At 43.8% G+C, this 115,343-nt stretch carries 111 protein-coding genes (1 of these 111 running past the window's edge); 57 read left to right on the top strand and 54 right to left on the bottom strand.

Translation table 11 applies throughout. The annotated features are described in order from the left end of the window. Together LKO26_RS03130 and hisS are read left to right on the top strand one after the other, a co-directional pair. Positions 1-347 carry the 3' end of a LytR/AlgR family response regulator transcription factor gene (locus LKO26_RS03130; protein ID WP_227586381.1) on the top strand. Its footprint begins 385 nt before the window's first position, so only the last 347 of its 732 coding nucleotides appear in the window; the start codon falls outside the window, past its left edge; its stop codon occupies positions 345-347. A gap of 89 nt (positions 348-436) precedes the next feature. Next, positions 437-1,795, top strand: coding sequence for a histidine--tRNA ligase (gene hisS, locus LKO26_RS03125; protein ID WP_227586380.1), 1,359 nt, complete (start codon positions 437-439; stop codon positions 1,793-1,795). Between the two features lie 164 nt (positions 1,796-1,959). Here the strand turns inward: hisS and LKO26_RS03120 are convergent, their stop codons facing one another. From LKO26_RS03120 to LKO26_RS03110, 3 genes are all read right to left on the bottom strand, one after another. Further along, positions 1,960-2,214 carry a YtxH domain-containing protein gene (locus LKO26_RS03120; protein WP_227586379.1) on the bottom strand — a complete coding sequence of 85 codons (255 nt, stop codon included), beginning with the start codon at positions 2,212-2,214 and terminating at the stop codon, positions 1,960-1,962. A 125-nt stretch (positions 2,215-2,339) separates the two neighbouring features. After that, the gene (locus LKO26_RS03115) at positions 2,340-3,182 is read right to left on the bottom strand and encodes an isoaspartyl peptidase/L-asparaginase (RefSeq protein ID WP_227586378.1); all 843 of its coding nucleotides are present in this window, start codon (positions 3,180-3,182) and stop codon (positions 2,340-2,342) included. Positions 3,183-3,210: 28 nt separating this feature from the next. Beyond that, positions 3,211-4,110, bottom strand: coding sequence for a cyanophycinase (locus LKO26_RS03110; RefSeq protein WP_227586377.1), 900 nt, complete (start codon positions 4,108-4,110; stop codon positions 3,211-3,213). 237 nt (positions 4,111-4,347) lie between these two features. Here LKO26_RS03110 and cphA point away from each other — a divergent pair, with 237 nt between their 5' ends. The 6 genes from cphA to LKO26_RS03080 all read left to right on the top strand — a co-directional run bounded on the left by cphA (position 4,348) and on the right by LKO26_RS03080 (position 11,626). Next, positions 4,348-6,978: a cyanophycin synthetase gene (cphA, locus tag LKO26_RS03105; protein WP_227586376.1), complete on the top strand. Its 2,631-nt coding sequence runs from the start codon at positions 4,348-4,350 to the stop codon at positions 6,976-6,978. A 217-nt stretch (positions 6,979-7,195) separates the two neighbouring features. After that, the gene (locus LKO26_RS03100) at positions 7,196-8,140 is read left to right on the top strand and encodes an ABC transporter permease (RefSeq protein WP_227586375.1); all 945 of its coding nucleotides are present in this window, start codon (positions 7,196-7,198) and stop codon (positions 8,138-8,140) included. Beyond that, the gene (locus LKO26_RS03095) at positions 8,137-9,096 is read left to right on the top strand and encodes an iron chelate uptake ABC transporter family permease subunit (RefSeq protein WP_227586374.1); all 960 of its coding nucleotides are present in this window, start codon (positions 8,137-8,139) and stop codon (positions 9,094-9,096) included. Before LKO26_RS03100 ends, LKO26_RS03095 begins: the two co-directional genes overlap by 4 nt. Then, a complete protein-coding gene (locus LKO26_RS03090; RefSeq protein WP_227586373.1) occupies positions 9,093-9,854 on the top strand; it encodes an ABC transporter ATP-binding protein in 762 nt (253 codons plus the stop codon). The genes LKO26_RS03095 and LKO26_RS03090 overlap by 4 nt, the downstream gene beginning before the upstream one ends. A gap of 10 nt (positions 9,855-9,864) precedes the next feature. Then, a complete protein-coding gene (locus tag LKO26_RS03085; protein ID WP_227586372.1) occupies positions 9,865-10,800 on the top strand; it encodes a siderophore ABC transporter substrate-binding protein in 936 nt (311 codons plus the stop codon). Positions 10,801-10,804: 4 nt separating this feature from the next. After that, a complete protein-coding gene (locus LKO26_RS03080; RefSeq protein WP_227586371.1) occupies positions 10,805-11,626 on the top strand; it encodes a siderophore-interacting protein in 822 nt (273 codons plus the stop codon). Positions 11,627-11,663: 37 nt separating this feature from the next. Here the strand turns inward: LKO26_RS03080 and LKO26_RS03075 are convergent, their stop codons facing one another. Both LKO26_RS03075 and LKO26_RS03070 read right to left on the bottom strand, forming a co-directional pair. Then, positions 11,664-11,978 (bottom strand): Mpo1-like protein, encoded by a 315-nt coding sequence (locus LKO26_RS03075; RefSeq protein ID WP_227586370.1) that lies wholly within the window; start codon positions 11,976-11,978, stop codon positions 11,664-11,666. A 3-nt stretch (positions 11,979-11,981) separates the two neighbouring features. After that, a complete protein-coding gene (locus LKO26_RS03070; protein WP_227586369.1) occupies positions 11,982-13,667 on the bottom strand; it encodes an APC family permease in 1,686 nt (561 codons plus the stop codon). Positions 13,668-13,858: 191 nt separating this feature from the next. Between LKO26_RS03070 and LKO26_RS03065 the strand changes: the two genes are divergently transcribed. The 7 genes from LKO26_RS03065 (at position 13,859) to LKO26_RS03035 (ending at position 20,981) form a co-directional block, all read left to right on the top strand. Beyond that, on the top strand, positions 13,859-14,287 hold the full coding sequence (locus LKO26_RS03065; RefSeq protein ID WP_227586368.1) for an SRPBCC family protein: 429 nt from the start codon (positions 13,859-13,861) through the stop codon (positions 14,285-14,287). 217 nt (positions 14,288-14,504) lie between these two features. Next, on the top strand, positions 14,505-17,471 hold the full coding sequence (locus LKO26_RS03060) for a tetratricopeptide repeat protein (protein ID WP_227586367.1): 2,967 nt from the start codon (positions 14,505-14,507) through the stop codon (positions 17,469-17,471). A gap of 59 nt (positions 17,472-17,530) precedes the next feature. After that, on the top strand, positions 17,531-19,300 hold the full coding sequence (locus LKO26_RS03055; protein ID WP_227586366.1) for a TonB-dependent receptor: 1,770 nt from the start codon (positions 17,531-17,533) through the stop codon (positions 19,298-19,300). Between the two features lie 123 nt (positions 19,301-19,423). Then, entirely contained in the window at positions 19,424-19,879 is a 456-nt protein-coding gene (locus tag LKO26_RS03050) for a DUF1569 domain-containing protein (protein WP_227586365.1), read from the top strand. Positions 19,880-19,921: 42 nt separating this feature from the next. Continuing rightward, complete coding sequence (locus LKO26_RS03045) at positions 19,922-20,392, top strand: hypothetical protein (RefSeq protein WP_227586364.1); 471 nt, start codon at positions 19,922-19,924, stop codon at positions 20,390-20,392. A 10-nt stretch (positions 20,393-20,402) separates the two neighbouring features. Further along, positions 20,403-20,774, top strand: a complete 372-nt coding sequence (locus tag LKO26_RS03040) for a VOC family protein (protein ID WP_227586363.1) — start codon at positions 20,403-20,405, stop codon at positions 20,772-20,774. A gap of 33 nt (positions 20,775-20,807) precedes the next feature. Beyond that, a complete protein-coding gene (locus LKO26_RS03035; RefSeq protein WP_227586362.1) occupies positions 20,808-20,981 on the top strand; it encodes a hypothetical protein in 174 nt (57 codons plus the stop codon). On the opposite strand, the gene LKO26_RS03030 is transcribed toward LKO26_RS03035, so the two are convergent. The 4 genes from LKO26_RS03030 to LKO26_RS03015 all read right to left on the bottom strand — a co-directional run bounded on the left by LKO26_RS03030 (position 20,982) and on the right by LKO26_RS03015 (position 23,890). Next, positions 20,982-21,491: a GNAT family N-acetyltransferase gene (locus tag LKO26_RS03030; protein WP_227586361.1), complete on the bottom strand. Its 510-nt coding sequence runs from the start codon at positions 21,489-21,491 to the stop codon at positions 20,982-20,984. 69 nt (positions 21,492-21,560) lie between these two features. Further along, the gene (locus LKO26_RS03025) at positions 21,561-21,794 is read right to left on the bottom strand and encodes a hypothetical protein (RefSeq protein WP_227586360.1); all 234 of its coding nucleotides are present in this window, start codon (positions 21,792-21,794) and stop codon (positions 21,561-21,563) included. Between the two features lie 242 nt (positions 21,795-22,036). Continuing rightward, positions 22,037-23,008, bottom strand: a complete 972-nt coding sequence (locus tag LKO26_RS03020; RefSeq protein ID WP_227586359.1) for a glycosyltransferase family 2 protein — start codon at positions 23,006-23,008, stop codon at positions 22,037-22,039. Positions 23,009-23,017: 9 nt separating this feature from the next. Beyond that, on the bottom strand, positions 23,018-23,890 hold the full coding sequence (locus LKO26_RS03015; protein ID WP_227586358.1) for a lysophospholipid acyltransferase family protein: 873 nt from the start codon (positions 23,888-23,890) through the stop codon (positions 23,018-23,020). A 97-nt stretch (positions 23,891-23,987) separates the two neighbouring features. Here LKO26_RS03015 and LKO26_RS03010 point away from each other — a divergent pair, with 97 nt between their 5' ends. Continuing rightward, complete coding sequence (locus tag LKO26_RS03010) at positions 23,988-24,569, top strand: thioredoxin family protein (protein WP_227586463.1); 582 nt, start codon at positions 23,988-23,990, stop codon at positions 24,567-24,569. Between the two features lie 34 nt (positions 24,570-24,603). Here LKO26_RS03010 and LKO26_RS03005 read toward each other — a convergent pair whose 3' ends face one another. The 5 genes from LKO26_RS03005 to porQ form a co-directional block, all read right to left on the bottom strand. Continuing rightward, positions 24,604-25,095: a phosphoribosyl-ATP pyrophosphatase gene (locus LKO26_RS03005; RefSeq protein ID WP_227586357.1), complete on the bottom strand. Its 492-nt coding sequence runs from the start codon at positions 25,093-25,095 to the stop codon at positions 24,604-24,606. A gap of 17 nt (positions 25,096-25,112) precedes the next feature. Further along, positions 25,113-25,427: a phage holin family protein gene (locus LKO26_RS03000; protein WP_227586356.1), complete on the bottom strand. Its 315-nt coding sequence runs from the start codon at positions 25,425-25,427 to the stop codon at positions 25,113-25,115. Positions 25,428-25,494: 67 nt separating this feature from the next. Continuing rightward, positions 25,495-25,875, bottom strand: coding sequence for a YtxH domain-containing protein (locus LKO26_RS02995; RefSeq protein ID WP_227586355.1), 381 nt, complete (start codon positions 25,873-25,875; stop codon positions 25,495-25,497). Between the two features lie 89 nt (positions 25,876-25,964). Next, positions 25,965-26,636 (bottom strand): (d)CMP kinase, encoded by a 672-nt coding sequence (cmk, locus tag LKO26_RS02990; protein WP_227586354.1) that lies wholly within the window; start codon positions 26,634-26,636, stop codon positions 25,965-25,967. Between the two features lie 71 nt (positions 26,637-26,707). Further along, positions 26,708-27,700: a type IX secretion system protein PorQ gene (gene porQ / locus LKO26_RS02985; protein WP_227586353.1), complete on the bottom strand. Its 993-nt coding sequence runs from the start codon at positions 27,698-27,700 to the stop codon at positions 26,708-26,710. 159 nt (positions 27,701-27,859) lie between these two features. Here porQ and pyrH point away from each other — a divergent pair, with 159 nt between their 5' ends. Further along, entirely contained in the window at positions 27,860-28,567 is a 708-nt protein-coding gene (gene pyrH, locus LKO26_RS02980; protein ID WP_227586352.1) for a UMP kinase, read from the top strand. Between the two features lie 35 nt (positions 28,568-28,602). After that, on the top strand, positions 28,603-29,157 hold the full coding sequence (gene frr / locus LKO26_RS02975; protein ID WP_227586351.1) for a ribosome recycling factor: 555 nt from the start codon (positions 28,603-28,605) through the stop codon (positions 29,155-29,157). 81 nt (positions 29,158-29,238) lie between these two features. On the opposite strand, the gene LKO26_RS02970 is transcribed toward frr, so the two are convergent. The 11 genes from LKO26_RS02970 to ggt form a co-directional block, all read right to left on the bottom strand. Continuing rightward, positions 29,239-30,549, bottom strand: coding sequence for an ABC transporter permease (locus LKO26_RS02970; RefSeq protein ID WP_227586350.1), 1,311 nt, complete (start codon positions 30,547-30,549; stop codon positions 29,239-29,241). 32 nt (positions 30,550-30,581) lie between these two features. After that, positions 30,582-31,526, bottom strand: coding sequence for an ABC transporter ATP-binding protein (locus LKO26_RS02965; protein ID WP_227586349.1), 945 nt, complete (start codon positions 31,524-31,526; stop codon positions 30,582-30,584). A gap of 104 nt (positions 31,527-31,630) precedes the next feature. Further along, on the bottom strand, positions 31,631-32,812 hold the full coding sequence (locus LKO26_RS02960; protein ID WP_227586348.1) for a hypothetical protein: 1,182 nt from the start codon (positions 32,810-32,812) through the stop codon (positions 31,631-31,633). A 98-nt stretch (positions 32,813-32,910) separates the two neighbouring features. Further along, positions 32,911-33,741, bottom strand: a complete 831-nt coding sequence (locus LKO26_RS02955; protein WP_227586347.1) for a type 1 glutamine amidotransferase — start codon at positions 33,739-33,741, stop codon at positions 32,911-32,913. A gap of 29 nt (positions 33,742-33,770) precedes the next feature. Further along, positions 33,771-34,901 (bottom strand): carboxylate-amine ligase, encoded by a 1,131-nt coding sequence (locus LKO26_RS02950; protein ID WP_227586346.1) that lies wholly within the window; start codon positions 34,899-34,901, stop codon positions 33,771-33,773. Between the two features lie 58 nt (positions 34,902-34,959). Further along, positions 34,960-35,916 (bottom strand): RimK family alpha-L-glutamate ligase, encoded by a 957-nt coding sequence (locus LKO26_RS02945; RefSeq protein ID WP_227586345.1) that lies wholly within the window; start codon positions 35,914-35,916, stop codon positions 34,960-34,962. A 36-nt stretch (positions 35,917-35,952) separates the two neighbouring features. Further along, positions 35,953-36,666, bottom strand: coding sequence for an alpha/beta hydrolase-fold protein (locus LKO26_RS02940; RefSeq protein ID WP_227586344.1), 714 nt, complete (start codon positions 36,664-36,666; stop codon positions 35,953-35,955). An 81-nt stretch (positions 36,667-36,747) separates the two neighbouring features. Next, complete coding sequence (locus tag LKO26_RS02935) at positions 36,748-37,959, bottom strand: acetyl-CoA carboxylase biotin carboxylase subunit family protein (RefSeq protein WP_227586343.1); 1,212 nt, start codon at positions 37,957-37,959, stop codon at positions 36,748-36,750. Between the two features lie 142 nt (positions 37,960-38,101). Next, positions 38,102-39,511 (bottom strand): leucyl aminopeptidase family protein, encoded by a 1,410-nt coding sequence (locus LKO26_RS02930; protein WP_227586342.1) that lies wholly within the window; start codon positions 39,509-39,511, stop codon positions 38,102-38,104. Between the two features lie 35 nt (positions 39,512-39,546). Further along, entirely contained in the window at positions 39,547-40,677 is a 1,131-nt protein-coding gene (locus LKO26_RS02925; RefSeq protein ID WP_227586341.1) for an alpha/beta hydrolase-fold protein, read from the bottom strand. Between the two features lie 89 nt (positions 40,678-40,766). Beyond that, the gene (ggt, locus tag LKO26_RS02920) at positions 40,767-42,452 is read right to left on the bottom strand and encodes a gamma-glutamyltransferase (RefSeq protein ID WP_227586340.1); all 1,686 of its coding nucleotides are present in this window, start codon (positions 42,450-42,452) and stop codon (positions 40,767-40,769) included. Positions 42,453-42,617: 165 nt separating this feature from the next. Here ggt and LKO26_RS02915 point away from each other — a divergent pair, with 165 nt between their 5' ends. Next, entirely contained in the window at positions 42,618-43,583 is a 966-nt protein-coding gene (locus tag LKO26_RS02915; RefSeq protein ID WP_227586339.1) for an NAD-dependent epimerase/dehydratase family protein, read from the top strand. 106 nt (positions 43,584-43,689) lie between these two features. Here LKO26_RS02915 and LKO26_RS02910 read toward each other — a convergent pair whose 3' ends face one another. Together LKO26_RS02910 and LKO26_RS02905 are read right to left on the bottom strand one after the other, a co-directional pair. Beyond that, entirely contained in the window at positions 43,690-44,898 is a 1,209-nt protein-coding gene (locus LKO26_RS02910; protein ID WP_227586338.1) for a metallophosphoesterase, read from the bottom strand. A gap of 72 nt (positions 44,899-44,970) precedes the next feature. Further along, a complete protein-coding gene (locus tag LKO26_RS02905; protein ID WP_227586337.1) occupies positions 44,971-46,038 on the bottom strand; it encodes a 3-oxoacyl-ACP synthase III family protein in 1,068 nt (355 codons plus the stop codon). 96 nt (positions 46,039-46,134) lie between these two features. On the opposite strand from LKO26_RS02905, the gene LKO26_RS02900 reads away from it, so the two are divergent. The 6 genes from LKO26_RS02900 (at position 46,135) to rny (ending at position 50,817) form a co-directional block, all read left to right on the top strand. Beyond that, the gene (locus LKO26_RS02900) at positions 46,135-46,704 is read left to right on the top strand and encodes a hypothetical protein (protein ID WP_227586336.1); all 570 of its coding nucleotides are present in this window, start codon (positions 46,135-46,137) and stop codon (positions 46,702-46,704) included. Positions 46,705-46,713: 9 nt separating this feature from the next. Beyond that, on the top strand, positions 46,714-47,433 hold the full coding sequence (gene ubiE / locus LKO26_RS02895; protein ID WP_227586335.1) for a bifunctional demethylmenaquinone methyltransferase/2-methoxy-6-polyprenyl-1,4-benzoquinol methylase UbiE: 720 nt from the start codon (positions 46,714-46,716) through the stop codon (positions 47,431-47,433). Positions 47,434-47,479: 46 nt separating this feature from the next. Beyond that, complete coding sequence (locus LKO26_RS02890; protein ID WP_227586334.1) at positions 47,480-48,262, top strand: porin family protein; 783 nt, start codon at positions 47,480-47,482, stop codon at positions 48,260-48,262. A 150-nt stretch (positions 48,263-48,412) separates the two neighbouring features. Next, a complete protein-coding gene (locus LKO26_RS02885; protein WP_227586333.1) occupies positions 48,413-48,715 on the top strand; it encodes a hypothetical protein in 303 nt (100 codons plus the stop codon). After that, positions 48,715-49,002 carry a cell division protein ZapA gene (locus LKO26_RS02880; RefSeq protein ID WP_227586332.1) on the top strand — a complete coding sequence of 96 codons (288 nt, stop codon included), beginning with the start codon at positions 48,715-48,717 and terminating at the stop codon, positions 49,000-49,002. The genes LKO26_RS02885 and LKO26_RS02880 overlap by 1 nt, the downstream gene beginning before the upstream one ends. Before the next feature lie 246 nt (positions 49,003-49,248). Next, positions 49,249-50,817, top strand: a complete 1,569-nt coding sequence (gene rny / locus LKO26_RS02875; protein ID WP_227586331.1) for a ribonuclease Y — start codon at positions 49,249-49,251, stop codon at positions 50,815-50,817. Positions 50,818-50,888: 71 nt separating this feature from the next. Here the strand turns inward: rny and LKO26_RS02870 are convergent, their stop codons facing one another. Next, on the bottom strand, positions 50,889-51,398 hold the full coding sequence (locus tag LKO26_RS02870; RefSeq protein WP_227586330.1) for a PepSY-like domain-containing protein: 510 nt from the start codon (positions 51,396-51,398) through the stop codon (positions 50,889-50,891). Between the two features lie 79 nt (positions 51,399-51,477). Between LKO26_RS02870 and LKO26_RS02865 the strand changes: the two genes are divergently transcribed. Then, the gene (locus tag LKO26_RS02865; RefSeq protein WP_227586329.1) at positions 51,478-51,837 is read left to right on the top strand and encodes an arsenate reductase family protein; all 360 of its coding nucleotides are present in this window, start codon (positions 51,478-51,480) and stop codon (positions 51,835-51,837) included. A gap of 94 nt (positions 51,838-51,931) precedes the next feature. Here the strand turns inward: LKO26_RS02865 and gcvT are convergent, their stop codons facing one another. Together gcvT and idi are read right to left on the bottom strand one after the other, a co-directional pair. Then, positions 51,932-53,011: a glycine cleavage system aminomethyltransferase GcvT gene (gcvT, locus tag LKO26_RS02860; protein WP_227586328.1), complete on the bottom strand. Its 1,080-nt coding sequence runs from the start codon at positions 53,009-53,011 to the stop codon at positions 51,932-51,934. 35 nt (positions 53,012-53,046) lie between these two features. After that, complete coding sequence (idi, locus tag LKO26_RS02855; protein ID WP_227586327.1) at positions 53,047-53,556, bottom strand: isopentenyl-diphosphate Delta-isomerase; 510 nt, start codon at positions 53,554-53,556, stop codon at positions 53,047-53,049. Between the two features lie 150 nt (positions 53,557-53,706). Between idi and LKO26_RS02850 the strand changes: the two genes are divergently transcribed. Both LKO26_RS02850 and LKO26_RS02845 read left to right on the top strand, forming a co-directional pair. Further along, positions 53,707-54,108 (top strand): phosphoheptose isomerase, encoded by a 402-nt coding sequence (locus LKO26_RS02850; RefSeq protein WP_227586326.1) that lies wholly within the window; start codon positions 53,707-53,709, stop codon positions 54,106-54,108. A gap of 5 nt (positions 54,109-54,113) precedes the next feature. Further along, complete coding sequence (locus tag LKO26_RS02845; RefSeq protein ID WP_227586325.1) at positions 54,114-55,073, top strand: D-2-hydroxyacid dehydrogenase; 960 nt, start codon at positions 54,114-54,116, stop codon at positions 55,071-55,073. 73 nt (positions 55,074-55,146) lie between these two features. Here LKO26_RS02845 and mscL read toward each other — a convergent pair whose 3' ends face one another. Continuing rightward, on the bottom strand, positions 55,147-55,530 hold the full coding sequence (mscL, locus tag LKO26_RS02840) for a large conductance mechanosensitive channel protein MscL (protein ID WP_227586324.1): 384 nt from the start codon (positions 55,528-55,530) through the stop codon (positions 55,147-55,149). Positions 55,531-55,650: 120 nt separating this feature from the next. Between mscL and LKO26_RS02835 the strand changes: the two genes are divergently transcribed. Further along, positions 55,651-57,138, top strand: coding sequence for an NAD(P)H-hydrate dehydratase (locus LKO26_RS02835; RefSeq protein ID WP_227586462.1), 1,488 nt, complete (start codon positions 55,651-55,653; stop codon positions 57,136-57,138). Between the two features lie 141 nt (positions 57,139-57,279). Next, on the top strand, positions 57,280-57,630 hold the full coding sequence (locus LKO26_RS02830; RefSeq protein WP_227586323.1) for a hypothetical protein: 351 nt from the start codon (positions 57,280-57,282) through the stop codon (positions 57,628-57,630). 54 nt (positions 57,631-57,684) lie between these two features. Here the strand turns inward: LKO26_RS02830 and lgt are convergent, their stop codons facing one another. Next, a complete protein-coding gene (lgt, locus tag LKO26_RS02825; RefSeq protein WP_227586322.1) occupies positions 57,685-58,554 on the bottom strand; it encodes a prolipoprotein diacylglyceryl transferase in 870 nt (289 codons plus the stop codon). Positions 58,555-58,597: 43 nt separating this feature from the next. Continuing rightward, a complete protein-coding gene (gene yidD / locus LKO26_RS02820; RefSeq protein WP_227586321.1) occupies positions 58,598-58,840 on the bottom strand; it encodes a membrane protein insertion efficiency factor YidD in 243 nt (80 codons plus the stop codon). Between the two features lie 145 nt (positions 58,841-58,985). On the opposite strand from yidD, the gene LKO26_RS02815 reads away from it, so the two are divergent. Then, positions 58,986-60,266, top strand: a complete 1,281-nt coding sequence (locus LKO26_RS02815) for a replication-associated recombination protein A (RefSeq protein WP_227586320.1) — start codon at positions 58,986-58,988, stop codon at positions 60,264-60,266. A 72-nt stretch (positions 60,267-60,338) separates the two neighbouring features. On the opposite strand, the gene LKO26_RS02810 is transcribed toward LKO26_RS02815, so the two are convergent. Next, positions 60,339-60,794 carry a hypothetical protein gene (locus LKO26_RS02810; RefSeq protein WP_227586319.1) on the bottom strand — a complete coding sequence of 152 codons (456 nt, stop codon included), beginning with the start codon at positions 60,792-60,794 and terminating at the stop codon, positions 60,339-60,341. Between the two features lie 137 nt (positions 60,795-60,931). After that, positions 60,932-61,345, bottom strand: a complete 414-nt coding sequence (locus tag LKO26_RS02805) for an acyl-CoA thioesterase (RefSeq protein ID WP_227586318.1) — start codon at positions 61,343-61,345, stop codon at positions 60,932-60,934. Positions 61,346-61,482: 137 nt separating this feature from the next. Between LKO26_RS02805 and dnaA the strand changes: the two genes are divergently transcribed. From dnaA to LKO26_RS02790, 3 genes are all read left to right on the top strand, one after another. Further along, positions 61,483-62,940: a chromosomal replication initiator protein DnaA gene (dnaA, locus tag LKO26_RS02800; RefSeq protein ID WP_227586317.1), complete on the top strand. Its 1,458-nt coding sequence runs from the start codon at positions 61,483-61,485 to the stop codon at positions 62,938-62,940. 111 nt (positions 62,941-63,051) lie between these two features. Continuing rightward, complete coding sequence (locus LKO26_RS02795) at positions 63,052-63,519, top strand: low molecular weight protein-tyrosine-phosphatase (RefSeq protein ID WP_262907397.1); 468 nt, start codon at positions 63,052-63,054, stop codon at positions 63,517-63,519. A gap of 5 nt (positions 63,520-63,524) precedes the next feature. Next, on the top strand, positions 63,525-64,223 hold the full coding sequence (locus tag LKO26_RS02790; RefSeq protein ID WP_227586316.1) for an SAM-dependent methyltransferase: 699 nt from the start codon (positions 63,525-63,527) through the stop codon (positions 64,221-64,223). 5 nt (positions 64,224-64,228) lie between these two features. Here the strand turns inward: LKO26_RS02790 and LKO26_RS02785 are convergent, their stop codons facing one another. Both LKO26_RS02785 and metG read right to left on the bottom strand, forming a co-directional pair. After that, positions 64,229-64,621, bottom strand: a complete 393-nt coding sequence (locus LKO26_RS02785; protein WP_227586315.1) for a hypothetical protein — start codon at positions 64,619-64,621, stop codon at positions 64,229-64,231. Between the two features lie 165 nt (positions 64,622-64,786). Continuing rightward, positions 64,787-66,820 carry a methionine--tRNA ligase gene (gene metG, locus LKO26_RS02780; protein ID WP_227586314.1) on the bottom strand — a complete coding sequence of 678 codons (2,034 nt, stop codon included), beginning with the start codon at positions 66,818-66,820 and terminating at the stop codon, positions 64,787-64,789. A gap of 370 nt (positions 66,821-67,190) precedes the next feature. On the opposite strand from metG, the gene LKO26_RS02775 reads away from it, so the two are divergent. From LKO26_RS02775 to LKO26_RS02745, 7 genes are all read left to right on the top strand, one after another. Continuing rightward, positions 67,191-69,929, top strand: a complete 2,739-nt coding sequence (locus LKO26_RS02775) for a SusC/RagA family TonB-linked outer membrane protein (RefSeq protein WP_227586313.1) — start codon at positions 67,191-67,193, stop codon at positions 69,927-69,929. A 12-nt stretch (positions 69,930-69,941) separates the two neighbouring features. Beyond that, on the top strand, positions 69,942-71,516 hold the full coding sequence (locus tag LKO26_RS02770) for a RagB/SusD family nutrient uptake outer membrane protein (protein WP_227586312.1): 1,575 nt from the start codon (positions 69,942-69,944) through the stop codon (positions 71,514-71,516). Positions 71,517-71,533: 17 nt separating this feature from the next. After that, the gene (locus LKO26_RS02765) at positions 71,534-72,649 is read left to right on the top strand and encodes a SusE domain-containing protein (RefSeq protein ID WP_227586311.1); all 1,116 of its coding nucleotides are present in this window, start codon (positions 71,534-71,536) and stop codon (positions 72,647-72,649) included. A gap of 109 nt (positions 72,650-72,758) precedes the next feature. Continuing rightward, positions 72,759-74,918 (top strand): glycoside hydrolase family 97 protein, encoded by a 2,160-nt coding sequence (locus LKO26_RS02760; RefSeq protein ID WP_227586310.1) that lies wholly within the window; start codon positions 72,759-72,761, stop codon positions 74,916-74,918. Positions 74,919-75,114: 196 nt separating this feature from the next. Then, positions 75,115-76,971 (top strand): glycoside hydrolase family 13 protein, encoded by a 1,857-nt coding sequence (locus tag LKO26_RS02755; protein ID WP_227586309.1) that lies wholly within the window; start codon positions 75,115-75,117, stop codon positions 76,969-76,971. Positions 76,972-77,010: 39 nt separating this feature from the next. Continuing rightward, positions 77,011-77,532, top strand: coding sequence for a nuclear transport factor 2 family protein (locus LKO26_RS02750; RefSeq protein ID WP_227586308.1), 522 nt, complete (start codon positions 77,011-77,013; stop codon positions 77,530-77,532). 15 nt (positions 77,533-77,547) lie between these two features. Further along, entirely contained in the window at positions 77,548-78,936 is a 1,389-nt protein-coding gene (locus LKO26_RS02745; protein ID WP_227586307.1) for an MFS transporter, read from the top strand. Positions 78,937-78,983: 47 nt separating this feature from the next. Here the strand turns inward: LKO26_RS02745 and LKO26_RS02740 are convergent, their stop codons facing one another. The 5 genes from LKO26_RS02740 to LKO26_RS02720 form a co-directional block, all read right to left on the bottom strand. Continuing rightward, positions 78,984-79,346 (bottom strand): DUF488 domain-containing protein, encoded by a 363-nt coding sequence (locus LKO26_RS02740; RefSeq protein WP_227586306.1) that lies wholly within the window; start codon positions 79,344-79,346, stop codon positions 78,984-78,986. A gap of 217 nt (positions 79,347-79,563) precedes the next feature. After that, on the bottom strand, positions 79,564-79,863 hold the full coding sequence (locus tag LKO26_RS02735; protein WP_227586305.1) for a type II toxin-antitoxin system RelE/ParE family toxin: 300 nt from the start codon (positions 79,861-79,863) through the stop codon (positions 79,564-79,566). Next, positions 79,856-80,104, bottom strand: a complete 249-nt coding sequence (locus LKO26_RS02730; protein WP_227586304.1) for a type II toxin-antitoxin system ParD family antitoxin — start codon at positions 80,102-80,104, stop codon at positions 79,856-79,858. Before LKO26_RS02730 ends, LKO26_RS02735 begins: the two co-directional genes overlap by 8 nt. Positions 80,105-80,406: 302 nt before the next feature. Then, positions 80,407-80,676 (bottom strand): hypothetical protein, encoded by a 270-nt coding sequence (locus LKO26_RS02725; RefSeq protein ID WP_227586303.1) that lies wholly within the window; start codon positions 80,674-80,676, stop codon positions 80,407-80,409. Beyond that, positions 80,664-80,993 carry a hypothetical protein gene (locus tag LKO26_RS02720; protein WP_227586302.1) on the bottom strand — a complete coding sequence of 110 codons (330 nt, stop codon included), beginning with the start codon at positions 80,991-80,993 and terminating at the stop codon, positions 80,664-80,666. The genes LKO26_RS02725 and LKO26_RS02720 overlap by 13 nt, the downstream gene beginning before the upstream one ends. Before the next feature lie 83 nt (positions 80,994-81,076). Here LKO26_RS02720 and LKO26_RS02715 point away from each other — a divergent pair, with 83 nt between their 5' ends. Beyond that, positions 81,077-81,610 (top strand): NADPH-dependent FMN reductase, encoded by a 534-nt coding sequence (locus LKO26_RS02715; RefSeq protein ID WP_227586301.1) that lies wholly within the window; start codon positions 81,077-81,079, stop codon positions 81,608-81,610. A gap of 59 nt (positions 81,611-81,669) precedes the next feature. Here LKO26_RS02715 and LKO26_RS02710 read toward each other — a convergent pair whose 3' ends face one another. Further along, positions 81,670-82,548, bottom strand: a complete 879-nt coding sequence (locus LKO26_RS02710) for a DUF808 domain-containing protein (RefSeq protein ID WP_227586300.1) — start codon at positions 82,546-82,548, stop codon at positions 81,670-81,672. Between the two features lie 286 nt (positions 82,549-82,834). On the opposite strand from LKO26_RS02710, the gene purM reads away from it, so the two are divergent. From purM to guaA, 5 genes are all read left to right on the top strand, one after another. Then, positions 82,835-83,827: a phosphoribosylformylglycinamidine cyclo-ligase gene (purM, locus tag LKO26_RS02705; protein ID WP_227586299.1), complete on the top strand. Its 993-nt coding sequence runs from the start codon at positions 82,835-82,837 to the stop codon at positions 83,825-83,827. A 23-nt stretch (positions 83,828-83,850) separates the two neighbouring features. Then, positions 83,851-84,420, top strand: coding sequence for a phosphoribosylglycinamide formyltransferase (gene purN, locus LKO26_RS02700; protein WP_227586298.1), 570 nt, complete (start codon positions 83,851-83,853; stop codon positions 84,418-84,420). A gap of 142 nt (positions 84,421-84,562) precedes the next feature. Continuing rightward, complete coding sequence (purH, locus tag LKO26_RS02695) at positions 84,563-86,077, top strand: bifunctional phosphoribosylaminoimidazolecarboxamide formyltransferase/IMP cyclohydrolase (RefSeq protein ID WP_227586297.1); 1,515 nt, start codon at positions 84,563-84,565, stop codon at positions 86,075-86,077. Positions 86,078-86,165: 88 nt separating this feature from the next. Continuing rightward, the gene (gene purD, locus LKO26_RS02690; protein WP_227586296.1) at positions 86,166-87,404 is read left to right on the top strand and encodes a phosphoribosylamine--glycine ligase; all 1,239 of its coding nucleotides are present in this window, start codon (positions 86,166-86,168) and stop codon (positions 87,402-87,404) included. 62 nt (positions 87,405-87,466) lie between these two features. Next, the gene (gene guaA, locus LKO26_RS02685) at positions 87,467-88,996 is read left to right on the top strand and encodes a glutamine-hydrolyzing GMP synthase (protein WP_227586295.1); all 1,530 of its coding nucleotides are present in this window, start codon (positions 87,467-87,469) and stop codon (positions 88,994-88,996) included. Between the two features lie 53 nt (positions 88,997-89,049). Here the strand turns inward: guaA and LKO26_RS02680 are convergent, their stop codons facing one another. Both LKO26_RS02680 and LKO26_RS02675 read right to left on the bottom strand, forming a co-directional pair. Next, positions 89,050-89,688, bottom strand: coding sequence for a hypothetical protein (locus LKO26_RS02680; protein WP_227586294.1), 639 nt, complete (start codon positions 89,686-89,688; stop codon positions 89,050-89,052). Position 89,689: 1 nt separating this feature from the next. Then, a complete protein-coding gene (locus tag LKO26_RS02675; RefSeq protein WP_227586293.1) occupies positions 89,690-90,520 on the bottom strand; it encodes a patatin-like phospholipase family protein in 831 nt (276 codons plus the stop codon). A 154-nt stretch (positions 90,521-90,674) separates the two neighbouring features. On the opposite strand from LKO26_RS02675, the gene LKO26_RS02670 reads away from it, so the two are divergent. The 4 genes from LKO26_RS02670 (at position 90,675) to LKO26_RS02655 (ending at position 96,095) form a co-directional block, all read left to right on the top strand. Beyond that, positions 90,675-92,024 carry a DEAD/DEAH box helicase gene (locus tag LKO26_RS02670; protein WP_227586292.1) on the top strand — a complete coding sequence of 450 codons (1,350 nt, stop codon included), beginning with the start codon at positions 90,675-90,677 and terminating at the stop codon, positions 92,022-92,024. 136 nt (positions 92,025-92,160) lie between these two features. After that, complete coding sequence (uvrA, locus tag LKO26_RS02665; protein ID WP_227586291.1) at positions 92,161-94,995, top strand: excinuclease ABC subunit UvrA; 2,835 nt, start codon at positions 92,161-92,163, stop codon at positions 94,993-94,995. Between the two features lie 58 nt (positions 94,996-95,053). Beyond that, a complete protein-coding gene (locus LKO26_RS02660; protein WP_227586290.1) occupies positions 95,054-95,545 on the top strand; it encodes a GNAT family N-acetyltransferase in 492 nt (163 codons plus the stop codon). Positions 95,546-95,663: 118 nt separating this feature from the next. Further along, complete coding sequence (locus tag LKO26_RS02655) at positions 95,664-96,095, top strand: hypothetical protein (protein ID WP_227586289.1); 432 nt, start codon at positions 95,664-95,666, stop codon at positions 96,093-96,095. Positions 96,096-96,149: 54 nt separating this feature from the next. On the opposite strand, the gene LKO26_RS02650 is transcribed toward LKO26_RS02655, so the two are convergent. Continuing rightward, positions 96,150-96,464 (bottom strand): DUF4286 family protein, encoded by a 315-nt coding sequence (locus LKO26_RS02650; protein WP_227586288.1) that lies wholly within the window; start codon positions 96,462-96,464, stop codon positions 96,150-96,152. A 150-nt stretch (positions 96,465-96,614) separates the two neighbouring features. On the opposite strand from LKO26_RS02650, the gene gyrA reads away from it, so the two are divergent. Then, positions 96,615-99,275: a DNA gyrase subunit A gene (gene gyrA / locus LKO26_RS02645; RefSeq protein WP_227586287.1), complete on the top strand. Its 2,661-nt coding sequence runs from the start codon at positions 96,615-96,617 to the stop codon at positions 99,273-99,275. Positions 99,276-99,306: 31 nt separating this feature from the next. Then, the gene (locus LKO26_RS02640) at positions 99,307-100,683 is read left to right on the top strand and encodes a hypothetical protein (protein ID WP_227586286.1); all 1,377 of its coding nucleotides are present in this window, start codon (positions 99,307-99,309) and stop codon (positions 100,681-100,683) included. Positions 100,684-100,770: 87 nt separating this feature from the next. On the opposite strand, the gene LKO26_RS02635 is transcribed toward LKO26_RS02640, so the two are convergent. Beyond that, entirely contained in the window at positions 100,771-101,421 is a 651-nt protein-coding gene (locus LKO26_RS02635) for a metal-dependent transcriptional regulator (RefSeq protein WP_227586285.1), read from the bottom strand. Positions 101,422-101,509: 88 nt separating this feature from the next. Between LKO26_RS02635 and LKO26_RS02630 the strand changes: the two genes are divergently transcribed. Then, a complete protein-coding gene (locus LKO26_RS02630) occupies positions 101,510-102,538 on the top strand; it encodes a threonine aldolase family protein (protein ID WP_227586284.1) in 1,029 nt (342 codons plus the stop codon). Between the two features lie 19 nt (positions 102,539-102,557). Here LKO26_RS02630 and LKO26_RS02625 read toward each other — a convergent pair whose 3' ends face one another. From LKO26_RS02625 to LKO26_RS02595, 7 genes are all read right to left on the bottom strand, one after another. Then, positions 102,558-103,301: an NUDIX hydrolase gene (locus LKO26_RS02625; RefSeq protein ID WP_227586283.1), complete on the bottom strand. Its 744-nt coding sequence runs from the start codon at positions 103,299-103,301 to the stop codon at positions 102,558-102,560. Positions 103,302-103,365: 64 nt separating this feature from the next. Beyond that, positions 103,366-103,857, bottom strand: a complete 492-nt coding sequence (locus tag LKO26_RS02620) for a hypothetical protein (protein ID WP_227586282.1) — start codon at positions 103,855-103,857, stop codon at positions 103,366-103,368. 253 nt (positions 103,858-104,110) lie between these two features. After that, entirely contained in the window at positions 104,111-106,330 is a 2,220-nt protein-coding gene (locus tag LKO26_RS02615) for a TonB-dependent receptor plug domain-containing protein (RefSeq protein ID WP_227586281.1), read from the bottom strand. A gap of 44 nt (positions 106,331-106,374) precedes the next feature. Further along, positions 106,375-107,184, bottom strand: coding sequence for a 3-deoxy-8-phosphooctulonate synthase (gene kdsA, locus LKO26_RS02610; RefSeq protein WP_227586280.1), 810 nt, complete (start codon positions 107,182-107,184; stop codon positions 106,375-106,377). After that, on the bottom strand, positions 107,181-108,023 hold the full coding sequence (locus LKO26_RS02605) for a hypothetical protein (protein ID WP_227586279.1): 843 nt from the start codon (positions 108,021-108,023) through the stop codon (positions 107,181-107,183). Before LKO26_RS02605 ends, kdsA begins: the two co-directional genes overlap by 4 nt. 25 nt (positions 108,024-108,048) lie before the next feature. Then, positions 108,049-108,576, bottom strand: coding sequence for a DUF1697 domain-containing protein (locus LKO26_RS02600; protein WP_227586278.1), 528 nt, complete (start codon positions 108,574-108,576; stop codon positions 108,049-108,051). Between the two features lie 67 nt (positions 108,577-108,643). Beyond that, positions 108,644-112,129 (bottom strand): DUF2723 domain-containing protein, encoded by a 3,486-nt coding sequence (locus LKO26_RS02595; RefSeq protein WP_227586277.1) that lies wholly within the window; start codon positions 112,127-112,129, stop codon positions 108,644-108,646. Between the two features lie 210 nt (positions 112,130-112,339). Here LKO26_RS02595 and LKO26_RS02590 point away from each other — a divergent pair, with 210 nt between their 5' ends. The 3 genes from LKO26_RS02590 to LKO26_RS02580 all read left to right on the top strand — a co-directional run. Then, positions 112,340-113,377 carry a PLP-dependent cysteine synthase family protein gene (locus LKO26_RS02590; protein WP_227586276.1) on the top strand — a complete coding sequence of 346 codons (1,038 nt, stop codon included), beginning with the start codon at positions 112,340-112,342 and terminating at the stop codon, positions 113,375-113,377. A gap of 109 nt (positions 113,378-113,486) precedes the next feature. Then, positions 113,487-114,761, top strand: a complete 1,275-nt coding sequence (locus LKO26_RS02585; protein WP_227586275.1) for an aminotransferase class I/II-fold pyridoxal phosphate-dependent enzyme — start codon at positions 113,487-113,489, stop codon at positions 114,759-114,761. 220 nt (positions 114,762-114,981) lie between these two features. Continuing rightward, positions 114,982-115,343 (top strand): DUF4280 domain-containing protein (locus LKO26_RS02580; RefSeq protein WP_227586274.1); only part of this gene is annotated, 362 nt, incomplete at its 3' end.

The raw sequence follows: 115,343 nt of genomic DNA, 5'->3' as shown, positions 1-115,343 counted from the left end.
ACCGCATTTTGCTGGACAATCTGAAGCAGAAACCCGAGAAACAACAAATCATTCTGCCTACCGTTCAGGGATTTGACGTGGTAAAGATTGACGATATCATGCGCCTGCAGGCAGATGGAAATTTTACCCACCTTTTTCTTCAGGATGGCTCAAAAAAAATGGTCTGTCGGTTTCTGAAATATTTTGATGAGTTGCTGGATTATCCGCTCATCCGGGTGCACCGCTCGCACATCATCAACAGCCGATTTGTGCAGTCTTATCACAAAAATGGAGAAATCGTACTCACAGACGGTACCGAAATTGAAGTTTCAGCCAGTTATAAGGAAGCTTTTCTGAAGCTGTTTTAAACTTTAAGCATAATTCCCGTCTATTTCCGTATTTTTGCAGGGTCAATACTAATTTCAGAAGCCTTCTATCAGGCCATAAAATAAATACAATGAAGCCAAGCTTAGCAAAAGGTACCCGCGATTTTAGCGCCGGTGAAGTGGTGAACAGAAGATATATTATCAGTATTTTACAGAAAAATTTTGAACTCTTCGGATTTCAACCGCTCGAAACACCGAGTTTTGAAAACCTTTCTACCCTTACCGGAAAATACGGTGAAGAGGGAGACCGTCTGATCTTTAAAATCCTTAATTCCGGAGATTATGCTGCCAAGGCGAATGATGAAGACTGGAGAGCAAAAAATTCTCAGAAACTCATTGCCCAGATTACCGAGAAAGCATTGAGATATGATCTTACCGTCCCTTTCGCAAGATTCGTATCCATGAATCACGGACAGATGGTTTTTCCCTACAAACGCTATCAGATTCAGCCGGTATGGCGTGCAGATCGCCCTCAGAAAGGACGTTTCCGGGAATTTTATCAGTGTGATGCAGATGTGGTGGGCTCCCGCAGCCTTTGGCAGGAAGTAGAACTGGTGCAGCTTTATTTGCGTTCTTTTTCTGAGCTGAAAGTTCCGGTAACCATACACCTCAATAACCGCAAAATCCTCTCGGGACTGGCAGAGTATGCCGGAATTGCAGATCAGCTGATTGATTTTACAGTAGCCCTGGATAAACTGGATAAAATAGGTAAAGACGGCGTGGTAAAGGAAATGCAGCAAAAAGGAATCAGCAGTGAATCCATTTTGAAACTGGATTTTTTATTCAGCCAGAGCAATGATCCGCTGGAAAATTTACAGCTCCTGAAAGAAAAATTTGTGGGCAACGAGACCGGTAAGAAGGGGGTGGAAGAACTGGAGTTTGTCCTGAAAAACGCTCTGGAAATGGGCGTCACTTCAGAGCAACTGAAATTTGACATCACCCTCGCACGGGGGCTGGATTATTACACCGGAGCGATTTTTGAGGTGAAGGCCAATGGCGTGGAAATGGGATCCATAGGTGGCGGCGGCAGATACGATAATCTGACCGAGGTTTTCGGCGTAAAAGATGTTCCCGGCATCGGGATTTCATTCGGGCTGGACCGGATTTATCTGGTGATGGAAGAACTGGGACTTTTTGCAGACCAGCCGCAGCATGCGGTACAGTTTCTCTTTGCCAATTATGGTGAACGTGAAGCGCTGGAAGCCCTGAAAGTCATTGCCCGGTTGCGGGACAAAGGCATCCCGGCAGAGTTATATCCGGAAAATGCTAAATTGAAAAAACAGTTTAGTTATGCAGAAAAAAAAGGGATTCCGAATTTGATTTTTTATGGTGAACAAGAAATTACCCAAGAGAAAATAACATTGAAAAACCTGAAAGATGGTGAGCAACAAACCATAGATCTTCAAACTTTTCTAAGCATTAATCTCTGAATCTATAGGGGTAATGTTTACCAAGGCCACTTGCAATAGGAAATATTTGCCCTGTTGTTCGGTAGAAATCTTGATATCCACTCATTATTTTTTATAGATGTACATATTGGCCACAAAAAAACCGCTTCCTTTCAGAAACGGTTGTTATCTTTTGCCTGGAAAGACTACGGATTGTTTTTCACGTCTTCGGCAGTATTTTCTGCTTTATTGGCGAATTCTGAAGCTTTGTTCTGCACCTGGGAAGCCACATCGTTGGCTTTGTTTTTCAGGTCAGTACCCAGTTTTTCCAGATTATCTTTTGCTGTATTAAGTTTATCCTTAATGGCTTGTTTTTCTTCGGGAGTAGATTTTTTGTATTTCCAGAAAGCCAGTGCGCCAAGCCCCAACAGTGCCAGTAATCCATTTCTTTTAGTGCTCATAGTTTTAAATATTTAGTGATTAATTGATTACCCAATTCACTGTAAAATCTATGCCAAAAAACTGCTGTCACCTTGTAAAATTATGTTAAAAACTTTCAGAATATAAGGGTGATGCGGAACGGTGCTTACCGGAATACCTCCATTTTAGAACCATCATAGGCAGCAAAAACCATCTTCGGATGGCTGTCGCGGTAAAATATATTTCCTTCTTTGTCAATTGCTATGGCGCCGGCAAATCCGTCAAATTCTGCCAATTCGGCAAAAGTCCTGTCGAAAGCATGCGCCAGTGACATACCGTCTGTCACCCTTGTCACAATTTTTGTGGCCGTAGCATTGCTTACAATATCTTCGCCCACACCTGTACAGCTAACGGCACAATCTGCATTGGCATAATTTCCGGCTACTGTGGCAGAATCAGAAATTCTGCCTACTATTTCAAAACCTTTTCCTCCGGTAGAAGTTGCTGCGGCCAGATTCCCTGCAGCGTCCAGAGCCACACAACCCACGGTTCCTTTGCCACCGTTGTTCAGTTTCTCCAGATATTCTGTACGCCGCTGTTCAATTTCCGGTGAGTAGTTCTCAAAACCATGTTCCTGCGCATAAATTTTTGCCCCTTCATCTCCCAATACACGGTCTTCTTCTTTCATCAGTACCTGAGCAATCTGTATAGGGTTCTGCACATCCTGAATATTGATCACACCACTGAATTTCTGAGTGGTACCATCCATCAGCGCAGCACTCATCCGGATTTTTCCGTCGCTCTGAATCTGCGATCCGGTGCCGGCATTAAACAGCGGGTCGTCTTCCAACAGTGAAACTGCAAAGACAACGGTTTCTGCAGCGGTATGATTTTTCAGATATTCAAAGGATTTGAGGGCAATGACCTGCAAAGCATTTTGCTTTGCGGTTTTGGTCTCGTGAGACTGGCTGCTTTCGGAAAAAAAACCGCCGTGAATGATGATTTTCATACAAAAATATTTTGAACAGAGGTACCGGTTAATTTTTTACATCAGGTACCGATGGTACAGGACTGTACTGAGAATTTTCTATGGTAAGTTCCTTTGTTTTCAAATTAAAACAATCATTAACAGACATTACATGTACCGTAAGGTTGTCAATTGAAATGGGTTCTCCCAGATGAATATTGGTCAGGTTGGTATCTTTGATAAAGCGTCCGTCTACCAGAATCACCAGTCCGGAACCCACGGCGGTCATCTCGTCTCCGTGAATATAAAGTCCGGTGTCTTCACCCAGCCCGATGCCCAGGGTCCGCGGATTGTTTACCACGGCCTGAAACAGACGTCCAATGCGGCCCCGCTGCACGAAATGAGTGTCTACAATCACATTATCTATAAATCCAAGACCTTGTGTGGTTTTGATTTCGCCTTTCAGCAAAGCTTCACTGCTGGATCCCTGATAAATCATGTTTTCTGAAGCCGCCGCTGCCCCGGCAGAAGTCCCGGAATAAACAAAGTCTGTTTCCTGATATTTCAGAAGTATGGTATCGTGAAAACGTGTGCCACCCAGAATAGAGGTGAGGCGCAACTGGTCTCCGCCGGTGAACATGACCACATCTGCGCTATGAGCCCGGGCCACCATGGCGTCAGAATTGGCCTGCTCCCGGTTCTGGATATCTAATATATTGACATTTTTTGCGCCCAGAAATTCAAAAGCCCGTTTATACTCCGGGCCAACAATCTGAGGAATCTGGGATGCCGTGGTGATGACTTCTATTACCGAGTCTTCTTTATGTTTACTCTCCGTGATGATTTTGCGTAAAATTCCGCGCTCAAAAAAGTTCAGATTTTTCTCTATATTTTGGTCGTAATCTGTCTCAGAGAAGCTCCCTTTATTCACAGCACCACCAATAATCATTAATTTTCCTACTGGTCTCATACCATGCAAATTTAAAAAAATATTTTACCGAAGTGCCTTTTGGGCTCGTTTTTATGAATATTTTGTATGAATATTCCGGTTTTCTGACAGTTTAAATAAAGCGGATTGACGAAAAGCTCCTTCTAAATCCCTGATTGATGAAAAAAACACAAGTGAACTGTTTTATTTTAAAGGATTTCATTTATCTTTGGATAAAGAAGTACAAAAACAGATAATCAAAAAGATACATTTCGGAATATGAAAATAGAAAAATTACAGGCTTTACGCGGACCCAATATCTGGAGCATTCGCCGTAAAAAGTTAATTCAGATGCGCTTGAATCTGGAAGAATTGGAGGAATATCCTACCAATAAAATTCCGGGATTTCGGGAACGTATTGAAAGGCTGATGCCTTCACTGTACTCACACCGTTGCTCTGAAGGTCACGAAGGAGGCTTTTTTGAGAGGTTGGAGCATGGCACATGGATGGGGCACGTCATCGAACACATTGCACTGGAAATACAAACACTTGCCGGTATGGACACCGGTTTCGGACGTACCCGGGAGACCAAAACGCCTGGTGTGTATAATGTGGTGTTCAGCTATATTGAAGAAAGTGCAGGGGTATTTGCGGCAGAAGAAGCGGTAAAGATTGCGGAAGCTCTTATAGAAGAAAAACCCTATGATCTGGAAGCCTGTATTCAGTCTCTGAAGGAAATACGAGAGAAAGTAAGACTAGGACCTTCTACCGGCAGCATTGTGGAAGAGGCGGTCTCGAGAAAAATTCCATGGATACGCCTTGGCAAAAATTCACTGGTGCAGTTAGGCTATGGCGTAAATCAGCACAGATTTCAGGCTACCATAACCGGAAAAACAAGTTCTATTGCAGTAGATATCGCCTGTAACAAGGAAATAACCAAAAAAATGCTGGAAGATTCTGCCATTCCCGTGCCCTCCGGTGATATTGCGGTAGATCAGACAGATCTGCGACGCATTATAGACCGCATTGGCTTCCCTGTTGTTCTGAAACCACTGAGCGGAAATCACGGCCGGGGTCAGTCCATTAATGTACGGGACTGGGACACAGCAGTGGAAGGCCTGGAACATGCGCAGAAAGTATCCCATAAAGTCATTGTGGAAAAATACATTACAGGTTTTGATTTCCGGATTTTAGTCATTAACCATAAGATGGTAGCGGCAGCCCGCCGTGTGCCTGCCCATGTTGTAGGAGATGGGGAAATGAACATTGAACAACTCATTGCCAGAGAAAATGAAGATCCGCGAAGAGGCTATGGTCATGAAAATGTACTGACGGAAATTCTGGTGGATAAAGATACCTCCGAACTGCTGAAGAAACTGGGCTACACCCTGGATACCATTCCACAAAAGGGAGAAGTGGTGTATCTGAAATCTACCGCCAATCTTTCTACGGGCGGCACTTCTATTGATGTAACCGATATGGTACATCCGGAGAACGTGACCATGTGTGAAAGGATTTCTAAAATTATAGGACTGGATGTGTGCGGCATCGATATTATGGCTGAAAACTTGACCCAGCCCCTGAAGGAAAGCGGTGGCGCCATTCTGGAAGTCAATGCGGCTCCCGGATTCAGAATGCACCTGGCGCCGAGTGAAGGACTGCCCAGAAATGTGGCCGCACCGGTGGTAGATATGCTCTATCCTCACGGAAAACCCTTCACCATCCCCATTATTGCTGTGACCGGCACCAATGGAAAAACCACCACCACCAGACTCATTTCCCACATTGTGAAAAACAACGGTTATCGTGTGGGCTTTACCACATCAGACGGGATCTATATTCAAAATACCATGCTTACCAAAGGAGATACCACCGGTCCACTCTCTGCTGAGTTTATTTTAAAAGATCCTACCGTAGAATTTGCTGTGCTGGAGACCGCCCGAGGCGGAATTTTGAGAGCCGGACTGGGATATGGACAATGTGATATCGGTGTGCTGACCAACATTAAAGAAGACCATCTGGGTCTGAATGATATTCATAACCTGAAAGACCTGACCCGTGTAAAAAGGGTGGTGTTGGACAGTGTAAAGCAGGACGGCTGGTGTGTGCTGAATGCCGATGATGAATATTCAATGAAAATTCTGAATACGCTGGATCCTAAAGTGGCCATCTTCAGTATGGACGAGCAAAATCCGCACATCCGGAAATTTGCAAAGGAAGGGAAAACCACCTGTGTGTACGAGGAAGGTTTCATCACCATCAAAAAAGGGGACTGGAAAATCCGTATCGCTAAGGTGAACAATATCCCGATTACCATGGAAGGTAAGGCCAGATTCATGATATCCAATGTGCTGGCCGCCAGTCTGGCCACCTATCTGTATGGTTTTGCCATAGAAGATATTGCCAACTCTCTTCGGACGTTTATTCCGAGTGCACAACTGACGCCTGGCCGACTGAATATTTTCAATTTCAAAAACTTCAAGGTGATGATTGACTTTGCGCATAATGCTGCAGGTTATGAGGCCATAGAAGATTTCCTGGCCAATGTGGACAGTCCGAAAAAAATTGGAATTATCTCCGGCGTAGGAGACCGGCGGGATGAAGACATTAGGGAATGCGGCAAAATTGCCGGCCGGATGTTTGACCACATCATCATCCGCAATGAAAAACACCTGCGTGGCAGAACCGAGGAGGAAATTAATGGTCTGGTGATATCGGGGATTCACGATTCCGATAAAAATCCGAGTTTTGAAATCATTCCGAAAGAAACAGAAGCCTTGAAACACGCCATGAGCCTTGCCGAGGAAGGAACCTTCATCACTGCCCTGAGTGATGTTATTTCCAATGCAATCGAATTGGTACAGGAATATCAGCATAAAGAAATTCTGGAAGAAGGCATGCAAATGTAGTTTCCACGTATATATAATGTGAGATCCCGGTTTTTGCCGGGATTTTTATTTTGGTTCAGTTCAGATTTAATATTAACGGAAAATTAACTTTTCGGCTAAACCCTGATGAACACACTGCTCAGCGAATTTTTCATGATAGAGTATAACTATGATAAATTTCATCTTAATTGAGCAGTCAGATTATTTGCCGTACCTTTGTTTTTATTTAGTCTAAATAGTGAAATATATACTGCTGACTGTTCTGATGCTGTTTTGTGCTGTAGTATCCCTCTTTGTAGGGGTGCAGGATATTTCATTTTCAGATTTTCTGAACCTTACAGATGACCAGCGCATGACATTGGGCATCAGCAGGATTCCGAGAACTGTTTCACTGATTATGGTGGGAATGGGGATGAGTATTGCAGGCTTCATTATGCAGCAGATTTCTCAGAACAAATTTGTGTCGCCCTCTACGGCCGGAACCCTGGATGCTGCTAAATTGGGAATCCTGGTAGCCCTGATTAATTTTCCGCTGGCGACCACCCTTCAGAAATCATTCATCGCCCTTGTGATTACCCTTGTGACGACCGTTTTTTTTATTGTGATGGTGCGCCGTATCCGGTTCCGCAATGTTATATTTATTCCGCTTATCGGAATGATGTTTGGTAATATCCTCAATGCTGTGGCCACCTTTTACGCCTACAAAAATAATATTGTACAGAATATGCAGGGTTGGCTCATGGGAGATTTCTCTGCCGTGCTGCAGGGCAATTATGAATCCGTATATTTTATATTGCCGGCGGTTATTCTAAGCTATGTATATGCCAATGAGTTTGTAGTGGTGGGCATGGGCGAAAATTTCTCCAAAAATCTGGGCCTCAGTTATCATCAGATTGTCATGATCGGGCTGTTCTGTGTAGCGCTCACCGTGAGCGTTTCGGTAGTCACCGTGGGTGCGGTTCCGTTTCTCGGACTCATTATTCCGAACCTCGTGAGCATGATTCATGGTGATCAACTAAAAAAGACACTGCCATATACAGCATTGTACGGTGCTATATTTTTACTGATTTGTGACATCATCGGCAGAATTATTATTTATCCGTATGAAATCCCCATTGGCCTTACCATTGGAGTCATCGGTGGTATATTTTTCTTAATCCTTATTTTAAAGCGGTCCAGATGAATAAGGTACTGAGAAATAAAATCATTTATCTGGGAGTGTGTATGCTGGCCGCTGCTGCATTTTTCCTGACCTGGAATCTGGGTAATGTCAATATTGACTATGCGTTGCCCCGCCGTTTTCTGAAACTGGGAACTATTATTCTGGTGGGCATTGCGGTAGGATATTCTGCACTGATTTTCCAGACCATTACCAACAACAAAATTCTGACTCCGTCCATTATGGGATATGAATCGGTTTTCATACTCTTTCAGACGCTTATTGTTTTTTACTACGGCGACAAAACCTTCAAAGTGCTTGGCCAGAATGATAATTTTATTGTGGCGGTATTTCTGATGATGGTGTTTTCGTTTTTTCTGTACTTTCTTCTTTTTAAAAAAAGCAAGCACAACATCTATCACCTGTTGCTTGTAGGACTGGTGCTGGGAACTCTTTTTTCTACCCTCAGCCAGTTTATCCAGATCATTATAGACCCCAACGAGTTTTCGGTCATTGAAAGTTTTCTGTTTGTTTCCTTTAACAAGATGAATACCGATTTGTTTACAATGGCAGCCGTTATATTGGCAGTAACCATTATTTTCGCACAGTTTTATCTGAAGTACCTGGATGTCATTGCCCTCGGGCGGGAGCAGGCCATTAATCTGGGGCTCAATTACCATAAACTCATCCGGATTTTCATGGTTATTATTTCCCTCCTGGTCTCGGTTTCTACTGCATTGGTAGGGCCTATTGCCTTTCTGGGAATTATGGTGACCAATCTATGTTATGAACTTTTTACCACCTCAAAACACCGGCATATGGTCTGGATCTGCAGCATGATTGCCTGTGTATTCCTGATTGTGGGACAGTCACTTACAGAGTATTACTTTAATTTCTCTACAACGACCAGTATCATCATTAACTTCGTGGGCGGTGTCTATTTTATTTATATTATCCTAAAATCTACGCAGAAAAAATGATTTCCATTGAACAAATACATAAAAGTTTCGGTAAGAAAAACGTTCTGAATGATGTAGGACTTGCATTTCCTTCCGGAAAAATCACCTCACTTATCGGACCGAACGGTGCCGGAAAAAGCACATTGCTTTCTATTGTAAGCCGGCTGATAGAGCAAGACCAGGGAAAGGTATTGCTGGATGGGCAGGATGTGCTGAGCATTAAAAACAAGGAATTTGCCAAACGAATTTCCATCCTGAAGCAGACCAATCACCTGGAACTAAAACTCACAGTGGAAGAACTGGTAGCCTTTGGCAGATTTCCGCATTCTCAGGGTAAACTGAACGCCACCGACAAAGAGAAAATAGAAGAAGCACTGGAGTTCTGCATGCTGGCAGAGTATCGCAACAACTATCTGGATGAACTGAGCGGCGGACTAAGACAGCGGGCTTTTCTGGCCATGGTTATTGCACAGGATACCGATTATATTCTGCTGGATGAACCGTTGAATAATCTGGATATGAAACTTGCCGTACAGGTTATGAAAACCCTGAAAAGACTGGCAGAAGAAAAAAACAAAACCATCATCATTGTCATTCATGAAATCAATTTTGCTTCCTGCTATTCGGACCACATTATTGCGCTGAAAGACGGAAAAATTATCCGGCAGGGTGCTACCGGTGATGTAATTACTGCAGATAATCTGAAATGCATATTCGGGCTGGATTTTGAAGTCATCGACCGCGGAGGTTGTAAGATCTGTAACTATTTTAATATTTAAAATTTTCAATATGATCAAAAATGCATTAAAAATCCTGACATTTACTGCCATTGCGACATTGGCATCATGTTCCGGTGAGCCAAATAAAAACACTGTAGCCACAGGCGAACAGGTGACAATTGTCCACAAACTGGGGACTACAGATGTGCCACAGAATCCCCGTCGCGTAGTTGTTTTTGATATGGGGGCGCTGGAGACCCTTACCGAACTGGGCATAAAACCCGTTGCCATACCCAAAGACATCGTCCCGGATCATCTGATACAGTTTAAAACAGATGACACGATAGAAAATGCCGGCTCTGTAAAAGAACCCAATTTTGAGAAGGTTAGTGCCGTAAATCCCGATCTCATCATTATTTCTGCGCGTCTGGAAACCTTTTATGATGAGCTTTCGAAAATTGCGCCTACCATTTATCTGGGGACCGACACCCAGGACTACATGGCCTCTTTTGAGAAAAACAGTATGGAAATCGGCAAGATTTTTGACAAGGAAGCAGAGGTGAAAAATAAGCTGCAAGCCCTGAAAAACGAGATCAGGACAGAACAGGAGAAATATGCCGGTAACGATAAAAAAGGGTTGATTGTCCTGTTCAACAACGGTAAATTTTCTGCTTATGGCAAAGGATCGCGTTTCGGGTTTATTCATGACGTACTGGGCGTAAAGGCGGTACACGAAAAACTGGAAGTAGCCACGCATGGCCAACCCGTTTCCAGTGAATTTATTGCAGATGAAAATCCGGATTACCTTTTTGTCGTAGATCGTGCAGCGGTAGTAAACGGGCAGCCTGCCGCCAGAGATAACATAGAAAATGCGCTTATACAGAAAACAAATGCCTTTAAAAATGGTAAAATCATCTATCTGAATCCGCAGATCTGGTATCTTTCCGGCGGTGGCATTACTTCTACCCATGCCATGATTAATGAAATTAAAGAAGCTTTAAAGTAAAAATATGCAAAAGAATATACCCATCAGCAGACAGGTGTTTACGCTGGCTGGGAGAGAATACCTCACTCCTCATTTCATCCGGATTACCCTGCAGGGTGAAGACGTGACTCCCTATGAAATATGCACAATCGGAGTCAATAATAAAATTTTATTGCCTCCGGCCGGCGTCAAAAAAGTACACCTGCCGGTCTATGATGATGAAACAAAAGAATGGACAGAGCCGGAAACGCATCTGAAACCCATCATGCGTACCTACACCCATCGTGGAATTGACCATGAAAAAAATCAACTGATTGTCGATTTCGTGTACCACGGTGACAATGGTCCTGCGTCAGACTGGGCGCAGAATGCCCAACCGGGCGATGAAGTAGGCATTGCCATGAAACTTGTGAAAAGTGATCTGTACCCGCAGGCCGATTGGTATTTTCTGATTGGTGATGCTACAGCTATTCCTGTCATCAGTTCCATTTTGGAGTCCCTGCCCGCACATGCCAGGGGTATTGCCATTCTGGAGACTTTCGGAAAGGAAGATGAACAGAAATTACAAAAACCGGATGATTTTGAACTGGTGTGGATTCATAACAGCCATCCGGAAGAAGGCAGTGAACTCAGCAATGCAGTAAAGTTGATTTCAATTCCGGAGGAGGTTTCGAAATTTGCCTATGTGGCAGCAGAATTTTCTACCGTAAAGGACTTGCGTAATTATTTCCGGAAAGAATTGGGCTGGAACCGGGAAGAATTATATGCGTATTCCTACTGGAAATCCGGGGTAGCAGAAGACCGGTCGGTGAGCGAAAGACAAGCAGAAAAGAAATCGCTGGAATAGTAAAAAGGTCTGAATTTTCAGACCTTTTTTGTGTGTTTTACGGAGTGATTTTGAACTTCTCTTTTCCCGTCAGCAATTCAAAAAACATTCTGAAATCTGCCACGATGGTCCACAGGGGATACCTCAGACCTGTAGGTCTGTTCTTCTCGGAAATGGCATGAGACAAAGCTGGTAGTCCGAGCATGGTGAGCGGTAAATACCAGAAAAACCGCTCCTGGCCGGAGTATACAATATAAATCAGTACCCACAGCGTAAAGAGTACGCTGGCAAAATGGAAAATTCGGGTAACCATTTTGCTGTGACGGCTGAGATACCAGCCGTAAAATGCAGTGAAATTCTCGTGTCTTTTCATACCCTAATTCAGATCGCCGTTCATAGCTTTTTCCAGTTTACTTTTTTTCATTCCATACAGGAAGTAAATCAGCAAACCTAAGGCAAACCACAGACCAAACCAGAACCAGTTATTATGTGTCATCCCGGTGAGCAGATACAGACAGCAGGTCAGTCCCAACAGCGGAATCAGACTCAGGTTTTTGGTAAAGGATAAATAAACCAACACCAGATTGATGAGCAGAAATAGGCAGACAGACAGCCTGAATTCACCCTCTGCAGGGTCACTCCAGTCTGTAAGGGTGTGGAAAAACTCAGGAATCCACAAGTAAAATCCCATGACGCTTCCCAGAAACAAAACCGGGAAAATCCATTTGGAATTGATATACGGCATGTGGAAACGGCCCGGAATTTTTTCTTTCCTCGGCATCAGCAGGATCCCGCCATTTACCAGAACGAAGGCGAAAATAGTCCCGATGCTGGTAAAATCCAGAATAAAAGATTTATCGGTGAACAGTATCGGTAATCCTACAGCAATTCCCGTAATGATGGTGGCAAAACCGGGTGTTTTGTATTTCGGGTGAATGGATGAAAATCGTTTTGGTAATAATCCGTCACGGCTCATGGCGTACCAAATTCTGGGTTGTCCCATCTGAAACACCAGTAAAACAGAGGTGATGGCCACAATGGCGGTCACCGAAACCACAAATTCCATCCACGGAATATTGGCGTTTTCAGGGGCAAAAATAAAGGACAGCGGGTCTCCGATGCCGTCGAATTTCCGGTAATCTACCATGCCGGTCAGCACCAGGGTCAGCGCCATATAAATCAAGGTGCTGACTACCAGGGATATGATCATCCCTTTCGGAAGGTTTTTCTGCGGATTTTTGGTTTCCTCAGAAAGTACACTCAGCGCATCAAAACCAATGTACGCAAAAAACACTCCGGAAACAGCCGCCATTACTCCCGAGAAACCGTTAGGCATCAGGCTCGGAATGCCTTCTTCGTTCAGTGGTGTCCAGTTTTCAGCATTTACATAGGCAAAACCAACACCCAGAATGAGCATGATAACGGCAATTTTCAGAACAACCAAAATGTTATTGAAGTTTTTGCTTTCTTTAATGCCCACAAAAACCAGGGCTGTGATGCAGATATTAATCAGCAGAGCCGGCAAATCCAGGATGAAACGGAGACCACCAATATGCGGTGCTGTAGTCCACGCATTAAGCAATTCTTTATTCTCCGAACCATTTTCAAACGCTTTTTTAGCTTCCGGATAACTGGTAGAGAGGTAATCCGGCACATGGAAACCAAGCCTTTCCACAAAACTGGTAAAATAATCACTCCAGCTGAAGGCTACATAAATATTTCCGAAAGAATACTCCATAATAAGTGCCCAGCCTATAATCCACGCAATCAGTTCGCCAAAACTGGCATAAGCATACGTGTAGGCAGAGCCGGCTACCGGAATTCTGCTGGCAAATTCTGCATAGGAGAGTGCAGTAAAGCCACAGGCGATTCCGCAAATCACATACAGGCTGATAACCCCCGGGCCACCACGAAAAATCGCTTCACCCAGACTGCTGAAACTTCCGGCTCCAATAATGGCCGCCAGACCAAAAAATACAATATCCCATACCCCTAAAACCCTGTTTAGCCCCGTTTTATAGTCGGAAGGGTCGTAGTGTTTTCTTCTGAAAAGTTGGTTCATAAATCAATTTACTTAAAACAAATGTAAGCAAAACCATCAAAAAAAGATTTTGGACCTGAAAAGAAATGGCGTGATGAAGCGATTCCTGAAACAGGAATGAGTTTTTCAACATAACGTAAAGATTTGAAATAAACCCTTTTAACTGAAAAACTGTATATTCGTTTCAGTGTTTAATTTAATCGTAAATCATCATGGAAGAATCTAAGATTACTGTAGAAACCCTTGTCCATGCAGATCTGGATACCGTCTGGAAATGCTATACGGATCCGCAGCACATTACCGGCTGGAATTTTGCCTCAGCAGACTGGCACTGTCCATCAGTTACTAATCAGTTGGTGCCGGGCGGTTTGTACACGGCCAGGATGGAAGCCCGGGATGGAAGCGCAGGTTTTGATTTTCAGGCGGTGTATGATGAGATCATTGACCAACAAAAAATCAGATATACCATGACCGACGGACGGGAGGCAGAAACCACCTTCCGACATGAAGGTGATTCTGTAGCCGTCACCACCATTTTTGATGCAGAACATTCCCATCCTGTTGAACTGCAACAACAAGGCTGGCAGGCCATTCTGGATCAGTTTAAACAATACACAGAGGGTATAGGACATAATCGGTAATTTATGCGGTGTTATAGCGTGCGTCATCCTGAATTTATTCGGTTGGGTGATGGTTCTTTTATAGTAATTTTATTTTACCCTGATTTATAGGCTGGAAATCGCCTCAATTTTAATAAAACTTTAACGTTATCCACATTTCCACATTAACGAAATTACTTGTGCAGGAAATAAGTTTTCAATATTTTCGTTGATAATTTATGATTTCTAAATCTATAAAATGAACCGAAGAAAAATCATCGTGGCGGCTGCTGTATTTTATTACAGTTTTTCTGCCGCTCAGGACTCGCAATATTTTAGTGACCGCCAGCAGTATACGTATAATCTTGCCGGGAATCTGTACCAGACCCGGATCTATAATGCTGCCCAGTATGAGTATGCCCAGCAGTATTTTTACAATCAGACACTGGAGGCTTCCCAAAAAGAGGCCGCTCAGTTTTTTGATCAGGTAATCGGTGTCATGCTGCAGAAAAATCATGCAGAGCAGGGACTGGCTGCTTTTATTAAAGAATATCCGCGTTCATCATTCTTTGCCCAGGCCAATCTGCCTTTGGCGGATTACTATCTGGCTCAGAAAGATTTCCCGAAAGCACTGGAAACTCTGGAGAAAGTAAATCAGTACCAGTTGTCGCGCCGGGAAAATCAGGATTATATCCTGAAACTGGGTTATGCCAAATTTATGACCGGCGACAGTAAAGGTGCCGTACAGGCGCTGGAAGAGGTGTACCAGAGCGGTAATGCCGAAAATAAAAGTGAAGTGGCCTATATGCTGGGACATTTGCATTATGCAGAGCGCCGGCATGAGCAGGCATTCCAGTATTTCGACAGCATCAAAGATGATGGCAAGTTTGCCAGACTGGTAAGACCGTACTATGTTCAGATGTATTATAATGAGAAGGATTATGATATGGCGGTTTCAGAAGGTCGTCAGTTGCTCACTGAGCCTGATATTTCTGAGGCCTATAAAGCCGAGGTTCATAAAATTATGGGTGAAAGTTTCTTCATGAAACAAAATTATACGGAAGCATATCCCCATTTGAAGTCTTTTGTGGAAAGCAAAGAGAATCCCAGCGAAAGTGATCTGTATCAGATGGGATTTGTAGCGGCCCAACTTCAGAAATACGATGAAGCGGTTTCGTACTACAACCAGCTCATCAACAGTAATTCTGCACTTTCTCAGAACGCATATTATCAGCTGGGAAATGCATATATTCAGACCGGGCAAAAACAGGAAGCGCTTTCTGCGTACCGCTCTGCCTACCAGATGTCCTATGATTCGCAGGTGCAGAAACTGGCTCATGAACAGTATGCGAAACTGAGTTACGACATCGGAAACCCTTTTGATGCCGCGCCAAAAGTAATTCAGGAGTATATAGACAACTATCCCGCCGATGCGAAAACGCCTGCAATGAAATCTCTGCTCGTAAAGTCTTATCTCTATTCCGGTGATTTTAAAGAAACCCTGGCGGCTATTGATAAATTGCCTGATTCTACACCGGAAACCGACAAAATAGATCAGGAAGTTTCTTATATGCTGGGAACAGAAGAGTTCAATAAAGGTAACTTTGATGCGGCCGAACAGTATTTTCAGCGCAGTCTGGAATATAATTTAAATATCGAATTTAACCTCAGAGCACAATACTGGCTGGGACAGACCCATTACCAGAAGGGAAATTACACGGGGGCTGTTTCTGCTTATGAGGGATTGCTGAATGCAGGGACTTTCCCGGAAAAGCAGCAGTTGCCTTATGATTTGGGATATGCTTATTTTAAAAATAAAGATTTTGCTCAGGCACAGCAATATTTTGCGGAATATCTGAAAAATCCCAAGGCCGATTTTAAAAATGATGCCGAACTCCGGCTGGCAGATACCCATTATGCCAATAATGAACTGGACGAAGCAGTAGCCATCTATGACCAGTCCGAAACTATGGATGATTATACTGTGTTCCAAAAAGGAATGGCTCTTGGTTTTCAGGGAAAGGGCAATGAGAAAATCGCTGCTTTAAAAGGCCTGATTTCACAATATCCGAACTCTGATTATGCTGATGATGCTCAGTATGAAATTGGAGTGACGTACGCTTCCCTGGCAGATTATGCCAGTGCCAATGACTATTTCGGGCGGGTGATCAATAAAAGTGCAGACAAGGATCTTGTGGCAAATGCGCAGATTTACCGTGCCCAAAATTATATCGATCAGAATGACGACAGTAAGGCACTGTCCGAGCTGCAATCACTGGGCAATCAGTACAGAAATACCGCTTATGCCTCCAAAGTTGTGCAGGCGGCAAGACCATTATTTCTGAAAACCGGCGACGTTTCCGGATATCAGGAATTCGCATCGTCTTTCGGGGTCCGGCTGGATGCTTCAGAGCTGGATGAAATCAACCTTTCTTCTGCCAAACAATTTTATACGAAGAAAGATTACAAAAATGCCATTCCGCTGTATGAAAAATACCTGAGCCAGAATCCTACCGGAGAAGGGTTGTACCAGGCGCAGTTTGAACTGGGCGAAAGTTATTATCAAACTAAAAATACGACAAAAGCCGTGCTGGTATTGCAGGATGTAGCAGGCGTTCAGAATGATTATCAGCAGGAAGCCCAAACCAGAATTACACAAATTTTCCTGGCGCAGGGGGATACCGCAGCAGCAAAACCATATCTCATTGCCCTTGCGGATGCCGGAAATGTGAACATCCGGAACTACGCACTGGTGGAACTTATGAATATTTATGCTGGTGAAAAAAACTTTAAAGAGGCAGAAAAACTGGCAGATCAGGTATTGACCAATACCAAAAATGCGCCGGCTGTTCTGGAAAGTGCAAAAGTCATCAAGGCCAGAAGCCTGATGAACAGCGGAAAAGATAAAGACGCTCAGTCCGCCTATACCTCGCTGGAAAAATCGTCTAACGCTGCTGTTGCGGCAGAAGCACTGTTTGCAAAGGCGTATTTCCAGAACAAGGCAAAATCTTATAAAGCATCTAATGAAACCATTTTTAAACTGGCCAACAATTACGCCGCCGAAGAGTACTGGGGAGCCAGAGCACTGGTAGTGATGGCCAGAAACTATATTGGTCTGAAAGATAATTATCAGGCCAGCTACACTGTGGATCAACTGATTGCCAATTATCAAGACTTCCCGGATGTGGTAGCCGAAGCAAAAGAAGTAAAAAAATTAATTAAGTAAAAATTCCTGAGAAAAATACAGCCATGTATGTCCGGCAGACTATTCTTAAAAAGATCATTATGAAAAAAAGCATTCAATTGATATCACTCCTTTTTCTGGGAATTTCGCAGTTTACCGTTGCGCAGATTAAAGACGAAAAACTTATTCTGGACAGAAAACGTGAACCCGAAGTAAAGAAGATAGAAAAGAAAAAAACATCTGTTGAAACCATTAAAAACTACCCGCCCGAAGAGAAAGCGCAGAACCCGGTAACCTATGACCTGACCAATGTTCCCGCGGTTTCAGATTTTACCACTTCTACCATTCAGGGCGAGGATATTTCACCGCAACTGGGGGTAGATTATCACAGAAATTACCTGCAATTCGGGATGGGCAATTATGGCAAAGTCCTTTTTGACGGGAATGTTTCCTATGTGCTGGAAAATAAAACTGAAGTGGGTGCAGATGCACACGTACTTTCCACACATGGTCTGAAAGATGAGTATGACTGGGAAAGCCGCTCATCTCGTGTGGATGTTGCTGCGTATCTGAACAGTTACAGCGAAAAAGGGAAATTCAATGCGACCGCAGGTTTCGGCTCTCATGACTACAGCTATTACGGAATATATGCCCTGCAGCCGGCGGCGGACATTAACCTGAATCAGAAAGTTCAGAAAATCAGCCTGAACGGTTACTACGATTTTTATTCTAATGAAATCCTAAATGATGCACGCCTGAAAACGTCATTTCTTACGGATAAATTTGATGCAAAAGAAAATTACGGTGGTCTGGACCTGAATCTCTCTAAACATGCCATCAGTTTCCCGCTGGAGGGTGTCACGCTGAATGCTGACCTGGCAGTGGGCGCAGAAACGCTGAACACACAATTCGATATTCTGGACCAGAAGCAGTCCCGGTTCTTTGAAGGGTTTCTGGAACCGAAGCTGTCTTTCTATCGGGGAAAATCTTATCTGATGATTGGTTCGGGATTCAGCTTTCTCAATGCAAATAAGTCAGACAATACGATGCCAGAACAGGTAAAAAGCAATAAAACCTACTGGTTTCCGAGAGCTGAAATTTACTTTGCCAGTTCAGAAAAGGCCAATCTGTATCTGGGCGTAGACGGCGGTTTACAGCACAATTCCTATGGTTCTATGTTGATGGAAAATCCTTATCTGCTGTCTGATCAGGAAATACGGCCTACCGAAACCAAATACCGCCTTTATTTTGGAATTAAAGGAGATGTGAATGAACAGTTAAAGTATGATCTCTCCGCCGGGTTCTCCAAAGTCAATGATATCTTATTCTATAAAGCCAATGGGATTTTCGATAATGACAATACCCTGAACCGGGCAGCATACAATTATGCCAATACGTTCTCGGCCGCTTATGGTGACGGTTCTGTGAATGAGGTAAAGGCTTCATTGCAGTTCTTCCCGCTGGAAAATCTGGCACTGGACGGCGATTTGACCTACAATTATTTCCACCTGACCAATGAAGAGGAAGTTTTCAATAAACCCTTGTTCCGTGCAGGACTGGGAGCCAAATATACCATGCTGGATAAAAAATTGTTATTAGGTTTCAAAGGGTTCTTTGTGTCAGATAAATCTACCAACTACTTTGATATTCAACCGGATGCCACAGATTCTTCACTGCTTACCAGTACCGAATATGCCAATGGAACCGTGAAGGGGTACGCAGATTTTAATCTGCATGCAGAATACCGGGTTCACAATAATGTAAGCGTATTTCTGATGGGAAATAATCTGCTGAACAAACAGTATGAATCCTTTAAAGGATATAAAGTGCTGGGCGCTCAGATTTTAGGCGGCCTCAAGGTAAGTTTCTAAAGAACGATACTTCAATAAGCATATACCGTTTCGTTTCGCGAAGCGGTATTTTTGATTGAAAAATGAAGAAGTTTAAAAATTATTCAGCTAAATTTGATGCATTAAAACCGAATCATTAAAACTATGGAAAATGTATTTGAGAGCAAGGATGCACAATATTATATAGACCGCATCAACCGGTTAACACCGGATACGCAGCGGAAGTGGGGGAAAATGACCGCTGATCAGGTTCTGGCTCACCTCAATGTGCCCTACTCATTCATCTTCGAGCCAGAGAAGCATAAAAAGCCGGGCGGAATAGCAAGATTCATCCTGAAGAATTTTGTGAAATCCAAAGTAGTCAGTGAGCTGCCGTACAAAGAAGGCATTCCGACTTCGCCCGCTTTCATCATTGCTGACCATCGGGATTTCGAGGAAGAAAAAAAGAAACTCATCGGAAATATACAGAGAGTACAGCAACTGGGTGCGTCTGCATTTGAGGGAAAAGAAAACTTCAGTTTCGGCAAGATGACCGCAAAGGAGTGGAATAATATGTTTGCCAAGCACCTTAATCATCACTTGAAACAATTTGGTGTATAGTATTATTAAACAATATTTTATATTAATCAACAAAAAAAACACATGAAGAATTTATTATGTATATTTTTACTGGCTTCCAGTTTTGTATCCGCACAGATGCCGGATATCTCCAGGGTTTGGCTCAATGAAAACCAATGGTATACAGGCGGTATAGGAAACCAGGATACAAAGCTGAATTTGCGCATATCACTTTCACAGCAAGACCGAAAAAATGATCAGGAATATTTTGTGTCGGGAGTGACCATCGTAGAAAGAAATCTGGCGAATTTTGAAGGGAAAATAAAAATTACCAAATACAAAGGCGGGAAGAAGAAAAGTGTGGTATTCGGAGAATATGATTTTGCAGAAGAACCAAAAGGGAAACACTCCGGAATTTTTAAAGGTAAATTCATTCATACGTTTAAATGGAACAAAAAAACCGAAAAGATTGAAAGTAATTTCATGCAGTTTACCGGTGACTGGACCAGTTACGACGGCACTTTAAACCTTAAAACCAATTGGAAAAATCATTAAATCAATTTACATGAAATTAGGCGCATTCTCCATAAGTCTGCATGTGAAAGACATTCAGCAGTCACTTCAGTTCTATCAGAAGCTGGGCTTCAGTTTGTTGGGCGGAAATATAGAACAAAACTGGGTTATTCTGAAAAATGGTGCTACAGTCATAGGTCTTTTTCAGGGCAGGCTTCAGGAAAACGTGCTTACCTTTAATCCCGGCTGGGATCAGAATGCACAGAATACAGAAAACTTTACTGATGTACGTGACATTCAGCGTCATCTGAAATCGCAGGGTATAGAATTCGTTCGAGAAGCTGATACTGAAACCACTGGCCCGGAACATTTCATCATCAAAGATCCGGATGGGAATGTAATCATGCTGGATCAGCACAGATAATGACAGGATTATAATAAAGGCAATAAAAAAGGGTTGAGGGCAATTTGTCTGCGGCAGTTTTTATATCCGGTAAATGGCCATGAACAGGAGCTCATGATGGGGTGGAAGCACAGCCCTGCCATTCCTGTAAAAGTAGAATCTATGGACAAATTAAGCAGAATCACAGACAAGCTGAAGGAAATCAGAACAATCGTCCGGGAAAAGTAATCAGCTGAGCAGTTTTTCAAAAGCCATCCGGGAGCTGCCCCGGTAATATACTTCACCACAATAGGTGTAACCCAGGTTTTTAAGGATTTTCAGCATGGCGTGGTTGTCAAAATTAGTATCCACTTTCATGCTGAATATGCTGTTTTTGCGTGCGATTTCTTCGGCAAATTTAAAGATGGAATAGGTGAGGCCTCTGCCGGTCTGACCTTTTGCCACTACAATGCGGTGCAGGACTACAAAATCCTGCTCAGACAGCCAGGCTCCTTCAATATTTTGATAGGCAGGTTCATCATTTCTGATGATGGCTGCATACGCCAGGATGTCCTCATTTTCAGTGACCACATAGCCATTTCCATTCGCAATATCTGCTGCAATGGAATCCGGGTTCGGATAGCCGTCCTGCCACTGCTCGGAACCCTCTCTGGCACGGCGCAGGATGGCATCCTGAAAGAGCGGCCAGATAATGGTCTGATCCTGAGGCAGAGCTTTTCTGAATGTCAAATTCTTCATTTCCGGGGAGAGTCTGTAAAAAAAAAGAACCGGAACACCCAACGCTTCCGGTTCAAAAAGTAGTAAAATTTAAATTTGATATGAATTTGGGTTTTTTTGGTTATTTGTCTCACGCAGCCATTCATCTATAATCTCAAACGCTTTCTGCTCATCCAGCAGAACGGTTTGTACTGCGTGTATTTTTTCTTCTTCTGTTTCTCGGATTATGATCTGGTTTTCTATGCCTGCAGCTGTAAGTTTTTGCTGCATTAATTCTGCCAGATGTAGTTCTTCACTTTCGAAAACGGAAACTGGATTTCTCATATCATTTCCAAATTTTGGAACTTTAAAAGTACAAATAATTTTTGACTTGAGAAAATTAACCTTTCGTTAATTTTTTGTTCAACGCTGAGACCTGAAACTCGGGTTCCGGTGATGATAATTCTGTGAAACAAGCGAATTGATGTACAGTACACCAATGATTATGGCTCCGGAACTGGCTGCCATACGGTTCTTGTTTAAGCAGCAATAAGATTGTTGCACGTTGCAAAGGTGACCCCTGCCGGCTATCGGGAAAGATAGTGTTTGAAGATCAGCCATTTTTGCTGATGGTACTTTTTTATGGGCTGATGAATCCTCCGTTTCAGCGTCCCGGGGATCATGCCATAAAATCCGAAATGCGAGCGGACTACTGCCCATAGATGACCGAAGCCCTGCGTTATTCCGAAATAGATGCCGGCTACACCATCCAGACACAATCTGAAGAAAATCAGCCATAACAACTTGGGAAAGGGGAGGTTCTTCAGCAGCATCGTGAGATTGTTCCGGAAGTTGAGATAAGTTTTCTGCGGGTTTTGCTTATTCAGGGTGCCGCCTCCGGCATGGTACACCACAGACTGACCGGTATAGAAAATCTTTCGCCCGGAATTCTTCAGTCGCCAGCACAGGTCTATTTCTTCCTGATGCGCAAAAAAACGTTCATCAAATCCATTTTCCTTCCAAAAATCTGCGGACTGTATAAAGAGACTGCATCCTGATGCCCAGAATACTTCTGCCACATCATCATACTGCCCTAAATCCTGCTCCAGCCGGTCGAAAATACGGCCTCTGCACCAGGGATAACCCAGATTGTCGATCATGCCGCCGCCGGCACCGGCAAATTCAAAATGAGTACGGCGGTTATAATCCAGTATTTTGGGTTGTACAGCGGCCACTTCCGGATGATGCTCAAAAACATCAAGCACCGGTTCCAGCCAGCCTGGGGTGACTTCTACGTCCGAGTTCAACAGGCAGTAAATATCAGCATTGATCTGTTTCAGGCCTTCATTATAGCCACCGGCAAATCCGTGGTTTTTTGCATTCTGAATCACTTTTACCTCGGGGAAATCAGATGCCAGAAAGGACACCGAATCATCTTCTGAGGCATTATCAATAACAAAAACTTCGGCGTTTGCGGAGTGGGCAATTACCGACGGAAGAAACTGTTCCAGCCATTTTTTTCCGTTCCAGTTCAGGATGACGATTGCTAAAGATTTCACAGGCCGGGATTAAAGGTTAATCGTATTTTTGATGCGGGCGGCATATTTCCAGCGGCGGTGAGACCACAGATAATTATCCGGATTCTTTCGAATGGTCTCTTCCAGCATCTTATGAAATTTTACCACCACTTCATTGGGCTGAAACTTCTCGCCTTCAGGCTCGATTCTATGATAATTGACCTGATAATAGCCGCGTTTTACCTTTTTCATCTCACAGTAAATCAGTTCCATATCAAGCCGGGTAGCCAGTTTATCATAACCGATGAAAACGGGAGTGAGCTGATTCAGGAAGGTGATTCCCATATTCACCTGAAGTGGAGACTGATCTGCCACAAACATATAAATGGAATCTCCGTCATTGGGCGTACGCAGAACTTCGCGAATCACATCGCCGGCCTCCAGTGCCTGATTTCCGTGTGCATTTCGGATGAGCTTAATCTTTTCATCCCAGAATTTACTCTGCATCCTTCTGTAAACGGGATAGCAACTTTTCTGCGGAACCATGGTGGCCAGTGCCGTGAACCATTCCCAGTTAAAGACGTGACCTGCCAGTAAGATGACATTTTTTCCCTGATCATGAGCTTCCTGAAATAAATCCCGGTTAATGTGCTGTACCCGTACTTTCAGTTCTGTGGTGGAAATAGAAAAGGCCTTCAGGGTTTCTACCAGATAGTCTGCGAAATTCTGATAGAATTTTCTGCGGATGGACTCCAACTCCTTTTCACTTTTTTCCGGAAAGGAATTTCTGATGTTTCTGGTGACCACCACTTTTCTGTAACCAATGATGTAGTACACCACGAGAAAGATTACATCTGAAAATACATAAAGTACCCTCATCGGAAGTTTGGAAATCAACAATACAAGGTAGAAAATTATATTCATAGATGACCTGCAAATTTAGCGATAATTATTATAATGGAAGGTTTTTTGCTATTGCATAAAGTTATACTTTTATAAAAAATTTAAAAGAATGAAAAATTTGAAGTTTTCACTTCTGACTTTGGGACTATCCGGCATGGTGATGCTGAGTTGTTCCCAGAAAACAGATGCAGGAACAAATGCTGACACTGCTCGGGACAGTGGAGCGGTAGAGACAGCAGACAGCGCGGCAATTGCTGCCGAAAAGAAGAAGGCTGCAGAACTGGAGAAAAGTAAGCTGCCCAAGCCATATAATGAGCATGAAGATGCTGCTAAAAAGATTGACGAACTGGTACAGCTGGCCAAAGCAGAGAATAAAAACATCATTCTGCAGGCGGGCGGTAACTGGTGTATCTGGTGCCTTCGGTTCAATAATTATGTACAAACGACTCCCGAGTTGAAACAGGTAGTAGATGATAATTATCTATATTACCACCTGAACTATTCTCCGGATAATAAAAATGAAGAAGTTTTTGCACGCTATGGCAATCCCGGGGAGCAATACGGCTATCCGGTATTCATTGTTCTGGATCAGAATGGCAAGCAGATTCATACGCAGGATAGCGCAGTACTGGAGGAGGGAAAAGGGTACAGTAAGGATAAAGTTCTGGACTTTTTCAACCGCTGGAAACCGGGGGCATAATCTGAAAAAAAACCGACGCGCTGGTCGGTTTTTTTTATATCAGTTGTTCCATACTGGAAACGCTTTTATTTTTCTGGTAGGCTTCCAGCTTTTTTCGGATAAATCTGAGTGCAAAAGGCGCCACATAAATCAGGGTCAGGCCTATTGCTTTCTTTTTCCAGCTGGTGCTGCGCATATTTTTGCGCGCATAATTGGTAACCAGGGCTACAGTTCCCAGTTTCAGTGCTTCTTCCACGGCGCCACCTTTCATCGCAGTATTGGCAAATCCCATCACTGCATTGCGGCTGAAGATCTGATCTTTTACTTCAGAAGAAAGCTGTCTTACAATTTCTTCTTTTTTCAGCACCACTTTGGTCTCACCGCTTTCATCAACCTCCTCACGCAGATACTGGTCTGTAAAACCATTGGTAAGGGCACTCAGACTTTCTTTGGTATTGTCAAAGGTAATCAGGTCTTCCATCTCTGCCACTTCTTTTTTTAACAAAGCCTTTTTGCGTTTCAATTCTTCCAGGTTTTTATATTTCATGCTCATGGTGCGTATCTTTAAAGTTCTTCGCGAAAAATATTCAACAGTTTATTGGCAATAATTCTTTTAATGGGCCTGGCGGCCAGAATCAGAATCACAAGTGCTATGAAATACACACCGGCTACTATAAAGAATCCACCGGTATAGCTGTTAATGGCTGCACCAATGAGGATGGCTACGGCAATATTGAATAAAGCCAGAAAAAAAATCAGAAAAATAGCACAAAGCGTTATCATGCTCAGGGTACTTCCTATTGCCAGTCCTTTTTCCGTAGCCTCCAGCTTCAGTAAGTCTGCGCGTTTCAGGGTATAATCTTTCAGTAGATTCAGCATAGAGTTGTTTTTAGCTTTTACAAAAAAAGGAACATTGCTGTTCCTGTTTTATAGACTCAATGAAAGATTATTTCATTCCGTCCAGTTCAGATTCCACATCTTTGACTACATTGGTAGCCTTGGCTACTGCCTGATCTTTGTACTTATCATAGCCGTCTTTTACCGTATGAGCAAGATTATTGGCGGTTTCTTTAAAGGTAGAAGAAATGTTTTCATATTGTTCCTTCACCCTGCCTGAAACATCAGAATACGTTTCTTTGGCTTTTTCTGAAGCCTTTCCGTACTGATCTACCGCCTGGTCTTTGATGTCGTTTGCTTTTTTCTTGATTTTTTTACGGGTTTCGGTTCCTTCTTCCGGTGCGTACAACATTCCTAAGATTACTCCTGCAGCGGCACCAGCCAGCAAACCTGCCAGCACTGAAGCTGCGTTATTTCCTTTTTTCGACATTTTGTTTGATTTTAAATTGTTAATATAAACTTCGTTAATATGGGTACAACTAATATACCAAAAAAAGAGCAAACTTCATTAAATATTAGTTAAAACTCTTTAATAAAAGACAAAATCAGATCTATCGTTTCATTCTTATTAAGCTCGGTATTGTCTATTACCACGGCGTCATCCGCTTTTTTAAGGGGAGCCACTTTGCGCTCGCTGTCTGTTTTATCCCGGTTGATTAAATTTTCTTTTACTGACAGTTTGTCTGTGGCAATGCCAAGGTGTTTCAGCTCCAGGTAGCGTCTTTCGGTCCTTTCGTCCACACTTGCAGTGAGAAAAAACTTATAATCTGCATCCGGCAAAACTACAGTACCGATATCGCGCCCGTCCATAATCACCCCGCCGGCGGCAGCCATATTACGTTGCGTGTCCAGCAGAAATTCCCGTACCTCGGGTTGCTTCGCAATCAAACTCACCTGATCCGAGATTTCAGGCTGGCGGATGTCCTCCGAGACATTCACGCCATTCAGATACAATACAAGTTCCTCATTCTCAAGCCGGAATCCCAAATCTATACCGGCCAGACTGCGGAAAAGAAGTGGCATATTCAAAGTTCCCTGATCCATACAATTCTGAATGGCAAACAGGGTAATGCCCCGGTATAGTGCGCCTGTATCCAGATGAATTAATCCCAGTTTCTGAGCGATGACTTTAGATATCGAACTTTTTCCTGTAGAGGAAAAACCATCAATCGCAATCACAGGTTTTCTCATATCACAAATTTCTGCAAAATATTTGGAAAAATAAAGTGCTGGCGGGAATTATTCACCATAATGAATCAGAATTACTGGAACCGGTGTCCGGACATGTCCAGCGCGATGCCCAGCATGTTCATATTGCCCGCATTATGATACCGCACATGCGAGTAATCAATGCGCAGCGTATTGAACTTGACCCCAAAACCGGCAGATAATCCGGCAAAACTTCTCTGATCTGTTACAGAAAGTTCGTTGCCTCTTTTTACATTGTAACCCAGTCTGAGGTTAAAAGGACTCTCCGGGAAGAATTCTGCACCAAATGAGAAATGATCCAGTACCTTTCTCGTGGCCCGTACTTCCTGGCCATTACTGTCATATTCTGAAGAAATATCGAACTGTTGCAGGTCATGAATGGTAACGGTAACTGCTGCAGGAAATTTTTTGAGGATTTTGGTATACCCCAAATCTACACGGAACGGAAGATCCTCGCGCGATCCATTAAAGGTCTTGAACTGATAACCAAAATTACGTGCAACCAGACCTATGGTTTCCTTGCTTTCCTCGAAGTGGTAGGCAACCCCGAAATTACCGGCAACGGCCATAGAGGTGTAATTATCTATTTTGGCATTAATGAGATTGACGCTGGCGCCAATGGTCCAGGATTTCTCGAAGTTATAGGCGTATCCGGCTCCTATGGCCAGATCAAATGCCCCGAATTCACCATTTTCGAATCCGGCTTCGTCGGTTCTGGGCATGCGGCCGTAATCCATATAGCGTGCATGTGCCGAAATCATATGACCTCTCTCGAACACGTGACCATAGTTCAGGGTGCCATAAGTAGAACCCGCCAGATAGGTGGCGGCGTTCAGCGCTATTCTTTTGTGCATGTCTTCATTAAGAAGTGCGGGATTCACTGCGGAAAAATTCACATCATAATCCCGTACCGATACGGCATCACCTCCCAGAGCAGCCTGCCGGGCAGACGCCGGAATATTGAGGAACGGATAAACGTTCTCGCCAATCTGAGCATCTGTTGCAAAGCCGCATAACACGAAAGCGGAAATAATCAATTTCTTCAAAACGCAAATAATGTATTGCAAAAATAATCCTTTTCTCAACTTATCAAAGTATTTCTGAAATTATTTCCCGGAAAATATAATTACGGCAACGAATTTATGGTCATTTCCCTATATTTGCAGTGCGAAAAAATGAAATTAAAACAGAGAATCAGATTAAATATGAAATATAAAAGAATCCTTTTGAAACTGAGCGGTGAAGCACTTATGGGAGATTTACCATACGGAATAGACAATGAACGCCTGAAGGAATATGCTCAGGAAATTAAAAATGTAGTGGAAATGGGCTGTGAAGTTGCCATTGTCATCGGTGGTGGCAATATTTTCCGGGGTGTGGCAGGTGCTGCCAAAGGGATGGATCGTGTACAGGGAGATTATATGGGCATGCTGGCCACCGTAATAAACGGAATGGCTCTGCAGGGTGCGCTGGAGGATGCCGGAATCAAAACCAGGCTGCAAAGTGCCATAGAAATGGACAAGGTAGCTGAGCCTTTCATCAAGAGAAGAGCAGAAAGACATCTGGAAAAAGGCCGGGTGGTCATATTCGGTGCCGGAACCGGTAATCCTTATTTCACAACCGATACCGCCGCTACGCTGAGAGCCATCGAAGTAAGTGCCGATGTCATTTTGAAAGGCACACGGGTAGATGGAATCTACGACAGTGATCCGGAAAAAAATGCCGATGCTGTGAAGTACAATTCCCTTACTTTTGATGAAGTCTATGACAAGAATCTCAAGGTAATGGACATGACTGCATTTACCCTGAGTCATGAAAATAATTTACCGATTATTGTGTTTGATATGAATAAAGAAGGTAACTTGCAGAGAATTGTACAGGGAGAAAATATAGGTACACTGGTAAATTTGTAAACTTAAAATTGTAAATAAAGTAAAGATTTATTGTTATGGAAGAGTTAAGTATGATTAAGGAGATGGTAAAGCAGGAAATGGAAGCTGCCCTGAAACACCTGGACCACGCGTTCCAGAAGATTCGTGCCGGCCGCGCCTCTACTACCATGGTACAGGATGTAATGGTAGAATACTATGACGCTATGACGCCACTGAACCAAGTGGCCAATGTCTCAGTGCCGGATGCCATGACGATCTCTATTCAGCCATGGGACCGTTCTGCCATCAATGCTATAGAAAAAGCCATCGTAAATTCTAACCTGGGATTTGCTCCTTCTAATAACGGAGATTACATTATTCTGAACGTACCGCCACTCACCGAAGAAAGACGCCGCGATCTTGCCAAGCAAGCCAAAGCAGAATCAGAGCAAACCAAAGTTACCGTACGCAACGCCAGACAGGACGGAATGAAAGAACTTAAAAAACTGGATGGTATCTCCGAAGACCTGATCAAAGACATGGAAAATCAGATTCAGGAAATGACGGATAAATATGTGAAACTGTGTGATGAACAACTGAAACTGAAAGAAGCCGACATCCTGAAAGTCTGAGATATTCTTGCGGATAAAGCATCTGCAGCTAAAAGAAAAGTGGTCATTGCCCGTGCAGTGACCACTTTTTTTGATTGAAAATCAGCTTCGGATCCACTTCCATAACTCCTTCAGAGAAGCTTTATTGCCGTACATCAGGATGCCCACACGATATACTTTGGCAGCAATGAATACCATGAGAAAGGTACTGAGGATGAGCAGCACTATAGACAATATAATCTCCCACGCCGGCACACCAAACGGAATACGCGCCACCATAGCCACCGGCGAGGTAAAAGGAATGACGGACAGCCAGAATCCCAGCGGCCCGTTCGGGTTATTGATGATGGTAATGCTGCCGTACATGCCAATCATTAAGGGAATAATGGCAAACAGGGTGAATTGCTGCGTTTCAGTTTCATTATCTACGGCAGAGCCTATGGCGGCGTACATGGAACTGTAGAAAATATAACCGAAAAGAAAGAAAAACAGGAACACCGCAATCACCAAGGGCACATTCAGATCCAGCAGAATCCCGGACACTTCTGTGGCGATTTGTGCAAAATTCAGTTTATTCACCATCTCTTCTCCGCCGGATGGCAGGGTTTGCTTCACTGCAGAGAATCCGGTATTCAGGAATACAGCGCCTATGACTGCCATCGTGATCCAGACCACAAACTGCGTGAGGGCAACCAGTGTAACGCCCAAAATTTTACCCATCATCAGTTCAAAAGGTTTTACAGAGGAAATAATGATTTCTACCACACGGTTATTCTTTTCTTCCAGCACACTGCGCATCACGCGCACACCGTAGATGATGATGAACATGAATACTGCATACATCAGAACCATGCCCAGCACATATTTCACCCCGAAATCCATGTCGGTATCCACTTGGTTGGCATCGTTCACATTGCTGCTTTTCAGACTGAATTTACGGTCCAGCTGAACGATTTTATTCTCGTCAATATTCAGCATTTTCATTTTTTGATCCCGTAAAACCCGGGATAAATCATGGACAATCCTGTTCTTGGTTTCAAAACCAATTTTATCATTGACCAGCAGGGCAGAGTTGCGCTCCATCTCATCAAAATCAGTTCCCGAAAGCGGTGCCAAAACCAATAATGCATCGGTCTCGTTCATGTCTTTCAGTCCTTTTCTTAATTGCTGCTCAGAATCCGGATTTACGAATACATATTTCAGTTTTTCATCAGATTCAAGTTTCCCGGTGTAAAGCCCGCTTTTATCTACCACATTTACGGTGTACTGGCTTTCATTGGCCTTCAGAAGAAAGGCGATGAATGCCCCGAAAGCAATCATCAGAATCGGTGCCAGAATGGTAAGAATGATAAAGGATTTTTTGCGAACCTGAGTCAGGTATTCGCGTGAGGTGATTAAAAATATATTGTTCATGGATGTGCTAATGGAATCACTTGATGAAATTATTAATTCTCTCTGTAGTTTACTACCGGTTGTTCCGGAAACTTCTGCTGAACGGCTGTAATAAAGACTTCATTCATGCCGGGTATTTTCTCATCAAAGGAGCGTATTTTTCCCAGCTGAATCAGTTCAGACAACAAATGGTTCTGGTCTTTACTGCCATCTATCTCAAAAGAGATCAGGTTGTTATCGGTTTTATACTCGCGGACTTCATGTGTGGTGCAGAATACTGAAAATTTTTCAGGTTGCACATCAGCCAGGGTCACGCCAAAGATATTTCTTTTGAATTTTTCGCGGACATCAAACACTTTACCATCCAGGATCTTTTTGGAATTGTTGATCAGTGCCACATAATCACACATTTCTTCCACACTTTCCATGCGGTGGGTACTCAGTATAATGGTGGTTCCTTTTTCTTTAAGAGCCAGAATCTGATCCTTAATCAGGTTGGCATTCACGGGATCAAAACCGGAAAACGGTTCGTCCAGAATCAGCAGTCCCGGTTTATGTAATACGGTTACTACAAACTGAATTTTCTGAGCCATTCCTTTGGAGAGTTCGCTCAGTTTCTTTTTCCACCACTGGTCTATATGCAACTGATCAAACCAATATTTCGCTTCTCTGAGTGCATCCTGCCCGGACATTCCCTTTAACTTGCCGAAATAGAGGAGCTGATCTCCCACGGTCATATTTTTGTAGAGTCCCCGTTCCTCCGGCATATAGCCGATATCACGAATATGCAGCGGATTCAGCTTTTCTCCGTTAATGCGGATTTCACCACGGTCTGCCTGGGTTATCTGATTGATGATGCGGATAAAAGTGGTTTTCCCGGCGCCATTGGGTCCCAGTAAACCATAAATGCTGCCCTGGGGCACCTGTATACTGAAATCCTGCAGTGCAATTTTCTTTCCGGCGTTGTAAGATTTGTATACCTTTTCTGCTGTAAGCATGGTAGAATAACTAAAAATAATGGCGAAAGATACGGAAAAAATACTGCCAGTCGGCCATTTTCCTGCTCAGGAACCGGTCAGAAATCGAGAAGTTCTGCCGGATGTCATCTTTCGAAAAACGCTGTACTGCCGCCAATCCAGATGGCCTGATCCTTATTGAAATCAATATTTACCATGGCTGATTTCGTCATTCTCACCAGGTTTTCTATCAGTGTGGGTCGGTCCTGATGCTCCGGCCATATATACAGCAGTCGGATTTCTGCTTTCGAAAAATCGCCATTAATATCCTTAAACAATGGTGCATAGCTTACTTTCCGCTGCATAATGAAGTTCTCTTTATCCGGTATGGCTTCAATAATCTGTTCGGTGGGATTCAGGTTTACGCCCGCTCCGGCAAAAGAAAACAATGGTTTCAGCACGAAGTTTTCCGGATTTTCTGCGGCCGGAAATTCATGGAGAAAATAACTTTTCGGTACATAGGCATGATGCAATTTGGGCAAAAGAAATTTGGATACCTTAAAAAACCAGTTCGGGTGTGTAACCCATGTTACATCTGCTTCCTCCCGGAAGTCAAATTCACTGCTGAAGCCTTCTATGTGGTCCAGTTCATCAAAAATAACCCGGTTGTAAATTCTTTTAATCTGAATAAGTCGTCCGTCATGTTCGTAAAACAATTGCCTGCCTTTTTTCCTGACCTCAGACAAGCACACGGTTTTGATGCCGGTAATTTTCTCGGTCAGATAAAAATCTACGTTTGTTTTTTGCTGATGCGGATGAATTTCGAGCAGAATGGTATGCTCCGGATGTTCATCGCCCACAATCAACTCCCGGAATTGCTGAAAGTAGGATTCTGTACTGGTATAGGGTTTCAGTTCTTCCAGAAAAGGATAGACCTTGCTTAATGTGTTTTTTAGCGTTCTCTGAAAACCATACAGACTGGGAAAGGACTGCAGCTCAATCAGCTGCGGCTCCGGTTCGCCCTTTTCATTCTGACAAATCCCAAAGTCAATGGTAAAGAAATGAGGTTGCAGGGTATCATTGGGCACATGATATTGAGGCGGAATGGCTTTTGCGAGTTCCTCATTGCTCATGTTTTTAATCTGGGTAATGATGCTGTCGCAAGCGTCCAGAAGTTTATCCCGGAAATTTACTGTTAAAAAAACAGGACTTTCCGAAACCCGGAATTTTGGAGCTGCTCCTGCTGCCTCGGTCAGTAATTGAATGACCTGCTTGTATTTCTCTTCGGTAAATTCCTGGTTGAATCTTTCTCTGTATTCCGGTATCATAACATTTGGTTTTAAAAATTAAATATACAAGAATTTTTGATGAAAGTGCACAAAAAAAACCGGGAATGACCCGGTATATTTTTTTCAATTGAACACATTTAAACTGTTGCTAAATTCCTGCTTATTGATTTGGCGGCCCTCTTTAGGAAACGGGGCAGAATTTGAGCCTGCGTAAGCAGAATTTTGTCCGGATCGTTCATGCGGTCTACGGTTTCCAGGAATTTTTCCATTCCATAGTTTTCAATCATGGCCTGGCGGTTGCTTTCTGTTTCCAGATTCTTCAGGAAACCTTCGGGATCTGCCTCGGGGTGGAATTGCGTCCCGAAAATCTCATCAGAAAAACGGATGGCCATTACCGCACGTTCCAGGTGAATGTGTGGCCGTACTTTCTCCAGTGCTGTAATCTTCGCACCCAATGCTTCCATTTTATCAAGATCAGGTTCTATAAACTGAAAAGCACGGCTGTCTACCGCATAGAAAGGATCTCCCAGATTCTGAAACAGAACATCTTCCATTCCTTCTTCTGTTTTATGAACCGGCATTACCCCGAATGAATATGATTTACGTCTGCAGATATTTCCCAGTTGCCAATGAATGCTGGCCAGTTGAAAAGAATGACAAATCAGGAACATGAATTTTTTCTTTTCAGAAGTCTGGTTATGCTCCCAAATGCGGTCCAGAAAATCTGCATATTGATTTTCCCAGGGCAATCCCTCACGATGGGGCGTGCCGGGACCACCGGATGAAATAAATATATCAAAACTGCTGATGTCGGGGATTTCATTTTTGTGCCTTACATCAAAGATGACAATTTCCACCTGTTCTTCCGAAGTTTGTTTAAAAACCTCTGTGATTTCTTTAATATTCCGCATTCCCTGGTTGGCCTGGTTATTATTCATATCCAGCAGGGCGATTCTGATCATGTTCATATCTCTCTCTCTTCTAAGAAGATGCAAATTTACGAAATAATAATTGGAGCTTCATTGTGGTGGGTGATTCCGTATTCTGTTTCGGCAATCATATAATCTACCACCGCATTTAGATCACCGGTTTCTTCTAAGACTTTCAGCTGTCTGTCTGCGCCAGTACCACGTTTCATAATTTCCCATGCATATTCCACTTCCTTGCGGCTTCCCAACTCATCTACCACGTCATCAATAAATGTAAGCAACTCACGAAGCAGGCATTCATAAGGGACACTTTCTTCTTTCCCGAAATCAATCAGATGGGCATGGATACCGTCTTTGGAAGCGCGCCATTTATTTTCATTCAGCATGAGTCTCCGGTAACTTCTGAAACTCAGATTTTGCTGATGCAGTTTGTAGATTTTAGCGGTGAGCGCCTGCATGATGGCGGCCAGACAGACGGTTTCGTCCACCCGCAGCGGCATGTCACAAATTCTGAATTCAATAGTAGGATAGAAGGGGTGTACCCGCAGATCCCACCAGATTTTCTTGGCATTATCTATGGTTCCGGTTTTGATCATCAGATTGATGTAGGCATCAAATTCTGCCGCGCTGGAAAAGTAGCTGGGAATCCCTGTACGCGGAAATTTCACAAAAACCTCCTGCCGGTATGACTTGAATCCGGTATTTCGGCCCAGCCAAAACGGAGAATTGGTAGAAAGCGCATAGACATGAGGTAAAAAATAACGCATAATGTTCTGGATGCGCACGCCCTCTTCACGGTTGGGGATTCCAATGTGTACGTGAAGCCCGAAAATCAGATTAGAACGGGCTACATCTCCCAGGTCGCTCACAATTTTGTCATAGCGGTCTGCTTTGGTAATCTGGTTATCCTGCCAGCGGGAGAACGGGTGAGTGCCACCCCCGGATACGCGCAGGTTGTTCTGGTGCGCCACCTCAATGAGTCTTCCGCGCAAAGAATACAGTTCGTCTTTGGCCTCCTGAATATTGTTACAGATGCCCGTTTCCATTTCAATGACACTTTCGTGCATTTCATGAGTAAGATGCTCTTCCAGAGTAGCTTTTCCGCCCTCTATGATTTTGGAAACGTGGGATACCAGATCGCGGGTGTCTGCATCAATGATCTGATATTCTTCTTCTACGCCTATGGTAAATGTGTGCATAATTTGTGCTTTTGAAATTAAAAATCTGAAATTGTGATGTGCACCTGGTGATTCTTATTTAATTACCTATGCCTTTGGTAACAAAATTACCCCATGAGATATTGGTTTTTCCGGGCACATATTCGTTGGCTTTTTCAATGGCCAGTTTTGCGGCATGTTCTATAATCCATTGGAAATTTTCTTCGCCCACAGAATTACGGTCTGCATCCGGAGCCGGATTACAGAAATCAATTGCATACGGAATGCCGTCTCTCACCGCAAACTCTACGGTATTGAAATCATAGCCCAATGCCTCATTCATTTTGATGGTGAGTTCTTTGATTTTCTTGAGAAGTTTATCACGTTCTGCGCCCTGGGTCTGATGTTCTGTGGCATATCTGAGGTGATGCGGATTGCGGGGTTCATAAGGCATGATGTGCACATATTTTTTGCCAAGACAATACACCCGGTAATAGTCTTCGAACACGATTTCTTCCTGCACCATCATTACCAGTTCCTCGGTTTCACTCAGTTTATCCCAGAGATCTTCTTTACTCGTACAGCGGTACACATTGCGCCAGCCACCTCCGTCATGGGGTTTCATATAACAAGGAAAACCTACGTAATTGAAAATATATTCCCAGTCCAGCGGAAATTTCATATTTCTGAAAGAGGTTTCCTGTGTATTGGCCGGTCTGTTGCTGGAGGGCAATAAAACGGTTTTGGGAAGTGGTACGCCCAGTTTGCTCATGAGCACATTATTGAAGAATTTTTCATCAGCGCTCCACCAGAACGGGTTATTGATAACATATGTCCCCGTAGCTGCAGCATTTTTCAGATAGGCACGATAAAAGGGTACATCCTGCGAGATACGGTCTATAATCACTGCATAGCCGTAATCTGCGCCTTGTTCCAGTTTATCAATCAGTACCGGTTCGGCGGTGACTTCGCCTTTGCCCAGTTCATTTACTTTGTTGATGAATTCCCATGGAAAAGTATCTTCCATTCCAAACAAAATTCCGACTTTTTTTGCCATATTATTATATTTTTTGATGTTAATGCTTAATTGTTTTTAAGAAAAGAACCTTCCGATGAACATGGGGAAGACCATGCGCCACAGCGGCCAGTCGTGATTGATCCATTTCTGCTCATCGTACCAGTGGTCAATGCCCTTTTGGGTTAATATTCCTGCCATTTCACGGGTTTGCTCCAGGCAGATGTCCTGGTCAGAAGTGCTTAGGACTATGTGCATGTGTTTGTATTTCCAGGATTCATCATTGGCTACAAACTCCCGAGGACTGTTGAAATATACCAGTTCGCCACAGTAACCATCCATAAAATCGCGTATGGTAAAAGCACCGCTCAGGCAAAACAGATGTGAAACGAGATCGGGAAACCGGAACGCAAAATTAGCTGCGTGATATCCGCCAAAACTTGCTCCCGCCAGCGCCACCCGGTGTGTCTGATGAAGCTGCTGAATGTACGGCACAAATTCCCTGCGCATAAACTGAACCCATAATTCGTAGTTGCGTATCCGGTCTTCAGGGTGAATTCCTTTATCATAGAGGCTCCAGCTGTCTATGGTCTGTACATTATACAGTTTTACTTTTCCCTGATCAATAAACCAGGAAATACAGTCGTTCAGCTTGAAATCATGATTCTGGGTATATGATCCCCGGGACGTGGGAAACATAATAATTGGGTAACCGTAATGTCCGGTCACTTCAACCTTCATGCTGGTTCCCAGGATGTGCGAATAAAAATCTGTGTGTTCTGTTTTGGGCATTAGCTTTCTATTTTTTATTAAACAAATCGGCAAATCCGGTATTCGTTTTCAGTACTGCTGTGACCGGAAATATGCAGTATATCATGCGGTAGGTTTATCCTGAGGCGGAAGAATGGTTAAAAAATTGTCGGTGACTTTTTCGGCAGCTTCGTCCAGCAGCTTCAGGATTTTTTCATCACTGTCTGCCTTATATACAATACCAATGTGATTTTCTATCGGGAGAAATTTCTCTACAGAGTCGTCTGTAAAACCTGCATAATCCGGATTTTTACTGTTGGCCAATGCTACCAGCAGACCAGCAGAGAAAGTGTGAGGCTCTGCCGGAGCATACTTTTTTTTCTTCAGCAGGCTGTCTTCTATTCGGGCCCATTCCCGCCAGATATTGATGCCGGTAGCGGCTTCCACCAGATCCGGAATATGGGCACCGCCTACCCGTGAGGAGGTTTCCAGGAAATACCACTCACCGTTTTCTTGTCCACGGATAAATTCTGTATGGGTAGCTCCGTTTTTCAGTCCGAACGCCGATAAAAGTTGTTTGTTCAGAGTTTCCAGTGTTGCAAATTCTTCAGATTGCCGACTCAAAGTCTGAGACCGGAATACGCCGCCTTCATGCGAAACCTGCATAGGTGGCGCCAGATAGCGTGCGCATGAGGTGAATTTAATGTGACCATCATATACCAGTGCATCCACATGATACACATGGCCGGGTTTAAAACTTTCCAGTAAAAAAAGATGCCGTTCATCTCCGAGGCGCCCTATGGTTTCCCATAGCTGGTCCCGGGAATGCAGCTTTTTGATTCCGGTAGCCGAGGCTTCAGAACGGGGTTTCAAAACCCACGGTGCAGGTACACGGTCCGCAAAACTATTGACTTCGTCATTATTAAAAACAGCAGTGAATTCAGGAACAGATATGCCACTTTCCAGCGCTTTGTGCCGCATGGCCAGCTTATCCCGGAAATATCTGTGTGTGGTTTGTCCCATGCCGGGAATCCTGAAATTTTCACGGATTAGTGCCGCTTTTTCCACATCGTAATCATCGAGTGCCACTACGGCATCCACTTTACGGGTTTGCATCAGATGAGAAAAGCCATGAACCAGATGCTCCAGATTCCATACCGACGGTGAGGTTTCGGTCATATAAAAAACCTCGTCTATGGCATGCCACGGCCAGTTTTTTTCGCGCAGATTTTCTGAGGTAATCAGGATGATTTTATTTCCCAGCTGATGCATTTCGTCCATGAAATCATAACCCTTCAGATAGCAGGAAATGCAGACTATTGTTTTTTTCTCCATAAACAGTGTTTTATTGAAAACGGTGAAACTTCAATGATGAAACCTTTGTTTTTCTGAGGATTGAACATCAGATTTAAAAAAGAGGTGTCAAATTCAAAATCTCTCTCAATATTACATTGTTTTTTTGAATTGGACGAATTTTTTACAGTATTTTTTCAATAAATTTCAGTAATAATTGAACGCCGTATCCGGTGGCTGCTTTTTCCTTGGCATACGGCACATTGCCAAACGAAACACCCGCAATGTCCAGATGTGCCCAGGCCGGGTGATTTTCAATAAACTGCTCCAGAAACTTAGCCGCAATGATGCAATCTCCCACAGGTTTTAGCGAGATGTTTTTAAAATCTGCCACGTCTGAGGTGAAATCTTCTTTCCAGACATCCCAGAGCGGCAGTGGCCACAGTCGCTGACCGGTATGGTCACCTGCGGCTGCCAGATCCCCGGCAAGGGCAGCATCGTTTGAGAAAAGCGCACCGCAGGTATTGCCAAACATACGTACAGAACTGCCGGTAAGCGTGGCCAGATCAATCATAACGTCTGTTTTGTAATTTGCAGCCAGATAGGAGAGGCCGTCTGCCAGTGTCAGTCTTCCTTCTGCATCGGTATTGATGATTTCAATGGTTTTACCATTGTAAGCGGTCACCACATCGCTGGGAAGATAAGAAGTATTGGACACCACATTGTCTGTAACGGGCAGTACGGCTACTATATTCACCGGAAGTTTCATTTCAGCAGCGGCAATGAGGGTGCCGATGACCGCTGTAGCGCCGCCCATATCTGACTTCATATAATGGAGATTGTCTGCAGATTTAATAGAAATTCCGCCGGTGTCAAACAGGACGCATTTTCCTACCAGTCCGATGGTTTTTGCATTCGGCTCCGCACTTCGGTATTCCAAAATCGTAAACGCTGCATCCTGAGAACTGCCGTCGTTCACCGCCAGAAATGCGCCCAGCCCGAGTGCTGCTGATTCTTGCCGGTCAAAAACAGTTAATTTAAACCCATACCGCTCCGAAATTTCCTTCAGATACACTGAAATATGGGAAACCCGCTTGTGATTCTGCGGTTTGTTCAGCCACTCCATGCAGGCAAACTGCCCCTCGGTAATGGCCGATGTCTTTTTTTCAATATGCACCACCGCACCTTCTGAAAGATTGAGTCTCAGTTCAAACTCCGTCTGGCAGAACGGATGTTTACCCTGATAAGGATATTCATAAGTTCCCAGTGACAGCCCTGTAGCCAGTTGCTCCACTTCTTTTTCGTCTAAACTGCCTGCATGGATTCCGGTGGGAACGGCGCTGATTTTTTTTCTGAACTGATGGGCGAACTGAGCGGCCGTATTCTGAATATCAGCAAAATCAGGGCGATCACCCAAGCCAATGAGAAAGGTCACGGCATGTTCTTCGACCAGAATAAAAGTTTCATTTTTCTGTCCCGAAAAGAGTTTGCCAATTTTCGGGTTGATTTGCTCTTGTTTTTCCTGCCATTGTGCAGGCGTGTAAAAGTTAAAATACTGGGCAGCATCCTGTTTTTGTTGTGGTACAATTCTCATGAATTCGTGGGGTCTAAAAGGGTTAATGACAGGTATTATTCCGGGCTTTCCGATTCTTCTTTCTGAGCCAGTTCGGCGAGTTCTTTGGGGTCTTTCTGACTGTCGAAAAACAACCATTCCACAGCACGGGGAAATTCCTGCGACCAGAAAAATTCCTGATGCTTCCCGTCCGGATTCATGCTGATTCTGAAATCAAACTGTACCGAATAATGAGCTTCCGAATCTTCCATCAGGCGTTCAAATTCCAGCATCCGTTCCGTCATGCCGGAACCTTCGTGCTCGCCGCCGTACATATAGATTTTGGTTTCATATGGGGTACGGAAGTTCATCATGGGGAAATCATAATCCGGATTTACCCACAGTGAAGGCGAGAAAATCATCAGTTTGGAATAGACTTCCGGGTACAGAAATCCGCTGTATATGCTGATGAGGCCGCCCAGTGAACTGCCCCCGATACCGGTATGTTCCCTGCCGGTTTTTGTCCGGTAAACACTGTCTACATATGGTTTTAGGGTGTCTGCCAGAAATCTGATGTACTTTTTTCCTTCCGCATTTTTGGCAATGGAATCGTATTCCAGTACATACTCGTCTGTACGGTGTTCGTTTCCGTTTTCGATGCCGATAATGATCAGGTCTCCACGGCCGTATTCTGCAAGAATGGCCATCTTTTTATCGATTTCCCAGTTCCCGAATATGGAACCTTCGTTGAACAGATTCTGCGCATCATGAAGATACAGCACCGGATATGTTTTATTGGTTTTATGATAGTTGAATGGTAAAAGTGCCCAAACCTTACGGGTTTTGTCCAGTTGTGGGATATAGAACTTCTCTGATATCAACTCAATTGCCGGGAAAAATTCTTTCTTGAAGGGTCCCCAGTTGATTCGCCAACGTTCCACATGTGCCAGCAATTCACCCTGAGAACGGCATGCTTTTCTGTTGGATGTGATATTGCCGAAACGGTCAATTTCCACGTTTTCCCATCCGCCCTTGGTGAATTTATATTCAATTTCTTCTGGAAATCTTTCATCCGGAATCTCCAGAACATAGCCATTTGCCGTTTTTTTCATTTGAAAATCGGCATCCCGCGGATTCCACTGGTTGAAATTTCCGGTGACATAGACTGTGCGTTTATCGTCTTCTGCTGTGGTAAGTTTAAAAATCATTTGGTTTTATCGTCAATCAATGGCTAAATATAAACAATTTCCGGAAAGGTTGTTGTTGAGTTTTGAATGGTTGGTTACTATATTTGCATTTACTCCACGGCTGCAGAATCATCACCACGCCCATCTGCCACCGCCACTGCATTTCCTGAGCCATCTGCCACAATGAGTTCTGTCCGGCCGATCTGATTCACCTTTTCAAAAGTATAATTCCATTTTTCCAGTGCTTTTACGCTGGCCTCCGGGAAACCACTTTCGGCCATCACCGTTTCCGGAAGCCACTGATGGTGAAACTTCGGCAGATTTACTGCTGCATTCGGGCTGAGTTTAAAATCAATTACATTGACAATGGTCTGAAAAACAGAAGTGGGAATGGTAGTGCCGCCGGGAGTTCCCACCACCATAAAGGGTTTGTTGTTTTTCAGGACTATGGTGGGGGTCATGGAACTGAGCATCCGTTTTCCGGGCTCAATTTTATTGGCTTCACCTCCAACTGCCCCAAACATGTTGGGCACCCCCGGTTTTATGGAGAAATCATCCATCTCGTTATTCAGAAAAAAACCGGCACCGCTTACCACCACCTTGCTCCCATAGAGTCCGTTCAGGGTCGTGGTTACGGCTACGGCATTTCCTTCCCGGTCCAGAACAGAGATGTGCGTGGTTTCTGATGACTCTTGTGTTGGGGCAATGATATTGCCCACCTCCGAACTCGGCGTGGCGCTGGCTTTCTGATAGCTTTTCCACCGCTTGCGCAAATAGTTTTCAGACATCAGCATCTGTGTCTGATCTGAAATAAATGCCGGGTCTCCCATAAATTCAGCACGGTCTGCATAGGCACGCCGCTCTGCCTCGATCATAATCTGAACCGCTTCCGGAGAATGATGTCCGTATTGCTCAAGACCTTCAAACGAAGTCATTTTGAGCATTTGCGCGAGCAAAATCCCGCCGCTGGAGGGAAGAGGCATTGAAACAATCTGATGGTTTTTATAGTCAAAAACCAGCGGCTTTCTTACGATTGCTGTATAATTTTTTAAATCTTGCAGCGTAATGATTCCGTTTCCGCGTTTCATCTCATCCACTATTAACTGAGCTGTATCTCCTTCGTAAAAACCTTTTGCGCCGTTTTTCTGGATGCGCCTCAAGGTTTCAGCCAGTTCTTTCTGAATGAGCAAGTCACCTTGCTTCCATGGAGTTTCTTTTTGAAATACGGTACGCTGTTGGTTATACTTGTGAAAAAACACCATCTGACTATTCAGTAAATCAGCTTCCCGGCGGGTAATGGCAAATCCTTCTTCGGCAAGGTCTATGGCCGGCTGAATCAGTTGGGTCATGGGCAACCGTGCATGTTTCAGGGTTTCAAAAAAACCGGCTACCGAACCCGGAATCCCCGCTGCCAGGGACCCGTTTTGCGAAAAAAGGGTATTGGCATTGCCTTGCGCATCCAGATACATATCCGCATGCGCTTTTGCGGGAGCCGTTTCCCGAAAATCAATAGCAACATGCTGACCATCATTCCTGAAACCCACCAAAAATCCGCCACCACCCAGATTTCCAGCCTGGGGATACACGACTGCAAGCGCATATTGAGTGGCAATGGCTGCATCAAACGCATTTCCGCCCTGACGTAAAATTCTGGCACCGGCCTCGCTTGCCAGCGGATGCGCAGAGACCACCAGGCCTTTATTCTGTGTACGGATTTCTTTAACGATGTTAATCTCTGTGTACTGAGCAGGGATCCACAGACTGTATATCAACAGGAGAAAAGCAAACTTTTTCATATCAAAATTGTTTCATCAAAAATAAAGAAAAAGAACGAGCAGCGGGTACACGGCGCGGGGTCGACTTGTAAGTTTACTCACTGCGGTGTGGTTTTCATTGTGATTTTCTTTTATTAATGACGCTATTTTTCTAAATTTGCGATTCAATAATTCTAAATACATCACATGGAATCCTACAAGGAAAAAATTCTTATTACCGGAGCTTTAGGTCAAATCGGAACAGAACTTACCAACCGTCTGGTAGAAATACATGGCGCAGAAAATGTGGTAGCCTCCGGCCTGGATCGTTATGATAAAAATCTTACTTCTGCAGGATATTATGAACGAATGGATGTTAACAATACCCAACTGGTGCGCCAGGTGGTTCAGGATTATGAAATCACTACGGTATATCACCTGGCTTCACTGCTCTCCGGTACGTCTGAGAAGCAGCCTCTTTTTGCCTGGAAACTAAATATTGAACCCTTACTGAATCTTTGTGAAATGGCTAAGGAAGGTTTGCTGAAGAAAATTTTCTGGCCCAGCTCAATAGCTGTTTTTGGTAAAGGTCTGCCTAAAGAAAACGTAGGTCAGGACGTGGTTCTGAATCCTACAACTGTTTATGGAATTTCTAAAATGGCCGGTGAAAAATGGTGCGAATATTACCATGACAAGCATGGGGTAGATGTACGAAGCATACGCTATCCCGGTCTCATTTCCTGGAAAACTCCTGCAGGTGGTGGCACTACGGACTACGCCGTTGAAATTTTTTATGAAGCAGTAGAACAAGGCAAATATACCAGTTTTATCTCAGAAGATACGGCCATGCCCATGCTCTACATGGATGATGCCATCAATGCCACCCTGAAACTGATGGAAGCTCCGAAAGAAAATCTTTCTGTGCACACTTCTTATAATCTGGGCGGACTTTCTTTCACCCCGAAAGAACTCGCCGCAGAAATCAAAAAAGAAATCCCGGAGTTTGAAATTTCCTACGAACCGGATTTCAGACAGGCGATTGCAGACTCATGGCCGGCATCCATAGACGACGCTGTGGCAAAGAAAGACTGGGGACTGACCTACGATTTTGACATCAGTGCTATGTCTAAGGATATGCTGAAAAACCTCAGGGTAAAATTAGCTAAAGCATAATTTAGGGTTATAGATTATAATAATTTGTAATACAGCGATTTCAACAAAGCGAAATAAAGTAAAGGATTAACTATTAAGTTAATCCTTTTTGCTGAAATGACCTAATCTAATGAAGCTCAAAAACGGTAATTTCCGGGTGAACTCCCACACGTCCGGGATAGGCTATGACCCCAAACCCGCGGTTCACGTACAGGTATTTGCCCATGCTTTCATAGAGGTCTGCCCACTTGCTGTAGCGGTACTGAACAGGGCTCCATTTTATATTTTTAAGATCCAGACCAAACTGCATGCCATGGGTATGTCCCGATAAGGTAAGCTGAACTTCTGAAGGATGCTTTTTAACCACTTCATCAAAATGCGATGGATCATGACTCATCAGTATTTTTGCGGCTTCCGGTGGAATTCCCCTTGAGGCCTTATCCAGGTCACCAAACTGCGGAAATGGCTTTACGCCCCAGTTTTCCACACCGATAACATAGAATTTATCTCCATTTTTCTCGATAACCCGGTGTTCATTCCTCAGAGTTTCAAAACCCGACTGAGCCAGATTTTTAATCAGATCCGGCACGTTCTGCTTCTGTTCTTCCTCAGACTGCCATTCTGCATAGAATCCGTAATCGTGATTTCCCAGTACGGCAAACTTGCCGTCCTTTGCCTGAATTTGAGAAAACAGGGGGATAAAACGTTTGTATTCTGCCGCATAATCATTTACTACATCACCGGTAAACAATACCAGATCTGCTCTTTGAGCATTGATCAAGTCTATGGCCGGTTTTAATTTTTCGGGATGCTGAAAACTACCGCTGTGCAAATCTGAAATCTGTACCATTTTATAGCCGCGGAAACTTGCCGGAAGTCCCTTGATTTTCAGTTTCACTCGGCGGACTTTATGGCGATATTTTCCGAATATAATTCCGTCTGTGAACAGCAACGCCATTAATCCAAAAAGTCCCAGTCCTGCAGCGCTGAGGAATTTCCGGCGTTCGGGAAAATGATTTTCCTCGCGGTTGGAAAAATAACCGATTCCGAACTGAAGCAGTCTCAGCAAATCATCAATAAGCAGGAAGACGATAACCAGAATCTTAGGCAATACAAAAATCAGGAATATGCACACTACTATCTGTATTTGCCGGTGATCCTGGCTGGCACGGTTCAGCGTGAGTGTCAGATACAGCAGGGTAGCGTAGGTAAGTCCAGTAATCACCCAGTAAAGAGTTTTTGCCACCGGCTTATCAAACAAAGTTTTAAAAGCCTGAAACACATAAAATTCCAGTAAGAATATAATGCCTGTGAGCACTACTAAGCTTTTTCTCATATCAGCTGTAAATTAAAAAGCACAAAACATAAAATTCTGTGCCTTTCTTAACTTTTTAACAATTTTTTAGATTCAGGGAAACCGGTACACGATACAATTAATGTTCATGCCTGCTCCTACAGAGGCAAACACGATATTGCCTTTTTCCTGGAAAGTATGTCCTTCCATTTTATTACGGATAATCAGGTCATACATAGTAGGAACGGTGGCTACAGAGGAATTTCCCAGATACTGAATGGTCATGGGTGCTATAGATTCATCGTACTCCTTTCTGTCATACAACCGCAGCAAACGGTCTATAATGGCATGATCCATTTTAGCATTGGCCTGATGGAGGAGGATTTTATCAATATCATCTATACCGAGGCCGGCTGCATCTATGGTTTCTTTGATGGCGTTTGGGACGTTCTTCAATGCGTATTCGTAAATTTTTCTGCCTTGCATGCGTATGTACAGGCAGGACTGATCTGCCTCTTCATTCAGGGAAACAGCGTTTTCCAGATAGTTCAGCTCAGCCGCATTATCACAAATGGTATTGTGTGAGATAATGCCAACGTTTGGTTCATCACTGGCTTTCACCACTACGGCGCCTGCACCATCGGCAAAAATCATTCTATTTCTGTCATACGGATCGGTTACGCGACTCAGGGTTTCAGAGCCTACAACCAAAATCATTTTGGCTGACCCGGCATTAATGAGATGATTTGCCAGAATCATGGCTTCTACCCAGCCCGGACATCCGAAAATCATGTCATAAGTGATGCATTTCCGGTTTTTAATTTGCAGTTTATTTTTTACACGTGCAGCCATATTGGGCATAAAATTGGTGCCCGATGCATCTTTTACATCGCCGAAATTGCTGGCATATATAATATAGTCCAGTTCTTCAGGATTTATGGCGGCATCCTCCAGTGCTTTTTTTGCAGCCTCATAACCGATATCAGAATTCATCTGGTGATCCTCTACATACCTTCTGTCCTCTATCTCGGTAATTTCTACAAATTTATCAATAATTTCAGCGGTTGGTTTATCAATTTTTACACCCTCTTCGGTAAAAAATTCACTGCTTAAAAAATAATCTCTTCCGATTACTCTGGGAGGAAGGTAGCTTCCGGAGCCTATAATAACAGTACTTGGCATTCTTTCAAATAAAATATAATTGCAAATGTATGAATTAATATCTATAAGGAGGAACCAAAATTATTACTAAATTTGCAAAAAATATTGTCAGAAAACATGAAAAAGAACCCTGCCCTTACCGGTTTATTAATTTCATTATTTATTGTCATAATGGCTTTTGGGGTATATTTTCTTTTTCTGGCTAAAAAGAATTACCACCTGGTAGACAATCCCACACCAGATACCTATTATTTTACCATTAACAAGGGAACGGAGCAAATCATTACTTCCGGACAATATATAAAGGTGGAAGTTCCTGTGGGTAAAAACAGGATTCAAGTTTATGACGGTGAGAAGAAACTTCTGTACGATTCGGCATTCAGTGTGAGCAAAGAACGCGGTTTACTGAACATTACCCATTCGGATTATTATATCAACGAGCAGTTTTACGGATACGGACTGAACCGGGACTCTCTGATTACGCATCGCGGTGAGACCATCATAGACGGCAAAAGTTATGTAAACGAGCCCCGGTTGTTCCGGAATTTATATACTGAAGATTTCTATTATCAGATAGATGAGGACTACGATGCGGTGATTAAAAATATACAGAAAGTAGAATCCCGCACAAAAATATTCAGAAAACAGGACTTTCTGAACTACTATAAAGAATATTATCAATTTTAAAACAATAATTTGGAACAGGTAAAACCATACAATTCCGGCGCAAGCAAGAAGAGCGAAGTAGAGGATATGTTTGACAACATAGCACCCAAATACGATTTGCTGAACCACGTACTTTCTATGAAGATTGATGTAGCCTGGCGCAATACTCTGGTAAAATGGATGAAAAAAGATGGCGTGAAGGAGGTGTTGGATGTTGCTACGGGCACTGGTGACCTGGCAGTTGCCATTCAAAAAGGAACCGGAGCACAGGTAGTAGGGTTAGATTTATCTCAGCAAATGTTAAATGTTGGGATTATTAAAATAAAAAAACTTAATTTAGACGGCAGAATTTCGATGCAAAAAGGTGATGCCGAAAACCTGCCGTTTGAAAATGACCGGTTTGATGCGGTTTCAGTAGCTTTTGGGGTACGAAATTTCGAAAATTTAAACAAAGGATTACAGGAGTTAAGAAGGGTAGTGAAAAGCGGAAACAGTGTGTATATTCTGGAGTTTTCAAAAGTTGAAGGATTATTGGGTCCATTATATATGTTTTATTTTAAAAATATTCTGCCCGCAATCGGAAAACTGATCTCTAAGGATAACCGAGCATATACCTATCTTCCGGATTCTGTAAATGCTTTTCCTTATGGGGAAAAAATGAAGCAAATCCTTTTGGATACCGGTTTTAAGAAAGTAGAATATAAAAAACTAAGTTTGGGAATCGCTACCATATACAAGGCTACCAAGTAGAACAACAATGCGGTAGTCCTGATGGTTAAAATATTAATTGTAGAATATGAATAGAATTTTATTAAAATCTTTGGTTTTAACATCCCTTGCATTTGCCACCTTCGCAGATGCCCAGTTTAACAGCCGAAACAGAATGGATAAACTGGAAAGTTTCGACCAGCAAAAATTCAGTTGGGGTTTTTACCTCAATGGTGCTATGTACGATTATAAACTGGTGCTGGATCCCAGATACGGTATGGATGTGAACTACAATTCCGTTACTTCCAAACCCAGTTATGGTTTCGGTGCCGGATTAATCGGTAAAATGCGCCTTAACGATTATTTTGACCTCAGAATGGAGCCCGGGCTGCAGTTTGTACAAAGAGAACTGCGTTTTGAAACACAAACCAATGACCAGTATGCAGCCGGCACATTGACCAATCCGCCCTTCACCCCAAGACAACTTACCGAAGCAGATAAAGTAAGAAATGTGAAATCTACGTTACTGGACATTCCGGTGATGATTGAAATTCATGGTGACCGTTGGTACAATACCCGACCTTATGCTGCGGCGGGAGTTAATTATATCGTGAATCTGCAGTCTAATGCCAATAACAGTGATGACAACCTGCAGGGCGTATTCCGCTCTACCCAGAATAATTTTGCGTGGAGTGCAGAAATGGGAGTACAGATTTACTTCAACCGTTTCAAGCTGACACCCGGCGTACGCGGTACCTTTTTCCTGAACAACGAAATGGTATCAGACAATCCCGGAACACCTCCTTACTGGGCAAAAGCAATTTCTACAGCCTCGTCCAGAGCATTTATGTTTGTCCTGAAATTTGAATAATAAAGACCACTTAAAAGATACGAAAAGAGAAGGTTAGCAACAGCCTTCTCTTTTTCTTTAAACCAAAGAGAAAAAATTAGCGCTATTTTCGCCCGTTTCAAAATAAAATTTTATATTTTTGCTTAATTGTTAGAATTTAAAAGACCTGAAATGCTCAAGGAATTGGAAAATAATTTTTCGGAATTAGAAAGAAAAATTTCTCTTCTGGCCAAAAATTATCAGTTGCTCTCTGAACAGTATAAAGAGTTGCAAAAAGAGCATGAAACACTGAAGCAGAAATACGATGAAGAGCGGAGAAAAAGTCAGGTCCTTGCAGAAGAACAAAAAGAAATAAAACTTTATTCAGCAATTTCCGGAAATCCAGAACATAACAGATTGATGAAAAATCACATCAACCGGTTAATCAAAGAGGTGGATTTCTGTATTGCAGAACTTCAAAACAGTGGATTATAATGGATGTAAGAAAGATTACCATCAATATAGCCGGAAGGGTATATCCGCTGAATGTTCCTGCCAATGAAGAAGAAACCCTTCGGAAAGTAGGAAAGCAGATTGAAAATATGATTAAAGATTTTGAACAGAATTTCGATATCCGGGACAAACAGGATGCACTGGCCATGTGCGCCCTGAGACTGGGCACCAGCGCCGAAGTTTTTGCCCTGAATAACGAGAAAAATATAAATGCCTCCAACGAGCGGTTAATCAAAATTAATCAGTTCCTGGAAGCACTGGAAAAGTAGATTTTTCTTTTCCGGAAGAAGCTGCCTACAATAGTTCTAACACATTAAGGTAAACTCAACGCTAAACAATTACCGGATAAATGTTCACTTAATGGCGTGCCGGCCAGCCCGGATTACAGAAAGTGAAAATCAGTCCAAATCGTGTTGATTAGGAGTTTACTCTAAATCACTGAACCGTTGTAGGCTTTTTTATGCTTGAAAATGAAGCATATGGTGAATTAACATTAAAATTTAAACTATATATATATGACAACCATTATTATTGCAAGCATTATCGCATTGATTGCAGGAGCTGTGCTTGGATTCATGTTCTCCAAAAGTTCATTGAATTCCAAAGCCAAATTCATTATAGAAGATGCGAAGAAGAATGCCCAAAATATTATAGAAACAGCCAATGTAAAAGCAGAATCTGTAAGAAAAGAAAAAGAAGCTCAGGCCAAAGTAAAGTTCTTCGAACTGAAATCTCAGCACGATGCAGAAATCCAGAACCGTGAGAAGAAAATGCAGGATGCAGAGAAACGAGCCAAAGACAAAGAACACAAACTGAATGATGAACTCAGCAAAACAGGAAAATTAGAAAAAGACCTGGACCGCCAGATCGCAGATTATGCAAAAAAAGCTGAAATCCTGGAAAGAAAGCAGCAGGAACTGGATGCCGTGACGGCACAAAAGGTTGAAATCCTGGAAAAAATTGCCAATTACAGCGCAGAGGATGCCAAAGCTGAACTGGTAGAAGCCATGAAAGCAGAAGCCAAAACCAAAGCCCAGGCACATGTGCAGGGCATTATGGAAGAAGCCCAGCTCAATGCCAAGCAGGAAGCCAGAAAAATCGTTATTCAGACCATTCAGAGAATCGGAACCGAACAGGCGATAGAAAATTCTGTTTCGGTATTCAACATAGAATCAGACGAGATTAAGGGAAGAATCATCGGACGTGAAGGAAGAAACATCCGCGCGCTGGAAGCAGCTACCGGTGTAGAAATTATTGTAGATGACACCCCGGAAGCCATTTTGCTTTCCTGTTTTGATCCTGTGAGAAGGGAGATTGCCAGACTTTCTCTCCACAGACTGGTTACAGACGGCCGCATACACCCGGCCAGGATAGAAGAAGTGGTAGAGAAAACCAGAAAACACATAGAGGAGGAAATCATTGAAGTTGGAAAAAGAACCATTATTGATCTCGGAATCCATGGTCTGCACCCGGAATTGGTGAAGATTGTAGGACGTATGAAATTCCGTTCTTCTTATGGACAAAACCTGCTTCAGCACTCCAGAGAAGTAGCCAATATTGCTGCTACCATGGCCGCAGAACTGGGTCTGAACGTGAAACTGGCGAAGAGAGCCGGATTATTGCACGACATCGGTAAAGTACCGGAACAGGAATCTGAACTGCCGCACGCATTGCTGGGCATGCAGTGGGCCGAAAAATACGGAGAGAATGCCGAGGTCATCAATGCAATTGGTGCCCACCACGACGAAATTGAAATGACCTCACTGCTGTCACCAATCATTCAGGTGGCCGATGCCATCTCCGGTGCCAGACCAGGTGCCAGACGTCAGGTACTGGAATCTTACATTCAACGTCTCAAAGATCTGGAAGCAGCTGCTTTAAGCTTTGACGGGGTGTCCAGCGCTTATGCCATTCAGGCGGGCCGGGAACTGCGGGTGATGGTGGAGAGCGGTAAGGTAAATGACGAGCAGTCTTCGCAACTTTCTTATGATATTTCTGAGAAAATCCAAAACGAACTGACTTATCCGGGGCAGGTTCGGGTTACCGTAATCCGCGAAACAAGATCCGTGAATATTGCGAGATAATCATCTCATCCCAAATAAAAAATCCTTTCGGCAAAACGCTGAAAGGATTTTTTTTGATGCATAGTGAACCGTTACGGATCCAGTCTTTCAAAGTTACCGTCGGTATCAAAAACCAAATCGATATCGTTCAAAAGGTTAATATGGATTTTGTTGCGTTCCTTCTCTATGCTTTCAATTTTAGTAGCAGGATAATTGGCTTCCACATAGGACTGAATTTTTCCGGGAATGACTTGAGCCGGAACCCCTTCATTACTTTTGATATCGGTCCAGTTTCCATCCTTGTCAAATTCCAGTTCTGCCCCGTTATTCAGTTTTACATCATAAGTACTTCCTATTCCGGTCTTCTTTTCGTAATGAATCACAGATGCTGCCGGATAGATGTCGGCCAGAAAAGATTTTACATTCGCTGGCAGATCATTGGTTTGAGCAGCAGTTTCTGGCGCTGGTGCCGCATCAGTGGCAGTTCCGGTCACCGCCTGATCGTTTGGTACCGGATTTTCTACGGTTACATTTTTTTCACATGATGCCAATGCGAACATGGTAACTACAGCAGCAATCGCGGATAATTTTGATTTTTTCATAAATAAATATTTTGCATTATTGCAACAAGAAAAGTACCATAGATTTGGAGACGATAGTATATACCCGTAATTTTGAAGGATGAAAAAAGTATTTTATCTGAAAACCTGCGGAACCAACAAGAAAATAATGACGCCGCTGAATCTGGAAGACTGGCAGCTCCGTGAAATCAAAAGCAGTCCGGTTACAGAAGCAGAACTGCAGGAAATGTATGAAAGAACACAATCCTACGAGGCACTTTTCAGCAAAAAATCAACCCAGATCAAAGCCCGGGGAATCGATGTGCAAGCACTTCAGGAAAAAGATTACAAAGCACTTCTGCTGGATCATTACAGTTTTCTGAAACGTCCCGTATTTATCACAGATGATGAGATTTTTATTGGCAATGATAAAAAAAATCTGGAGGCACTTCATGACTATTTTGGAAACCAGACAGTTTAGTTGACCTATTTGGACAGGTATTTTTTACGGACTACAAAAAACAACAGGCAGAACCGTAAAGTTGTGCCTGCAATGTTTTAATGAAGTTAAAAATCTACACAAAAGGCAATTTTACCACTTTGGCAGGTACATTTTTATTTCTGATCTGAATATAAATATCAGTTCCCACTTTAAAATGCGGCTTGTCCACATAGGCCAGTCCGATACCGATGCTTTTCATGGGACTCATGGTTCCGGAAGTCACTTTCCCGATTTCATTGCCTTCTGCATCCACCACTTTATAATCGTGTCTTGGGATGGCTCTTTCCTGCATTTCAAAACCAATCAGTTTTTTGGTGATGCCTTCTTCTTTCTGTTTGGCAAAGAATTCTTTGTCCACAAACTCCTTGTCAAATTTGGTAATCCAGCCCAGCCCGGCTTCCAGTGGGGAAGTGCTATCATCTATATCATTACCGTACAGGCAGAACCCTTTTTCCAGTCTCAGGGTATCCCGGGACGCCAGACCGCAAGGAATCATTCCGGATTCAGCACCGGCTTCCAGGATAGCATCCCACAGTTTTTCGGCCGCATCATTGCTGAAGTAGATTTCAAAACCACCGCTTCCGGTATATCCGGTATTGGAAATAATCACATGATCCACACCGGCCACAGTACCTTCGGTAAAGTTGTAATAAGGCAAATCTGCCAGGTTTACGTCGGTTAGTTTTTGAAGAATTTCGGTTGCTTTTGGTCCCTGTATGGCCAGCAGAGACATTTCATCTGAAGCATTGGTCAGTTTCGCTCCGAATTTTTCATTGTATTTCTGCAGGTGATTCCAGTCTTTGTCAATATTGGATGCGTTTACTACCACAAAATACTTTTCATCATTCATTTTATAGATGATCAGGTCATCTACAATACCACCGTTACCATTTGGCAGACAGGTGTACTGGGCTTTTCCGGTTTCCACCGTGTCCAGGTTATTGGTGGTGACATACTGCAGCAGGTTTTTCGCTTCAGGACCTTCCACAAAAAATTGTCCCATGTGGGACACATCAAACACACCTGCTTTCTCGCGGACTGCAAAATGTTCTTCCGTAACTCCGGAGTATTGTACGGGCATTTCAAAACCGGCGAAAGGCACCATTTTGGCACCCAGAGCGACATGTTTGTCAAATAAAGCTGTCTTCTTCATATGATTGATATTATAATTGAAATTGAATAAATGAATTACAGGTGATGCTTATATTCATCCAGAATAATCTTGAACCATTCTGTAAAATGATCGGGCTTAGCGCTCAGTTCAGCGTCCAGTTCTTCCATGGAAATATAGCGAACCTCAGATACCTCCTCTTCATTCAGGCGGAAATCCCCTTCATAAAATCCGGTAAAAACATGATCCAATTCATGTTCCCAAAGATCATTTCCTACTTCAGCTTTGTAGATGAAATGAAATTTTGGATGAATATCGGCCTCTATTCCCAGTTCCTCCATCATCCGGCGTCTGGCTCCTTCTTCGTAGGTTTCATTAATGCGCGGATGGCTGCACACGGCATTGGTCCACTGACCGGGGGAATGGTATTTGTGATCTGCTCTTTTCTGAAGCAACATTTCTCCTTTGCTGTTAAACAAAAACACCGAAAATGCGCGGTGCAGGACTCCGTTTACGTGGGCTTGCATTTTTTCCATCAGACCCAAAACTTCGTCATTTTCCGAGATTAAAACTACCTGTTCTTCCATAGTTGCACACAAAATTAGGCTTTATAAACCATTTGGTAAAATTTTCAACCATTCTTTTTGGCTGTCTGCTTGCAGTTTGCAAAACCCTCGGTTTCAATTCCTTGTCAATCAAGTTAAAAGTTGTAATTTTGCAGCTGTAAGTACAAGTGAATGGAATCAGAATATCAGGACCATCTGAGTCCGAAATTAAAAGCCGGGATAAAGAATTATCTGATTGATATAGACGGTACCATCACGGATGATGTGCCGAATGAAGAGCCCGAAAGAATGCTTACCTGTGAGCCCTATCCGGATGCTTTGGAAACCATCAACCGCTGGTATGACCAGGGGCATATCATTTGTTTTTTCACCTCCAGAACAGAAGATTTAAAACAAATCACGATAGACTGGCTGGACAAGCACGGCTTCAAATACCATTCTGTACTTTGTGGCAAGCCCAGAGGCGGCAACTATCACTGGATAGACAATCACATTGTAAAAGCCACACGCTACCACGGTAAATTCACAGATCTGGTAGAAAAGCAGGATACGATAGAAGTTTTTAAAGACTGATTTTAATGAAGATATTAGCTAATGACGGACTGGACCCATCCGGTATTGAGGCCCTGACCCAAAAGGGTTTTGAGGTCATCACGACAAAGGTTCCACAAAATTTACTCACTCAGTTTATCAATGAACACGGCATCCGGACACTTCTGGTAAGGAGTGCCACACAGGTAAAACGGGACGTGATAGACGCCTGTCCTACACTGGAAATTATAGGCCGCGGCGGGGTAGGAATGGACAATATAGATGTAGAGTACGCCCGCTCCAAAAACATTCATGTCATCAATACGCCTTCGGCTTCGTCTGAATCTGTAGCAGAACTGGTTTTTGCACACCTTTTTTCGGGAGCACGCTTTTTGCATGATTCAAACCGTAAAATGCCTGTTCTGGGAGATACGGTATTTGCTAAACTGAAGAAATCCTATCAGGAAGGCATTGAACTGCGGGGCAAAACCATCGGAATCATCGGTATGGGCAGGATAGGCCAGGAGGTAGCCAGAATCGCTCTCGGACTGGGAATGCGGGTCATCGCAGCAGACAGCAACATCGGCAAAGCCACCATTAAGGTTAAATTCTACAACAACCAGTTCATTAATGTGGATATAGAAACAGAACCGCTGGAAGGTGTACTGAAGCACGCAGATTTCATTACCCTGCACGTGCCGGCTCAGAAAAACGGCCATATGATTGGTGCTGCCGAATTTTCACAGATGAAAGACGGGGTGGCCGTCATCAACTGTTCACGGGGCGGGGTCATTAACGAATCAGATCTTATTGCGGCACTGAACAGTGGCAAAGTAGTTTTTGCCGGATTGGATGTATTCCTGAACGAACCAACACCCGCAAAAGAAATTCTTACCCATCCCAAAATTTCACTTACGCCACACACGGGAGCCTCTACACTCGAAGCTCAGGACCGGATAGGGTTATCACTGGCCGAACAGATTTGCAGCATTTTGCAAATTCACTAAAGGCAGCAATGCTCAAGAAAATACATGACAAAACCCGGATTTTTTCCGGGTTTTGTTTTTCAAAGACTTAATATTAAGCTTGTTTTTCTTTCAGCAAATCACGGATTTCTGCCAGCAGCACTTCTTCATTGCTGGGACCGGCAGGCGCTGCTTCCTCCTCTTTAGGCCGCGTTACTTTATTGGCCGCTTTAATCAGTAAAAACAAAACCAGGGCAATACATAAAAAGCTGATGACGGCTGAAAGGAAATTACCATAAGTCACCCCGTTCCAGGACAGTTTGGCAATATCTTCAGCACCGGCTGCTTCCAGCGCCGGATTCAGCAATAAAGGCGTAATTACATCTTCTACCAGAGAGGATACGATCTGTCCGAATGCAGCACCAATGATCACACCCACTGCCAGATCCATCACATTGCCCTTAAAGGCAAATTCTTTAAATTCACTAATAAAGCTCATAGTTCAAATTTTAATGTTTCTAAAATGTAAATATATAAATTTACTTTAAAAAGACGTCATTTACAGCAAATTTATCTGCTGATTTGTTATGCAATCCTCAAAATTCGTATTTTTATCGTGATGAAAATTTTCAATACTGAACAAATCCGGGATTGTGACCGGTACACCATTTCTGCTGAACCGGTCAGTTCTGCAGGGTTAATGGAGCGTGCGGCAGAGGCCTGCACCAAATGGCTGCGCGGTCACTCCAGAAACAACGAAACCTTTTATATTTTCTGTGGAAACGGAAATAACGGCGGAGACGGTTTGGCAATAGCAAGAATGCTGTATCAGAAAGGTTTTGATACAGAAGTTTTCCTGGATTTGAGTAACGAAAATTATTCTGAAGATGCCCGCAACAATCTTCAGAAAGTCCGGGCGATGTCCGGAATTGGAATTCATGATTTTCAGGAAGCGGAGGATTGGGATTTTAACCCGAAATCCACCATAGTAGATGCTATTTTTGGCACTGGACTGAACCGGAAAGCTGAGGACAGAACCGCCCGCCTGATTGAGCATCTAAACCGTCAGACGATCCGGAAAATTGCTGTTGATATTCCTTCGGGACTTTTTGCGGATGTAATGCATCCCGATGATGCGGTCGTTTTCCGTGCAGATCATACGCTGAGCTTTCAGTTCTGGAAAAAGGCATTTCTGCATCCGGAAACCGGCATTTTTTGTGGCAAAGTACATGTGCTGGACATTGGCCTGTCCCGTGAATTCATACACCGCACGGTTACCCGTGACTACATCATCTGTGACTATCTCATCCGGAATGTGTACCGGCGCCGGCCGGATTTCAGCCATAAAGGAAATTTTGGAAAGACTTGCATTGTAGCGGGTTCTTACGGAAAAACAGGTGCCGCAGTGCTGGCCACGAAAGCTGCGCTGCGCACCGGCTCCGGAATTACTTTCACATTGGCGCCGGCTTCCAGTTACGAAATCCTGCAGTCGGCATGTCCGGAAGCGATGTTCATCAACGGTGGCGAAGATCATTTGACCCGCTTTAATTCTGATGATGACTATGTGTACGGCATCGGACCCGGTCTGGGAACCGAAAGGGAAACTGCAGCAGGACTCACCGCGTTTTTAACCCAATATACCCGGCCGGTAGTGTTGGATGCGGATGCTTTGAATATCCTGGCCGAAAATGGGTTGAAAAAATTTCCCCGGAACTCCGTACTGACTCCTCATCCGCGGGAATTTGAAAGGCTCTTCGGGAAGGCGGCTGATTCTTTTCTGCGAACAGGTCTGGCTAAACGCAAAGCTGCCGAATTGCAGATTTTCATTGTGCTGAAAGACCATCATACGCAGATTATTACCCCGGAAGGTCTTGTTTATTATAATATTACAGGAAATTCCGGGATGGCCAAAGGAGGAAGCGGCGATGTGCTGACGGGCATCATTACCTCACTGATCGCCCAGTCATATCCGCCGGAGGAGGCTGCCGTGCTGGGCGTTTGGCTTCATGGAACAGCCGGAGATCTGGCCGCTGAAAAACATGGAAAAGAGGCCATGCTGGCTACCGATGTGATTCTGGAACTAGGCAATGCATACCGCAGCATTTAGTCCCTGCAGATTATGGTAAAACGGTGCAAGACGAACTGAAATCTCCCGCGGAAAGGCGTTTATTGTACATTTGTTTTTTACAGCATTTACTAGACTTCGGATAAACGGAATAATTTTTGGTCAACCCTAAAAAAATTAAATATGAAGATTTTATTCAACCTTATGGCTGCGGCAGTACTTACTGTTTCGTTATCCTGTAATTCGGTTCCCAAAGATCAGAATGCTGACACCGGGAAGACCGAAAAAAAATCAGAAAACAACAAGTCCTTTACCGGAACTATTGTCCGGAACTGCACCGGAACCTATATTCGTGTGAATGAAAAAGACTGGCATGTCTGCAACTTTGAACTGCTAAAAAACTATAAGGAAGGCACCCGGCTCAGCGTGACCTATGAAATCCCTGAAGATTGTCCGGAGTTTAACGGGATTGCAGTGTGCATGATGTATCACCCTCATGAGGGACTGATCCGAATTCTGGGAATAAAAAGATAAAAAAAATCGCCGTGTGGCGATTTTTTTGTTTCATGAGGTTAAAAAATTCTTTTCCTATTCGGCCTTTGCATTTTCGGCTTCGGTAATGGTGCGGTTTTTTGCTGTGAGCATAATGATGATTCCCGCCAGGATGAAAGGTAGTGACAGCACCTGACCGGTATTCAATGCACCCAGCTGAATAAACTCATCGCCCTGTGGCTCTTTTAAATATTCCACAAAGAAACGGATGGACCACAGCAGGATGAAAAATAAACCAAACAGCCATCCCTGCTGGTATTTCTTTCTGGTGTAGCGGTACAAAACCCAGAGCAAAATAAAGAGTAAAAAGTAGCCGCCGGCCTCAAAAAGCTGGGTAGGGTAGCGCGGCACAATGGCTCCATAATCTGAACTTTGCTGGGGAAATAATATGGCAAACGGAGAACCTTCCGGTGCGGGTTTTCCAATGATTTCTGAATTGAAAAAATTCCCGATACGAACAAAGCCGCCACCCAAAGCCACTACAATTCCCACCCGGTCATAAACCCAAAAAGGATTCTTCTTAATGACTTTGTATGCATAATAAAGCGTGGTCAGGATTACAGCAATGGTGGCACCATGACTGGCCAGACCGGAAAATCCGGTGAATCTGAACTCGGGTTTCGTCTGAATGGGTAAGAACACAGACCAAAAATCCTCTCTGAAAAGTTCAGGCTGGTAGAAAATCACATGACCCAATCTCGCTCCCAGGATGGTTCCTACCAGCGTCCAGGTAAAAATGGGTTCCACATATTTCTGGTGTACGCCGTCTATTTTGTACATTTTAGACATCATATAATAGCCTAAACCGAAGGCGATGACAAACATCAGACTGTAGTAATGAAGGGTGACGGGGCCCAGATTAATTCCTGTAGACGGATCCCATGTGGTGTATAATAATGTTAACATAAATAAATATATCTCTGTTTTGGTTAATGGTAAGATGGATGGTCTAATTTTTGGGTGGCACCGGGTCATAACCTTCGCCGCCCCAGGGATGGCAACGGCCAATTCTTTTAACGCCCAGCCAGAATCCCCTGAAAATTCCGTGCACGTGCAACGCTTCTACCATATAATGCGAACAAGTAGGCTCATACCGGCAATTTTTGGGAAGTAAAGGCGAAATGAACCATTGGTAAATTTTAATTAAAACGACCAATGGAAACGTGATGATTTTATTGACTGTAAGTTTCAAAGCATTGCAAAAGTACTTTAAAAATTTTGAAAAATTAGTTTAATTTTGTAGGAACTTTGCAAAAGCCACCGCCTCAGCTCAAGTACTGCAGCAATACGTGAGACACACGGTATGCCGCAACCATAACCACAATTAATCATCTGTTTTGAACCACAATACACCCCTTGCAGAAAAATTACGTCCCAGAACGCTTGATGAAGTACTGGGACAGGAACACCTGACCGGAAAGAACGGAACCATCCGGAAAATGCTGGAAAATGACACATTGAATTCGCTGATTTTCTGGGGGCCGCCGGGCACCGGAAAAACCACACTGGCAGAAATCATATCTGAGCAGTCCGGACGGAAATTCTTTAAACTTTCGGCTGTTTCTTCGGGAGTGAAAGATGTGCGCGAGGTCATAGACGAAGCCAAAAAACAAAACCTCTTCTCCGGCAAATCTCCCATTCTGTTTATTGATGAAATTCACCGGTTTAATAAATCCCAACAGGACTCACTGCTTCATGCTGTGGAAAAAGGATGGATTGTCCTTATCGGCGCTACCACAGAAAATCCGAGTTTTGAAGTCGTATCGGCATTGCTGTCCAGAAGTCAGGTGTACATTCTGAAATCACTGAGTTATGAAAAACTGGAAGAACTTACTGATGTTGCCCTCCGCAAATACAATGAAACCGAAAATACAGCATTCATCATTGCCGAAAAGGAAGCCTTCATCCAGTATTCCGGTGGCGATGCACGAAAACTGATCAACTCGGTAGAAAATGTCCTGAATAATTTTAAGAATTCCCGGAAGAAAACCATTACCAATAAAGATGTTCTCAGTGTTCTTCAGGAAAACATGGCACTGTATGATAAGAATGGAGAACAGCATTATGACATTATTTCAGCTTTTATAAAATCCATGCGCGGTTCAGACCCGAACGGAACGCTGTACTGGCTGGCGCGGATGCTGGCCGGCGGCGAAGACATTAAATTCATAGCCCGCAGAATGCTGATTCTGGCTGCCGAAGACATAGGGCTGGCAAATCCCAATGCGCTGGTAATGGCCAATAATTGTTTTCAGGCGGTTAATGTCATCGGAAACCCGGAAGCCAGAATTATTCTCAGTGAAACGGCCGTGTATCTTGCCGTTTCGCCTAAATCCAATTCCACCTACACGGCCATAGATGAAGCGCTGGCTCTGGTGAAAAAAACCGGAAACCTGCCGGTACCTTTGCATTTACGAAATGCGCCTACCAAACTGATGAAAGATCTGGACTACGGAAAAGATTACCGGTATGCGCACGCCCATGAGGGCAATTTCGTGGATCAGGAATTTCTGCCGGAAGAACTGGCTGGAGTCAAAATTTATGAACCGGGCCATAATTCCACCGAAAATAAAATCCGGGAAGAACTCAAAAGAAAATGGAAAGATAAATATCAGTAATCCTTTTTGTCTGTACTTACCCATAAAAAAAGCGTCCCACAGAAGGACGCTTTATCTTTTAAGACATCAATCTTATTTCAATGCTGAAGCAGAAGTGGCTTGGGGTGTTGTAGAAATGGTGAGCATTTCCTGGCCATCGTACTTGCCTAATTCCATGTGTTCCAAAACATTACCCAGGATCACAAGATCGGTATTGGAGATGATGTGACCGTCAAAATTCACGGGATTGGCAGGACTAAGTTTGAACTGTGTATTCAATTCTGCCAGTGTAATTCTGTCATAGTAATTTTCTTTTACTTTTACATTCGTAATTCCCTGAGCTGCCAGACTTTCAAAAGTTTTCAGATTCTGGGGCAGTTTCGCAGCCGTATTGTAGGTATTTGTAGAAGCTACATTCTTTTTATCGCTCTCTACCAGCTGGGCAGAGGCAAGCATGCCGTCAATCAGAACCAAAGGTTTTTTGGAACCTTGCTGTGCAAATGCAAAAGTGGCCGTAACCATAGCCAGTACAAAGTATAACTTTTTCATATTTAAACTTTATTTTATTTGTTATGACAAAAATAGCAAAAAGATTGAGAATTTAGCCCTGTTTCTGTAAAATAATTTGCTATTATTATGGAAATCCTTCTAAAATACAGAGCACCTGTAAAAAAATATGGGACAAATCAGGCGTCTTTCCAGCTTTTCAAAATCAGATTCATGAGAAAATCCGGACATTTTACAATTTTTTGCTTTTCCGGATCCCAGAAAAAAAGAGTGGTGGATGCTTCAGAAATTTTGTCTCCGGCTTCGTTATAAATCTCATATTCAAATTCAATCTTCACGCCCGGCATTTTTCTCACGTAGGTATGAACTTCCAACATCTGATCATAAAATGCAGGTTTCAGATATTTCATTTTGTACTCCGAAACCGGCAACCAGATGCCACGCTTTTCAATCTCGTCATAAGACATCCCGATGCTGCGAAAAAGTTCAACTCGACCCAGCTCCAAATACAGTGCATAGTTGCCGTAATAAACGTATTTCATGGGATCAGTTTCGCCGTAACGAACTCGTAATGTGTGAGTTGAATGTATCATTTTAAGTATCTATTTATACATACAAATATATTTCTAAATAATCAAGAGCACAAGTATTTTTTTTTAATGATTAAATGTTCCATCTTTGCTTTCCCGATAAATATTAGTACAAAAAGAGGCCAAATTGAAGCAGAAACATGAATGATAATTTAGTAAAGATTTGGGAGAAGTGCCTCCAGTTTATGAGAGATAATCTCAATGCTGCAGAAGACACTTCCAACTTAAAGAAGCTCGAAAATTCTTTCGATTTATTATTTGACAAGGTACAACCAGTTTCGCTGGTTGACAATAACCTTACTCTGAGGGTTCCGAGTGATTTTTACAAAGAATATATAGAGGATAATTACTTGTCCCTGCTGTCTGCTGCCCTGAAAAAATATATCGGTAAAGGGGTGAAACTTTGGTATCAGGTGATGGAAAACAAACCGGCCGGCAAAGAAAAACCCATTACCATGAATATGATGGGCAAATCTACGCCTGCGCCCAAAATGCAGGAAACCATGCCTCAGAATTTTGCCGCCGGCAAGATTGTAAATCCATTTGTAGTACCGGGAATTCAGAAAGTCAATATAGACTCCAATCTGAAAGCAGATTTCTCTTTTGACAGCTATGTGGAGGGAGAAAGCAACAAATTTGCTTCTACAGTAGCGAAATCCATTGCCAAAAGACCCGGCGCCACTGCCTTTAATCCACTGTTTCTTCACGGTGGTTACGGGGTAGGAAAAACCCACCTGGGCCATGCCATCGGCCTGGAAGTAAAGCAGTCCTTACCAGACAAAGTAGTACTTTATCTTTCTTCTGAAAAATTTATTCAGCAGTTTATTTCTGCGGCAAAAGCACATAAACAAACAGAATTTGCCAATTTCTATCAGATGGTGGACGTGCTGATCATTGATGATATTCAGTTCCTCTCCGGCAAATCTGCCACCCAGGACAGCTTCTTCCACATCTTTGATTATCTGCACCAGAACGGTAAACAGATTGTACTGACTTCTGACCGTGCGCCGGTGGACATTATGGATATTCAGGAGCGTATTGTTTCAAGGTTCAAATGGGGACTTACCGCTGAAATTAAAGCACCGGATTTCGATACCCGCCGTAAAATCATCATTGACAAACTGAACCGTGATGGCATTGAACTGTCTGATGACATGCTGGATTTCCTGGCCAATGAAGTGAAAAGCAGCGTTCGGGATCTTATAGGCGTCATCAACTCCGTTATTGCCTATTCCACGATTTACAAGTCTGAACTCACCCTGGAATTACTAAAGGAAACCATCAGCAAAATTTCATCAAACAAGAAGAAAGTCATAAATATTCCGTTTATTCAGGAAGTGGTGTGTGAGTATTTCGGAATAGAACGCGAACAGCTTCTGAGTAAAACCAGAAAAAGAGAAATAGCCCTGCCGCGCCAGCTGGCCATGTATTTTGCCAAAGAATATACCAATGCCACCTTTACCAAAATTGGTGAGGAAATGGGAGGGAAAGACCACTCTACGGTCATGTATGCCTGCGAAACCATCAAGGATGTATCCAAAATTGACAAGGAAATCAAAAAATACGTGAAAGATCTCACCGAAAAAATAAAACAGTAGGGCGTGATTTCATCCGATAAGAACCAAAATGAAGAGTAGTGATATTCTTCATTTTTTGTTGGAAAGAAAAACTAAACTATCTTGCAGAAACTTTTAGAAAAAGAAATTGACATGACAAAAATCTTAGTGGTATGCCTGGGCAACATTTGCCGCAGTCCGCTGGCCGAAGGAATCTTACAATCCCGGCTGCCCAACCATTTTACAGTAGATTCTGCAGGAACCATTTCCATGCACGAAGGTTGCCACCCGGATCAGCGAGCCATCAAAATTGGCCAGCGCTATGGTGTGGATATTTCACTGCAGCAGTCACGGCCGATTGTGGCTGCAGATTTTCAGGAGTACGACCACATTTATTGCATGGACATCAGTGTGTACCAGAAAGTACAGTCACTGGCAGGCAATGACGCAGAACGGCGTAAAGTAAAACTTTTTCTGGAAGAAGCCGGCTACACCAAAGGACACAATGAAGTGCCGGATCCATACTGGGGTACACTGGCAGATTTCGACGAGGTGTACCATCTGCTGGTGGATGCCAGTGATAAAATTGCGGAGAAATTCCGTACAGAATCCCAAAAATAATTCCCATGCTTTTCCTGATTCCTGCTTATTTATCTGAAAATTCACCGGTTGCTTATTTTGCACCCGCCATCCGGGAATATATTCTGAAAACAGATTATTTTTTTGTAGAAAATGAAAAAACTGCCCGGAAAGTCATTAAATTCTTTTGCCCCGAAAAAAAACAACCGGATCTGAAACTCTACCTGCTGGATAAATATTCGGAATCTGCTGATTTGGCAGAAGCGCGGCGACTGATGAAAGATGGTCATGATTTCGGATTGCTTTCGGAAGCCGGACTGCCTTGTATAGCCGATCCCGGTAATATTATGGTGAAATGGTGTCATGAAAACCAGATACAGGTGGTGCCGGTAAACGGGCCGTCATCCATCATTCTCGCATTAATTTCCAGCGGTTTTAACGGACAGCAGTTTACCTTCCACGGATATCTGCCCATAGATAAATCTGAAAAGAAAAAGAAAATTCAGCAGTTGGAAAATGCTGTGCAGCAAAGCGGTTATTCCCAGATTTTCATGGAAACACCGTACCGAAACAATCAACTGGTAGAAGATTTAATGAAATTCCTGAATCCCAGTACCAGTCTTTGTATTGCGGCGAACATTAATGACCCGGACCGTGAATTCATCCGTACCCGGTCCATGAAAGACTGGCAAAAAGAAAAGCCGGAACTCCATAAAATTCCGGCGGTTTTTGTTCTGGGCAAATAAAACTTTTATTTTTCGTGATGATAGGTGAGTCCCGTCACATCATCATCCTGCAATGACAGGGTAGTCGCATTGATTTCCTTCACAATTTTGATTCCGTCTGCAGAAAACTGAATAAACATGCGCTGCTGATGGTCGGTAGAAGAGACATCCTCATACAGGGAGTAGGTGCCACTACTGATTTCCACATCATTTTCGCTGATGGTGTACTGCCATTCCGAAGTAAAATCTAAACTCACCGTTTTGCCTGTGCTAAGGGGAGTTTCGTTCACATTGGGTCCTGCTGTGGACACCCATTTCCAGGTGCCGGTATAGGCTTCGTTGGAGAACTCGTCTTCACGGTTGTCACAGGCACATAATAACAGCAGGAAAACAGGGATGAGGAACAATAATTTTTTCATAGCAGATATTTTCATCAAAGATACCATTAAAAAAGACGTTTCTACAGAGCGGGAATCGTGAATATTATCATGTGTGCCGGCTGAGATGACACAAAAAAGGTTCCGGAAATGTGCCGGAACCCGTCTGTTATTTTACAGTATATTTCTTGAAAGCCGAGCAGGTGATTAACCAATTTCCACTCCGTTTTCCACCTGGTCATCCGGTGTTACAAAGCTGAGTTTGCCATCAGATTTCGTGGTAAGCAGGAGCATACCCTGGGATTCTATTCCACGGATTTTTCTGGGTGCCAGGTTCAGCAAAATCATCACTTGTTTGCCTACACATTCTTCAGGAGTAAAACTTTCTGCCACACCGGATACGACTGTTCGTACATCTACTCCGGTATCTACAGTAAACTTCAGGAGTTTATCTGCTTTTTCCACTTTTTCTGCGGTAAGGATGGTGGCGGTTCTGAGGTCTATTTTGGTAAAATCGTCAAAGGTGATTTCTTCTTTCATAGGATTGGCGTTGGGATTGGTTTTTTTATTGGATTGCTTAGTGTTTTCCAGTTTCTGAATTTGTTTTTCTATGGTTTCATCTTCTATTTTTGAAAACAGAAGTGTGGCTTCATGAATCTGATGTCCGGCAGGAATCAGCATCTCCCCGAGTTCCACCGTTTGCCAGTCCATCTGCTTCACATTGAACATTTGCTGCAGTTTTTGGGCACTGAAAGGCAGGAACGGTTCACAGATCTGGGCCAGCCCTACGGCAATCTGGGCAGATACAAACAGCGCATGAGCGGCTTTTTCCGGCTGATCTTTAATGGTTTTCCACGGTTCTTCTGTCTGCAGATACTGGTTACCAAAACGCGCCAGATTCATCATGGATGACAAGGCGTTGCGGAATTCAAAGTGCTCCAGATATTGGCGTATTTCTCCCGCTGCTTTTGAGATTTCACCCAGCTCCGGTGCATTTTCCGGGCCTGCCGGCACCACACCGTTATAATATTTATGAATGAGTACTGCTACGCGGTTGATGAAGTTGCCAAAGATGCCTACCAGCTCAGAATTATTTTTGGTCTGAAAATCCTTCCATGTAAAGTTATTGTCTTTGGTTTCCGGAGCAGAAGAGAGCAATGCGTAGCGCAGTACGTCCTGCTGGCCAGGGAAATCTTCCACATATTCATGTGCCCACACGGCCCAGTTCCGGGAGGTGGAAATTTTATCATTTTCGAGATTCAGGAATTCGAAGGCAGGAACATTTTTGGGCATTTTATAGTCACCGTGAGCCTTCATCATGGCCGGGAAAATAATGCAGTGGAATACAATATTATCTTTTCCGATGAAATGGATGAGTTCAGAATCGTCGCTCTGCCAGTAATCTTTCCAGTTTTTTCCATTTTTGGCGGCCCATTCCTGGGTAAAGGATACATAACCGATGGGCGCATCAAACCACACGTAAAGCACCTTGCCTTCGGCATCGGGCAGGGGAACCGGCACACCCCAGTTCAGGTCGCGGGTCATGGCGCGGGGTTTCAGTCCGTCATTCAGCCAGGATTTTACCTGTCCATATACATTCGGTTTCCAGTCCTCTTTGTGTCCGTCTATAATCCAGGTGTTCAGGAAATCTTCATACTCATTCAGCGGCAAATACCAGTTTTTGGTTTCCTTCAGTACAGGTACATTTCCGCTGAGCATGGATTTCGGGTTTATTAATTCTGACGGAGACAGGGTAGAGCCACATTTTTCACACTGATCGCCATAGGCATTTTCATTGCTGCAGGAAGGACAGGTTCCCACAATATAGCGGTCTGCCAGAAACTCACCGGCTTGTTCGTCAAAATACTGTTCAGAAACTTCCTCGGTGAATTTACCTTTTTCATAGAGGGTTTTAAAGAAATCCTGACTGACTTCATAATGTTTGGGAGCGGTGGTTCTGGAGTATTCGTCAAAAGAAATCCCCAGATCTGCGAAAGATTTTTTGATGATTTCATGGTATTTATCCACAATATCCTGCGGGGTCACCCCTTCTTTTTTCGCCCGGATGGTAATCGGGATGCCGTGTTCATCTGAACCACAAATAAAAGCTACATCCTGGCCGGTTCTTCTGCAAAATCTGGCATAGACGTCTGCAGGAACATACACGCCGGCCAGGTGTCCTATGTGCACAGGTCCGTTGGCATATGGCAATGCAGCAGTAATCATCTTTCTTTCTGACATATTTCTCAATACTTTTTTTAAGACCACAAAGATAAGACTTCTGCGGGTGACCACGAAAGTTAAATTTTAGGAATCATTAACAAAATATTAACGGAATGTAACATTATTCGCCGTTTTAAGATTAAAAAAGTTAAACATTTGTTTAAACAATTTCTATTGTATCGTTATGAGTAAATAGACCATCATTTTAACTAAATCATTATATATCAAATAATTAAAAATAGGTTTTGCTTAATATACAGATTTCGGCATTAGAACAAATAGAATCTTAATAAAAATTTAATTTGAATCAAAAAAAATGTATTTTAGTCCACGATTGCAAGAGATAAAAGCATTAAAAGAGAAAATATTAACCTAAAAATTTAATTTTGTGAGAAACTTCAGTTCAGTTTTGAAAATTGCTCCCGCTTTCCTCCTCGCAGGAACGGTGATGCAGGGACAAACGACCGACACCACATCCGGTTCCCGCGAAGCGAGTATAGAAGAGGTGGTGCTCATCGGTTACGGAAGACAAAAGAAAACCGATCTCACGGGATCTATCGTTTCCGTAAGTGAAAAAGACTTTAATGGCGGCGCCACCTCTCCCGAACAGCTCATCCAGGGAAAAACACCCGGAGTGGCCATTACAGGAAACGGCGGGGCACCCGGATCCGGATCCACCATCAGAATCCGTGGTGGCGCATCCCTGAACGCAAACAGCAGTCCATTAATCGTTATTGACGGGATTCCGCAGGATTATAACGGGCTCTCCGGGGCATCTGACCCATTGGCACTCATTAATCCGAATGACATTGAAACTTTTGACATTCTGAAAGATGCTTCAGCTGCTGCCATTTACGGTAACAGAGCTTCTAATGGAGTTATTTTAATCACGACGAAAAGAGGATCTTCCGGCAGATTGAAGGTGAATTTCTCTACCACTGCATCGGTGTCCACAAAAATGGGCAATGTAGATGTGCTGGATGCAGATCGTTTCCGTGAATATGTTTTGAATAACACTTCGTCAAACTATGCAAGCAAACTGGGCACCGCCAGTACCAACTGGCAGGATCTGATTTATCAGGAAGCTTTCGGTACCGATAATAACCTGGCTCTTTCCGGCGGTATTAAAGGATTGCCTTACCGTTTATCCTTAGGGTATAATGAACAGAACGGTATTGTGAGAACAAACTCCTTCCGCAGAAGTTCTGTAGGCCTGAATCTGAATCCTAAATTTCTGGACAATCACCTTACTGTAAATGTGACGGCCAAAGGAACCTTCACAGACAATCAGTTTCCGGACGGCGGCGCCATCAACAGTGCCATTTATTTTGATCCTACCCAGGAGGTGTATATGGATGATGACCGGTTCGGCGGCTACTATGAATGGCTGCTGAATGGCAATCTGAATGTGAACGGCACCAAAAATCCGCTGGGACTTCTGTACGGATCAAGAAGAGTTTCTTCCGTGTACAGAGGTGTGGGAGGCCTGCAACTGGATTATAAATTTCACTTTTTACCGGATCTGAGATGGAATATTAACCTCGGATATGACTATTCCAAAGGCGAAGGCGTGAACCGGGTGTACGCCAACAGTGGTGCAGGATATCTGGATCAGGGCTCAGTGAACACCTATAAGCAGATGAAAACCAATAAATTGCTGGAAACTTATCTGAATTATGTAAAAAACATCAGCGCGATCAATACCAATGTGGATGTGATGGCAGGTTATGCCTATCAGAATTTCAACAATGAAGTGCCTGCTGGTCTCACCACATTTGGTGACCCTGCAAAACCGTCTCTGAGTGGCAGAAATTATGAATCAGACCTCACACTGCTGTCTTTTTATGGAAGGGCTATTTTCACCATTGCCGACAAGTACATCATTACCGGATCTTTCAGACGTGACGGTTCTTCCAGATTCTATAACGGAACCACAGACAATGCCTGGGGCAACTTCCCGGCTGTAGCAGCTGCATGGAAGATTAACGAAGAAAACTTCATGCAGAATGCAGCATTCGTGAACACATTAAAACTCAGAGTAGGTTATGGCGTTACCGGACAGCAGGAAATTGCCGGACCTTATCCTTCTTTCGCTGCCTATAATCTGAGTGGTGATGGTGCCCAATACGGATTCGGAGATCAGTTTTATTATATGTACAGACCGCAGGTATATAATCCTGGTCTTACCTGGGAAACGACGCTGACCCAGAATATAGGTCTGGATTTCGGCTTTGCCAATAACCGGATAAACGGAAGTATAGATGTGTATAAGAAAAACACAGATGATCTTCTGGGTTATGTGCCCGTTCCTGCCGGAGATCTGAGTAACTTTAACAACAAGAACATCGGTGAGATGGAGAACAAGGGTTTCGAAGTAACCCTGAACCTGGTTCCGGTACGTTCGGAGAATACCACCTGGGATCTGAACTTCAATGCCACTCATTATACATCTAAAGTAACCAGCCTGTCAGACCAGGTAGCAGATGACTACATCATTCAGTTCGGTCCGGTACTTGCTGGTGGGGTAGGAAACCAGATTCAGGCTCATTCTGTGGGTTACACGCCATCTTCATTCTATGTATATCAGCAGGTGTATGATGCCAATGGTAAACCGCTGGATAATGTGTTTGTAGACCGCAATGGTGACGGACAGATTACTACTGAAGATAAATATTTCTACAAATCTACCACGCCGGATGCCATCTTTGGGTTCTCTACCAAACTGGCACACAAAAACTGGGATTTTGGGTTCTCACTGCGGGCAGTATTGGGCAATTATGTGTATAATAATGCCGCATCCAACAGTTCTGTGCAGAACATTGCCACCAATGAATTCCTTTCTAATGTCTATTCCAGTGCAGCAACCAATAATTTTGCTGCCATCAGACTCTGGTCAGACATGTATGTGGAAAACGCATCATTCCTGAGAATGGACAATGCCACCATCGGGTATAATTTCGGAGATTTTATGGCTAAAAATAGCAATCTGCGGGTGTACGGAATGGCTCAGAATGTTTTTGTGATCAGTAAATACAGCGGTGTGGATCCTGAAATTTTTGGAAATGTGGACAATGGTTTTTACCAGAGACCCAAAGTATATTCATTAGGCCTTAACTTTCAATTTTAAATAATTTAAATAATGAAATTTCTCAATATAAAATCAAGATCGGTAATTGCGGCCATTGCAGTGGGATCCCTGTTTTTTAATGTATCCTGTCTCGGCGATCTGGAGCGCGAACCCATTACAGACGTTACATCAGCCAGCGTTTTCAAAGATTTCAGCAATTACAACAGTCTGCTTGCCAAATTATACGGTAACGTTGCCGTAGGGGGCCAGGAATCAGGTGATGGGAGTTCAGACATCAGCGGTATCGATGGTGGGTTTTCCAATTACCTGAGACAACTGTACACTTTGCAGGTCATCACCACAGATGAAGCCATCATCGGGTGGAATGACGGAAACCTTCCGGATATGCACCGTATGAACTGGAATTCATCCAACGAGTTCATCAATGCATTGTACTACAGACTGTACACACAGGTGGCTTTCTGTAATGAATTCATCAGAAATACCACAGACGAAAAACTTTCTTCCAACGGAATTTCCGGGGACAATGCCACTGAAGCCCGGTACATGAGAGCCGAGGCCAGATTTTTGCGCGCTCAGGCATACTACCATGCCCTGGATATGTTTGGCAATATTCCTTTTGTGGATGATGCTGTACTGCCCGGGACCGCATTGCCTACCCGCATGACCCGCGCCGAAGCATTTGCCTACGTAGAATCTGAACTTAAAATCTGCGAAAACGAAATGCGTGAAGCCAGAACCGGATTGTACGGCAGAGCCAACCGCGGGGCAGCCTGGGCACTTCTGGCAAGACTCTATCTGAATGCCGAAGTATATACCGGCAGTGCCAGAAATAACGAGGTCATTACCTACGCCGAAAAAATCATCAATGCCGGTTATTCATTGAAACCGGAATATGAAGATCTGTTCCTGGCAGACAACCACGTTAATAATGACGAGGTGATTCTGCCCGTGGTCTATGATGGCACCTATACCCAAACCAATGGTGGTACTACATTTTTGGTACATGCTGCAGTAGGAGGCAATATGAATGCTGCAGATTTTGGTATCAATGGTGGCTGGGGCGGAATCCGGACTACCAAGAATTTTGTCAATCTCTTTGAGCCTTCAGATCTGCGCGGCCGGTTCCATACCAATGGCCAGAATCTGGAAATCAACAGCTACCCGGGAGATTTTACAGATGGCTATGCTTTCATCAAATATAAGAACATCACCAGTACCGGCGTTGCAGGAGTGCATGATAACTGGGTCTCTACAGACGTACCCATGTACAGGCTGGCAGATGTTTACCTGATGTATGCAGAAGCTACCCTGCGCGGTGGCACCGGAAATATGGCGACAGCTTTAGGTTACATAAACCAGCTGAGAAACAGAGCAAATGCGGCACCGGTTTCATCTATTAATCTGGACTTTATTCTGGACGAAAGAGCCAGAGAGCTTTCCTGGGAATTTACCCGCAGAACAGACCTGATTCGTTTCGGACTATTCACATCCGGATCTTATGTGTGGCCATGGAAAGGAGGCGTAAAAGACGGACAAGCGGTGGCAGATTACCGCAATCTGTTCCCCATTCCTGCCAATGATATTATTTCAAATTCTAACCTGATTCAAAATCCGGGTTATTAACCATAAAATTCTGAGAGATGAAAAACATATGTAAACTATTATTTGTGGCGCTGCTGGGACTCATGGTCATATCCTGCGAAAAGGACGAAGATATGGCGGTGCTGGTGAATACCACTGAAGGCTCACTCACTTCAGATGTGAATAGCATTTTGCTGGATCAGGCTTTGCTGAATTCCCCCGCCGTTCATTTCACGTGGACAGAACCTGCATTCAATATTCCGGTGGCAACCACCCAACAGTTACAGTTTGCCACCGCCGGGTTTGATTTCAATAAACCGGAGAATTATGCACTGCCGGAAGGAACCAATACCGCAGCACTTACCCATGAGCAACTGAATTCGATCGTGGTAAAAAACAACATCGGACTTGTTCCCGGAACCGCCGGACAGGTGGAGGTAAGACTGCAGACCATTACCGGAAATACCAGTTTTTATTCAGAATCCATTACCCTCACCATTACCCCGTTTGTTCCGAATCCGGACCTGATTTATCCTAAGATCAATGTACCGGGCAGCTACGGAACAGCAGCCGGATATGCAGACTGGGACCCCGGGAACACCATGAACCTTTATTCGCCCGCAGCAGACGGAAAATACAGAGGGTTTATTTATGTGAGTGCAGCTGCCTCCGAGTATAAATTCACCATCAATCAGGACTGGGCAGGTGACAAAGGTGACGACGGAACCTTTACCGGAATACTCGTTGCAGATGGTGAAGTGAATATTCCTGCTGCAACAGCCGGAACGTATTACCTGAATGTGGACTGGGACAATAATACGTATACCACTTCACTGGCAGATTTCGGAATCATCGGGGATGCTACGCCTACCGGTTGGGGTTCTGATACAGATTTTGTGTACAATCCGGCAACCAAAAACTGGGAAATTGCTTCTATAGCACTTACGGCGGGCGGCTATTTTAAATTCCGGGCCAATGACGACTGGGCTATAAAATTCCAGCCAGCGGCGGCAGATGAAGTGCTGACCTCCGGTGCAGAAGTACAAACCTATATGAGCGCCGAAGGAACCGTAAACGGAGACCCGAACTATCAGGTAGATGTGAGCGGTAATTACAGGGTGGTGCTGGATCTGCACAATTCTGCGTACTACAATCTGACCCTGATCAAGCTGTAAAAAACAGATCAGAATAAAAAACTGTTGCTCTTCAGCAGCAGTTTTTTTATCAGTTGCACCGGCCATACGCCGTAACTGAAAATTTAATAATATCATCAAAAAAATCTACATGAAAGTGATTAAAATCGCAACCGTTTTTCTTCTGGCAACAACTTGTGCACTCCAGGCACAAACCCTGAAATCTCCCGACGGGAAGTTCGAAATGAACTTTCAACTGAAAGACGGTGTGCCGTATTATAATTTAAAACATCAGGGCAAAACCGTAGTAGAAGATTCCAGGCTCGGACTGAGGTTGTTGCGCGACGGCGAAATTCAGTTTGCTTCAGAAATTGAACATAAAAATCAACAGGGCAAAGACCTGAATTCAGGATTTACCAAAACCGCCGAGAAATTTGACTCCAGAAATGAAACCTGGAATCCGGTACTGGGCGAAAAGAAATCGTACATCAACCATTATAATGAGCTGGCAGTTACTCTGGATCAGACTGATAACAACCGGCATATGATTGTAAAATTCCGGCTGTTTAATGACGGACTCGGTTTCCGCTACGAATTTCCGGAGCAGGAAAATCTGAATTATTTCATCATCCGGGAAGAAGATTCAGAAATCGATCTGCCTTCCGACATGAAAGCCTGGTGGCTGGCCGGGGATTACGACTCTCAGGAATATCAGACTCAGACCACGCTATTGTCTGAGGTGCCGGCAAGATGGCCGCATTCCTTTGACGGAAATGCTTCACAGACTCCTGTAAAAAATGCCTTGCAGACGCCACTGATGCTCAAAAAAGAAGGAAAGGAACCTTTGTACATCAATATTGCCGAGGCGGGCGTCATTAATTATCCGGCTTCCCATCTGGAACTGGATGCCACAGCATTTAAGTTCAAGACCCATCTCACGCCGGATGCACAGGGTGCCAAAGGGTATATCCAGACACCGGCAGTATCGCCATGGCGCACCATCATTGTGTCCCCGAAAGCCGAGGAGATTCTGGATTCCAAAATGATTTTTAATCTGAACGAGCCTACCGATTACGACGATACTTCTTATATAAAGCCTACCAAATACATGGGAGTGTGGTGGGAAATGATCATCGGGAAATCCCAGTGGGCATATTCTACTGCCAAAAATGTGCACATCGGTAAAACAGATTTCACCAAACTTACCCCCAACGGTAATCATGCGGCCAATAACATCAAAGTGAAGGAATATATAGATTTTGCTGCGGCCCATGGTTTTGATGCTTTGCTGGTAGAAGGCTGGAATGTGGGCTGGGAAGACTGGTTCGGACACAGCAAGGAGTTTGTTTTTGATTTCATAACCCCTTATCCGGATTTTGACATCAAGATGCTCAATGACTATGCGCATTCCAAAAACATCCGCCTCATGATGCATCACGAAACTTCCGGTGCGGCCACCAATTATGAACGCTGGGCCGATAAAGCCTTTCAGCTGATGAACAAATACGGTTATAATGCCGTGAAAACAGGGTATGTGGGCAATATCATCCCACGCGGCGAGCATCACTATTCGCAGTGGACCATCAACCATTATCTCAGAATTGCGGAAAAAGCACACGAATATAAAATCATGGTCAACTCGCATGAGTCGGTGCGGCCATCAGGGCTCAGCAGAACCTACCCGAACTGGATAGCAGCAGAGGCAGCACGCGGCACAGAGTTCGAGGCATTTGGCGGCAACAATCCGGACCACCAGACCATTTTGCCATTTACCCGCTATATGGGCGGACCTATGGACTATACGCCGGGCATTTTCCAGACTCAACTGGATTATTATTTCCCGGGTGACAACAGATATGTGAAAACCACCCTTGCCAAGCAGCTGGCACTGTATGTGGTGATGTACTCTCCGCTGCAGATGGCCGCAGACCTTCCGGAGAACTATGCCCGCCATCCGGAAGCATTTCAGTTCATTAAAGATGTAGCGCTGGACTGGGACGACACCAAAATTCTGGCTGCCGAACCGGGAGACTACATTCATACAGCCAGAAAAACAAAAGGCAAGGATGAGTGGTTTGTAGGCGGCATTACCGATGAAAATGCCCGCAGTTATACCGTAGATTTTTCTTTCCTCCCGAAGGGAAGAAAATATGAAGCCACCCTCTATGCAGATGGGGGAGACGCAGACTATATCCGCAATCCACAATCCTACAAAATCACCAGAAAAACGGTAACCAGCAAGAGCAAACTTCCGGTAAAACTTGCCCGGAGCGGCGGTTATGCCATCACACTGAGACCTGTAAAGCCGTGATTGATCAGGAGCTTTTTCCCGCTGTCCGCTGTATCTTTTCCGGTGCATTCGGCTCCGCTCATGTACCGGAAAAGGATGCCGCTTCCATCGGGGCTAATGACAAAAGGACTCTTTGGGCGCTCGCTTCGCTCGCGCCCCACATTCATCATCAGTCTAGCAGTTAATGAACCCTGCAAGGCATTAAAACCCACATCCTATGAAGAATATCACCCTGTTTTTTCTCCTTATTTCGGCACTCATCTCCGGCCAGATCCAGAAAGTGGAACCCGCATTCTGGTGGAAAGGCATGAAGGATCCTAAACTCCAAATTCTGCTCTATGGTCCCGGTATTGCCACCAAAACGCTGGAACTCACACCGGGAGTGACCGTGCAGGAAATCATAAAAACCGAAAACCCGAATTATATTTTCGTGACGGTCAATACGGCGGCCATTGCGCAGGATTCCTTTGACATCATTCTGAAAGACGGCCGCAAAACATTAAGCAGATACACCTACCAACTGAAAGAGCGGAAAAGTGGTTCTGCCCGCCGGAAATCTTTTTCCTCCGAGGACGTCATTTATCTCATCATGCCAGACCGTTTTGCCAATGGTAATCCGGCCAACGATTCTGTGAAAGAACTCACCGAAAAGGCCAACCGCCAACTCCCGGACGGCCGCCACGGGGGCGATCTGCGGGGAATCATTAACCATCTGGATTATTTGAAGAATCTGGGCGTTACGGCATTGTGGCTGACTCCGGTAAATGAAGATAATGAAAACAAAAGCTCCTACCACGGCTATGCCCAGACCGATCTATACAAAATAGACGGCCGTTACGGAAGCAATGAGGAATATCTGGAACTTTCGCAGGAATTGCAGAAGAGAAATATGATGCTCATTCAGGATTATGTGACCAATCACTGGGGAATTTCACACTGGCTGATTCAGGATTTGCCTGCACAAGACTGGATTCATCAGTTTCCGGACGGCGAAGGAACACACGGCTTCAAACGTTCCAATTACCGCACGACCTCACAGTTTGACAAAAACGTGGCAACGGTGGACCGGGAAGAAGCACTTAATGGCTGGTTCGATACCACCATGCCGGATCTGAACCAAAGCAATCCGCTGGTGCTGAAATATCTGACTCAGAACGCCATCTGGTGGATAGAATATGCGGAACTGGGCGGTCTGCGTGTGGATACCTATCCGTATAACGATAAAGACGCTATGGCCCATTGGGCAAAATCCATTACCGATGAATATCCGAACCTGAATATTGTAGGGGAGGCATGGATGTACAGTCCGGCACACATTGCCTACTGGCAGAAAGATTCCAAAATAGGCGCTATAGACGGTTACAATTCGCAACTGCCGTCTGTGATGGATTTCACCCTTTTCAGTGATTTACCGGCAGCACTGCAGGAACAGGAAAGCTGGGACAAAGGTCTGATTAAAATTTACAATGCTATGGGAAGTGATTTCCTGTATCCGGACATTCATAACATCATGGTTTTTTTTGAGAATCACGATACCGAAAGATGGAACGAAATCTTCAACGCGGATCCCCGGTACTACAAAATGGCGCTGACACTCATTGCCACCATCAGGGGGATTCCTCAGATTTATTACGGTTCAGAAATCGGGATGCGCGGGGAGAAATCCAAAGGAGATGCAGACATCCGCAGAGATTTTCCCGGTGGCTGGCCCGGCGATGCTCAGAACGCCTTCAATCCTGCCAGCCAAACAGCGCAGCAAAAAGAGTTTCATGAGTTTACCCGCAAATTATTGAACTGGCGCAAGCATAAAACGGTCATTCACAAAGGAAAAACCACGCACTATATGCCAAAGGAAAGCGTTTATGTCTATTTCAGACATCATGAAAACGAAAAGGTGATGGTAGTCATCAACAACAATAAACAGGAGCAGCGGCTTTCTCTGGAACGCTTTGGTGAATCCCTTGCTGGCGTGCAGACCGGTACGGATATCATCAGTGCTAAGAATTTCTCCATAGGCAAAGAAAAAAGTATCACAATTGCTCCGAAAAGTTCCTTAATTTTGGAATTGAAGTAATGACAGACCGCAAATACTCCATCTTAAAATATTGAAAAAATGAACATCCATTTCACCCGTATGCTGCTTTTTATGCTCGCCGTCTTCATCAGTCCGGCGCAGGCGCAAACCAAAGGTTTCTACGAAAATGTCCAGAAAAAACACGTCAATCAGGTTCTGGATGATCTGAACACTTACGCAGCACAGGCAAACTTTACCAAATATTTTGATCTGTTTGCAGAGGAATCCACCTTTGCGGGCACAGACGCGACCGAGGTGTGGAACAAAAAAGAATTTATGGCCTATGCCAGGCCGCATTTTGAAAAAGGAAAGGCCTGGAACTTCAATTCCCTGAAGCGGAATATCACCTTCAGCAAGGATGGCAGTTATGCCTGGTTTGATGAAATACTGGATACCCAGATGAAACTCTGCCGCGGCAGTGGTGTGCTGGAGCGTACCTCCAAAGGCTGGAAAATCCGCCAGTATGTGCTGTCCATGACGGTACCCAATGATGTTTCGGGCGAGGTAGTCCGGGCAAAAACTCCGCTGGAAGACCTGCTCATTTCAGAATTGAAGAAGTAAAAAAAAACAAACAACATGTCAAAAAGAATAAAACCGAATCTCTCCCTGTTTCAGATCATCAACATGAGCATGGGATTTCTGGGAATCCAGATGGCTTTTGGATTACAAAACGGAAATGCCAGCCGAATTTTACAAAACTTCGGGGCAGATGTGCATCATCTGTCGTGGTTCTGGCTGGTGGCCCCCATCACCGGACTCATTGTTCAGCCCATTATCGGGCATATGGGAGATCATACCTGGTCAGAAAAATGGGGCCGGAGAAAACCTTATTTTTTCATCGGCGCATTGCTCACCGCTATCGGACTGGTATTTTTGCCAAATTCGGCCTCAGTGAGTGTGTTCCTGGCAGGTGGTGCGCTCGTATTTGCGGTACTTTTCCTGGCCATGATGGACGCCTCTATTAATGTCGCTATGGAGCCGTTCCGGGCACTGGTAGGGGATATGCTCCCAAAACATCAGGGCACGGTGGGTTTTTCCGTACAGACCATTTTAATCGGAATTGGTGCGGTCATTGGTTCGGGGATGCCTTCCTGGCTCACCAAACTGGGCGTATCTAATGTAGCAGCACCCGGTTTCGTTCCGGATTCTGTGATTTATTCCTTTTATGCCGGTGCCGGTGTGCTGCTGATGACGATTTTATATACCATTTTTACCACTAAAGAGTACTCGCCACAGGATTTCCAGGATTTCAGTAATGAAGCCGAAGAACCGGTGCCGGAAAAATCCAGATTCTCTGATATTCTAAAAGACTTTGTCAATATACCGCCGCTGATGAAAAAGTTGGGTTGGGTACAGTTTTTTTCATGGTTTGCCTTGTTTACGATGTGGGTATTTACCACATCTTCCATTGCCACCCATCACTTTGGTCTATCGCCGGATGATGGGGAATCTGAAACCTTCAATCTGGCGGGAAACCTGGTGGGCGAGTTGTTCGGATATTATAATTTCTTTGCAATTATCTTCGCCTTTATGCTCATTCCACTGGCCAGAAAAATTGGCAAGAAACAAACCCATGCGCTGGCTTTGTTTGCCGGTGGCGCAGGGCTGATCTCGATGTATTTTATAAAAGATCCGGGTTTGCTGTGGATTTCCATGCTGGGCATAGGGTTTGCGTGGGCCAGTATTCTGGCGATGCCTTACGCCATGCTCATCAACGTACTGCCGCTGAAAAAAATGGGCGTGTATATGGGGATTTTCAATTTCTTCATCGTACTGCCGCAGATTGTGAACGGGATTTTCGGAGGGATTATTGTCAAGAATATCTTCGGGAATTACGCTATGGGTTATGTGGTAGCCGGAGGAATTACCATGCTCATTGCTGCTTTAATTTCGCTCACGCTGAAAGATGTGGGTCGTGACCATGAGATGCCGGTGCAGGACATGCAAAACCGGGAAATTATTTAGTGAAAAGTTAAAAGATTATCAACAAGAACGGCCTTCGGTCCGTTTTTTTATTCGGTAGCTTTCGTCCGGTTGCTGATGAAATCCGAAAGAGCCGGAAGTGCAGCTTTGCTGATGTCTTTTGCGGCAGTGAGCAGGGTGATGGTGGGGTAGGCTTTCAGCATTTTAAGAAAGTCATCTGCCTGCGGATTGGCATTGAGTTCTTCGGTATATCTGCTTTCAAATGCTGAGAAGCTGAGGTCACCGGCATGATAAGATTTCCGCAATTCATGGGTGGGAGCGATGTCCTTTGCCCATAAATCAATCTGTGCTTTTTCTTTAGCCATTCCCCTTGGCCAGAGGCGGTCTGCCAGTATCCGGAAGCCATCTTCTTTTGCCGGTTCGTCATAAATTCTTTTAAATAAGATTTTCATGGGGTTTGTTTTGGGGGGAGCAGACAGACGAAGCGGGCGCCTGTGCCGCAGTTCATCTCAAAGATATGAAAACTTAGGCATTAACATTATCTTTCCCTGCCAGAAATAAAAACCTCCTCAGATATCACTTCTGAAGAGGGTGGGTTTTACGCATTTTAGTGATGATTTCCAGAAAATTGGGGTTGTGCAATTGCGACCTTTATTGGTGGTAGTTTTTTTATTCGTTCAGTTTGTATTTCAAGTCCATTCGTTCGTGTAATATTCTAACAACTTCAATTCTATCACTGGAAATAACTTGATAGAAAATAATGTGATTTCCCGTTCTCAATCCAAGCAAGTTATCGCTTATCCCATCATATTCTTTTCCGAGTTCTGGAGTTCTTCCGATTTGCGTACAGGCAAATTCTAACGCTAAATAGTATTTGTCAGCCTGCTTTTCTGACCATTCTTCAAAAGTGTAAATCCAAATATCATTCAGGTCGTCAATAGCCTCTTGTCTTAAAATAACATTAGCCATTTTTTCTTTTCTGATCTTTTAGGTTTTTCAAATTTTCTTTGAAGTCGAAATTTTCTACAAGTGGGCTATCTAATCCTTTCTGAATCGCAGCCTTCAATGCAATTACTTTATTTTCTTCATCTTCTAAAAGTCGAAGCCCTGCACGAATAACTTCACTGACATTTTTATAACGACCTGCTGAAACCTGACTGCTTACAAACTGATCAAAATAGTTTCCAAGTGATATTGATGTATTTTTCATTTTTATAAACTTTATTCAAAGTTACCAAAATTTGGTAAGTATTGCACATTTTTATTTTGAAATTGTCGAGGTATGTGGCTTCGGCTCGGTTTGGTAAAATTGCCACCGATATCCCGCCAGCATTGTACTTTGCGGCAGTTCATTTCAATCTGAAAACTTAGGCATTAATATTATCTTTCCCCTCGCGAAACAAAAATCTCCTGAGAAACGCTTCTGAGGAGGTCATTTTTTACGCATTTTGGCCTTTATTTGTAGAAAAGAGGGGTTGTGCAACGGCAACCGAAGTTAACCGTAGTTTTTTTTTAATCGATTTTATTTACTCTTCCGAATTGCACTTGATTTTCTTCAATTTTTCTATACAAATACTCGTTTTCATTAATTTTTAATATTCGTGCAATAAATTTAGGATTTTGAGAAAGTACTATTTCACTTTCGTCAGTTGGAATTATTGTATAATCACCATTCTTTAACCAAGAGATTTTACCACTATAAGTTTGTCCTTCATAAGTTTCATATTGAACATTTTCTCTTCTTTCAAAATTATAAATCTGAGAATCTCCTAAAATTTGCAATGTGAATTTACCTGTTTTAAATCTATACATTTTTCAGCATATAAATTCTTTGCTGAATTACTATTAAAATATATTGCGTCTACTAATGCCTCACAACCCTCTTCTTGTTCGCCAATTATAATTTTTAAATAACCTTTAAAATATAATGAACTTGGATTATTAGGTGAAAATTTAAGAGATTTATCTAAATTTATGAGTGCAGTATCAAAATCTTTACTATTAATATTATCCATTGCTATTTTCATTGTACTTGCCCAATCATTTTCTTGTTGACTAAAAACAAAAATTGGAAAAAATATCAGGATTAAAATCTTCATTTACGTAGTATTGTTATAAAATTACGGCTAACGTCATGTATTGCGGCAAAATCCGTAATTTTACTTCTTTAATAAACTTCACAATGAAAATACTTGCTTTTGCCGGGAGTAATTCCACGGTTTCCATCAACAAACAACTGGTCACCTTCGCTGCTTCTTTCTTTGCAGAAGACGAGGTTGAAATTCTGGATCTCAATGATTATGATATGCCCATCTATAAACGGGAAACTGAAATAGAGCACGGAATTCCGCAAAAAGCCCTGGATTTTGCTGCCAAAATAGATGCTGCTCAGTTGCTCCTGCTTTCCACACCAGAGAATAACGGGAATTTCCCGGCGGTATTCAAAAACCTGATGGACTGGATTTCCAGAATTAAAAACCGCAAAATTTTCAACGGCAAACCCATGCTGCTCATGGCCACTTCAGATGGCGGCCGCGGTGGAGCCAGTGTGCTGGAGATAGCTGAAAAACGTTTTCCTTACGATGGGGCAGAGGTATTGGAAACTTTTTCGTTGCCCAGGTTCAAAGATAATTTTGATCAGGAAAATGGAATTCTGGACCCGGAAAAACGGGAAGAACTGAAATCCAAAATTGAGAACATCAAACAAAATCATTGATAATAAAAAAATCGGGCCTAAAACCCGATTTTTTTATGCTGCGAACCAATTGATTTCACTTATGCTTGCTTCACCGCCGTGAATATTTTCTTGCCCAAAAGCACCAGCGGAACCATAACCAGTCCGGCAGCAATACCGAAAAGCAACTGCTTCAGCATCGGATAAAGATCCGGAAGCAGGTGATGCAGAAATTCAATATTATGCTCGAAAATCCCACCGGAAACCAGCAATAAAGCAATGGTACCGATGACGCCGAGCGCTTTGATGACAATCGGTAACGCTTTTACCAGTGTCTCACCCACCGCATTCAGAAAACCTTTGCTGTCTGATCTTTTAATGAGGTTATAACCGGCATCATCCATCCGGACAATCAGCGCTACAATACCATATACACCTACCGTAGCGATAAGGGAAACAATAGATACCGTAATGATCTGAATGGCCAGACTGCGGTCCAGCACCGTACCCAGTGCAATAATGACAATTTCTATAGACAGGATAAAATCCGTAGTGACCGCAGATTTGATTTTGGCTTTTTCTAAGTCGGCACCGTTTTCCAGAGGATTTTCTATTTCCCGAACCACCTCTTTGCCTTTCTTCTCCCGGTGGAACAGGAATTCTATGATTTTTTCCATTCCCTCATAGGCCAGATACAGTCCGCCGATGATGAGGATGATGGTAATGGCAGGCGGGTAAAGTGCCTGCAGCAAAAATGCCACCGGAAGTATAATGAGTTTGTTAATGAGCGAGCCTTTCATGATCTTCAGCAGAACGGGAATTTCTCTGTTCGAAAGGAAACCCGTAGCCTTTTCGGCATTCACCGCAAGGTCGTCTCCCAGAATCCCGGCCGTTTGTTTAGTAGCCAGTTTGGAAGTCACGGCCACATCGTCCATTAAGGCTGCAATATCATCCAGAATTGCAAAAAAGCCTGATGCCATAAAGTGAAATTTAGGCTACAAAAATAACCAAAACAGACCGATAATGACTGGCTTAAAAAAATATTTTTTGAATTTTTAAAATTGGTTTAAAATCAGTATTTTTGCCAGACTAAAATTTGAGAATTGAAACTGCACCAATTACATCTTCCAAAACCTGAGATCCACATGTCTGGAGATGTAACTGACGCTGAAAAATACTGAACGAAAGCCGGCAAGCATATATTTGTCGGCTTTTTTATTGAACAAATTGAAATCATTTCATCAGGAAGAACCACAAACCAATATTATGAGCAATACCTATAAATCCGCCGGTGTAGACAAGGAAGAAGGCTACAAAACAGTAGATAAAATAAAATCTGCCGTAGCAGAAACGCACAACGAAAATGTACTGAATAACCTGGGCAGCTTTGGTGCTTTTTACCAGATTGCAGGCTACAAAAATCCGGTGCTGGTCTCGGGTACCGATGGGGTAGGAACCAAACTGAAAGTAGCGCTGGATTCTAAAAAATACGACTCCATAGGCGTAGATTGTTTTGCCATGTGTGCCAATGATATCCTGTGCCATGGTGCAAAACCGCTGTTCTTTCTGGATTATCTGGCGTGTGGCAAACTGGACTCGGAAATTGCTGCAGAAATTGTAATGGGCATGGTGAGCGCCTGCAAAGACAATAACTGTGCACTTATTGGTGGTGAAACCGCAGAAATGCCGGGCATGTACCAGCCCGGAGATTATGATGTGGCCGGATTCTGTGTGGGTATTGTGGAAAAAGATGAGATCATAGACGGTTCAAAAATTAAGAAAGGCGATAAAATCATCGCATTGCCAAGTTCCGGTTTTCACAGCAACGGATTCTCCCTGGTCAGAAAAATATTCCCGGATTTTAATGAAGAATTTGAAGGCAAACCACTGTACGAAACGCTGCTGGTGCCTACCAGATTATACTACAACGATGTATTCCGGGTGCTGGAAGAAGTAAAAGTAGGCGGCATAGCTCACATTACGGGTGGCGGACTCATAGAAAACGTACCAAGAATACTGACCGACGGACTCTGTGCCAGCATCGATACTTCCAGAATTAAAATTCCGGCGGTCATGCTGGAGCTGGAGAAACGCGGGAAAATTGAAAGACATGAAATGTTCGGAACCTTCAATATGGGGGTAGGCATGGTGATTGTGACCGATGAGGCTCATGCAGGAAAAGTACTGAATCTTGTAGATGATGCTTATGAAATTGGAGAAATTACTGAAAACGCTGACACAAAAATTATTTTAAACTAAGATCAGCCGAAAACGGCGACCGCATGAAAAAATTAGTCATCTTAGTTTCCGGGTCAGGAACCAATCTGCAAAGAATCATAGACAGCACTGCCTCCGGCGAGATTCCGGATGCGGAAATCAGTCTGGTTGTGGCAGACCGTGAATGTTACGGACTGCAGCGTGCAGAAGATCACGGCATTAAAAATCAACTGATCAGAAGAGGAAAAGGTTTTTCGGCAGCACTGGAAACGCTGATGCCGGAAGATACCAGCCTTATTGTACTGGCAGGCTTTCTCTCCATACTGAGTACCGGTTTTTGCGAAAAATACCATGGCAGAATCATCAATATTCACCCCGCACTGCTCCCGAAATTTGGAGGCAAAGGAATGTGGGGAATGAATGTGCACCAGGCTGTGATTGATGCAGGCGAAAAAGAAAGCGGCGCCACAGTGCATTTCGTGACCGCTGAAATAGACGAAGGCGAAATCATTCTGCAGGGCAAGGTTGCAGTGGAAGAAAACGATACTCCCGAAACACTTGCCGCAAAAGTGCATCAGGCAGAATATGACATTTTCCCGAAAGCCATTGCAAAAGTTTTGCGGAATCAGTCCTGAAATGAGGAACCGCAGTCATTGACCAGCGGCTATCAATCAGAACATTTCACCATTTCGCGGAAATGTAATACATCATAAATAAAGGCGAGGGCCGGTTTCTGACGGCTCGCATGAAAGAATAAAGAATAAATAGAAAGTAAAAATGAAAAAACGTGCGCTGATCTCCGTGTCCGATAAATCCGGACTCACAGATTTTGCAAAATTCCTGGAAGCAAACAATTACGAACTCATTTCCACCGGCGGAACTTTTAAACATCTGAAAGATGCCGGTCTCAATCCCATTCAGATTGACGAAGTGACAGGATTCCCTGAAATGCTGGATGGCCGTGTGAAAACCCTGCACCCTAAAGTTCATGGCGGACTGCTGGCTGTGCGAACCAATGAGGAACACATGAAAACCGTAGAGGAACACCAAATCGGACTCATTCACATGGTAATTGTGAATCTGTATCCGTTCTTCGAAAATGCCAATGCAGACATTTCTCTGGATGAAAAAGTAGAATTTATAGACATCGGCGGACCTTCCATGCTGCGCTCGGCAGCCAAAAACTTCAAAGCGGTTACCGTGATTACCGATGTGGAAGATTATGCTAAAGTACAGCAGGAAATGACGGATTCCGGAGATACTACCCCTGAAACCAGAAAAAAACTTGCCGGAAAGGTGTTTAATCTCACTTCAGCGTATGATGCAGCCATCTCTTCAATGCTTTTGGAAGAAACCTATCCGCAATACCTGAATGCTTCCTATAAAAAAGTGTCAGACCTCAGATATGGTGAGAATCCGCATCAGACTGCGGCTTACTACGTATCCACAACACAGAACGGGGCCATGAAGGACTTTGACATCCTGGGGGGCAAAGAACTTTCCTTTAATAATCTCCGCGATATGGATCTGTGCTGGAAGGTAGTCAACGAATTTAAAGAAGAAATGGCCTGCTGTGCGGTAAAACATTCCACACCTTGTGGAGTGGCGATTGGAACATCTGCTGTGGAAACCTATACCAAAACCTACGAGTGTGATCCGGTTTCTATTTTCGGTGGAATCATCGGTATGAATTATAAAGTAGATGCCGCCACCGCAGAGGAACTGAACAAAACATTCCTGGAAATCGTCATGGCGGTAGATTTTGATGCAGATGCCCTGGAAATCCTCAGAAAGAAGAAAAATCTCAGAATTATTAAGATTAACAATCCGGTATCTGATGCCCAAACCTGGGTGAAAACAGACGGTGGTATTCTGGTACAGGACAGTGATCATCAGTTTTCACAGGACATCAAGGCAGTTACCACTGGGCAGCCGACTCCGGAGCAGGAAAAAGCTTTACTGTTTGCCCAGAGAGTAGTGAAATATGTAAAATCCAATGCCATTGTGGTATCAAACGGGGCGCAGGCTCTGGGAATCGGTGGCGGACAGGTAAACCGGATCTGGGCCACCCAGCATGCCGTGGAAAGAGCCAAAGAAAAATTCTCCGGCGACCTGGTATTAGCGTCAGATGCGTTTTTTCCGTTCCGTGATGTGGTGGATTTTTGTGCTGCAGAAGGCATTAAAGCCATCATACAACCCGGCGGGTCTGTAAAGGATCAGGATTCTGTAGATGCGGCCAATGAGCATGGTATCCCGATGATGTTCAGCGGAATGCGGCATTTCTTCCACTAGAAAGCAGATTTTTCTTGAAATTTTACGGGTTGCAGATTTGAAAAACCCACCCAAATTGTTAGTTTTGTAAATAGTAAAATAAATTAAAATGAGAATATTAATCATAGGAAATGGTGGACGTGAAGCCGCTATTGGTAAAAAATTAGCCGAAGACCGCAGAGTCACTCAGATTTTCTTTGCCAAAGGAAATGCGACTACAGAGCAGATCGGCAAGAATATTTCTTTAACCGACAACCGTGAGCTGGTGAATTTTGCCATCCGCGAAGCAGTGGATCTGACCATCGTAGGTCCGGAGGCTTTCCTGGTAAGCGGAATCGTAGATGATTTCACAAAAGCCGGACTGCGCATTTTCGGACCATCCAAAAAAGTGGCTAATCTGGAAGGCAGCAAGGCTTACTCCAAAAAATTCATGCAGGAATATGGTGTAAAAACAGCATCTGCACAAATTTTCAGTTCCTATGTAGAAGCAGAAGCGTACCTGAAAACCGCACAATATCCTTTAATCATCAAGGCTTCCGGTCTTGCACAGGGGAAAGGCGTGGTGCTGGCAGATGACAAGGATGAAGCTCTGAAAATCATTCACGATTTCATGATTGCCAAAATCTACGGCGACGCAGGCATTAAAGTAGTGATAGAAGAATACCTGAAAGGGTTTGAAGCCTCTATCATCTGTTTTTCCAACGGAAAAGACCTGATTCCATGTATTGCCGCCAAAGATTACAAAAGAGCAGGGAATAACCATACCGGACCCAATACCGGAGGAATGGGAAGCGTGGCACCCAGCCCGGAATTTACGGCAGCACACGAAGAAGATTTCAGAAAAAACATTCTGGAACCCACACTGCGGGGCATGAAGGATAATTATCTGATGTTTTCCGGATTTATTTTCTTCGGACTGATGGTTACAGACAAAGGCTGCCATCTGCTGGAGTACAATATGAGATCAGGAGACCCTGAAACTCAGGTCATCATGCCGCTTCTGGAAAACAATCTGCTGGATACCATTAATGATTGTATTGACGGTAAAGATATTGAGCTGAAATTTAAAGACGAAAAAGCCGTATGCCTGGTGATGGTTTCCGGAGGATATCCCGGAAAATATCAGACCGGTTATGAAATTACCAACCTGAACAGAGTCAATCAAAGTTCGGTACTGCTGGCCGGTGCCTCGTCTAAAGCAGGCGGCATCTACAGCGCCGGCGGACGGGTAGTCAATTTGGTAGCAACAGGCGCCAGTTTTGACGAAGCGCGAAAGAAAGTGTACGAAGATGCGAAAACCATTCAGTTCGATTACGCCTACTACCGTGACGACATTGCAAAATTCTAACAGATAAGAAACGTGAGTTTTTCACGTTTTTTTAGTATTAAACATTAAAAATTTTATTGATTATGAAGAACGGAATCATCATCCTGGACTTCGGCTCACAATACAACCAACTGATTGCCCGCAGAATACGCGAAATGGAAGTGTATTCCGAAGTGCTGCCTTTCAATACGCCATTGGATGAAATTCTGCAAAAAAATCCTGCGGGGATCATTCTTTCCGGAGGTCCAAGCTCTGTAAATGCAGAAAATGCACACCTGATTGAGGCCTCATTATTTGACCAGGATATTCCGGTGCTCGGAATCTGCTATGGCATGCAACTCACCACCCACCTGCTGGGCGGCAAAGTAAAAAAAGGTCAAAAAGGTGAATATGGTAAAGCTCAACTGAAAATAGACCGCACCAACTCGCTGCTGGGCGGCGTAAGCCGGTTTTCTACCGTCTGGATGAGTCATTTTGATGAAGTAGAAGAAGTGCCGGAGGGTTTTGTGGTCAATGCTACTACTGATGTAGTTTCTGCCATTTCTAACGAATCCAGAAAAATATACGGTGTACAGTTTCACCCGGAAGTTTCCCATACCGAGGAGGGACAGCGCATGCTTGAAAATTTTGTCTTTAAAATCTGTAATGCACCGAAAAAATGGCATCTCACCAATTATATAGACAAAACCATCAAAGAAATCAAGGCGAAAGTTGGCACGGATAAAGTTATTCTGGGACTTTCCGGAGGCGTGGATTCCTCTGTGGCGGCTGTACTGATTCACAGGGCCATCGGCGACCAGTTGCAATGTATATTTGTGGATACCGGATTGCTGCGTAAAGATGAGGGTCAAAAGGTAATGGCCAACTATGGCGAACATTTCCACATGAAAATTGAAATGGTAGATGCCCGTAAACGTTTTATGGATAAACTGAGCGGTATTTCTGACCCCGAGGAGAAAAGAAAAATCATCGGAAATGAATTTGTCGCTGTTTTTGACGAGGAATCTCACAAATTTGAAGGGGCCAAATTTCTGGCACAGGGAACCATTTACCCGGACGTTATCGAAAGTCAGTCGGTTAAAGGTCCCTCAGCAGTAATCAAATCACACCACAATGTAGGCGGACTGCCGGAAGAAATGAATCTGGAACTGCTGGAACCTCTGCGCGAACTGTTTAAGGATGAGGTAAGGAAAGTAGGAGAGGAGCTCGGGATTCCGCACCACCTGGTGTACAGACATCCGTTCCCCGGACCAGGACTGGGTATCCGGATTCTGGGTGAGGTGAACGAGGAAAAAGTCAAAATCCTGCAGGAGGCAGATGATATTTTCATTGAAGAACTGTATAAGAATGATCTGTACGAAAAGGTTTCTCAGGCTTTTGTAGTTCTGCTACCGGTAAAATCTGTAGGTGTAATGGGCGATGAGCGTACCTATGAATATACGGCTGTAGTCCGCTCTGCCAATACTACAGATTTCATGACGGCGACCTTCAGCCATTTCCCGTGGGAATTTCTGGAAAACGTCTCAAACAGAATCATCAATGAAGTGCGCGGCATCAACCGTGTGGCGTATGACATCTCCAGCAAACCACCGGCAACAATTGAGTGGGAATAAAATAAAAATGACCCGGACGAGCTATCGTTCGGGTGATTTTTTTTCTGAATAGCTTAGTTTCCCCCGATACCGTGTTGCTTCAGACGCATTTCGGTATAATTCCCGGAAACCGTAAGCGTGTCCGGATACTGATAAATTTTCTGAATCTTTTCCTCCAAATCAAATTTCATATAAAAAGGAACCTTCTCATAGGTGTTACCCAGCAGGACAATGGTACTGTCATCTTCCCAGTATCCCTCTTCTATAGTAAATGAAGGGCCGAAAAATGCAATCTGGCTAATCTCCTTTTTCTCCATATCCACCAGGTTTACCTGCTGGTCTGCTTCAAAAGAAGGATTTTGGTTTTCGTCTAATGACCAGTGATAGCTGTGAAAATCCACATACTTCAGGCTGTCTGCGCTGTAAATCAGGAATTTTTTATATACCTCTTCGAAATCTTCTTCATACACCGCCGGAACATTTCCCGCACGGACCATCATCTGCAGAGAATCTTTCAGCGTAAAACCGGAAAAATTGAAGTCCGGATTTTCTGCCCGGTAAAAATCCATCCACCGCACCAGATTTTCCGGAAGTGGCTGGCGCTGCAGACCGGAAACCGAATCTGTCACCTTCTTTTCATGTGAAGACTCTGCCGGCAATTTCTTGTCGCAGGCCATAATTGCCAATACAGATATCCAGATGATTTTTTTCATTTTATTCCGCTTTTAAAAAATCAGCAATGGCTTTCTCTGCACACTGCCTTCCATACTCAATCTGCTTTTTAACTTTAAAAAAATCGTGCATGGCACAGGATTCCCGGGACAGCTGAATGAGCAAATCCGGCGGACAGGCTTTCAGGGAATTCTGAGCATTGGTCTCAATCAGCAGGGACAGGGAATGGGTAAACACATTCAGGTTGCCGCAAAGGTCTTTCACCGGACTGGTCTGGCCTTCATAGGGAATAAAGGCATTGACATCTACCACCATCAGCAGATCACGTTTCTTTCTTTTGGCATATTCCACCGGAATATTGTTTAAGATTCCTCCGTCCACGTACACATCATTATCAATCTCTACCGGTGAAAATATGGTGGGAATGGCTACAGAAGCCCGTATGGCATCGTAAATATCACCTTCGGTGAAGCAAACTGTTTTTTTGGCATATAATTGTGTCGCAATCGCTGCAAAACCAATATCCAGATCTTCTATATTGGTGGTGGGAAACAAGGTTTTCATTTTGCGGAACACCCTGTTGCCTTTCAGAAAACCCCGCCGGCGAATAGAAAGATCAATCAGATCCAGCGCCTGCAATTTGCCCATATGGGTCACCCACTCTTTAAAATCATCGAGCCTGCCCATGGCATACAGCCCGCCAATGAGCGCTCCCATGGAAGTGCCGCTGATATGGTGAATATGAAATCCATGCTCCCGCAATACCTCTAAAACACCTATATGGCCGAAACCGCGGGCACCACCACCAGACAGTACCAGCGATACTTCACGGTATTTTTTCTTTCTTTTTTCAGAATTAAAAATGGAAAACAATGCTATAATTTATGTTCTATAAATACAAATTCCGGCCCAACAATGCAACAGGAAGTGCAGCAGGTACAGACAGACTAAAGGTTTAATCATTTCTGCAAATGGAAGTTGCGAAGACACAAAAAATTCCAAATTCAAAAAAAACTATCTTTGTCGCATGAAAATCACTTTTGCAGACTTTGAATTATCCGGAAGAATTCTGGACGCACTGGCAGACCTGAACCTGTTTGAGCCTACGCCCATACAGGAGAAGAGCTTTAAACCCATCTTGTCCGGCCGCGATATCATGGGTATTGCGCAGACCGGAACCGGAAAAACACTGGCCTATTTGCTGCCGGTTCTGCAAATGTGGAAATACAATAAAAGCGGGCACCCCACTGTATTGGTCCTGGTTCCTACCCGTGAACTGGTGGTTCAGGTTACAGAAGTGCTGGAGCAACTGGCACAGAACACTACCGCCAGAATCATTGGAATTTATGGTGGTAAAAACATCAATACCCAAAAGCTTTTATTTAATGACGGCTGTGATATTCTGGTGGGAACCCCCGGCAGGGTCATGGATCTGGCCATAGACAATGCCATTTCTCTGAAAGAAGTGCAGAAACTGGTGATAGACGAGTTTGATGAAATGCTGAACCTGGGTTTCAGACCGCAACTCACGCATATTTTTGAGATGATGAAAGCCAAAAGGCAAAACATTCTGTTTTCTGCGACCATGACCGAAGCCGTAGATGAGATGCTGGATGAGTATTTTGCCAATCCGGTGGAAATTTCTCTTGCAAAATCCGGAACCCCACTGGAGAAAATTGAACAATCTTTCTATCCGGTAAGAAACTTCAATACAAAAATTAATCTGCTGAAGCATCTTCTAGAAACTGACCCGGAAATGTCTAAGGTACTGATTTTTACCAATAATAAAAAGCACGCCGATTTACTTTTTACCAAAATAGATGAGTTGTTCCCAGAACAGTTTGATGTGATTCACTCCAATAAATCCCAAAATTACCGTTTGCGAGCCATGAAAAGCTTTCAGAATCAGGAAGTTCGCGGACTCATTACCACAGACATCATGGCAAGAGGTCTGGATATTTCAGACATTACCCATGTCATCAATTTTGAAACCCCTGAAGTACCGGAGCAGTACATTCACCGCATCGGCCGTACCGGCCGGGCAGACAAAGACGGCATCGCTCTTTCATTTGTTACTCCAAAAGAAGAGCCCTTACTGCTTGATATAGAAGTTCTTATGGATAAAGAACTCAAGCAGATTCCATTCCCGGAATCCGTACCGGAAAACCCGCAAAAAATTGCCTCCGAACAGGAGGTAGTGGTCATGAAGAATGCCCACACCGTAAAAATTGTAGAAGGCGGCGGCGCATTTCATGAGAAGAAAGCGAAAAACCGTAAAGAAAACTGGGGCGGTCCAACCAAAAGAAACCCACCGAAAACAAAACCCGGAAACCGTGCTCAGGCTAAAGCAAAGAGCAAAGCCAAGCGTAAAAAATAAGTATTCCGTAGCAGATTTATCTAAGGAAATCGCATTTGCCCGGATGTGAATTCAGCATTATGGGTGAGTTAAATTGTGCTTTAAATTATGTAATTTTGCACCGTTCTGTTTTTTAGAGAAAAACAGGGCTTAATTCATGACTGAAAGCAAAGAATATATAGAAGTTTACGGCGCCCGTGAACACAATTTAAAAAACATCAACGTTAAAATTCCCCGCAATGAACTGGTTGTCATCACCGGTCTTTCCGGCAGCGGGAAATCTTCCTTAGCCTTTGATACCATTTTCGCCGAAGGACAGCGGCGTTATATTGAAACCTTTTCCGCATACGCCAGGCAGTTTCTCGGTGGACTGGAACGTCCGGATGTGGACAAAATAGAGGGTCTGTCTCCGGTTATTGCCATAGAGCAGAAAACTACGAACAAAAATCCGCGTTCTACCGTAGGTACTGTGACAGAGCTGTACGATTTTCTAAGACTGCTCTTCGCCAGAGTTTCAGACGCTTACTCACTGACCTCCGGAAAAAAACTGGTAAGCTATACCGAAGAACAAATTCTGGAAACCATTAACGAAAATTTCGCCGGAGAAAAAATTCTTCTGCTGGCACCGGTTGTCCGCTCCAGAAAAGGACATTATCATGAACTGTTTATCCAAATGGCCAAAAAAGGATATGGCCAGGCCCGCATAGACGGGGTTTTGCAGGATATAGAATACGACCTGAAGCTGGACCGGTACAAAACACATGATATCGACATTGTGATAGACCGGTGGATCATCGGGGAAAAGGCGACAGAAAACCGTATGGCAAAATCGCTGAAAACCGCTTTGGATATGGGCGAAGGTGTCATTGGCATTCAGAAACTCAACGAAACCGACATCCAGTATTTCTCCAAAAATCTGATGGACGATGATACCGGCATGTCCATGGCACTGCCGGAACCCAACACCTTCTCCTTCAACTCTCCCAAGGGCAGCTGCCCGAACTGCAAAGGACTGGGCACCATCAAAAAAATCAACACTGACCATTTTGTAACCAACGATAAATTATCCATCAATCAGGGAGCATTACTGCCACTGGAAGACATCAAAAATAACAAATGGGTGCTCACCCAGATCAAGAACATCATGGAAGTTTTCGGTCTGGATTTATCCACCCCTTTCCACAAAATTCCGGAGGATGTGTTGCATCACATCTACCATGGGATGTCCAGCGAGATCAATAAAGACCTGAAATATGCCGGAATTTCCAAGAAAATCAAAGTAAATTTTGAGGGTCTTATAGCGTTCATGGATGGCATTATTGAAGATAAAGAAAGTTATGATGCGGTACTGCTGGAGCGGCATTTTACCACAGAAGAAACTTGCCCCCACTGCAAAGGTACCCGGTTGCAGCCGGAAAGCCTGAGCTTTAAAATTGATGATAAAAACATCGCCGAAGTCAGTGCTTTGTCTCTGGCAGATCTTCAGGAATGGCTGGGCTCGGTGAAAACAAAATTCTCCCGGAAAAACAGCATCATTGCTCATGAAATTTTAAAAGAAATTGAGACCCGCCTGCAGTTTTTGCTGGATGTAGGGTTGGATTACCTGAGTCTGAGCCGCAGTTCCAGAACCCTTTCTGGGGGAGAAAGTCAGCGCATCCGTCTGGCTACCCAGATCGGATCTCAGTTGGTGAATGTGCTGTATATCCTGGATGAACCCTCCATCGGACTGCATCAGCGGGACAATGAACGGTTGATCACCTCTCTGAAAAACCTTCGGGACATCGGTAATTCCGTGCTGGTGGTAGAGCATGACAAAGACATGATTCTGGGTGCCGACCATGTACTGGACATTGGTCCCAAAGCCGGAAAACACGGTGGCGAAATACTGTGGCAGGGAAAACCGGATGACATGCTGAAAGCAGACACCGTGACTGCAGATTATATGACCGGACGCCGCAATATTGAAATTCCTGCTGAAAGAAGAAAAGGCAACGGTAAAAGCATCGTGCTGAAAAGCGCCAGCGGCAATAATCTGAAAAATGTAAATCTGGAAATACCGCTGGGAAAACTGGTAGTGGTTACGGGAATTTCAGGAAGCGGAAAATCATCGCTCATTAACGGAACATTGTATCCCATTCTGAATCAGCATTTTTACCGGAGTGTACAGGAGCCCCTGCCTTACAAGAAAATTGAAGGCATAGAGCATATAGACAAAATTGTGGATGTGGATCAGGCACCCATAGGGCGAACTCCACGTTCCAATCCAGCCACCTATACCGGTATGTTCACAGACATCCGTACCCTTTTTGCAGAACTGCCGGAAAGTAAAATCCGTGGTTACAAACCGGGAAGATTTTCTTTTAATGTGAAAGGCGGCCGCTGCGAAACCTGCCAGGGAGGAGGTTTAAAGGTGATTGAAATGAATTTCCTGCCAGATGTGTACGTGCATTGTGAAACCTGCAATGGTAAAAGATTCAACCGGGAAACACTGGAGGTCCGCTATAAAGGAAAATCCATTTCCGATGTTCTGGAAATGACTATAGACGAAGCGGTAGAATTTTTTGCACCGATTCCGAAGATTTTCAATAAAGTGAAAACCCTGCAGGATGTTGGACTGGGATATATCACCCTGGGACAACAATCCACCACGGTTTCTGGCGGGGAGGCACAACGCATCAAACTGGCTACGGAATTGTCTAAAAGGCAAACCGGAAACACCCTTTATATTCTGGACGAGCCCACTACCGGGCTTCATTTTGAAGATGTAAAAGTCCTGATGGACTCCATTAACAAACTGGTAGATTTGGGGAATTCATTCATCATTATTGAACATAATATGGATGTCATTAAACTCGCCGATCACATTATAGACATTGGTCCGGAAGGTGGTAAGCACGGGGGTAAAATTGTAACCGAAGGTACACCGGAGGAGATTGTGAAAAATAAAAAGTCGCTGACGGGAAAATTCTTGAAGAACGAACTGAAGCGGTGACTTTGGCAAGATCAAAACACAGCACATTTACCATAAATTTTCTGAGCAAACCACACCTATGAATTACGAACTGAGACATATGTCTGCTGAAGACGGAACACGCGTTCTGGACATTTACCGGCAGGGAATAGAAGGCGGAAACGCTACTTTTGAAACCAACGTTCCCACCTGGGAGAGCTGGGACATGACCTATCACCATTTTTGCCGCTGGGTTCTGGAAGATGAGCACGAAAATGTGCTGGGTTGGGCAGCGCTGATGCCGGTAAGCAAAAGAGCATGCTTAAGCGGTGTGGCCGAAATCAGCATTTATGTAGCAAATGAAGTTCAGCGGAAGGGAACAGGCACCATCTTATTGAAAAAACTTATTCTGGATAGCGAAGACCACGGAATCTGGACTTTGCAGTCCGGTATTTTCCCGGAGAACACAGCATCCCTCAGCATGCACCATAAATTAGGTTTTCGTACTGTAGGTACACGGCAGCGTCTGGCAGAACATCAGGGCGTATGGCGGGATGTCATCATCCTGGAGAGGAGAAGTCAACTGTTCTGAATACCATGCTTCTGACTAGCAGGAAGGAAAGTTGCACCTTATGGAAAAGCCTCATTACAGCATATTTTAGCAGTTTGGCATATTCATTGAATCAGATTTGCAACTAAAATCCTTTACAATGAAAAATATTCTGAAAATATTTCTGACCGCCGGGCTTGCTTTTACTATGGCATCCTGTACATCAACCGGCGGCACGTATGGCAATAACTACCCCGGAACCGTATACAGAAGTCCGGACGGTAAAATTTACAGACACGGCGAAGTGTACCGCGACCGCTACGGAAACGTGTATCAGAACGGACGATTAATTAAAAGAGCACCGGTTTACAGCAAAAATTATAAGAAGATGCCACCGGGACAGGCCAAGAAGGTTTACGGCGGAAGTGCCAGAGACTACGCACCGGGGCAGAATAAAAAAGTGCGGGTAGGCAATACCACTTTTTATGGAAAGAATCAAAAGAAAAGCAACCATCAGAAGTACAACAAATGGGAGCACGACAAGAAAAAAGGGCACCAGCACAGCAAACACAAGAACCACAAGAAAAAATAACCTGATCACATAATAAATGCGGGAAATGTCCCGCATTTTTCGTTATCATCAATCTCAGAAGCGCGACGAATAGGGATTCAGGAATGTTTTAAAAATCATGATTTCATCTCCGAATTTCTGCTCAATCCGCTCAGCAATATTGGCCAGTTCATTTTCAAGAAAGGTATCCCGCATTTCGTCATTTTCAAAAACCAGTAAGAGGTTAGAATTTTTGCCTTCTTCAATCATCTCAGTCTGCACATCAGACAGGATAAATTTCTCCACGTCCATCAGGTTTTGTACCATTTGCAACAGTTCGTTTTTAGAATAAACCTCCCATGCGTTCAGGGTGGCGGCAGGACAGTGGAAAGTCAGGCTTACAATGCTCATTTTTTTAACTCTTTTTATGATGTTTGTGGATAAATTCAGACACAAAAATCGGTATATTTTCCGTAAATTAGCACGTTATTACAAACAGAAATACAATAAAAATTTACAGGCAGCTTTAACTGCTTGAAAATCATTTTAATAAAGCTATTTATGAATACAGAAGGAGAAAGAGTCTTACCGATTAACATCGTGGATGAAATGAAATCTTCATACATTGATTATTCCATGTCGGTAATTGTTTCCAGAGCACTTCCGGACGTGAGAGACGGTTTAAAACCGGTTCACAGAAGAGTACTCTACGGAATGTACGGATTAAACGTATTTTCAAACAGAAAACATTTGAAATCTGCCAGAATTGTAGGGGACGTTCTGGGTAAATACCACCCACACGGTGACAGCTCCGTGTATGATGCGATGGTGAGAATGGCCCAGCCCTGGAGTTTGCGCTACCCGCAGGTAGACGGACAGGGTAACTTTGGTTCTATGGACGGGGATCCGCCGGCAGCTATGCGTTATACCGAAGCACGACTTAAAAAAATCTCTGATGAAATCCTGGCTGATCTGGACAAGGACACCGTAGATTTTCAGAACAACTTTGACGACAGCCTCACGGAGCCTTCTGTGCTCCCTACCAGAATCCCCAACCTGCTGGTAAACGGTGCCTCCGGTATTGCCGTAGGTATGGCTACGAACATGGCACCGCACAACCTCTCGGAGGTGGTAGACGGCATCTGTGCGTACATTGATAACCGTGAGATCACCATAGATGAACTCATGAAGCACGTCATCGCTCCGGATTTTCCTACCGGTGGAATCATTTACGGATATGATGGCGTACGCGATGCATTCCATACCGGCCGCGGCAGAATAGTACTTCGTGCCAAAGTAAACTTCGAAGAGGTACATAACAGAAATGCAATCATCGTAACAGAGATTCCTTATCAGGTAAACAAAGCCGAGATGATTATCCGTACCTCTGAACTGGTGAAAGAAGAAAAAATACCAGGAATCTATGAAATTCGTGATGAGTCAGACAGACGCGGTATGCGCATTGTGTACGAACTGAAAAACGACGCCATCCCGAATGTAGTCCTGAACTTACTCTACAAATATACGGCTTTGCAAACCTCTTTCAGTGTCAATAATATTGCACTGGTACAGGGAAGACCTGAGCAGTTGAATTTAAAAGACATCATTCATCATTTTGTGGATCACCGTCATGAAGTCATTGTACGGAGAACACAGCATGAACTGAAAAAAGCCCAGGAAAGAGCCCATATTCTGGAAGGATTCATGAGGGTGATTGCAACCCAGGACTCTCTGGACAAAGCCATTGCCATCATCCGGAACAGTGCCAGTCCGGCAGACGCCAAGGAAGGTCTCATTCAGGAATTTGATTTATCAGACATACAGGCACAGGCCATTCTGGATCTCAGACTTGCCCGTCTTACCGGTATGGAACTGGACAAAATCCGTGCAGAGTATGACGAAATCATGAGCTTAATTAAGGATTTAGAGGATATTCTGGCTAATGAAAGCAGAAGATTTGAAATCATTAAACAGGAAATGCTGGAAGTAAAAGAAAAGTATGGTGATGAGCGCCGCACTGATATTGATTATGCCGGCGGAGATATGTCCATTGAAGATTTTATCCCTAATGAAACCGTAGTAGTGACCATTTCCCATGCCGGGTACATTAAGAGAACCTCTCTGTCCGAATACAGAATCCAGAGCCGCGGCGGAGTAGGCAACAAAGCTGCCACCACCCGTGACGAAGATTTCCTGGAATATATTGTTTCGGCCACCAATCACCAGTACATGCTGTTCTTTACAGAAAAAGGCAAGTGTTACTGGCTGCGGGTATTCGAGATTCCGGAGGGATCCAGAACTGCGAAGGGCAGAGCCATTCAGAACCTGATTAATATTGAGGCTGATGATAAAGTAAAAGCCTATATCCGGACCAACGACTTGAAGGATGAAGAATATGTGAACCAGATGAATGTGGTGATGATTACCAAGAACGGAACGGTAAAGAAAACCTCACTGGAGGCCTATTCCAGACCGAGAACCAACGGAATCAATGCCATTGAAATACGCGATAATGACCAGTTGCTGGGTGCCAGACTAACCGATGGCAGTTCTGAAATTATGATTGCTACCCGCAATGGTAAGTGTATCCGGTTCCCGGAAGAAAAAGCCAGAGCCGTAGGCAGAGGCTCTATTGGAGTACGGGGAATCTCTTTAGAAGACAATGATGAGGTTATTGGTATGATCATTGTAAATGATGTGGCCAGTGAAAGCGTACTCGTGGTCTCTGAAAAAGGATATGGCAAACGATCTGCCGTAGAAGATTACAGAATTACAAACCGGGGCGGAAAAGGCGTCATTACCCTGAACATTACAGAAAAAACCGGAAATCTGATTGCCATTCAGAACGTACAGGACGGTGACGGATTAATGATCATCAACAAATCCGGTGTAGCCATCAGAATGGGTGTGGATGAATTACGGGTGATGGGCAGAAATACCCAGGGAGTTAAACTCATTAACCTGAAAGGTAATGATGAAATTGCAGCCATTGCCAAGGTAGAGATGGACAAAGAAGTTGAAGATGAAGATGAGCATACTGATGAAGAACTACCCGGAGCAGTGCTCAGTGATCAGGTAGAATTCAGCAATGCCCCGCAGACCGGCGATAATGCCATCAGCAATATGGGTGATGAAAAATACCTGAAAAAAATTGAAGAAGATGAGCAGAAGGAGCAAAAAGCCATAGAAGACGCTCAGGATGAAGAAGAAACAGACGAATAACAGATAAAAACGATTTCAAATATTATCAGCAATGAAAAGAATATTTTTAAGCTTAGCGCTTGTACCTGCATTTTTGCTGGCTCAGAAAAAAGAAGTGAGTGCCGCTTTTAAAGCAGCAGAATCCGGAGATATTGCTACTGCCAATACCCAGTTGTCAGCTGCCGAAAATGCAATCGGTGGAAAAACCTATCTTCTGGAACCCTCCGTTCTGGAGCAGTATTATTTTGCCAAAGGTGTTTCCCTGCTGAAATCAGGAAAAACGATTGAGGGAGCCACTTATCTGGCCAAAATAGGCGACCTGGGCAAATCTGCCATCTATACCGGGAAAAACGGAAAAGAAAAAGTTTATTACGTAGGGAAAGCGGCTGCAGATGCATCCGGCATTTCCGGACTGAAGGAAGAAAGATTTAACCCTACAACCGGTGATAAGCTTGCGGCTGTGGTAAATCCTTTATTACAGTCAGCCAATAATGCTGCCATAGACGCGTACAATGCCAAAAATTACAGCGTGGCCGGAGATAAATTCAGAGAAGCTTATAATCTGCTGAAAGCCGGCGGACAGAATAATATGCAAATTCTTTATAATGCAGGTTTAAGCTACACCTACGCTAAGAATAATGCAAAAGCAATAGAAACCTATGGCGAGTTAATAGACATGGGATACACCGGTGTGGAAACCACCTATACCGCCAGAGAAAAAGCCACGGGCAATGAAGTAACACTGGATAAAGCAACATGGGATGCTCTGAAGAAAAGTGCAGACTACAGTGATTTTAAAACAGAGACCTCTAAAAACATCGAGCAGGATTTATATGATATGTATGCGGCACTGCTTATTGAAGATGAAAAATATGACCAGGCCATCACGTTTATTGCAGACAAAGGTCTCAAGAAATTCCCAAACAGTCTGAGACTGGCAGAACTACAGAGTCATGCGTACTACAAAGCCGGCAGAACTTCTGAGTTTGTGGAATCACTGAGGGATTATGTGAAGAAAAATCCAAATGATGCACTCAGTTGGTATAATCTGGGCGTACTGCAAAGCAAAGACCCGGCGCTAAAATCTGAAGCTGAAAATGCGTTCAGAAAAGCTCTGGAACTGGATCCGAAGATGGACAATGCCTACCAGAATTTGTCTTATTTACTGATGGGAGATGATGAAGCTACTATGGCCGAATACCAAACCCTGAGAAAAGCAGGCAAAATGGATCAGGCCAATAAATTACTGGAAGGCAGAAGAGAACGTTTCAAAACTGCAATTCCGGTATTGGAAAAATGGCATGCTGCAAATCCGGCTAACCTTGATGCAGTTACCCTGCTGAAAGGCATGTACCAATCCCTTCAGAACGATGTAAAAGCAAAAGAAATGAAGGCCAAGGAAGATGCGCTGAAGGCAAAAGCCAATTAATCAATAATTTTTTGTAAAGTTCTGAAAATGACCAAGGATTAAACAGAACAATTCTTTATAAAACAGTGCGGAAATCCCGCACTGTTTTTATTTCACCAGTATTTTATCTGCCGCACTGGGACTCAGCATCACAGATCCTGAACCTGTCCTGACATGGAGCGTCTGATCAAAATCTTCTATTTTCAGGATTTCCATTTCGGTTTCCAGGGTAATATTTCGGTCGTTCAGATAATTCAGAAATTCATGATTGGAGTAAGTCACTGCTTTGAAAATCACACGGTCGCCCACCCGGCAACTGCTCAGCTTTTTCAGATCCTGCGCAATAATATTGCCGTCCTTGTCCGGAATCGGCTCACCATGCGGATCAAACTTCGGGAAATTCAGAATCTCATCCATTTTATCAAAAAAGAGGGTAGAGTGCACATGTTCCAGCTGCTCGGCAATCTCGTGTACATCTTCCCACCCAAAATTCATGCGTTCTACCAGAAACATCTCTGTAAGTCTGTGTTTACGGACCACCAACGAGGCTTCTTTCATTCCTTTGTCTGTAATAATCAGCGGCTGATAGGTTTCATACATCACCCACTTCTTATCGGCAAACTTCTTCATCATGTTATTCACAGAGGGCATTTTCACATTCAGAAACTTGCTCAGTTCGCTCACAGTGACGGTGTGATCTTCATTTTTCAGGTGAAAAATGGCCTTCAGGTAATTTTCTTCGGTGAGGGTATTTCTCAAAATGTTAGATTAAATTAAATACAAAACTAACATTTTTTTATGGAACGTCACCATGCTTTTGATACGGATTAATAGTTAAATTTAAGCCATGAAATATTCCTTTAAAAACGATTACTCAGAAGGAGCGCATCCGAAGATTCTGGAAGCGTTGCTGCGGACCAATGCCAGCTGCCAGGCCGGATACGGAGCCGATGATTTTTCACAGGAAGCCATCGCTTTACTTACCGAAAAAATAAATCATCCCAAAGCCAGAATCTACCTGATTGCCGGCGGAACACTGGCCAATCTCACCATCATCTCTGCCATGCTGCGTCCGCATGAAAGCGTGATAGCTGCAGAGACCGGGCACATCTGTCATCACGAAACCGGCGCCATAGAAGCTACCGGTCATAAAGTGCATGCCGTGCCGGTTACAGACGGCAAACTCCGCGTTTCAGACATCAGCAGCATTCTGGCTGCTCACCAAAATTTTCCGCATCAGGTGAAACCCAGAATGGTCTATATCTCTAATGCTACCGAGACCGGCACCCATTACAACCGTAAAGAACTGAACGCTTTATTCCGGTACTGCAAAAAAAATCAATTGCTGCTTTTCATGGATGGTGCCCGACTGGCCAATGCACTGACCGCCGAAACCAGTGACCTCACCCTGGCAGATATCAGTCGCCTTACGGATATTTTCTACCTGGGCGGCACCAAAAACGGTGCGCTGATAGGGGAGGCTGTGGTCATCTGTAATCCCCGGCTTCAGAATGATTTTCAGTTTCACATGAAGCAAAAGGGTGGTTTGCTGGCCAAGGGCCGGGTACTTGGTGTGCAGTTTACGGAGCTTTTGCGGGACGACCTATATCTGGATCTTGCGCGGTACGCCAATGCACAGGCCATGCGGTTGAAAAAAGCGTTTCAGGATAAGGGAATAAAATTTCTGGCAGACACCTTTACCAATCAGATTTTTCCGGTACTCACGCATCAGCAGATTCAAAAATTGCAGTCCGGCTACGATTTTTATATCTGGAAAGAAATGGAAGGAAACCGGGCCGCCGTGCGGATCGTAACGTCGTGGGCTACCGATGCGGAAGCGGTATCGGCCATGATACGCGAAATAGAAAACCTGTAAATCCCGGCTGCTCAGGGCATTACTTTTCTAAAAACCGGTATAAGTAAGGGGCTTTATTGGCAGATCCGTCGTAATATTTTTCAAGTCTCTGGAGCATATTCAAACTCAGGATTTTACGCTGAAAATTATTGCGGAGAAACTTTTCATTTAAAATGGCTTCGTACAGGGTTTGCAATTCCTTCATGGTAAATTTTTCCGGCAGAAGGTTGCTGCCTACAATTTTGTAATCCAAATTTTTGCGAAGATAGGAGAGTGCACTTTCCACGATTTCTGCATGGTCAAAAGCCATATCGGGGAGGGCATCCACGTCGAACCATTCGCAGGATTCATTGAGGGAATCCGGAAAGGTGTGTGCCAGGGAGTAATCAATGAGCGCATAATATCCCACGGTAATGAAGCGCTGATGAATCCAGTGGTCTTCATCCACTGAAATATTGCGGTTTTGAAGCAAAATGCGGTGCGGATTATTGAGATCCGTGCGGTTAATGCGCCCGAAAGTGTGAAACTGCTCCAGGAACAGATCTACCAGCGCGGTACGTTCATAAAGCGTTCTGTGTGCGGCATCATCCAGATTTTCATCCTCGAAAACAAATCCGCCCGGCACCGACCAAAGTTTCAGTTCCGGATATTTCACCAGCAGCACTTTCAGTTTATGATTATGAAAACCAAAAATCAGACAGTCTACCGAAATATGCGGCACAAAATGTCTGGTTTGCAGCAGTTCTTCAAAGCTCTGGTGATTTTTAATATCATTGTATTTCATAGTAACATCAAAAATCCGCTTTACACCCGCAAAGCGGGAGTTGACGGATATAGATTATGTTAAATTACTTCAGATGCTTGCCAAACGTTTTGCAGTCTGCCGTTTGCAGTTTCTGACCCTCAAACTTCACGGGGGCACCGTCTTTGTAGGTTTCTCCGGATTCATCATACTCGCCAATACCTTCAATCAGCTGGTCATCTTTTTTCAGGAACCATATTTCTCTGGTACTCTGCGTACCTTCTGCCTGAAACGTATAATCCACTTTAAGGGTATCACCGTCAAACATGCCGACAATATCGCCGGATGAACTGTCTTTTTCAAAATTTTTATAATGCATTTTCCCGGTGATGGTCCCCAGGTTGTCACTATACTTCACAAACAGGGAATCTTTCCCGGACGCTGCCATATAGCAACTTTCCGGAATGGCTTCTATGTCAAATTCACTGGTATTCACCGCCATGGAATCTGCAGCATGATCATTTTTCAATTTTTCTTTTTTCTCTTTACACTGAACCACCAGGATGGCTATAAGCGCAACAAAAACAGATTTCTTCATAGGATTTAATTATCCGTCTAAATTAATAAAATTTGCAGATATGGACCGAACTTCACCTCAGATTCCCATGTTGATATGGAAATATCTCCCGCTTTATAAATGTCCTATAATTTATATTATGTTAAATTGGGTAATAATTGCAATAATACGATTATTACCTATATCCACCTTATCCCTCAAAATCACCAATCGCATATTCCATCAATAAAAAAACCACATCTCCAGATGTGGCTGTTTATAATTTGTTCAGGATTTATTTGAACTTAAATTCCAGTTTGGCGTTGAAGAAACGGCCGGTAAGATTTACCGGAACGGGATAAATGTAATTATTGCTCACATCCGTAACCCATTGGTTGGCCACCGTATTGTAAATATTGAACGCATTAAACACCTGTAGTCCCAGTGTAAGCTCACTGAACTGTCCCCAGAAGCCCCAGTTTTTGTTTTTTTCCTTCGGATCTATAAAAACATAGGATAAACCAATGTCTACCCGCTTATAAGATGGCAATGTTTTCTGATATTCGTACCGGGTTTCCAGACTTGGCTGTCCGGCGGCATCAAACATAACTGGCGCACCGGTAGGCAGTCCCATGGCGAAAACTCCGGTGAGATTCACCCGCATTTTCGGGAATTTGGGCATATAATCCTGATAGAACACCGCAAACCGGAACCGCTGATCTGTCGCTCTCGGGATGTAGCCTTTTTCGTTAATGTTCTCATAGGTTCTGGCATAACTGGCCGATAACCAGGAATCGATACCGGGCACGAATTCACCGAACAACCTGGCGTCTATACCATACGCATAGCCTTTTGCATCATTGTTTCCGGCATAGCGCACCCGCACATTGTCCATAAAATACGGAATCAGATGATCCATTTTCTTATAATACAACTCGGTGGTGAGTTTAAACGGCCGGTCATACATGAAAAATTCGTAATCATTGGCTAGAATCAGCTGCATGGAGCGCTGAGACTGAATATCGGGGTTAAAACTGCCGTCCAGGTCTTTGATTTCTTTGTAAAAAGGCTGCTGATAATAGATGCCGGCAGCAAGTCTGAAAAGCATATCTGCATTCCAGTCCGGCTTGATGGCAAATTGTGCCCTCGGCGAAAAGATGGTTTCCTTATTGAAACTCCAGTGCGCTACCCTTACTCCCGCATTGACAAACGCCCGGCTGCGGCCCCAGTAAAATTTATTGGAATACTGTGCATAGGCAGAGCTTCTTACCGGTTCTATATCGTTGTTGCCGGCCATGTGGTAATAGAGTTCCATGGAACTCGGATCCAGTACACCGGGCAAGGTTTCATCCCGGGGAACACTATACCCCAGGGAATCTACCAGTCGCCATTCATTGGTCAGATCCCGAAGTTTTTCTTTTTCCAGTTTCAGTCCCAGTTCGATATTGGAATTGACATTGGGCATAAATTTGGTGCGCAGCTGTGCACCATAGGTTTTTACCGAAAGGTCATTCCGGGCATGGTCTATCTGTCCGCCCACATCATAGGACGTCACGGGATCTCCGGTAACGGGGTCAAAAGCCTCCAGCACATACGCCGAAGCAATGGTATAATACTCTCTTTCGCGGTTCTGGTATCCGAATGCATCTAGCGTGACCTGCCATTTTTCTGCCGGTTTATAATTCACAGAAAAGGTTCCCATCATATTTTTATAGCGGTCATCTTCCCGGCCGCCATAAAACACATTGACCTTAATGGGCTGATTCACCGTTCCGAACTCCACCTGCTTGGCTTTGGGAATCATTTCATAGTCGTTTTTGGAGTAATATCCCAGGAAAGACAAGGACCATTTATCATTCACATGATAGTTCAGATAGGATTGCAGATCCATGTAAACGGGGTTAAAATCCGTATCTTCATTCAGAGTGTTCAGAATGAGATTGGTATTCCGGTAGCGGCCGGATACCAGTGCCGTCAGTTTTTGATTTTTGGTGGCAAATCCGGTAGAAAGCCTCCCTCCTATCAGACTGGCCTCGCCCCCGAGCTCAAATTTCTTCGGCTCGCGGTAGTAAATATTGAGTGCAGACGACATTTTATCGCCGTATTTCGCTTCAAAACCCCCTGCCGAAAAGTTAACCGCAGAAACCATATCCGGATTAATGATGCTCATGCCCTCCTGCATGGAATTGCGGATGAGGAAAGGCCGGTATATTTCTATGTCATTAATGTATATAAGGTTTTCATCATAATTCCCACCCCGCACCATGTACTGAGAACTGAGCTCGGTATTGGAATTGACGGAGGGCAGCGTTTTAATGAGTCCTTCTATCCCACCCGCCATAGACGGAATCTGGGACGCCTCCCGGGCATTGATGGTGACTGCCGTAAGGTCCTGTGGGGTTCCTCTTTTCTGAAAAACAACCTCCTGTATGGACTGCGTTTTCAGCGTGTCTTTTTGCTGAGACAAAAATAAGGTAGGCAGGATGCCTGCGGCGAGAAATATCGTTCTTTTCAAATCAGAAAATTTTTAGGAAATAAAAATATAAAAAATTAACCGGATTACAGAATGGCTTCGCGCACCCGGGTCAGTTTTTTCAGTAAATCCTCCAGATGGGCCAGGTTCAGCATATTGGCACCGTCTGAAAGTGCAGATGCCGGATCCGGATGGGTTTCTATAAAAAGACCGTCTGCTCCTACCGCAATTCCGGCTTTGGCTATGGTTTCTATCAGTTCCGGCCGTCCTCCTGTAACGCCGGTGCTCTGATTGGGCTGTTGCAGCGAGTGGGTTACATCCAGAATGACGGGCGCATAGTTTTGCATCTCGGGGATTCCCCGGAAATCCACCACCAGATCAGTATATCCAAAGGTTGTTCCCCGTTCGATGATGGCTGTTTTGGCATTTCCGGAATCTGTAATTTTTTCCACCGCAAATTTCATGGCTTCCGGCGAGAGAAACTGGCCTTTTTTCAGGGATACACATTTATTGGTTTTGGCAGCAGCCACCAGCAGATCGGTTTGGCGCACCAGGAATGCAGGGATTTGGAGCACATCCACATACTGGGCAGCCAATGCGGCATGTTCATTTTCGTGGATGTCTGTGGTGGTAGGAATATTGAAAGTCTCCCCTACTTTTTTCAGAATTTCCAGTGATTTTTCCTCGCCAATGGTGGTAAAGGAATCTACCCGGCTGCGATTGGCCTTTTTGAAACTACCTTTAAAGATGTACGGAATGCCAAGTTGATCTGTAATCTTTAATACTTTCTCTGCGATCTTCAGTGCCATATCCTCTCCTTCTATGATGCACGGGCCGGCAATGAGGAAGAAATTGGATGAGTTTTTGTGTGAAATATTGTCTAAATATTGTATCATAATTCGTTTAAAGCTTTTTCTAATTGCGGAATATACTTGTTAAACTGCTCATTGTTGACGGATTTTTTATAAAAATCCAGCCATCTGGCAGCTGTGGATTTGTCTTTATGCTGTATGCTGAAGCGTATCATATTAAACACGGCCTCTGCCTTGCTCAACTGATTTTCAAACTGAGGAATATAGGTCTGCAACAAATCGTCTGCTTCTTTTATTCTGCCCTGATTCACCACAGCATAGATCAGTTCCTTTCTCAGAAAATCATTAATTTTTTTATCCTGTATCGCTGATTTTGCAACTGATTCAGCATTTTTAAAATCATTGACCGCATTGTGCGCAAATGTGAGTTCGTAGTACAGATGAGGAGTCCGGTACTGCTCATCATATAATCTTTTAAGAACCGGCAACGCCATTTTGTGATAGCCCACGGCATTCATCTGCGAGGCACGGGCCAGATACTGCTCCTGCATGGGCGCGTTGCTTTTGTACTGCGCCAGCCAGTCCGGGTTGCTGGTGATTCCGAAGGTTTTCAGGACTTCTACCGGTACTTTGGCAGATTTTAATCCCAGATTATCAATCAGCTGCACCTTTTCTTCTACTCTGGTCAGTTCCAGTTTACCGTTTACGGCTTTCAGGTTGCCCATTTTGCGGAAGGCAAAACCGTTTTTCTGGTCAAAGTAAATGAAACCGAAATGCATCAGCTCCTTTTTGTCATCTGCAGGTACCGCCACGTATTGATTTTCCTGAGTCGGCACTACGCGGTCAAAGGTAAGCTGATCCGGTTTTTGTGCGAACGCTAAATAACTGATCATCAGAACAGCAAGAGTTAGAAGAGTTTTCATGTCCGTAGCTTTTTAAACATTAAAATTACAAAAACTTCTTCATAATCTTTTCGAAAGTATTGATGTTTCTGCTGGTCAGCTGAGACTTCAGTGCTTGCCGGCCTAAAATCTTACCGAACTCCGATCCCAGTGTATTGCCCTTGGGAATCTTCCAGTAGAAGGTAGTTCCTGCTACAGCGCCCTGTTCTCCTGCCATGGTGGCCGATTGTTCAAATTCCGCTGCGAGCAGCCGGTGCAAACCTTCGTTTCCGATAAATGCGTAAATATGACTGCTCTCACTGGCGGTAAAAGGATTTGCATTCCCTATTTCTGCTACCTCTTCCTCTGTTTTTAAAAATAAAAAAGCATCGTAACTGAACCGTTCAGACATGGCTTTCTCTAAAATGATTTTTAAATCACAAGGTGCTTTTTCTGAACTGAAAATAATATTGCCGCTGGCCAGCACCGACGAAACATCTTTCATTCCGGCCTTTTCAAAAACACGGCAAACGTCTGCCATTTTCATGGAAGTTCCGTTCACATTAACCCCACGCAGGAAAGCACAATATCTCATCAGTCAAAGAATTTATTCCGTTCAAAAACCAATGGTAAGTCCGGAGAACTTACCACTGTAGTATTTTTTATTGCGTCACATTCATAATCGCTCTGGTAATCTGTTCCTCTTTTTCTGTAGCATAAGTCGTGTCATACGGCTGCATCACATCAAACAGGAAACTGTAGAAAGGCGTAATCTGCTGCACTTTCTGCGACTCCCGGAAGGCTTTTTCTTTGCCCATCTGCTCCAGATCCTTAATGAAGGTATTGAAGCGCTGATCTACCGGTTCCAGCGATTTCAGAAGATACTGATAGCCTTTTTCCGGCTTGCCGGTGCGGTTATACGCATCACTTACGGCAGCCACCACCATAGAATATTCCATGGTTTTGGTCCGCATTTGCCTGTTCACAAACCTCTGTTTATCTGCCGGCAGATTCCGGTAATAATCATATTCTTCAAAAACTCCTTTTTTAAGTTGCTCTGCCAGCTCCAGACCTTTTTTCTCTTCGCCGGCTATGATGTAGGCATAGGCAATGGAACTGAGGGAGCGGGCCTCATTATATTTGGAAACCGGAATTTCACGCGAGGCTATGTCCAGAATCTCCAGCGCTTTCTGCTTTTGTCCTGCCAGTGCCAGGGCTTCTGCGGCTCTGCTGGCCGAGTTTCTGTAACCCATGATATTGGAAGTGGCTGTGGGATCAAAATGGACACTGGTATCTTTAAAATTGCCCCATCTGAAGTTTTTTAGCACATTATAGAGCGATTGCGGATCTACCCTGCCTATTTCACCATCTTCTCTGACCGGTGTTTTGATGGGCACCAGGCGGTAGCTGAAGCCGTCATACTGCAGATAATCATCCAGATAGAAAATATTTTCACTGTCATAAACCCCGCCGTTAGAGAAGTTAATGGCTCTTTTCCAGTCAAAATTAGCCAGAATATCCAGTAACATCAGGTTATTTTTAAACATCGTTCCGCGGGTGTAATTCACCGTAATCTGATCTACCGTCTCAGGCAGGTCAGATGCTTTGATGATTCCTGCTTTCACCGCATTTTGCTTATTCACCGGAATCACAAAATTGGAAACCGGCAGGAAATTAAAGCGTTCATATTTACTTTCGCCAAAGAGCATTTTCAGTACGGCATCTTTCTCCGGGCTTTTCACTTTAATGAAATCCATGGCTTCCTTCACCGTCATTGAATCCTGTGCCACATATTTCATAAAGGGTTCAAAAATGGCTGCCGGCGCACCCTGCTGTACCTGACTTTTGATGAATCCGTCCAGACTTTCAGCATCAAAAATAACAATCTGGTCATTGGTTCCGTCCCGGTAATCTTCGTGGGTCATAGAATGCGGCACCGCATCGGCATTGTAGGTTTTTCTCCTCACCTGGTCTATATTCCATGGGGTGGAAAGTAGTGTGAAATTCACCACTTTCACATCATCCCGGAAACGTTCGGTTTCCTGCATTCCCCATACGGGATAGGTATCATTGTCCCCATACACAAAAAGTATATTGTTTTTCTGCAATGATTTTAAAACGGAATAGGCATAATCATAAGCGGTATAGCGGTCACTGCGGTCATGAGGGGCGTAATTTTTGAAACCCATCATCAGCGGAATGCCCATGAGTACCACTCCGGCCACAATATTGACCGCATTGGACTTTATTCTGGATTGTAAAAACCACAGAATGGCAGCGGCTCCCATTCCGATCCAGATGGCAACAGCATAGAAGGATCCTACCATGGCATAATCCCGTTCCCGCGGTTCAAAAGGTTTCACACCGGTATAGAAGATAATGCCCACACTGGTCAGGATAAACAGGGAAAGAATGGCATAAAATCTTCCGAAATCACGGTTGAGCTGGAAGAAGAATCCGATAATGGCGAGGATTAATGGCAGGAAATAAAAGGCTACAGTGCTTTGATTTTTGAATTTCGCCGGCAATTCTGCCTGATCTCCCAGCCGTGCATTGTCTATGAATGAAATGCCGGAAATCCAGTTGCCGTGCGTGTTTTCCATGTTGCCTTCCAGATCATTCTGGCGGCCCACGAAATTCCACATGAGGTAGCGAATGAAGTAATAGTTATTCTGAAAGCTGAAGAAATAATCCATATTCTGGGCCAGCGAAGGCCGCTGCACATTGATGAGATTATAAGGTCTCACCTCCAGATAATCTGCTGCCCGTATGGTCCCGTCCTCATATTTCGCCCTTAATTCATCAAAAATTCTTCTGGCTTCCGGGCTGTCTGCTATATCGGGATTATTATAATTAAAGGAAAAATCGGGTGCACCGTACATGGACACATAATTGGCCATTACGTTTTTGTCTTCGTTAAACATTCTGGGCATTAAACTGACATGCTCTTTTGCATAGACATAGTTGAACCGCTCTCCGGTTTTTCTGTAGGTTCCGGTGGTTTCATCCTTTTCATAGATGTCACCGGTTTTTTTGCTTTTGAAGCTTCCGTCGTCATTTTTTTCTATACCGTTGGCATCCAGATAAGCCGTGTAGTTCTGACCATAGAATGTAGGCCAGTCACCATACTGCTCCCGGTTGTAGTAATCCAGCATACCAATGGCGGTATCCGGATTGTTCAGGTTCATAGGCGGGTTGGCATTTGCCCGCACGGGAATCACCATCCAGCAGGAAAAACCTATAATCATATATACTACAGAGAGGGCTGCTGTTCTGAAGATTCTGTTTCCGGACTTCCGGGAATATTTCAGCAGGAAATAACAAGCGGCTACCATTAAAATAAATGCCGCAATGGTTCCCGAGTGGAACGGCAGTCCGATGCCATTGACAAAGAAAATTTCCAGACGGCCGAACAAAGTCATGATGACCGGGAAAATAATCTTGAACACAAATGCAAGAATTCCCAGGGTAATCACATTGGCCCAGATAAAACTCTTCCAGCTGAAGTCATAATTTCTGGCATAATAGATTAGACAAACCGCAGGCAAAGCCAGCATGGCCATCATGTGAACCCCTACTGAGAGCCCTACTATAAAGAATATGAGGATGATCCAGCGTTCATTATCCGGTTCACTGTATTCATTTTCCCATTTGGTAATGAGCCATACAATGAGCGCAATAAACATAGAAGCCATAGAGTACACCTCTCCTTCTACCGCCGAAAACCAGAAGGTATCTGAAAAAGTAAAGCTGAGCGCACCAATGATTCCTGCAAAAAGTATAGAAATTTCCTGATGTCTGGTTATTTCTTCAAAATCTTTATTCAGCAATCTTCTCACCAGATGGGTGATGGTCCAGAAGAGGAATAATATGGTGAATGCGCTGAAGAGTGCCGACATGGAATTGATGACTACCGAATAGTTCTCCCCGTTGCCAAATGCGAACATGGCCGCCACGGCACCTACCAACTGAAAGAGAGCCGCACCCGGCGCATGGGTAACCTCCAGTTTTACTGCAGAGGCAATATACTCACCCGTGTCCCAGAAACTGAGATTGGGTTCTATGGTGGAAAGATAGGTAAAGAATGAAATGGCAAAGACCACCCAGCCCAGGACGGTGTTCCATCTTTTAAAAGTCCAGTTTTTCATAATAATCTACAATGTTGCGAAAATAAGATTTTTCCTTCATTTAAGACTTCTTTTGCAAAAAGAATCCATATATCTGCAGGTTTTCACCAGATGATCACGGGGGCTTCTGATGATTTCAATGCGCTGCAGCATAAAACAAATCCCTGAAATAAGCCTATAAAATAATTTTTTGTAATTTTGTCGTCGGTTTTTTTACAGAAAAAGAAATAAATGAACAACGTTTACAATGATATTCTGGGACTTATTGGGCACACCCCACTGGTGAAACTCAATACGGTAACCAAAGATATTCCGGCAACCATTTATGCCAAATTAGAATCCTTCAATCCCGGACATTCTACCAAAGACAGAATTGCGCTGCACATCATCAACCGTGCGGAAGAAAAGGGAATCCTGAAGTCTGATTCGGTTATTGTGGAAACCACCTCTGGCAACACAGGTTTTTCTGTTGCCATGGTTTCAATTGTAAAAGGTTATAAATGCATCCTTGCCGTCAGTGACAAGACTAAAGCAGAAAAAATAGCATACCTGAAGGCATTGGGAGCACAGGTATACGTGTGTCCGGCAAACGTTCCTGCAGATGATCCCCGTTCCTACTACGAGGTAGCGAAGAGAATTGCTTCAGAAACGCCGAATTCCGTGTACATTAATCAGTATTTTAACGAACTGAATATTGATGCGCACTACCAGACTACCGGTCCTGAAATCTGGGAACAGACTCATGGAAAGATTACGCATCTTTTTGCCTGTACAGGAACCGGCGGCACGCTCAGCGGATCTGCCAAATTTCTGAAAGAACAAAATCCGGACATCAAAATCATTGGTGTAGATGCAGATGGTTCCATTCTGAAAGGCTATCACGAAACCGGAAAAATAAACAAAGACGACATTAAACCGTACCAGATTGAAGGAATGGGTAAAAACCTGATTCCCACAGCTCTTCTTTTTGACAAAATAGATCAGTTTGTAAAGGTGAACGACGAAATGTCTGCGTACCGCACCCGCGAAATCGCACTGAAAGAGGCCATCATGGGCGGCTATACCTGTGGCGCTGTAACCCAGGGACTGATTCAATATGCACAGAGCAATCCTTTTAATCAACATGACCTGGTGGTACTCATTTATCCCGATCATGGCTCCAGATACCTGACCAAAGTGTACAGTGACGAGTGGATGCAACAGCAAGGCTTTGTGAACAACTGTGTACATAACTACGAAGAAGTTTTCAAAACAGAATACATCAAATAAGAAAAAACCGCTGCGGTAAGGCCTTTTGTTCAGTACAAAGGGCTTTTTTATCTGTACGATTTTCGTTACATTTGCAACAATAATTTTCACCTAAAAAATTCAACTATACATGGTAGATATTTTCGATAGATTGAGACAAAATCCTGGTCCGCTGGGACAATTTGCCGATTATGGCGAAGGGTATTTTGTATTCCCGAAACTGGACGGTCCTATTGGGCCTCGTATGATGTTTCAGGGAAAAGAAGTAATTTTCTGGAGCGCCAATGACTATCTGGGACTGTGTAACCACCCCGAAGTGCTGGAAGCAGATGCCAAAGCGGCTGCAGAGTTCGGCATGTTTTACCCCATGGGCGCACGTGCCATGTCCGGAGAAACCGCTCAGCACAACCAGCTGGAGCGTGAACTGGCAGAGTTTGTAGGCAAAGAATCTGCATACCTGCTGAACTTCGGATACCAGGGAATGGTTTCTACTATTGATGCACTTGTTTCCCGTCATGATGTCATTGTCTATGACGCAGATTCCCACGCTTGTATTGTAGATGGTGTACGCCTGCACATGGGCAAAAGTTTCACCTTCAAACACAACGATATGGTGAGCCTGGAGAAAAATCTGGCACGTGCAGAAAAAGTAGCCGAAGAAAACGGCGGCGGAATTCTGGTGATTACCGAAGGAGTATTCGGAATGCGCGGAATGCAGGGAAAACTGAAAGAAATCTGTGATCTGAAATCCAAATTTAACTTCAGACTTTTGGTAGATGACGCCCATGGTTTCGGAACCTTAGGAAAAACAGGAGCTGGGGCAGGCGAAGAACAAGGCTGCCAGGATCAAATCGATGTTTATTTTTCAACTTTTGCAAAGTCTATGGCCGGTTTCGGAGCATTCATTGCAGGAGATCATGACATCATCAGAATTTTAAAATATAACCTTCGTTCTCAGGTTTTCGCAAAATCTCTGACCATGCCGATGGTGATTGGCGGACTGAAGCGTCTGGAACTATTGCGCTCCAGACCGGAAATCAAAGCCAAGCTTTGGGAAAATGTAAACAAACTGCAAAACGGTCTGAAGGAAAGAGGATTCAACCTGGGGAATACCAATACCTGCGTAACGCCCGTTATGATGCAGGGTTCACCGGTAGAAGCTACCCTTCTGGTAAAAGATCTTCGCGAGAATTTCGGAATATTCACTTCTGTAGTGGTATACCCGGTAATCCCGAAAGGCATGATTCTGCTGAGACTGATTCCTACTGCCTCTCATACCGATGCGGAAATCAACGAAACACTGGATGCTTTTGATGCCATTCATGATAAACTGGTGAATGGATTCTACAGAGAGCAATCTGAGAAGCTACTGGAAGAACAAAACCTGAGTTTCAAACCGATTTAATATTGATTTTAAGCACATTACACTACTTTTGTGCATGCAATACTTTAAGGTAACCGTCTGAATATTCAGACGGTTTTTTCTTTTCACATTCAACTGCAGAAGCCACTGCATACCTATCTAGTTTCATTTTTCAAAAATTGTCGTAATTCTACTACTTTTTGTAAAAGAGATTTTGATTAGCTTTAATCTGTTATTTGTAGAACCCTGAAAATCTTTGGCTATGGCTTCACCTCATGACGGAAAACATTTTGTGGTACAGAAAGGAACCTGCCAGTGCAATCAGGGGTTTCAGTTTCCTGCTTTTAAGGTGACCAGCCATCAGAAGCATTACTGGAATGACGCCGATGGACAGGCAGATTTTCTGGCCGTGACTGAGGATGACCTGATGCTGGATCCGCCCGCTATGCCCTTTGGGAACTGCAAACTCAAGCCCACATCCGGCGGCTATCTGCCCTGCACCTACGCGCCGGCCGGCAAGTGGCAGAAAACTTATGACCAGGTAAAAGTCATGGGCAAAAGTTGCGTAACCGAAATCTCCGAACTGCAATGTACCGTGGGCGGCAAGATTACAATTCTAAAGCA

This window comes from Chryseobacterium sp. MFBS3-17 (assembly GCF_020687745.1).
GTDB lineage: Bacteria > Bacteroidota > Bacteroidia > Flavobacteriales > Weeksellaceae > Marnyiella.
The sequence above is the reverse complement of the archived record's forward strand: the minus strand, read 5'-3'. Positions and strand labels throughout refer to the sequence as shown.

Coding starts and splice junctions, on each gene's coding strand:
- LKO26_RS02795 (WP_262907397.1), top strand. CDS start 63,052: ATGACAAAAATCTTAGTGGTATGCCTGGGCAACATTTGCCGCAGTCCG.
- LKO26_RS02770 (WP_227586312.1), top strand. CDS start 69,942: ATGAAATTTCTCAATATAAAATCAAGATCGGTAATTGCGGCCATTGCA.
- LKO26_RS02835 (WP_227586462.1), top strand. CDS start 55,651: ATGAAAATTTTCAATACTGAACAAATCCGGGATTGTGACCGGTACACC.
- LKO26_RS02670 (WP_227586292.1), top strand. CDS start 90,675: ATGAAAATCACTTTTGCAGACTTTGAATTATCCGGAAGAATTCTGGAC.
- LKO26_RS03045 (WP_227586364.1), top strand. CDS start 19,922: ATGAAGAATTTATTATGTATATTTTTACTGGCTTCCAGTTTTGTATCC.
- LKO26_RS02715 (WP_227586301.1), top strand. CDS start 81,077: ATGAAAATACTTGCTTTTGCCGGGAGTAATTCCACGGTTTCCATCAAC.
- mscL (WP_227586324.1), bottom strand. CDS start 55,530: ATGAGCTTTATTAGTGAATTTAAAGAATTTGCCTTTAAGGGCAATGTG.
- LKO26_RS02915 (WP_227586339.1), top strand. CDS start 42,618: ATGGAATCCTACAAGGAAAAAATTCTTATTACCGGAGCTTTAGGTCAA.
- purD (WP_227586296.1), top strand. CDS start 86,166: ATGAGAATATTAATCATAGGAAATGGTGGACGTGAAGCCGCTATTGGT.
- LKO26_RS02940 (WP_227586344.1), bottom strand. CDS start 36,666: ATGCCCAAAACAGAACACACAGATTTTTATTCGCACATCCTGGGAACC.
- LKO26_RS02960 (WP_227586348.1), bottom strand. CDS start 32,812: ATGATACCGGAATACAGAGAAAGATTCAACCAGGAATTTACCGAAGAG.
- LKO26_RS02735 (WP_227586305.1), bottom strand. CDS start 79,863: ATGGCTAATGTTATTTTAAGACAAGAGGCTATTGACGACCTGAATGAT.
- idi (WP_227586327.1), bottom strand. CDS start 53,556: ATGGAAGAACAGGTAGTTTTAATCTCGGAAAATGACGAAGTTTTGGGT.
- LKO26_RS02655 (WP_227586289.1), top strand. CDS start 95,664: ATGAAAAATATTCTGAAAATATTTCTGACCGCCGGGCTTGCTTTTACT.
- LKO26_RS02600 (WP_227586278.1), bottom strand. CDS start 108,576: ATGAGATATTGTGCTTTCCTGCGTGGGGTTAATGTGAACGGAACTTCC.
- LKO26_RS02785 (WP_227586315.1), bottom strand. CDS start 64,621: ATGAAAAAATTATTGTTCCTCATCCCTGTTTTCCTGCTGTTATTATGT.
- LKO26_RS02905 (WP_227586337.1), bottom strand. CDS start 46,038: ATGCCAAGTACTGTTATTATAGGCTCCGGAAGCTACCTTCCTCCCAGA.
- LKO26_RS02740 (WP_227586306.1), bottom strand. CDS start 79,346: ATGAAAATCTTATTTAAAAGAATTTATGACGAACCGGCAAAAGAAGAT.
- LKO26_RS02750 (WP_227586308.1), top strand. CDS start 77,011: ATGAACATCCATTTCACCCGTATGCTGCTTTTTATGCTCGCCGTCTTC.
- LKO26_RS02850 (WP_227586326.1), top strand. CDS start 53,707: ATGGAATCAGAATATCAGGACCATCTGAGTCCGAAATTAAAAGCCGGG.
- LKO26_RS02630 (WP_227586284.1), top strand. CDS start 101,510: ATGAAATATTCCTTTAAAAACGATTACTCAGAAGGAGCGCATCCGAAG.
- LKO26_RS03115 (WP_227586378.1), bottom strand. CDS start 3,182: ATGAAAATCATCATTCACGGCGGTTTTTTTTCCGAAAGCAGCCAGTCT.
- cmk (WP_227586354.1), bottom strand. CDS start 26,636: ATGAGAAAACCTGTGATTGCGATTGATGGTTTTTCCTCTACAGGAAAA.
- LKO26_RS03095 (WP_227586374.1), top strand. CDS start 8,137: ATGAATAAGGTACTGAGAAATAAAATCATTTATCTGGGAGTGTGTATG.
- LKO26_RS02590 (WP_227586276.1), top strand. CDS start 112,340: ATGAACAACGTTTACAATGATATTCTGGGACTTATTGGGCACACCCCA.
- LKO26_RS02970 (WP_227586350.1), bottom strand. CDS start 30,549: ATGAACAATATATTTTTAATCACCTCACGCGAATACCTGACTCAGGTT.
- purN (WP_227586298.1), top strand. CDS start 83,851: ATGAAAAAATTAGTCATCTTAGTTTCCGGGTCAGGAACCAATCTGCAA.
- LKO26_RS03120 (WP_227586379.1), bottom strand. CDS start 2,214: ATGAGCACTAAAAGAAATGGATTACTGGCACTGTTGGGGCTTGGCGCA.
- LKO26_RS02965 (WP_227586349.1), bottom strand. CDS start 31,526: ATGCTTACAGCAGAAAAGGTATACAAATCTTACAACGCCGGAAAGAAA.
- LKO26_RS02730 (WP_227586304.1), bottom strand. CDS start 80,104: ATGAAAAATACATCAATATCACTTGGAAACTATTTTGATCAGTTTGTA.
- hisS (WP_227586380.1), top strand. CDS start 437: ATGAAGCCAAGCTTAGCAAAAGGTACCCGCGATTTTAGCGCCGGTGAA.
- LKO26_RS03040 (WP_227586363.1), top strand. CDS start 20,403: ATGAAATTAGGCGCATTCTCCATAAGTCTGCATGTGAAAGACATTCAG.
- LKO26_RS03030 (WP_227586361.1), bottom strand. CDS start 21,491: ATGAAGAATTTGACATTCAGAAAAGCTCTGCCTCAGGATCAGACCATT.
- LKO26_RS03075 (WP_227586370.1), bottom strand. CDS start 11,978: ATGAAAAGACACGAGAATTTCACTGCATTTTACGGCTGGTATCTCAGC.
- LKO26_RS02950 (WP_227586346.1), bottom strand. CDS start 34,901: ATGCACACATTTACCATAGGCGTAGAAGAAGAATATCAGATCATTGAT.
- LKO26_RS02995 (WP_227586355.1), bottom strand. CDS start 25,875: ATGTCGAAAAAAGGAAATAACGCAGCTTCAGTGCTGGCAGGTTTGCTG.
- LKO26_RS02810 (WP_227586319.1), bottom strand. CDS start 60,794: ATGAAAAAGTTATACTTTGTACTGGCTATGGTTACGGCCACTTTTGCA.
- metG (WP_227586314.1), bottom strand. CDS start 66,820: ATGTCAGAAAGAAAGATGATTACTGCTGCATTGCCATATGCCAACGGA.
- kdsA (WP_227586280.1), bottom strand. CDS start 107,184: ATGATACAATATTTAGACAATATTTCACACAAAAACTCATCCAATTTC.
- LKO26_RS03060 (WP_227586367.1), top strand. CDS start 14,505: ATGAACCGAAGAAAAATCATCGTGGCGGCTGCTGTATTTTATTACAGT.
- uvrA (WP_227586291.1), top strand. CDS start 92,161: ATGACTGAAAGCAAAGAATATATAGAAGTTTACGGCGCCCGTGAACAC.
- LKO26_RS02790 (WP_227586316.1), top strand. CDS start 63,525: ATGCTTTTCCTGATTCCTGCTTATTTATCTGAAAATTCACCGGTTGCT.
- LKO26_RS02885 (WP_227586333.1), top strand. CDS start 48,413: ATGCTCAAGGAATTGGAAAATAATTTTTCGGAATTAGAAAGAAAAATT.
- gyrA (WP_227586287.1), top strand. CDS start 96,615: ATGAATACAGAAGGAGAAAGAGTCTTACCGATTAACATCGTGGATGAA.
- LKO26_RS02930 (WP_227586342.1), bottom strand. CDS start 39,511: ATGAGAATTGTACCACAACAAAAACAGGATGCTGCCCAGTATTTTAAC.
- pyrH (WP_227586352.1), top strand. CDS start 27,860: ATGAAATATAAAAGAATCCTTTTGAAACTGAGCGGTGAAGCACTTATG.
- LKO26_RS02880 (WP_227586332.1), top strand. CDS start 48,715: ATGGATGTAAGAAAGATTACCATCAATATAGCCGGAAGGGTATATCCG.
- LKO26_RS03000 (WP_227586356.1), bottom strand. CDS start 25,427: ATGCTGAATCTACTGAAAGATTATACCCTGAAACGCGCAGACTTACTG.
- LKO26_RS03055 (WP_227586366.1), top strand. CDS start 17,531: ATGAAAAAAAGCATTCAATTGATATCACTCCTTTTTCTGGGAATTTCG.
- LKO26_RS02890 (WP_227586334.1), top strand. CDS start 47,480: ATGAATAGAATTTTATTAAAATCTTTGGTTTTAACATCCCTTGCATTT.
- cphA (WP_227586376.1), top strand. CDS start 4,348: ATGAAAATAGAAAAATTACAGGCTTTACGCGGACCCAATATCTGGAGC.
- LKO26_RS02805 (WP_227586318.1), bottom strand. CDS start 61,345: ATGATACATTCAACTCACACATTACGAGTTCGTTACGGCGAAACTGAT.
- LKO26_RS02605 (WP_227586279.1), bottom strand. CDS start 108,023: ATGAAAACTCTTCTAACTCTTGCTGTTCTGATGATCAGTTATTTAGCG.
- LKO26_RS02760 (WP_227586310.1), top strand. CDS start 72,759: ATGAAAGTGATTAAAATCGCAACCGTTTTTCTTCTGGCAACAACTTGT.
- LKO26_RS02910 (WP_227586338.1), bottom strand. CDS start 44,898: ATGAGAAAAAGCTTAGTAGTGCTCACAGGCATTATATTCTTACTGGAA.
- LKO26_RS03110 (WP_227586377.1), bottom strand. CDS start 4,110: ATGAGACCAGTAGGAAAATTAATGATTATTGGTGGTGCTGTGAATAAA.
- lgt (WP_227586322.1), bottom strand. CDS start 58,554: ATGTTAACATTATTATACACCACATGGGATCCGTCTACAGGAATTAAT.
- LKO26_RS02755 (WP_227586309.1), top strand. CDS start 75,115: ATGAAGAATATCACCCTGTTTTTTCTCCTTATTTCGGCACTCATCTCC.
- LKO26_RS03080 (WP_227586371.1), top strand. CDS start 10,805: ATGCAAAAGAATATACCCATCAGCAGACAGGTGTTTACGCTGGCTGGG.
- LKO26_RS02870 (WP_227586330.1), bottom strand. CDS start 51,398: ATGAAAAAATCAAAATTATCCGCGATTGCTGCTGTAGTTACCATGTTC.
- ggt (WP_227586340.1), bottom strand. CDS start 42,452: ATGAAAAAGTTTGCTTTTCTCCTGTTGATATACAGTCTGTGGATCCCT.
- LKO26_RS02585 (WP_227586275.1), top strand. CDS start 113,487: ATGGTAGATATTTTCGATAGATTGAGACAAAATCCTGGTCCGCTGGGA.
- LKO26_RS02955 (WP_227586347.1), bottom strand. CDS start 33,741: ATGAACATGATCAGAATCGCCCTGCTGGATATGAATAATAACCAGGCC.
- rny (WP_227586331.1), top strand. CDS start 49,249: ATGACAACCATTATTATTGCAAGCATTATCGCATTGATTGCAGGAGCT.
- LKO26_RS02650 (WP_227586288.1), bottom strand. CDS start 96,464: ATGAGCATTGTAAGCCTGACTTTCCACTGTCCTGCCGCCACCCTGAAC.
- frr (WP_227586351.1), top strand. CDS start 28,603: ATGGAAGAGTTAAGTATGATTAAGGAGATGGTAAAGCAGGAAATGGAA.
- LKO26_RS02945 (WP_227586345.1), bottom strand. CDS start 35,916: ATGGCAAAAAAAGTCGGAATTTTGTTTGGAATGGAAGATACTTTTCCA.
- LKO26_RS02625 (WP_227586283.1), bottom strand. CDS start 103,301: ATGAAATACAATGATATTAAAAATCACCAGAGCTTTGAAGAACTGCTG.
- LKO26_RS02865 (WP_227586329.1), top strand. CDS start 51,478: ATGAAAAAAGTATTTTATCTGAAAACCTGCGGAACCAACAAGAAAATA.
- LKO26_RS02900 (WP_227586336.1), top strand. CDS start 46,135: ATGAAAAAGAACCCTGCCCTTACCGGTTTATTAATTTCATTATTTATT.
- LKO26_RS03065 (WP_227586368.1), top strand. CDS start 13,859: ATGGAAGAATCTAAGATTACTGTAGAAACCCTTGTCCATGCAGATCTG.
- LKO26_RS02845 (WP_227586325.1), top strand. CDS start 54,114: ATGAAGATATTAGCTAATGACGGACTGGACCCATCCGGTATTGAGGCC.
- LKO26_RS03085 (WP_227586372.1), top strand. CDS start 9,865: ATGATCAAAAATGCATTAAAAATCCTGACATTTACTGCCATTGCGACA.
- LKO26_RS03005 (WP_227586357.1), bottom strand. CDS start 25,095: ATGAAATATAAAAACCTGGAAGAATTGAAACGCAAAAAGGCTTTGTTA.
- LKO26_RS02660 (WP_227586290.1), top strand. CDS start 95,054: ATGAATTACGAACTGAGACATATGTCTGCTGAAGACGGAACACGCGTT.
- LKO26_RS03025 (WP_227586360.1), bottom strand. CDS start 21,794: ATGAGAAATCCAGTTTCCGTTTTCGAAAGTGAAGAACTACATCTGGCA.
- LKO26_RS02765 (WP_227586311.1), top strand. CDS start 71,534: ATGAAAAACATATGTAAACTATTATTTGTGGCGCTGCTGGGACTCATG.
- LKO26_RS02620 (WP_227586282.1), bottom strand. CDS start 103,857: ATGAAGAAATCTGTTTTTGTTGCGCTTATAGCCATCCTGGTGGTTCAG.
- LKO26_RS02935 (WP_227586343.1), bottom strand. CDS start 37,959: ATGGAGAAAAAAACAATAGTCTGCATTTCCTGCTATCTGAAGGGTTAT.
- LKO26_RS02680 (WP_227586294.1), bottom strand. CDS start 89,688: ATGAAAAAAATCATCTGGATATCTGTATTGGCAATTATGGCCTGCGAC.
- LKO26_RS02595 (WP_227586277.1), bottom strand. CDS start 112,129: ATGAAAAACTGGACTTTTAAAAGATGGAACACCGTCCTGGGCTGGGTG.
- LKO26_RS02710 (WP_227586300.1), bottom strand. CDS start 82,548: ATGGCATCAGGCTTTTTTGCAATTCTGGATGATATTGCAGCCTTAATG.
- LKO26_RS02925 (WP_227586341.1), bottom strand. CDS start 40,677: ATGATTTTTAAACTTACCACAGCAGAAGACGATAAACGCACAGTCTAT.
- LKO26_RS03015 (WP_227586358.1), bottom strand. CDS start 23,890: ATGAATATAATTTTCTACCTTGTATTGTTGATTTCCAAACTTCCGATG.
- LKO26_RS02640 (WP_227586286.1), top strand. CDS start 99,307: ATGAAAAGAATATTTTTAAGCTTAGCGCTTGTACCTGCATTTTTGCTG.
- LKO26_RS03050 (WP_227586365.1), top strand. CDS start 19,424: ATGGAAAATGTATTTGAGAGCAAGGATGCACAATATTATATAGACCGC.
- LKO26_RS02745 (WP_227586307.1), top strand. CDS start 77,548: ATGTCAAAAAGAATAAAACCGAATCTCTCCCTGTTTCAGATCATCAAC.
- LKO26_RS02720 (WP_227586302.1), bottom strand. CDS start 80,993: ATGAAGATTTTAATCCTGATATTTTTTCCAATTTTTGTTTTTAGTCAA.
- dnaA (WP_227586317.1), top strand. CDS start 61,483: ATGAATGATAATTTAGTAAAGATTTGGGAGAAGTGCCTCCAGTTTATG.
- purM (WP_227586299.1), top strand. CDS start 82,835: ATGAGCAATACCTATAAATCCGCCGGTGTAGACAAGGAAGAAGGCTAC.
- purH (WP_227586297.1), top strand. CDS start 84,563: ATGAAAAAACGTGCGCTGATCTCCGTGTCCGATAAATCCGGACTCACA.
- LKO26_RS03090 (WP_227586373.1), top strand. CDS start 9,093: ATGATTTCCATTGAACAAATACATAAAAGTTTCGGTAAGAAAAACGTT.
- LKO26_RS03070 (WP_227586369.1), bottom strand. CDS start 13,667: ATGAACCAACTTTTCAGAAGAAAACACTACGACCCTTCCGACTATAAA.
- guaA (WP_227586295.1), top strand. CDS start 87,467: ATGAAGAACGGAATCATCATCCTGGACTTCGGCTCACAATACAACCAA.
- LKO26_RS02830 (WP_227586323.1), top strand. CDS start 57,280: ATGAAGATTTTATTCAACCTTATGGCTGCGGCAGTACTTACTGTTTCG.
- gcvT (WP_227586328.1), bottom strand. CDS start 53,011: ATGAAGAAGACAGCTTTATTTGACAAACATGTCGCTCTGGGTGCCAAA.